Source organism: Rubellimicrobium aerolatum (assembly GCF_017872975.1).
Classification (GTDB): domain Bacteria; phylum Pseudomonadota; class Alphaproteobacteria; order Rhodobacterales; family Rhodobacteraceae; genus Rubellimicrobium; species Rubellimicrobium aerolatum.
Window position 1 is genome coordinate 225,225 of sequence record NZ_JAGGJP010000002.1, and the last position, 112,520, is coordinate 337,744.

Genomic DNA, 112,520 nt, shown 5'->3' on the forward strand with positions numbered 1-112,520 from the left:
CAGGGGTCCCGGTCCCTCGCGCGCGCCGGGCCCGCCCGGCGGCTGGTGACCCCAAGGCGGGACCGGGCGCGGACGCAGCAGGCTGGTCACACTCCGCCCGGCCCGCACGCCGCGCGGGCCGGCCCGTCTGGCCATGGCGGGCGCCGTCGTGCTCTGCTCGCTGCGCCGGCCCGCCCCCTTGCGGCGGCCAACCCGCCCGCCTTAGAGGACACGGATGCAGATCGCCCATTCCACCCGCAGGGCCCTCCTGGCCTCCACCCTCGCCCTCGGCCTCGGCGGCTGCGGGGTGAGCTATGTCAGCCCGCTCGTGAGAGATACCGCCTCCGACAACGTCGATGTCGTGGAGATCACGGGCCAGAGCATCGCCTTCGCCAACAGCGCGCCCTACACGCCGCGCGGCCTGCCCGAGGTCTTCTCGCGCACCGCCGGCTCCGGCGGCGGCCTCCGCGGCGCGGGCGCGCTGCCCGAGGCCCCGGCCGTGCCGCAGGCGCAGCCCGGCCCTCTCGACCTGCGGCCCCCGCCGGAGACGACGCCCCCGACCTACCGGATCGGCGTGGGCGACGTGGTCCAGCTCGCCACCCGCGTCGCGCGCCCGACGGGCGAGGCGGCCCTGGGCGAGGCCCCGGCCGGAGAGTTGCGCCAGACCTACACCGTCCGCGACGACGGGGCCATCGCGATCCCCGACGTGGGCGCCGTGGAGATCGGCGGCCTGACCATCGAGGAGGCCGAGCAGCGAGTGTTCGAGCGGTTCATCGAGACGGGGGCCGACCCCGACTTCAGCCTGGAGATCGCCGGGTTCAACTCGCAGGGGATCACGGTCGGCGGCGACGTGGCCGCGCCGACCCGGGTTCCCGTGACCCTGAACGTCCCCACGCTGGACGAGGCGCTGACGGCGGCGGGCGGCCTTCAGGTCACCACGCCCGAGTTCGCGTCGATCCGCGTCTATCGCGACGGCACGCTCTACCAGATCCCGCTGGCCGACTACGACCGCGACGGCCGGCTCCGCTCCATCCAGCTCCTTCCGGGCGATTCGGTGTTCGTGGACACCGCCTACGACCTCGACCGGGCGCTCGCCTACTACACGCAGCAGATCAACGCCGCGAGCCTGCGCCGCACCGAGCGGACGGCCGCGCTGGAGGAGCTCCAGGCCGAGGTCGGGCTCCGCCGCGACGCCCTGGACGAGGAGCGCGCCCTGTTCCGGGCCCGCGACGAGCTGGGCGCTGTGCCCCGCGACTACGTGTATCTGACCGGCGAGGTGACGCAGCAGCGCCGCTATGCGCTCCCCTTCGGGCAGCAGGCGACGCTGGCGGACGCGCTCTTCGACCAGGGCGGCTTCGAGACCGAGACGGGCAACCCGTCGCAGATCTACGTCCTGCGCGCCACGCCGGGCGAGGAGGACGTGACGGCCTGGCATCTCGACGCCCGCAGCGCCGCCAACCTGACGCTCGCCACCCGCTTCGAGCTGCGCCCGAACGACATCGTCTTCATCGAGGAACAGCCGATCACCCGGTGGAACCGCGCCTTCCAGCAGTTCTTCCCAAGCCTGGTTACCACCGCCAGCAGCGCCGTGGACTGACCTGGACCAGGGGACGCGCGGGCGGGCCTCCCGGCCCGGCCGCGCGTCCCCGACCCGCCAGATCCGACCGGACGGTCCCCTCGGGGACCGCCCCGCCGCCGGGGGCCGTCAGGCCTCGTAGTAGTCCCGCCCGTAATGGACCAGCGCGCCGTAGCGGTCGCCATAGCCGTAGCGCCGCATCCCCTTGGGATCGACCCGCGACAGGACCAGCCCCGTCACCGGCACGTTGACCGAGCGGAACTGCCGCATCCCGTCCTCCACAAGCCCGCGCCCCGTGAAGTCCCAGCGGACCACGTAGAGCACTGCGTCGGCGGCCTGCCCGATCACGCGGGCGTCCGGCACGACCAGCACCGGCGGCGTGTCGATCACGACGTGGTCGTAGCGGTCGCGGGCCTCGTTCAGCATCCTCTGGAAGCCGTCGGACGAGAAGAAATCCGCCGCGTTCACCTCTGCGCGGCGCTCGCCCAGCAGCACGTCGATCCCGGCACCCTCGGGCCGCAGAACGGCGTCGGCGAGCCGTTCCCGCCCCGCCACGGCGGCGACGAGGCCGCCCCGGGCGAGATCCTGCCGGAAATAGGCCTGGAGCGTGCAGCGGCGGATGTCGCCCTCCACCAGCAGCACGCGCTTGCCCAGGCCGCCCAGGTTCTGCGCCAGCGCGATGGCGAGCGTGGTCTTTCCTTCGTTGGGAACGGACGAGGTGACCATGATCACCTGCGGCGGGCTGTCGATCCGCGACAGCAGCAGCGAGGTCCGCAGGTTGCGGATCGCCTCGGCGGCGGCCGAGGTCGGCTTGCTGGCCAGATAGGCGATGGTGTCCACCCGCGCCCGCGCGGGGATGCGCGGCACCTGCCCCAGGACCGTCCGCCCGGTGTGGCGTTCCAGCTCCTCGGCGCTGCGGAACGTCTTCTGGAGCAGCTCGCGCCCGATGACGACCGCCGCCCCCAGGAGGAGCCCTATCATCAGCGACAACGCCAAGGCGCGGGCCGGGCGCGGCGCGATCTGCTCGCCCGGGATGGCCTCGGTCAGGATGCGGCTGTCGGCCTGATAGATGTCCTCCTGCACCGACGCCTCCTTGAGGCGGCTCAGGAAGGTCTCGTAGAGGACGCGCGTCGCCTCGGCCTCCTGCTGGAGCTGGAGCAGAGCCTGAAAATCGGCGGACTGGCCCTGGAACTGCGCGGACAGGTCGTCGGACTGCTGCTGCAGCTCCTCCGCCTGCTCCTGCCCCCGCTCGATCTCGGCTTCCGCCTGAAGGACCACCTGCGCGAATCGCCGGTCGAACCGCTCCCGCGCCTCGGGATCGGCGGGCGTGGCAGCCAGCGCCGCGGCGGCGGCGTCGAGCTGACCATCCTCGGCCGCCTCGGCCTTCGCCGCCACGTCGCCCGAAGACTCGGCCGCGCGCAGCGCCACCAGCCGCTCGCCCACCCGCTCGAGCCGCCCCCTCACCTCCTGGAGCTCGGCCCCGAGCTCGATCGACTGGATGTTGAGCGCCTCCAGGCTCTCGGCGCTGACCAGCGCGCTGCGGGCCCGAAGGTCGGCGATCTCGTTCTGGCGGCTGTCCAGCTCGGCCCGAAGGTCGCCCACGCGGCCCGAAAGCCAGGTCGCGGCGCGCTCGGTGGCCTCCACCTTGAGGCGGATCTGGTCGTCCCGGTAGAGCCGGGCGAGGCCGTTGGCCAGGAGCGCCGCCTTCTCGGGGTCCTCGCTGGTGGCCGAGATGGTGAAGACATAGGTGTCGTAGCTGCTCTCGGTCTCGATAGCGCCGCGCACCGCGTCGATCACGTCGCGCCGCTCCTCCTCGGGAGAGAGGGCCTCCTCCTCGGGATCGGCCCCGCCGGGCAGCCAGGACCGCACCAGCCCCCCGAGCCCGGCCAGGAGACCCGGCCGCGCCTCGGGGTCGGGCAGCGCGCCGTTGAACTCGGGGTCCCGCATCAGGCCTAGCCCGTCCACGAGCCGGCCGATCAGGTCGCCCGAGGTGATGATCGACATCTCGGTATTGATGCTGGCCTCGTCGCCCGTCAGGCCGCTGACCACCGCCTGAAGGTTCATCATGTCGGGCATGTCGATCTGCAAGGCCATCTCGGCCTCGGCGCGATAGACCGGGGTCACGCTCGCCACGAGTCTGTAGTAGCCCAACGCCGCGACCAGCGCAGCGCAAGCAAAGACGCTCAACTTGTTCCGCCAGACGGTCCCGGCAAGGGCGAGGATGTCGATCTCCTCGTCATCCCCGGTCCGGGATGGCGCGGCATGGAGGTCTTGGGGCTGCACGGGCTTCTGCATCTGGGCGGTGTCTCGCGGCGCTGAGGTCCGGGCCCTCTTAGACCAGGATGGAAAGGCCATCAAAGCGTTAACTTCGCTCGCGCCCAGGTCCGGGCAGGCCGTGCGTCGTCCGCACCCGGACGCGGGGCGGCCGTCCACCACGCGATGTCTCGGACCGACCTGACGATGCGTCACCTTGTCGCATCTTGGGACGACCTGGGTCCGGCGCTCGCGACAAGGGTCCAGTGGACAGGCTGACTGACCTATGGCAAGCGCGCGTCGCGACGGTCGGACAGGCCGCCGGCGGTGACGTTGAACGGTGCGGCATGACTCCTCGAAGCGGACCGGCGGCCCCCGCCGGACATCCCGGTCCCGACGCGGCGGACGGCTGATGGCGTCCGGCGACGCCCTGGCCGACGACCTGCTGGCCGCCGGCCTGCGAGGACCGTGCTGCTGGCCGCCCGAGGCCGACCCCGGCCGCGTCGTGAGCCGCGCGCTCTTCCACGGCGTCGCGGGCCTCCTGGCGGGCCGGCTGTCCGGCTGGCCGCCCGAGGCCACCGCCGCCCTGCGCCGCACCGCGCTCGCGCAATCCATGTGGGAGATGCGCCACGGCCGGGTGCTCGCGGACCTGCTCGCCGCCTTGGACGCGGCGGGCGTGCGAGTCCTGCTCCTCAAGGGGACCGCGCTCGCCTACGACCTCTACGACCCGCCCGCCCAGCGGCCCCGGGGCGACAGCGACCTGCTCGTTCCGCCCGAGAACCTGGACGCGGCCCGGGCCGTGCTGGAGGCCCAGGGCTTCGCGCACTACTACGACGACCCCTCGGCCGAGGACGGGACCCGCCTCCAGGAAGCCTGGCGGCGGACCACTCCCGACGGGCTCCCGCACGAGATCGACCTCCACTGGCGGACCCTGAACGCCCGCGCCCTGATGCACCTGTTCCCCTTCGACGCCGCCTGGGCGCGGGCGCGGCCGCTGCCCCGACTCGCGCCCCAGGCCCGGGGCCTGCCGCTTGACCTCGCGCTGCTCCTGGCCTGCGCGCATCGGGCGCAGCACCTGGTGAACCCCTATTTCGCGAACGGCCGGGCCTACCACGAAGGCGACCGGCTGATCTGGCTGCGGAACATCGACCTGATCGCCCGCGCCCTGGACGCCGAGGGCTGGGCGGCCTTCGAGGCGGCGACCTTGGAGGGTGGGCTCGCCCCGGTGGCGCTGGAGGGGCTCCGTTCCGCCGCCGCGCGGCTCGGGACGCCGTTGCCCGAGGCCACGACGGCCCGGCTCGCGACCGCGCCGCGCGATACCCCGGCGGCACGTTATCTCCTCGGCGCGGCGCAGGCGGGGCGGGCGCTCCGGGACCTTCGGGCGGTGCCCGGCCTGGGCGGCAAGGCACGCTACCTCTGGCGCCGGGTGCTGCCGCCGGCGTCGTTCCTGCGGATGAAGTATCCCGAACTGGCCGGGCGCCCGGTGCCGCTCCTGCATATGAAGCGGATCATGGACTTCCCGAAGCCGCGCCGGACCAGGGGCGCGGAGTGACGCTCGCGCACCTTCTCGACCTTGCCCGGCCCCATCGCGCCGCGCTCCTGCTCATGGTCCTCCTGGGCACCGCCGAGACGGGGGCGCTGCTCGCGCTGCCGGCCCTGGGCGGCCGGCTCGCCGGGCATGTGCTCGACGCAGCAGGGGCCTCGCCCTTGCCGGCGGCGCTGCTCCTCGGGTTGGCCCTTGCCGGAGCGGCGGCGCTGCGGGCGCTGTCGGCGGTGGTCTCGGGCCGGACGGCGGCGGCGATCCTCGCGGGGCTCAGGACGCGGGTGCACGACCACCTCCAGAGCCTGCCGCTCGCCGTGCACCAGCGGCACGCCCAAGGCGATCTCCTAGCACTCGCCACCTTCGAGATCGCCCGGCTCGGCGACTTCCTGGCCGTGACCCTGGTCGGCCTGCCGGCGCAGCTCCTCACCGCGCTCGGGGCCGTCGTCCTGATGGCCCGCATCGACCCGGGCCTCGCGCTGGCCGTGCCCTTGGCGGTGCCCGTGTTCTTCCTTGCGCTCCGGGTCGCGGGCCGCCGCCTGCGTGCCCTCGCCCAGCGGACCCAGGAGGCCGAGGCCGATCTCGTGGCCGCCGCCGCCGAGGACCTGGCCCTTCTCCCCGCGATCCGCTCCTTCGTCCGGGAGGACGCCGCCTCGGCGCGGTTCGCGCGGCGGGCCGAGCGGGTGCGCGAGCTGGAGGCGAGGGAGAACGACATCCAGGCCACCCTGTCGCCGCTGACGGGCCTTGTCGCCGGATTGGGCGCCGTCGCCCTCCTGGCGCTGTCGGGCCGGGGCCTGCGCGCCGGCACCACCTCGCCCGCCGAGATGGTGAGCCTGTTCCTCTACGCCGCGCTGCTCACCCGGCCGGTGGCCGACCTCGCGCTGGTCTACGGGCGCGTGCAGGCCGCGCGGGGGATCCTGGCCCGGCTCGGCGCCCTCCTCGACGAGGCGCCCGAGCCCGGCCACGACGCGCCCCTGCGGATGGCGCGCGCCCAAGGCGACATCGCCTTCGAGGATCTCCGCTTCGCCCATCCGGACCGCGAGGAGGCGCTGCGCGGCGTCGCCCTGTCGGTGCGGGCAGGCGAGACGCTGGCCCTGACCGGACCGAACGGCGCCGGCAAGAGCACGATGATCGCGCTCCTGCTCCGCTTCATGGATCCCTCGGGCGGCGCCGTGCGCCTGGACGGGACCGACATCCGCGACATCCGGCTCGCAGACCTGCGGCGGCAGATCGGCTGGGTGCCGCAGTGCCCGCTTCTCCTCGACGCCAGCGTGCGCGACAACATCGCCTTCGGCCTGGAGGGCGCGACCGACGCGCAGGTCGAGCGGGCGGCCCGGCTGGCGCAGGCCCACGACATGATCCTGTCGCTGCCCCAGGGCTACGCCACCCGCATCGGCGAGAACGGCGTGCGCCTGTCAGGGGGCCAGGGCCAGCGGATCGCCCTCGCCCGCGCGCTGATCGCCGACCCGCCCGTGCTCGTGCTCGACGAGGCCACCTCGATGTTCGACCTAGACGCCGAAGCCGCCTTCGTCGCCGCCGCCGCCGCCGCCCTGCGGGACCGCACGGTGATCCTGGTCACCCACCGCCCGGCCATGCTGGCGCTGGCGGATCGGATCGTCACGCTGGAGGACGGCCGCATCGTGGCGCAGCGCGCGGCGGCATGAGCGGGATCTGCGGGCTCATGCGGCTCGACGGCGGGCCTGCCGAGGCGATCGGCGCGATGGCCGCCCCCTTGGAGCGGCGCGGCCCCGACGGCACCCGCCTCTGGGCCGACGGCTCCGTTGCCCTGGGCCAGACCCTGCTCGCGACCACGCCCGAGGCCTTGGTCGAGGCGCTGCCGCTGACCCATGCGGAGTCCGGCTGGACCATCACCGCCGACGCCCGTCTCGACAACCGCGAGGAGCTTCTGGCCGCGTTCGGGCTCGCCGGGCCGGGCCGGGTCATCGGCGACGGCGAGTTGATCCTGCGCGCATGGCTCGCCTGGGGCGAGGGATGCCTCCACCGCCTACTGGGCGATTTCGCCTTCCTCCTTTGGGATTCGCGCCAACGGCGGCTCTGGGCGGCGCGGGACCCGCTGGGGATGCGCGCCCTGGCCTACGCCCACGCGCCCGGCCGACTCCTCGCGCTCGCGACCGAGCCCCGGGCCGTCCTGGCCGCCCCCGGCGCGGCGCGCGGCATCGATTGGGCGCGGGTGGCGGACGTCCTCGACGGCCATCTGGAGGCCATCGACCACGAGACGACGATCTTTCAGGGCGTCCAAAGGCTGCCCCCGGGCCATTGGCTCCGCGCCGACGCGGGTGGCGTGACGATCCGGCGCTACTGGACGCCGACGCCCGGTCCCCTCCTGCGCCTGCGCGGCCCCGATGACTACGCCGAAGCTTTCCGCGAGGTCTTCACCGAAGCCGTGCGCTGCCGCCTGCGCGCGGCGGGCCCGGTGGGCTCGATGCTGTCGGGCGGAATGGATTCGGGCTCCGTGGTGGCGGTCGCCTCGCGGCTCCTGGCGGCCGAGGGACGCGGGCCGCTCCCCACCTTCTCCGTCGCTGGCCCCGACCCAGCGACCTGCGCCGAGAGCCGGGCCCTCCGCGCCAGCCTGACCTTGCCGAATCTCGACCCCCATGTCGTGGATCTCGGCGACCTGTCGGTCTGGGAGGACGACCTCCTTGCCGCCCTGGCCGGAATCGCCGACCCGTTCGACGGCCACATGAACCTGCCGCGCGCCGCCTATCTCGCCGCGCGGCGGGCCGGGGTGCGCGTCGTGCTCGACGGCGTGGCGGGCGACGTGGCGCTCCACTGCGGGCAGCGCATCGGGCACCTGATTCGCGGCGGTCGGCTCCTCGCGGCCTGGCGCGAGGTCCGGGGGACCGAACGGTTCTGGGGGGGCGAGATCCCGCGCCGGACCATCTTGGGCGACGCCCTCCGGCAGGCCGCCCCGGAGTCCGCGAGGGCGCTCGGCCGGCGGTGGCGGGGCGCCACGGCGCGGCGCCCGCGCTCCCCGATCCTGTCGGAGGCCCTGGCGCGCGAGGTGGACATCGACGCGCGAGTGGAACGCGACAGGCGGAACAACCGCCTGCCCACCGGCTCCGAGGCCCAGCAACGCGCGGCCCTTCTGGCCGGCCCCGCCCTCGCCATCGGCCGCGAGCGCTACGACCACGTCGCCGGCGCCTTCGGGATCGAGCCGCGCGACCCGTTCATGGACCTCCGCGTGGTGGACTTCGCCCTGCGCTGCCCCGGCGAGCAGCTCATGTCGGACGGCTGGCCCAAGACGTTGCTGCGCCGCGCCATGGAAGGGCTCCTGCCCCCGGAGGTGATCTGGCGGCCCGGGCGGACCCATCTTGGAATGGACCTGAGCGGGGCCATCGTGGCCCGCCTGGGGCCATTGTCCACCATCCGAAACAGTCTGTCCCCGGACGCAGCGGAACTGCTGGCCGACTGGACGGGGCTCCGGAATGGACAGCCCTTGCCCGACACATTAGGGGAAGAAACGTGTTTAGATTTTGTTAACCTTGTGCTCTGGCTTGGACAACCAAGCCTCGGGCCGATCCTTCAACCATCCTGACCCAAGTGAGCCGAATGAATACCCAAGACAAACCGCAAGCCTCCGCCCCGGCCGCCTACAGCGCCCCCAAGCTCACCGTCCACGGTAGCGTGGCCGAACTGACCGCCGCCGGCAGCAGCGGCCGGCCCGAAGCCGGCAGCCGGCGTCAGTCCCGCATCCGGGCCTGATCCGGACATGGCGGGGACATGCGCGCGCTCGCGCGCTCCCTGCCCTCCCATGGCCCGAGGTCCGCGCGCCTCGCGGGCCGGGCGCTGACCGGCCCGCAGGCGATGGCTCGTCGCTCTTGAACGGACCATGCTCACGTCCCGCCGGGACCCCCCTCGACGCCTTCGGCCTCGGCGGCTGGACCTTCGCAGTGGAGCCCGACGAGCTCATGCCGTCGGTGACCTGGACCTGGCGCGACCGGATCGGCACCGCCGCCGGCCGGCCCGACGGGATGCCCGGGCACCATGCGCTGCACGGCGAGGGAATCGGCTGCGCGCTGATCTCGATGGATGACCGCTCCGTGCGCCTCCGCGAACCGGAAGGCGCCGACGAGGCCACGGTCGCGCAATGGATCGCCGATCAGGCGGTGCCGCGTATCCTGGCGCACCTGGGCGAGTTCGTGGTCCATGCCGGCGCGGTGCAGGCCGGCGATGGACGTGTGGCGCTGTTCCTGGGCCCCACGGGTCGCGGCAAGTCCACCCTTACCGGCTTCCTCCACCGCGAGGGCTGGACGCTCCTCGGCGACGACGCGGCCCGGCTTTCCCTCCAGGACGGCCAAGCGGTCGCCGGCGCGCTATATCGGCGGCTCAAGCTTCTCCCGGACAGCTGGAACCGGCTCTTTCCCGAGCCCGGCACGCCCCCAATCCTGACGGGGCGCAAGGTCAGCGTGGACCTCGACGCGGTGCTCGATCCCGTTGCGCCGCGCCCCGTGGCCGCCATCTTCCGCATCGACATGCCGGGCGACACGCGGGAGCCGGTCGCGCACCGCCTGTCCGGAGCCGAGACCTGCATGGAACTGGTCCGGGAGAGTTTCGCCCTCGATCCCACCGACCGGGGGCGGGCCGCCCATCGCCTGCCCCTCGCCGCCGCCGTCGCTGCCGCCGCGCCAGGCTTCGCGCTCTCCTACCCGCGCGACTTCGCGCAACTCGGCCGGGTGCGCGATCTCGTCGCGGCGACGCTGGACCGGACCGCACACGCGCGGCTTGGGCCCTAGCAGGACCCAGGCCGCGCGCCGCCGCCCTCGATTACAGGACAAGCCCACGCCCATGCTCGACCGGTTTCCCTCCGACATCGCCCCCTCGCCCGAGGCCCTGGAAAGCCGCGTCGGCGAGGAGATGGTGCTCCTGCACCTGGGCAACGATACCTATTACGGCCTGGACGCCATGGGCACCCGGATCTGGACGCAGCTCAAGGCCGGCACGCCCCTTCCGGCGATCCGCGACCGCATCGCGGCCGAGCATGGATTGGACGCCCGAACCGTCGAAGCGGACATGGCGCCCTTCCTCGACGACCTGCTGAAGAACGAGCTGCTGGTCCATGGGTGAGGGAACCATCCGTCGCCTCGGCCCGCTTGCCTGGGCCGACCTCCTGCGGGCCGCGCTGGAGCTTGGGGCGGCCCGGATGCTCCTGCGGCGGCGCTCATGCCGCGACCTGATCCGGATGACCCGTGCCCGGACCCCGGCCCAGCCCATTCCCGAGACCCGCGCCACGCGGGTCGTCGAGAGGGTGGCCTTCGCCGTGCCCCGCGTCGCCGCCCGCGTGCCCTGGCGGGCCGACTGCCTCGTGCAGGCCCTCGCGGCCCAGTCCTGGCTGACCCGCGCCGGGGTGGAAAGCGAGCTTCGCATCGGCGCCCGGCAGGAGGATGCGACGGGGTTCGAGGCTCATGCCTGGCTGACCTGCGGTCCGCGCGTCGTGACCGGCGGCGGCGCTGGCGCCTTCGCTGTCCTTGTCGGGCCGGACACGCCCGTCTGAACCGACGCCGCGCCACCTGCGGCATTGTCGTCACACATCGACGCGAGTTGGTGAATAGGGCTCTTTGACGGCCCCGCGCCTCGGTTTTTTCCCGATCCCGCCATCTTCTTGTCGCAAGTCGGCGCTGTTAAGGCGCCACGAAGTCCCGAGCAGCGGGACGAACAAGGGGCAAGGGTGCTGGTTTCATGAGGGATGTCCCGACAAGCGCAGGGGCGGCCATGACAAGTCATGTCTTCGCGGTCGGAACGGGCGGCGCGTCCGCGATGGTCTACCGGGCGACGAAACGCCTGATCGACGTGGCGATCTCCCTGCTGCTCCTGCCGCCCCTCGCGGGCGTGGCGCTGGTGGCGCTCGCCCTGAATCCCCTGTTCAACCGGGGCAGCCTCTTCTTCGTGCAGGAGCGCATGGGCCTGAACGGCCAGGGCTTCCGCGTCTACAAGTTCCGCACCATGGGGCCCGCCACGACGATCGCCCGCGGCCCCTTCGACGCGATCGACAGCGACCGGATCACGCCTCTGGGCCGGATCCTGCGCGAGAGCCGCCTAGACGAGCTGCCGCAGATCGTGAACGTCCTCAAGGGCGAGATGACCCTGGTCGGGCCCCGGCCGGACAACATAGAGCACGCCCGGGTCTACGCCGAGAAGGTTCCCGGCTACCGGGAGCGTCATGCCGTCCGCCCCGGCATCAGCGGCTACGCCCAGACCGAGATCGGCTACGTGGACAGCCTGGATGGCGTGCAGGCCAAGGTGGAGGCCGATCTCCATTACCTCCGCCACGCCTCGCTCCGCTTCGATCTCTGGATCGTCTGGCGGACCATCGGGATCATGCTGGGGCGCAAGGGAAGCTGAGGCTCCTCCGATCGGTCGATGAGGGCCGGCCGACACTGGCCGTCAGGGCGCATGGACAGGCGTTCCGCACCATGCGACAGGCGTTGGGGCGGCGACCGCCCGGAACCCGGAACCATGAGGGACCTCTCGCGACGACCTTGCCTGCCGCCATCGCCTTCCGTGTCCCGAAGCCGGGCCCGGCCCGAACGCCCGCCGGGTAGTCCCGTCCTTTCGTCCATCCGCGTCTCAGGAGCCTCCAAGCGTGACCAAGCGAGCTCTCATCACCGGCATCACCGGCCAGGACGGCTCGTATCTGGCCGAGTTCCTCCTGGCCAAGGGCTACGAGGTGCACGGCCTCAAGCGCCGCGCCTCGCTGTTCAACACCCAGCGCGTCGACCACATCTACGAGGACCCGCACGAGAATGGCCGCTTCCGGCTCCACTACGGCGACCTGACCGACACCTCGAACCTGACCCGCATCCTCTCGGAGATCCAGCCGGACGAGGTTTACAACCTCGGCGCGCAGTCCCACGTCGCGGTGAGCTTCGAGGCCCCGGAGTATACCGCCGACGTGGATGCCGTGGGCACGCTGCGCCTCCTGGAGGCGATCCGCTTCCTGGGGCTTGAGAAGAAGACCCGCTTCTACCAGGCCTCCACCTCCGAGCTCTACGGCCTCGTGCAGGAGACGCCGCAGACCGAGACCACGCCGTTCCACCCGCGCAGCCCCTACGCGGTGGCCAAGATGTACGCTTACTGGATCACGGTGAACTACCGCGAGGCCTATGGAATCTACGCCTGCAACGGCATCCTCTTCAACCACGAGAGCCCGCGCCGGGGCGAGACCTTCGTGACCCGCAAGATCACGCGCGGCCTGTCGAACATCGGCATGGGCCTGGAGAAGTGCCTCTACATGGGCAACATCGATTCCCTGCGCGACTGGGGCCACGCCAAGGACTACGTCCGGATGCAGTGGATGATGCTCCAGCAGGACGAGCCCGAGGACTACGTGATCGCCACGGGCGTCCAGTATTCGGTGCGCGAGTTCATCACCTGGGCCGCCGAGGACCTGGGCATCACCCTGCGCTTCGAGGGCACGGGGCTGGACGAGGTGGCGGTCGTGGATGCCGTCCACGGAAACGCGGCCCCCCTGGTGAAGGCCGGGCAGGTCGTCATGCGGATCGACCCGCGCTACTTCCGGCCCGCCGAGGTGGACACTCTCCTTGGCAACCCCGCCAAGGCCAAGCAGAAGCTCGGCTGGACGCCCGAGATAACCGCGCGCGAGATGTGCCGCGAGATGGTGGCCTCGGACCACCTCGCCGCGCGGCGGCAGGCGCTGCTCAAGTCGCACGGGCTCGATCTGCCCCTCAGCGTCGAGACCTGAAGGGGGGCGACCGACATGGCGCGCATCTACGTGGCGGGACACCGGGGCATGGTCGGGGGCGCGATCCTGCGCCGCCTCCTGGCCGGTGGCCGGGACGTGATCCTCACCCGCACCCATGCCGAGCTGGACCTGACCGATCAGGCCGCCGTGCGGGACTTCATGGCGGCCGAACGGCCCGACGCCGTGATCCTCGCGGCGGCGCGCGTGGGCGGCATCCACGCGAACAACACCTACCCGGCCGATTTCATCTACGACAACCTGCTGATCCAGGCGAACGTCATCGGGCAGGCCCACGCGGCGGGAGTGCAGCGGCTCCTGTTCCTCGGCTCCTCCTGCATCTACCCGCGCGAGGCGCCGCAGCCCATGGCCGAGGACGCCCTGCTGACCGGCGTGCTGGAGCCCACGAACGAGCCCTACGCCATCGCCAAGATCGCCGGGATCAAGCTCTGCGAAAGCTTCGCCCGCCAGCACGGGCGCGATTACCGCTCGGTCATGCCGACCAACCTTTACGGGCCGGGCGACAACTTCCACCCCGAGAACTCCCACGTCCTGCCCGCCTTGATCCGCCGCTTCCACGAGGCGGTGCGCGGCGGCCGCGGCGAAGTGGTGATCTGGGGCACCGGCACCCCGCGTCGCGAGTTCCTGCACGTGGACGACATGGCCGAGGCCTCGCTCTTCGTGATGGACCTCGACCGCGCGACCTACGAGGCGAACACCCGGCCGATGCTGTCCCACATCAACGTCGGCACCGGCGAGGACATCTCCATCGCCGACCTCGCCCGCCTGGTGGCCGAGGTGACGGGCTACCGGGGACGGATCAGGTTCGACACCTCCAGGCCCGACGGGACGCCGCGCAAGCTCATGGACGTGAGCCGCCTGGCCGCCATGGGCTGGCGCGCGCGCACCGCGCTCCGCCCCGGCTTGGAGGAGACCTACCAGTGGTTCCTGCGCGAGGCCGCCAGCCTCCGGCAGTGACCACCCGCCGCGTTCCCGCCCGGCCAGCCCCGCCCCATGGCGGGGCTCTCGGCGACCTCCCTTCAGGACCCTAAGATTCCCATGGCAGCGATCCATCCCGTCCTCCTCTGCGGTGGCTCCGGCACCCGGCTCTGGCCGCTCTCGCGCAAGAGCTACCCCAAGCAGTTCGCCGCCCTCCTCGGCGGGGAAAGCCTGTTCCAGGCCTCGGCCAAGCGCCTGTCGGGGCCGATCTTCTCCGCGCCGGTCGTGGTCACCGCCGACGCCTTCCGCTTCATCGCCGCCGAGCAACTCGCGGAGGCGGGCATCGCCCCCGCCGCCCTCCTGATCGAGCCCGAGGGCCGAGACACCGCCGCCGCGATCCTTGCCGCCACGCTCCATGTCGCCGCCGGGGACCCGGAGGCCCTCCTCCTCGTTGCGCCCTCCGACCACGTGATCCCCGAGGCCCCGCGCTTCCGCGATGCCGTAGCGGCGGCGGTCCCGGCAGCCCAGGCCGGCCGCATCGTCACCTTCGGCATCGCCCCCGACCGGCCCGAGACGGGCTACGGCTACCTCGAACTTCAGGCGCCGTCGGAGGCCGAGGTCGCCGCGCCCCTGCCCCTCGTGGCCTTCGTGGAGAAGCCGGACGCCGACCGCGCCGCCGCCATGGTGGCCGGCGGGCGGCACCTGTGGAACGGCGGGATCTTCCTGTTCCGCGCCGACACGATGGTCGCCGCCGCGCGCGAGCACGCGCCCGACCTCCTCGCCGCCGTGGAGGCCGCGCTGGCCGGGGCCAGGCGCGACCTGGGCTTCTGCCGCCTCGACCCCGTGGCCTGGGCCAAGGCCCCGTCCATCTCCATCGACTACGCGGTGATGGAGAAGGCCGGCAACCTGTCCGTCATGCCCTACGCCGGCCGCTGGTCGGACCTGGGCGACTGGGCCTCCGTCTGGCGCGAGACCGAGGACGAGGGCGCCGGGGGCAACGCCCTCTCCGGCCCCGCCACCGCCATTGCCTGCGAGGGCACTCTCCTGCGAGCCGAGTCGCCCGGCCAGCGCGTGGTGGGCCTCGGCCTCACCGACATCGTGGCCGTCGCCATGCCCGATGCCGTGCTGGTCGCCCACAAGGACCGCGCGCAGGATGTCAAGGCCGCCGTCGCCGCTCTCAAGGCCCAGGGGGCGCGGCAGGCCGAGACCTTCCCCCGCGACCACCGCCCCTGGGGCTGGTTCGAGAGCCTCGCCATGGGCGACCGCTTCCAGGTCAAGCGCATCGTCGTGCATCCCGGCGCGGCGCTGTCGCTGCAAAGCCACCACCACCGCTCCGAGCACTGGATCGTCGTGGAGGGCACGGCGCGGGTGACCGTGGGCGACGAGGTGCGCCTCGTGACCGAGAACCAGTCGATCTACATCCCGCTCGGCGCCCGGCACCGGATGGAGAACCCGGGCAAGCTGCCCATGGTCCTGATCGAGGTGCAGACCGGCCCCTACCTTGGCGAGGACGACATCGTCCGCTATGAGGACGTCTACGCGCGGCAGTGATCCGGCGCGGCCGCGCATCCGGTCCGGTCGATCCCGCCCGGACGGTGCACGGTCTCCTCTCGCGACAATGACAGGCCAGCCGTGACCGCCAACGTAGCGACCGACGGGACCACCGCCCTCAGGGGCATCGCCTGGCTTTCGCTCGCCGCCATCGGCACCAAGGTCCTGTCGGTGGCGAACCAGGTCCTGCTCGGACACATCGCCTCGCCCGAGACCTACGCCGTCTTCGCGATCGGCGCGGCGGCGCTGGCGCTGGCCTCGGGCTTCTACAGCCCGGCCATCGGCAAGTCGCTGATCCAGAGCCAGGAGCGGTTCCACGCGCTGTCGCGGGACTACTCGGCCTTCGCGATCATGCTCAGCCTGATCGGGGTGGCGCTGATGGGCGTGGCGAGCGTGGTCCTCGCCCGCCTCTACGACATGCCGGCCCTGACGGCAGTCATCCTCGTCACCGCCCTCAGCCTGCCGCTCACCGCCCTCAAGAACATCTACCTGAGCGCGCTGTCGCTGGACCTGCGGTTCCGCACCATGTCGCTCACCGGCATAGCGCAGGCGGCGATCTACTACGTCGCCATCCTGGCCATCGCGCTGGCCGGGGCCGAGACCCTCAGCATCGCCGCCGCCCTCTCGCTGTCGGTGCTGGCGCAGGTCTGGCTCCTGCGCCGCGAATCCCCGTCCACCGCCATCGGCTTCCTCATCGGCCTGCGCCGCTTCCGCGAGATCCTCTGGAGCCTGCGCTGGATCATCGGCACCGGCCTCGCGTTCGGGCTGACGCAGAACGGCGACTACCTCGTGCTGGGGGCCGTCCTGCCCGAGGAGGAGTTCGGGCAATACTACTTCGGCTTCCTGCTGACGGCGAACCTCGGCGTGCTGCTCACCTCCAGCGTGGGCGAGGCGGCCCTGCCGATCTTCGCCAAGTTGCAAAGGAGCCCGGCCGAGCTGCGCGAGCGGTTCCACTCCCTTTGCGGCGGGATGGCCTTCGTCAGCTCCCTCCTAGCCCTGGGCCTGATGGGGCTCCTGCCGCTCGTGGCCCATGCCGTCTGGGGCGGCAAGTGGGACGAGGCCGCCCTGGCCGGGACCGCCATCGCCATGACGCTGCCGCTGCGCCTCAACGAGGCCATCGGCGCGGCGGTGCTGGAATCGCAGGGCCGCTGGCGGCTCCGGGCGGTGCTGATGATCGCCGACGCGGGCGCGCTCATGCTCGCGGCGGCGGTGGGGGGCCTGCTCTGGGGCCTGCCGGGCGCCGCCTTCTGCGTCGCGGCCGAGCAGGGGCTCGTGGGACTCCTGAGCTACGCCGTGGCCGCGCGCCGGATCGGACTCGCCCTCCCGGAGCAGGCGGCGCGACTCCTCCGCATCGTCCTGCCGCTGGCCGTGGGGATTGCGGCGCTTGGCTTCGCCTCGGCCCAGGGTCATGCCTTCTGGGCCATGCCCGTCGCGACGGCCTCGGCCCTGCCCGCGACCGCCCTCGCGCTGGCCGCGACGATCGCGGCGAGCGGACTGTGCAACCGCGAGGGCATGGCCTTCCTGGCCGGCGCCCTCGCCCGCCGGCGCGCCCGCGCGGCGTGAGGGGAAGGGCGGCCCGATGACGACACGGCCGGACGACGCCGCGAGGTCGGGGCGGCCCCGCAGCCCGATGCGCTCCCCCGCCCCGAGGACCGCCCCGAGGACCGCGCCATGAAGGCCGCGATGCTCCTCGCCAGCATGTCGAGGGCCGGCGGCGGCCTCTTCACGGCGGCGAGCGCCCTGTCGCGGCACCTCGCCGAGGCCGGCGTCGCGGTCGAGGTCCTTGCCGGCGAGGACGAGTTCTCGCAGGCGGATCGCCCGGCCTGGGAGCCCGTGCCCGTCCGGACCTTCCGCCCCTCGGGACCGCGCGCCTTCGGCTACCTGCCCGGCCTTGCCGCCTGTCTCGACGCCGGGCCTCCCGATCTGGTCCACCTCCATGGCCTCTGGACCTACCCTTCGGCGGCGGCGCTGCGCTGGTCGCGCGGCCGCCGCCGCCGGGTCGTCTCGCCCCACGGGATGCTCGACCCCTGGGCCTTGCGGAACTCGGCCTGGAAGAAGCGCGTCGCCGGGTTCCTCTACGAGGGTGCCAACCTCCGGGGCGCGGCCTGCCTCCATGCGCTCTGCCAGCCCGAGCTGGAGGCGTTCCGGGCCCATGGCCTGACGGGACCGGCCGCGATCATCCCCAACGGCGTGGACCTGTCCCGCGCGGACGGGACCCATCCGCCGCCGCCCTGGGCGTCGCGGGTGCCGGACGGGGCGAAGCGCCTGCTCTACCTGGGGCGGCTGCATCCCAAGAAGGGGCTCCTGCCCCTCGTCCAGGGCTTCGGCCGCGCCGCCGCCCCGGCGCGGTCGGACTGGCATCTGGTGATCGCCGGCTGGGACCAGGGCGGCCACGCGGCCGAGCTGCGGGCCCAGGCCGCCGACCTCGGGCTGCAAGGGCGGGTGCACCTCGTCGGGCCGCAGTTCGGCGCGGACCAGAGGGCCACGCTGGCCGCCGCCGATGCCTTCGTGCTGCCCTCCCTCAGCGAGGGCCTGCCGATGGCCGTGCTGGAGGCCTGGGCCTTCGGGCGTCCGGTCGTCATGACGCCGGAGTGCAACCTGCCGGTCGGCTTCTCGGCCGGGGCCGCCCTGGAGACGCGCGCCGACGCGCGATCCCTGGCCGCCAGCCTCGATGCGCTCTTCTCCCTGTCCGACGCGGAGCGCGCAGCCATCGGCCGCCGGGGCCGCGCCCTGGTGGAGGAGCGATTCGACTGGCGAAGGGTGGCAGCGGACATGGCCGCCCTCTACGGCTGGGTCCTCGGCGGCGGCCCGGCCCCGGATTTCGTCGAACTCATCGGCAGGCAACGCGGTCCCTCCCATGCGGCTTGATCTTTACGACGCGAGCGGATTCCAGCGCGGCGCGCCCCGCTGGAAGGAGGCGCTCTGGCTCGTGCTCGACGGGGCGCTGGTGTCGTCCTGGCTGCCCGGCTCGGGCTGGCGGACGCGCCTCCTGCGGCTCTTCGGCGCCCGCATCGGCGCGGGCGTCGTCATCAAGCCGGGCGTCCACGTCAAGTTTCCCTGGCGGCTGGCCATCGGCGCGCATTGCTGGATCGGTGAACGGGTCTGGATCGACAACCTCGCGCCCGTCATCATCGGCGACCACGCCTGCCTTTCGCAGGGGGCCTATCTCTGCACCGGCAGCCACGACTGGTCGCGCGAACGGTTCGACCTCGTGACGACGCCCATCGCCATCGGCGACCACGCCTGGATCTGCGCCGGGGCGAGCCTCGCGCCCGGCGCGGTCCTGGAGGAAGGCGCCGTCCTCGGCATGGCGAGCCTCGGGCGCGGCCGGCTTCCCGCCTGGACCCTGTCCGCCGGCGTCCCGGCCCGGCCGGTGTCGCCGCGCGTCCGTCCGTCCGCGCGGCAGGCCGGCCCCTAGGCCGCGCTGGCTCCCAGGACGGCCGGAGGTGGGGCGGTCGCGGACGGGACGGCCGCCGCCGCGCGCCGCGCCGAGGCCGCGAAGACCAGCGAGGGATAGATCATCCACTCGCCCGCGCGCAGCCCGTACTGGAACAGCGAGATGAAGCCGAACAGGAACAGCATCAGCCCGATGAACTTGCGGAACAGGTTCGGCGTGGCGTCGTGGTAGCGGGCCATCGCGCCGAAGGCCACGTGGAACGCCCCGAAGACCACCGGGCCGAAGCCCAGCAGCTCCCCCATCCCGCCATAGGGCCGATACAGGTCCAGCCGCCACAGCATCGGGTCCACCGCGATGGGGTGCAGCGCGCCGGGGATCGGCGTGATGCTGTAGATCAGGTCCGCGAGGCCGAAGTCGAGCGGGATCTGCTCGTAGACGGTGAACAGGTGCAGGTAGGAGAACTCGAACAGGTAGGACAGGTTGATCTCCCGCCACTGCGAGGCGATGAGCGTCGCCGTGGTCAGGAAGGCGTCGAGCGACTTGTCGGCCTCGCCCCGCCCGGTCATGGTCAGCACGAAGAAGAACACCGCCACCGCCAGGAACAGCGCCGCCGGGCCGACGCGCCGGCGCGCGACGAAGTGGATGGCGATGACCGCCGGCGGCAGCACGCCCGACCGCGAGGCGTCCACCCAGGCGAACAGGAGCCCGATGGCCAGCGCGACCGCCGCGCTCGCCACGCCCAGGCGGCGCACCGAGAGGTTGTAGGCCGTCAGCAGCGCGGCGGCGAGCACCAGGAACTGCGACGCCTTGGAGGCCAGGATGCGCGCGATGTAGCCCGGCCGGTTCTCCTGCAGGACCTCCCAGTCGAGGGCCACCTTGACGATGCAGTAGGCGAGGATGCCCACCAGCACGAGGAAGGCCAGCTCGGACTTGCCGCGCAGCCGGACGCGGGCCCCGCCCAGCACGATCCGCCGCCGCCGGAGGCGCAGGCGGCCGGTCGAGGCCAGGGCGGCCAGCGCGTAGCCCGCCCAGAGCGTCAGGAGCTGCAACGCGGGAATCCACCAGTAGGACCAGACCGTGCCGCAGTCGAAGGCGGTGGCGTAGTTGAAGTCCACGTTGTCCAGCTTCTCGCAGACCGCGCGGACCGCGCGCAGGTAGCTCACGGCGATGTAGCCGCCGATGGCCCAGAACACGAGCTTCAGGTCCGCCCTCGATCCCACCCCTGCCCGCATCGTCCGTCCCCTGCCGACCGCAGGCCCTTAGCATGGGACAACCCCCCTGGCCACCGGTCCTCGCGGGTCTCCGGTCGGCCTGGGGCGCGCCGCCGCAGCCCGGATCGGGGGCGCGGCGGCGGCCGGGCGCGGCGGAGGTGCCGTCAGCGCGGCGCATCGCCGTAGCGCGGGTTGCGCTGGCTCAGGGGCACGATCCGGGCGAGGCCGTGGTCGAGGCCGTTCCCCCAGGTGAAGGTGAGCGTCAGCTCGGCGGCGTTCTCGGCCTGGGTCGCGCCGGTGTCGGCTGTGCCCCAGTGCGCCGACACGAGGTCGGCGTTGACCGTCTCCAGCGCGCCGAAGGGCCCGCCATGCAGCTTGGTCCAGGCGACGCGGTTGCGCTTGACCCCGCCGCCGTCGATGTAGCCGTTGACCGTCACCGCGTAGACCGAGGAGCCGGCCCCGTCGTAGCCCGAGGAGGTCCCCTGCAACTGGAGCAGGAAGCTGACCGGCGTGGAGAAGGTCAGGTCGAGCCGCCCCGTCCGCAACCGGAAGCTCGCCTTCTTGCGGCCCGCCGTGGCGGTGTCGCCGGTGTCGAGGAACCCGTCCTCCAGCAGCCCCCGGAAGGTCCAGGGGTCGGGGTTGCGGATGGCGCCGCGCAGGGACTCGGAGGCGATGCGGTAGCTCGACACCTCCCCGGCGAGGAACTGGGCGGCGCGGTAGGTGGCGTCGTCCATGTCGATCACGAAGCCCAGGGGCGGCTCGGCCGAGAGGGAGGGGGCGCGGCTCACCAGCCGGGAATCGGGGTTGCCCAGCGCGTGGATGGAGTTGCCGGCGAAGCGGATCAGGCCCGGATACTGGAGGAGGTGGACGATGCCCGCCTCGCCGCCGGCCTCGAAGGGCGACGGGTGGTAGCCGACGATGTGGTTGTCCACGATCGAGATCGCCGGGGCGGTGCTGAACGCGGCGAGGTCGCGCGGGTAGTCGCAGACCACCAGCGGCGGGTTCGATCCCTCGTTGCTCACGCGGTTGCCGGACAGGACGACGCCGCGCGCGCTGTCGAGCACGGTGCCGCCCGCGCCGTTGTCGGTGGTCAGATACACGTAGGCCCGGCCCGTGCCGCCGTCGCCCGCCGGGATGAACATGGAATCGCGGATCGAGATGAGCGAGTTGGCGTGGATGAGCCGGGTCGTCTCGGTCATGATGCCGAGCCAGCACCTCTCGATGTTGAGCTTGTCGGCGTAGCACCGCAGCAGTTGCCGGACGTGGTAGCGGAAGTCGCAGTCGAGCAGGCTGACCGTGGTCGAGCGGGAGTTGTCGTAGGTGCCGGTGTCGAGCCAGAGGTTCACCTCCTGCGCGCCGCAGCGCTCGAAGGTCCAGAGCGAGGAATCCTGGTTCGAGGTGGACAGCGCCAGCGCCGTCGCGAAGTTCTGCCACCAGATGCCCCGGCAGATGAGCCGGCGCACCTTGGTCCCCACCGCGAAGCCGTTGGCCCGCGTGCCCGCCCCGAAGAAGATCGCCCGGTCGTCGCAGACGAGCGCCAGCGTGCGGACCTCCACGAGGTTGAGGTCGATGGGGGCGTCGATCAGGTAGCGGCCGGGCGCGACCTCGATGGCCGGGTAGCCCTCCACGAGGTCGCCCGAGCCGGGGGTGGCGTGGCTGGTGCCCATCGACACGGCGGCCACCACCGCCTTCTGGAGCGCCGCGGCGGCCGAGGCCGTCCCGGTCGGGTCGGCCCCGAAGGCGAGGAGCGGCAGGTTGCCCCGCGCGTTGCGCTGGACGTAGAGCCGGACCCCGCCGGCGGTGGCGAGGTGGTGGTCGGTCGCCCCGGCGGGGGCCACGGCGTAGGCGAGGCCCTGGCGGGCCACGCGGATCGTGTCGCCCGCCGCCACGGCGCGCGGGCCCGCGCCATAGGCCAGGGTCGCGTCGGCGAGGAGCGCGGCGAGCGAGGGCAGCGTGCGCGCGGCCCGCAGCTCGGCCAGGGCGGCGTTGACGCGGGCCGAGAGGTCGGCGCCGGTGAAGGTGGGAAGCGGCAGGTCGGCGAGGGTCATGGTGCGTGTCGTCCTTTCGTCTGGCGGGTGGCGCGGTCCCGGCGGGCGGGGGTTCGCGATGTGGCCTCCAGGATGCCGGACGGGCGTTAACGGGGCCTGAGAGCAACGGGCGTTGCGTGACCCCCCCTTGGCGGGGCCGGGCCGGGGGCGGGCGGCGGGGGTGTCGCGCCCGCGCCGCGCCCAAGGATCGTTGGGCCTCGCGGCCTTTTCCTTCCCCCGGAAAGTTCCTACTGCGGCGTTAACCAGCCGCCCGCGCGGGGTGGCGAATCATCCGGCCCGCGCGGGGCGAACCGGCGGGCCGGGCCGTGACCCATGAAGGACCGTCCCGATGCTGATCTCCGTCGTCACCGCCGTCCTCGACCGCGCCGGCACGGTGGGCGACGCGGTGGAGAGCCTGCGCGCCCAGACCTGGGAGGACTGGGAGCACGTGGTGCAGGACGGCGGCTCGCGGGATGGGACGCTCGGGGTGATCGGGCGGCTGGCCGATCCCCGCACCCGGCTGGAGAGCCGCAGGGACGGCGGCATCTACCCGGCGCTGAACCGCGCCTTCGCCCGCGCCACGGGCGAGGTGGTGGGGCTCCTGCACTCGGACGATCTCTTCGCCGCGCCCGACGTGCTGGAGACGGTGGCCGCGGCCTTCGCCGACCCGGCGGTGGACGCGGTGTATGGCGACCTGCTGTATGTCGTCAGGGACGACCCGTCGCGGGTGGTCCGCACCTGGACCTCGCGCCCCTTCCACCGGAGGCTGCTGCGGCGGGGCTGGATGCCGGCGCATCCCACGCTGTTCCTGCGCCGCCGGGTGATCGAGGCGCACGGGGCCTTCGACACCAGCTTCCGCATCGCCGCCGACTACGACGCGGTGCTGCGCTGGTTCGGGCAGCCGGGGTTCCGGGCGGTCCACGTGCCGAAGGTGCTGGTGCGGATGCGCCTGGGCGGCGAGAGCAACCGGTCGGTGGAGCGGGTGCTGACCAAGAGCCGCGAGGACCTGCGGGCGCTGCGGCGCAACGGCGTGGGCGGCCTGGGGGCGCTGGCGCTGAAGAACGCGAGCAAGGTCGGGCAGTTCTTCTAGGCCGACAGGAAGCGCACCCCGCCCGGGTCCACCAGCGCGGCCGTCAGGCGGCCGGTGGCGTAGGCCCCGGTGTCGATGGCGATGCGGCCCGGCGCGACCTGCGGCTCGGGCACGACCTTGTGGCCGTGGACGATCCAGAGCCCGTCGCCGCGCGGCCGGTCGTAGCGGGGATGGCCCCAGACCAGCTCGTCGGACTGGTCCTCGGGCGGGAGGGCGGGGTCGGCCCCGGCGTGGGTGACGACGACGTTGCCGCTGCGCCAGAGGAGCGGGCGGTCGCGGAGCCAGGCGAGCGCCGCCTCACCCATGGCGGCGCGGAGCGCGTCGCGGGCGCGGGCCAGCGCGGCGGGGCCGGCGGTCGTCGGGGTGATGCCGCCGATCCCGTAGCTCGCGAGCATCTGGAGGCCGCCGTGGCGGAGCCAGCGGCCGGGCTTGCGCTCCTCGTCGTCGAGGAAGGCGAGCAGCATCGCCTCGTGGTTGCCGAGGAGGACCGTGATCTCGGGGCGCTGGCGCAGGCGGGCGATCACCCCCGCGCTGTCCTCCCCCCGGTCGATGAGGTCGCCGACGAGGATCACGGGGCGGCCGGGGTGGTCGCGGTCGAGGCGGTCGAAGAGACGGGCGAGGAGGTCGTCGCGGCCGTGCACGTCGCCGATGGCGGCGAAGGGCGCGTCGGGCGCGAGGGCGGCGTCGAAGGCGGCGGCGGGCGCCGGGCGGCGTCGCCCCGTCAGGAGGTCGAGAAGCCGTCGCATCGGGGTGTCCCCTGTCCGTGGTCGCGGGTGGCCTAGCACCGCCGCGCGCGGGGCCGCAAGGCGGGGCGCCATGGCCTTGCGGTTGACAGGCGCGGCGCGGGGGCGACCTTTGACGCCTGGGCGACGGGAGGAACGGGATGAGCGTGTTCGAGGGTGGCCGGTCGGCGGTGGTGACGGGGGCGGCCGGGGGCATCGGCCTCGCGGTGGCGCGGGCCTGCCTGGGGCGGGGGATGCGGGTGACGCTCGCCGACCGCGACGGGGAGCGGCTGGAGGCCGTGGCGGTGGCGCTGGCGTCCGAGGCGCCGGACCGGGTGGCGCAGGCGGTCTGCGACGTGGCCGACCCCGCGTCGGTGGAGCATCTGCGCGAGGTGGCGCTGGCGGCGCATGGGCCGGTGGACCTGCTGGTGAACAACGCAGGCATCGGGCGGGCGAGCAAGCCCTGGGGCGACCGCGCGGCCTGGGAGGCGACGCTGGGCGTGAACCTGTGGGGCGTGCTGAACGGGCTGGCGGTGTTCGTGCCGGGGATGATGGCCGGGGGGCGCGAGGGGGCGGTGGTCAACCTCGGCTCCAAGCAGGGGATCACCAACCCGCCGGGGAACGCCGCCTACAACGTGTCCAAGGCGGGCGTGAAGGCGGTGACGGAGCAGCTCGCCTGGGAGTTCCGGCAGGTGCCGGGCGGGCGGCTCTCGGCGCACCTGCTGGTGCCGGGGTTCACCTGGACGGGGATGACGGGGACCGGGGACCGGCCCGAAGGGGCCTGGACCGCCGATCAGGTGGCGGCGCGGATGATCGAGGGGGTGGAGGCCGGGGCCTTCTACATCATCTGCCCCGACAACGAGGTGGACTGGGCGACCGATCGCAGGCGGATCGCCTGGGGCGCGGGCGACCTGACCGAGGGGCGGCCGGCGCTGTCGCGGTGGCACCCCGACTGGGCCGAGGCGTTCGGGGCCTATCCCGGCCCCTAGCCGTGGGCGGGGGCGGGCTTGACCACCCGCAGCGCGGCGAGGATCAGCCAGCCGAGGGCGAATCCCACCACCGCCGCGCCCAGCGCGCGAAGGAACCAGTCCACCGCCGCCTCCAGGGGGCCGGTCAGGGCGGCGACGGCGTGGGCGGCGTCGTGGATGATCTCCTCGGGGGCGTGCCAGCCGAACTCGGCCAGCCCGTGGATCACGATGCCGCCGCCGACCCAGAGCATCGCCAGCGTGCCGACGACCGACAGGAGCTGGAGGACGCGCGGCATCCCCGCCACCAGCCCCCGCCCGAGGCCGCGCCCGAGCCCCGTGCGCGCGCCCCGCGCCAGCGCCGCGCCGGCGTCGTCGGCCTTCACGATCAGCGCCACCGCGCCGTAGACGACGACGGTGATCGCCACGCCGACCGAGGCCAGCACGATCGCGCGGGTGAGGAGGTCCGGCGCCTCGATGGTGGCGAGCGCGATGGCCATGATCTCGGCCGACAGGATCAGGTCGGTGCGGATCGCGCCCGAGATCTTCTCCTGCTCCAGCTCCTCGGGGGTGCGGGCGATGTGCTCCACCCGCTCGGCCGCGTGGTCCTCGTGCGGGGTGAGGAGGTGGAGGAGTTTCTCGGCCCCCTCGTAGCAGAGATAGGCGCCGCCCAGCATCAGGAGCGGCGTGATGAGCCAGGGCAGGAACGCCGACAGGAGCAGCGCGGCGGGCAGGAGGAGGATGAGCTTGTTCTTCAGCGACCCCAGCGCGATGCGCCAGATGATGTGCAGCTCGCGCTCGGCGGCGAAGCCCACGACGTAGCGGGGGGTCACGGCGGCGTCGTCGATGACCACGCCCGCCGCCTTGCCGCCGGCCTTGATCGTCTGCGCCGCCACGTCGTCGAGGCTGGCCGCCGCCACCTTGGCGATGGCCGCCACGTCGTCCAGAAGCGCGAACAGTCCCGAGGCCATGGTCGTCCTTTCCCTCACGCGTGGTCGAGGGAGACATAAGGCCCGCCTCGCTGCGCTTCCAGGGCGGAACGGAAAACGAGGCCCCGGTGGGGGCCTCGCCCGTGACGCCGCGCGCCTCGCTACTTCAGCTTGGGGTCGTGCGTGTGGTGGCTGTCGGTCTCGCCGCCGCCGCCGGACTTGCCGCTGCGGTGGTCGTCGGGGGCCTGGCCCGGCTTCTTGGGGTCGAGAGGGGCCTTGGCGTTCTCGTGGCTCGCGCCCGGGCCGCCCTGGCGGATGGTGTTGGGGTGCTTCTCGGAGGTGCTCATGTCACCTGTCCTGCTGGAGACCCTGGTGGGTCGTGTTCACCTTGCTGTTGCCCGCCTGCCCGATCTTGTCGGGGTTGGCCTTCTGCGGGTTGCCCACCGCGACGGCGGGATCGTCCGGGTGGGCGGCGGACACGGGGCCCTTGTCGCTCCGGTTGCCGGGGGGGATGGGGGGCATCTTGCTGGACATGGGGCCTCCTCAGGCGTCGGCTTCGCCGTCGTCGAGATCGGCGCGGCCGTCGGGCCGCTCCTCGTCCTCGACGCGGCGGTTGGCGGAATGGTCGCGATACTGGTCGGTCTGCACGGCCTTGCTGTCGAGCCCGCGCTGGTCCGAGTGCTGGGCCTTGTCGCGGTTCGACAGAATCATGTTGTCGGGGATGTCGGCGGTGTCGATGGTGGTCATCGCCCCGGTTCCGTCGCCCTTGCCCTGGGCTCCGGGTCCGAAGTGCTTGCGGCTTGCATGTGCCATGACGGCCTGTTCCTCCTTGGATCGCGCCGGATCGTCCTCCTCAACCCGTGGCGAGGGAGGGGGTTCCGGCCTGTCCTGGGGTCATCGGGGGCTTGTGGCGGTCGGGCGGGACGAAGGGGCCGGGTCGAGCGCGGCGTGATCCCCCCAGGCGCGGCAGCCCGGCGGGCAAGGACGGGCGCGTCGCCGCCGGCCCTCGTCCCCAAGGGCGCTGCCCATCAACTTGGCCCAAATACGCAAGCCGCCCGTTCCGCCCGCGCGCCCCGCTGGCCGGGGGGGCTCCGGCCCCGTCAGGGCCGCGCGCAGATCACGGAGCGGGTGAGGAAGCGCCGCTCCCGCCCGTTGTCGAGGGAGAACATCCCGCCCCGCCCCGGCACCACGTCGATGATGAGGTCGGTGTGCTTCCAGACCTCGTATTGCGACTCCGAGATGTAGACCGGCATCCCGCCGATCTCTCCCAGCCGCACGTCGCGGTCGCCGACGAGGAACTCGCCCACCGCGTAGCACATCGGGGACGATCCGTCGCAGCAGCCGCCCGACTGGTGGAACAGCACCGGGCCGTGCTCGGCCACGATCTCGGCCAGGAGGTCGAGCGCGGCGGGCGTGGCCGTCACCTTGTCGAGCGGGACGGGGTCGAGGGAAGCGGGAGTGAGGTCGTTCATGGCCGTCTCCTGTCACGGGACAGGGCGCGCGGGGGGATGCCCCGCGCGCCCGCGCCTTACCAGTCGTGCCCGATCAGAAGAAGCCGAGCTTCTTGGGCGAGTAGCTGACCAGCATGTTCTTGGTCTGCTGGTAGTGGGCCAGCATGTCGAGGTGGTTCTCGCGGCCGATCCCCGACTGCTTGTAGCCGCCGAAGGCCGCGTGGGCCGGGTAGGCGTGGTAGCAGTTGGTCCAGACGCGGCCGGCCTGGATGGCGCGGCCGAAGCGGTAGCAGGTGTTCGCCTCGCGCGACCAGACGCCCGCGCCCAGCCCGTAAAGGGTGTCGTTGGCGATGGAGAGCGCCTCGTCCTCGTCCTTGAAGGTCGTCACCGACACCACCGGCCCGAAGATCTCCTCCTGGAAGATCCGCATCTTGTTGGTGCCCTTGAACACGGTCGGCTTGACGTAGTAGCCGCCCGCGAGGTCGCCCTGGAGCATCGCCCGCTCGCCGCCCGTCAGCACCTCGGCGCCTTCCTGGCGGCCGATGTCCATGTAGGACAGGATCTTCTCGAGCTGCTCGGACGACGCCTGCGCGCCGATCATGGTGGAGGGGTCGAGCGGGTCACCCTGCACGATGGCCTCGACGCGACGGAGCGCCTTTTCCATGAACTGGTCGTAGATGCTCTCGTGGATCAGCGCGCGCGACGGGCAGGTGCAGACCTCGCCCTGGTTCAGCGCGAACATCACGAAGCCTTCGATCGCCTTGTCGAGGAAGTCGTCATCCTCGCGCGCCACGTCCTTGTGGAAGATGTTCGGGGACTTGCCGCCCAGTTCCAGCGTCACCGGGATGAGGTTCTGGCTGGCGTATTGCATGATGAGCCGGCCGGTCGAGGTCTCGCCGGTGAAGGCGATCTTGGCGATGCGGTTCGAGGACGCGAGCGGCTTGCCTGCCTCCAGCCCGAAGCCGTTGACGATGTTGAGCACGCCCGGCGGCAGCAGGTCGCCGATCAGCTCGGCCCAGAGCATGATCGAGGCGGGGGTCTGCTCGGCGGGCTTCATCACCACGCAGTTGCCGGCGGCGAGCGCCGGGGCGAGCTTCCAGGTCGCCATGAGCAGCGGGAAGTTCCACGGGATGATCTGGCCGACGACGCCCAGCGGCTCGTGGAAGTGGTAGGCGACGGTGTCGTTGTCGATCTCGGAGATGCCGCCCTCCTGCGCGCGGACGACGCCGGCGAAGTAGCGGAAGTGGTCGATGGCGAGAGGCAGGTCGGCGGCCATCGTCTCGCGGATGGGCTTGCCGTTGTCCCAGGTCTCGGCGGTGGCGAGGAGCTTGAGGTTCTCCTCCATGCGGTCGGCGATCTTGTTCAGGATCACGGCGCGCGTCGCGACCGAGGTCTTGCCCCAGGCGTCCTTGGCGGCATGGGCGGCGTCGAGCGCGGCCTCGATGTCGGTGGAGTCCGAGCGGGCGATCTCGCAGAGGACCTGGCCGGTGACGGGCGAGGTGTTCTCGAAGTAGCGGCCGGCGTTGGGGGCGACGAACTTGCCGCCGATGAAGTTGTCATAGCGCGTCTTGTAGGGCGACGACGCCACGCGGAAAAACTCGACCTTGTTCATGATCCTCTCCCTTGACCGCCTCCTCGCGGCCTTATGGGGGGGAAGATGCTCCTGCGGGGGGCCTCCGGTCAGCCCCGACGAAGGTCTTAGGCGGTTCGCCACCGACGGGCGCGCCCCTCGACGGGCTGGAGGAGGGCGTATTCCACCAGCAGCATGACGGCCACGAAGGCGGCCGAATAGGCCAGCACCGTCGCCACGTCGAAGAGCTGGAAATGCAGGTGGATCTGGAAGCCGACGCCGTTGGGGCGGCCCAGGAACTCCACCACGAGGACCAGCTTCCAGATGATCGCGAGGCCGTTCCGCGCGCTGGCGGCGAGGTAGGGGGCAAGCTGCGGGAGCAGGACGTGGCGGAGGCGCTGCCAGGGGGTCAGGCGGAACACCTTCGCCATGCCGGCCACGGCGGGGTCGAGGGCGCGGGCCCCCTCGCGCATCGTCACCAGCACCAGCGCGACCTTGTTGAAGGCGACCGCGCCGATGGCCGAGACCTCGTTCAGTCCGAACCAGATGTAGGCCAGCACGATCACCACCAGCGCGGGCAGGTTCAGCGCGATCACCACCCAGGCGTCGGCCCAGCGGTCGAGCCTTGGGCGCGTGCCCAGCAGCAGCCCCAGCGCGGCGCCCACGACCATGGCGAGGCCGAAGGCCCAGGCGACGCGGGTCAGCGTGGCGAGGACGTGGCGGAGGAGGTCGCCGCTTTGCGCCTCGGACCACAGGACATCGGCCACGCGCCAAGGGGTCGGCAGGCGCACCGGGTCCTGCGCCAGCGCGGCGGCGGCGGCCCAGATCGCCAGCATGGCAAGGAGCGACAATCCCAGCGCCGCGCGGTCCACCCTCGGCTTGGCCATGGCCCCCTCTCCTTTTCATGGCAGACTGCGGCCGGGGCCGGGTCGGGTCAACGGCCCCCCGACGGTCCCCCGTCGCGACCTAGGTCGTATGGGAGCGCGGGGGAAGCCCCGCCTATCCTGCGCCGATCATGGCCGCGCTGCTCCGAATCCTGCTGCTGCTCCTCGTCGCCACGGCGGCGCGCGGGGAGGTGCTGGGCCGCGAGGGGCTGGCGGGCTTCGTCCGCCCGCCGATGTCGGTGGGCGAGCCCTTGGGCGACGACGGCGTGTGGGAACTTTTGAACTCCGGCGGCGCGCTGGCGGGTTACGTGTTCCAGACCGAACCGCTCGCGCCGATCCCCGGATTCTCGGGCGCGCCCATCGACCTGTTCGTGGCGCTGGACCTGGAGGGGCGCTTCATCGACGTGAAGCTGATCGCCCACAACGAGCCGATCTTCGTCTCGGGCCTGGGCGAGGCGCCGCTGCGGGCCTTCCTCGACCAGTATCGCGGGCTGTCCATCGCCGAGCCGATGGTGGTGGGGACGCCCTACGGCGACGCGGGGACCGGGTCGGCGCTGACCTATCTCGACGGGGTGACGAAGGCGACGGCCTCGGTCCGCATCGCGCACGAGTCGATCCTGGCCGCCGCGCGGGAGGTGGCGCGGGAACGGATGCAGGGGATCGCGAGCGCCCCGCCCGCCGCGCCGGACCTTGCCCATCGCGAGGCGCTGGACTGGGATGCCTTGGTCGCGCAGGGGATCGCCTCGCGTAAGCGGGTGACGAACGCCGAAGTCGAGGCGGGCTTCGCCGGGACCAGATGGGCCGACGACGACCCGGAGGCGAAGGCCGACCCGGAGGGGGCGTATCTCGACCTCTGGATCGTGGACCTCGGCCCGCCGTCGATCCGCGACGCCGTGCTGGGCGAGGCGACGCTGGCGCGGCTGGCGCGACTGCTGGAGCTGTCCCCGACCGAGGAGCCGATCCTCGTCATCGACGCCGGGCGGCACGGGCTGGTGTCGCCGGACTTCGTGCGGAACACCGCGCCGGACCGGCTTTCGGCCACGCAGGACGGGCTGCCGCTGGCGCTGCGGGACGCGGACCTGTTGGTGGAGCTGAAGCCCGGCGTGCCCGAGGGGACGGCGATGATCCTGCGGACCGACCGGCGGCTGGGCTTCGACCCGTCGCGGCCCTGGGTCATGGAGGTCGAGGCCGTCCGCGAGCACGGGATGTTCCAGCCCGAAGTGGGCCGCGTCACGCTGGAAGCGCCCCACGCCACGCCCGAGCGGTTTTTTCTCCGCGAGGAGCCCGCCGCGCCCCCCTCGCCGCTGCGCGAGGCGGTGCGGGCGCGGGCGGGCGACCTGTGGGTGCTGGGCGGGCTGGTGGTGGGGCTGGCCGTCCTGATGGGGCCGCTGATGCACCGCGTCGCGCGACGGGGCTGGCTCTTGCCGGTGCGGCTGGGGGTGCTGGCCGTGGTGCTGGGCTTCGTCGGCTGGTGGGGCCAGGGGCAGCTCTCCATCGTGACCGTGCTGGGCGCGGTGCGGACGGCGTGGGAGGGGGGGAGCTGGGCCTTCCTGCTCTACGACCCCTTCGGGCTGGCGGTCTGGGTCGCGGCGCTGGTCGGGCTGGTGGTCTGGGGCCGGGCGCTGTTCTGCGGCTGGCTGTGTCCCTTCGGCGCGATGCAGGAGTTCGCACATCATGCCGGGCGGATGCTGCGTTTGCCGGAATGGGAGCCCTCGGCCCTCTGGGACCGCCGGCTGAAATGGGTGAAGTATGTCCTCCTCGCAGGCCTCGTGGCGGTGGTCTTCGTCGCCCCGGACCATGTGGACAAGGCGGCGGAGGTGGAGCCATTCAAGACCGCCATCACCACCGTCTTCGTCCGCGAATGGGTGTTCGTGGCCTATGCGGTGGGGCTACTGCTGCTCGGGATGGTGACGTTCAAGGGCTTCTGCCGCTACGCCTGCCCCCTGGGCGCGGTCATGGCCATCGGCGGGCTGGTCCGGGGCCGCGACTGGATCGCCCGGCGGGCGGAATGCGGCTCGCCTTGCCAGCTTTGCCGGGTGCGCTGCCGGTATGGAGCGATCGAGCCCTCGGGGAAGATCGACTATTCGGAGTGCTTCGGCTGCCTGGACTGCGTGCAGATCCTCGACGACCCCCGGCAATGCGTGCCGAAGGTGCTGGCCGCGAAGGCGGCGCTGCGGATGCCGCAGAAGGAGGCCGCATGAGGCGCCGCCGGTTCCTGTCCATCCTCGCCGCCGCGGCGCTGGCCCCCGGCCTGCCCCGCGCCCAGGAGTCGCGAATCGCGCTGGGGGCCGAGGCGCGCATGACCCTTTACGGCCCGCCCGCTGTCACCGCCCGCGCCCGCGGCCGCGCCTGGGAGGAGATCGTGCGGATCGAGCGGGTGTTCAGCCTCCACGACCCCGCCTCGGCGCTGGCGCGGCTCAACGCGGCGGGCCGGCTCGACGCGCCTCCGCCCGAGCTGCTGGAGGTGCTGGCGCTGGCCGCGCAGCTCCACACGGCGACGGGCGGGCGGTTCGACCCCACGGTGCAGCCGCTCTGGCTCGCCCATGCGGGCGGCGGCGACGTGGAGGCCGCGCGGCGGCTGGTCGGCTGGGACGGCGTGGCCGCGACCCCCGAGGCGGTGACGCTGCGGGCCGGCCAGGCGCTCACGCTCAACGGCATCGCGCAGGGCTACGCCACCGACCGCGTGACGGCGGTGCTGGCCGAGGAAGGGCTAACCCACGCGCTCGTCGAGATGGGCGAGTTCCGCGCCCTCTCCGGCCCGTTCCGCCTGGGGGTGGAGGACCCCGAGCACGGGCGGTTGGGTCAAGTGACGCTGGTGGACCGGGCCTGCGCCACGTCCTCGCCCGGCGCGATGACCCTGCCGGACGGCGCGGCGCATATCCTCGACCCGAGGGGGGCCGGCCCGGTCTGGTCCACCGTCACCGTCACCGCCCCCACGGCGGCGGTCGCGGACGGGCTCTCGACGGCGCTCTGCCTCACCCCGGCCGCCGAGGCGCGCGGCATCCTCGAACGGATGGACGCACGGGCCACGGCGGTGACGCCCGGCGGCGACCTGCTGACGCTCTGAAGCTTGGATCGGTCGCAGGCCGGGCTGAAGCCTGCCCTACGGAGATGCCCGTCCAAAAGAACGCCCCGGAGCAGAGGCTCCGGGGCGCGCAGGTGCCGGGTCCGGCAGGGAGGAAGGTCGTCGGCCCGGATTTCAGCGATCCGGCGGCGCGAAGGTCAGCCCGTGTTCTTCGAACAGCGCCGCCACCCGCCCGTCGGCCAGCGCGGCGGCGATGGCGTCGTCCACGGCATAGCCGAGGTCCCGGTGCGAGTGGTGCACCGCCACCCCCACCGTCCATTGCCCGACCGCCAGCCCGGCGAGAGACGGCTCGCCCACCGCGACGCCCTCGCCCGCCCCGTGCTCCAGCATGGCGCGCGGCCCCATGGCGGCCGACACCTCGCCCCGGTCCAGCGCCGCCATGGCGGCGGCCATCGTCGGATAGCGCCGGATATTGGCGTTGAGCTGCCCGCCCGCGAAGTTGGCGAGGTAGAAGTCGGCCAGGGTGTCGTTCTGCACCCCCACGAGGTCGAAGCGGAAGTAGGGCGGCGTCGGCGGCCCGTCGGGATAGGTCGCCTCGCGGTAGGCGACGGCGACCTTCTCCACGTAGGCCTGACCCGTGAACACCACCTGCTCCACCCGGCAGGCGAAGTCGGGGTTGTAGGGCACGTGCAGCATGACGTTCGCCACCACGTTCTCGCCCGCGCCCAGCGGCAGCCCCTGCCAGACGTTGTAGCGGAGGTCCGCCTCCAGGTTCTCCCCGGACTGGACGAAGCGGAAGCGCGGCTCCACCCCCAGCGCCTCGGCGACGATCCGGCCCAGGCCCACGTCGATGCCGCGCGGCTCGCCCCCCTCCTCCCAGGAATAGGGGGGAAGGTTCTCGTAGGCCGCGAACTCGATCCAGCCGCGCGCCACGATCTCGTCGAGGCCCAGCCCCACGAAGTCGCGGTCGCGGTTCTGCACCGGCTGGCTGGGCACCACCCCCTCGCAGCGCGCGAAACCCGCGCCGGGCAGCAGCGCCAGCACCCCGGCGAGGACGACCCGCCGCCTCACCTCAGTTCGCCACCGACAGCACGATGTCGATGAGCTGCGCGGCCTCGTGGAACTTCTCGGGGCTGCCGTCGATGACGCGTGCCGCGTGGGCCGCCGCGCTGTCGGCGACCGGGGCGCCCGACAGCGTCTCGAACCCGGCGTTGATCTCCAGCAGCTCGGCCTTCAGCGCCTCCACGTCCGCGCCCGCGGCGTCGGTCGCATAGCCCGCCAGCTTGTCGCGCATGGCGGTGAGCTGCGGCGCGGCCTCGACCACCTGCTGGTCGTCGGGCCGCGTCTCGATGTAGGAGCGGATCGCCCAGGCGGCCTTCTGGCCCAGGATCTCGCCGAAGGCGGGCATCTTGGTCACGCCGTTCTGCGTCATGCCGTGCTGGAAGCGCTCCGCGAACCACTCGTCGCCATACTCCTCGGCCTCCAGGAACCGCAGGTCGGGGGCAAGGCCGCCCGAGATCGCGCCCAGGCCGTGGCAGCGCGCGCAGTTCTGGTTGAAGCCGGAATCGCCGATCTGGATGGCGGCCTGGAACACCTCGGGCTCCATGCTCCGGTAGGGGTTCTCGGTCAGCCACTCCTCGCCGATGTCGGGCAGGGCGTCGGTGTTGACGGCCTGCGGGGCCACGTCGCCATGGCCCCAGGCCAGCGTGGCGACGGCGATCAGCCCGGCCGCGAGGGGCCAGCGGGCGCGGATGGTGGTCATGCGGGTCGTCCTCCTCGGGGGTGCCCTCTCGCGGGGCGCGGCGTCAGGGGCGAAGGTAAGGGACGGGTCAGCCCTCCTGCCATTCGACCTTGGTGGCAACGGGCCCCCCCGCGCGTCCGACCATGGTCGCGGTTCGCCCGCCCCCTCGGGCCGCTATCCTCGCCGTTCAAGGCCAAGGCCAGATCGGGGCCAAGGCCAAGGCCAAGGCCAAGGGAGGACGACCCATGCGACCCCATCCGCTCGCGGCCGCCCTGCTGGCCGCCCTCTGCGCCCTGCCGGCCGTGGCCGAGGAGTTGCCCGTGCCCATCGCCTACCTGCGCCAGCAGGTGGAGCGGCCGCCGGTGCTGTCCGAGCTGGACCCGATCCCCGCCGACGACGGCCTCGCCGGCGCGCGACTCGGCCGCGACGACAACGCCACCACGGGGGGGTTCCTCGGCCACGACTACCGCCTCGCGGTCGTGGACGTGCCCGTGGGCGGCGACTGGGAGGCCGCCGCGCGCGCGGCGCTGGCGGACTCGCGCCTCCTCGTCGTGGACGCGCCCGCCGACGCCCTCCTGCGCCTCGCCGATCTCCCCGAGGCCGGCGACGCCCTCCTCCTCAACGTGAGCGCCCCCGAGGACCGGCTCCGGGGCCCCGACTGCCGGGCCAACGTCCTCCACGCCCTGCCCTCGCTGGGGATGCGCGCCGACGCCCTGGCGCAGTTCCTGCAGGCGCGGCGCTGGACCGATGTCGCGCTGCTCGCCGGGCCGTTCCCCGAGGACCGGGCCTGGGCGCAGGCGCTCCGCGACGCCGCCACCAAGTTCGGGCTGTCCCTCACGGACGACCGCGACTGGACCCAGACCGGCGACCTCGGCCGCACCGCGCAGGGCGAGATCCCGATGCTGACGCAGGGCTTCGCCGCCCACGACGTGCTGCTGGTCGCCGACGAGGTGGGCGACTTCGGCCGCTACGTCCCCTTCAACACCTGGGAGCCGCGCCCGGTGGCGGGGTCCGAGGGGATCACGCCCGTCGCCTGGTCGCCGGTCATGGAGGACTGGGGCGCGAGCCAGCTCCAGGGCCGGTTCGAGGGCCTCGCGGATCGCCCGATGCGCCCCAAGGACTACGCCGCCTGGACGGCCGTCCGCGCGCTGGGCGAGGCGGTGACGCGCACCGGCTCGGCCGACCCGGCCAGCCTGCGCGCCTACCTCCTGTCGCCCGAGTTCGAGATGGACGGCTTCAAGGGCCGCCCGCTGTCGTTCCGCGACTGGGACGGGCAGCTTCGCCAGCCGATCCCGGTGACGCAGCCCCGCGCTATGATCGGCATGGCCCCCTTCGAGCCCTTCCTCCACGAATCGAACGAGCTGGACACGCTGGGGACCGACCGGCCCGAGAGCCGTTGCGCGGTTTTCGCAAGCCAATGATCCGGATGGGAAAAGGTGTTGATTTTCCGTTGCGCGCAACGCCCGTTGCTGTCGGGCTTCGTTAACCCTTTTCTGCGAACCTCGTCGTGCAAGCCCATCCCTGCCCAAAGGAGCGAAGACCCCGACCATGACCCGACCCGCCGCCGCCATCCTCGCCGCCCTTCTCCTGTCCTCCGCCCTCCCGGCGGGGGCCGAGGAGATCTGGGTGACGAACGAGCTGGACGACACCATCAGCGTCATCGACGCCGGAACGCTGGAGGTCACGCGGACCATCCCCACCGGCGACCGCCCGCGCGGCATCACCTTCGCGCATGACGGCAGCGTGGTCTACATCTGCGCCTCGGACAGCGACGCCGTGCAGGTCATGGACCCCCAGACCGGCGAGATCCTGCACGACCTCCCCTCGGGCGAGGACCCGGAGCAGTTCGCGCTGGCCCCCGACGGCCGGCACCTCTGGATCGCCAACGAGGACGACGCCATCACGACCGTCGTGGACGTGGAGAGCCGCCGCGTGGTCGCCCAGATCAACGTCGGCATCGAGCCCGAGGGCATGGCCGTCTCGCCGGATGGGCGCATCGCCATCACCACGAGCGAGACGACCAACATGGCCCACTGGATCGACACCGCGACCCACGAGGCCTTCGCGAACACGCTGGTGGACACCCGCCCCCGCCATGCCGAGTTCACCGATGACGGCGCGCGGCTCTGGGTGTCGTCCGAGATTGGCGGCACGGTGACGGTGTTCGCCACCGCCGACCAGGCGGAGCTGGCCAAGATCCGCTTCGCCATCCCCGGCGTGAGGGACGAGCAGATCCAGCCGGTCGGCTTCGAGTTCACGGCGGACGGCGCGACCGCCTTCGTGGCGCTGGGCCCGTCGAACCACGTGGCCGTGGTGGACGCCGCGACCTACGAGGTCGAGGACTACATCCTCGTCGGCCGCCGCGTCTGGCACATGGCCTTCAGCGCGGATGGGTCTAAGCTGTTCACGACGAACGGGGTCTCGGGGGACGTGACGGTGATCGACGTGGCCAGCCGCGAGGCGCTGTCCTCCATCAAGGTCGGGCGCTTCCCCTGGGGCGCGGCGCTGCGGCCGTGAGCGGGCTGGAGGTTCACAACATCGGCTTCCGCTACGGCGCCAAGGTGGCGCTGGAGGGCGTGAGCTTCGCCGTGGAGCCGGGCCGCTTCTGCGCGCTCCTCGGCCCCAACGGCGCAGGGAAATCGACGCTGTTCGCGCTGCTGACCGGGCTTCTCTCCGCGCCCGAGGGGACGATCCATGTCGCCGGCCACGACATCCGGCGCGAACCGACCAAGGCGCTGGCGCGCATGGGCGTGGTGTTCCAGCAGCCGACGCTCGACCTCGACCTGACGGTGGCGCAGAACCTCCGCTACTTCGCCGCGCTGCAAGGGCTGTCGGGCCGCGAGGCCGCGACGCGGATCGAGGGCGCGCTCGACCGCCTCGGCATGGCCGAGCGGGCGGGCGAGAAGGCGCGGGCGCTGAACGGCGGCCACCGCCGCCGGACCGAGATCGCGCGGGCGCTGCTCCACCGCCCCGCCGTCCTGCTGCTCGACGAGCCGACGGTGGGCCTTGATGCCGCGTCCCGCGCGGCGATCACCGACCACGTTCACAGGCTGGCGCGCGAGGACGGGCTCACGGTCCTCTGGGCCACGCACCTGACCGACGAGGTGGACCCGTCGGACGACCTCGTGATCCTGCACCAGGGCCGCGTGCTGCGCCACGCCACCGCCGGGGCGTTGACGGGGGGGGCGCCGCTGACCGAGGTGTTCCTCGGCCTGACGAGGGCCGCCGCATGAGCCGTTACCTCACAGCCCTCCGCGCCATCGTCGCCCGCGAGGCGCTGCGCTTCCTCGGCCAGCGCGAGCGGTTCCTGTCGGCGCTGGTGCGCCCGCTGGTCTGGCTCCTCGTCTTCGCGGCGGGGTTCCGGGCGGCGCTGGGCCTGTCGATCACGCCGCCCTACCAGACCTACATCGAATACGAGACCTACATCGTCCCCGGCCTCTGCGGGATGATCCTGCTGTTCAACGGGATGCAGTCGTCCCTGTCGCTGGTCTACGACCGCGAGATGGGGTCGATGCGGCTCCTGCTCACGGCCCCCCTGCCCCGCTGGTGGCTCCTCGTCTGCAAGCTGCTGGCGGGGACGGCGATCGGGGTCCTGCAATGCTATGCGTTCCTTTTGGTCGCCTGGCTCTGGGGCATCCGGATGCCCTGGGGAGGCTACCTCGCCGCGCTGCCGGCGCTGGTGGTGGCGGGGCTGATGCTGGGGGCGCTGGGTCTGGCGCTGTCGTCGCTGGTCAAGCAGCTCGAGAACTTCGCGGGCGTGATGAACTTCGTCATCTTCCCGATGTTCTTCCTGTCCTCGGCGCTCTACCCGCTCTGGCGGATGCAGGAGGCGGGCGACCTCCTCCACGACATCTGCGCGGCGAACCCCTTCACCCACGCGGTGGAGCTGGTGCGCTTCGCGCTCTACCTCCAGTTCAACCCGGTCGCCCTGGGCTGGACCGTCCTCGCGACGGCGGCGTTCCTGGGACTGTCGCTCTGGGGCTACGACCCGGCGCGGGGGATGATGGGGCAGAAGGCCTGACACATGAGGAGACCTGACATGATGCGACGCGCGACCGTTCTGCTCCTTGTCCTCGCCGCCCCGGCGCTCGCGGACGACTACGGGACGACGAACCCCGAGGAGATGACCCTGGATCGCATGGTCGAGAACGCGAGGCGCGGGCAGACCGACATGGCGACCTGCGCCTCGGGGTATCTCATGACCAAGTCCGGCCAGCACGGCGCGGCGCGCGAGACCTTCACCGCCTGCGCCGAGGCCGGCTACACCGGGGCGATGACCTGGATGAGCTACCTCGACGACAACGGCTTCGGTGGCGACACCAACCCCGACGCCTCGACCGAGTGGAACCGCCGCGCGGCCGAAGCGGGCGACCCCATCGGGATGTTCAACCACGGCCTCGACCTCCTGCGCGGGCATGGCACGGCAGTGGACGAGGCGGCGGGACGGGCGCTGATCGACCGCGCCGCCGAGGCGGGCGTCGCGCACGCGCAACGGCTGGTCGGCGCGGGCTACGACCCCGACGAGGTGACGCCCGACGCCGACAACTGGAAGTATGCGCCGGCGTTCTGACGCTCCTCCTCGATCCGGGCGGGGCGGCCGCCGAGGCGGAGGATGCGGCCCGCCAGCGCCTCGGCCTCGCGCGGGTCGTGGGTGACGAGGATGGTGGCGGTCTCGTGCCGGGCGCGCAAGCGGGCGAAGAGCCCCATCATCTCCCGCACCCGCGCCTCGTCGAGCGAGACGAAGGGCTCGTCCATCAGGAGGAGGTCGGGCTTGCAGGCGAAGGCACGGGCGAGCGACAGGCGGCGCTGCTGGCCGAGCGAGATCTGCGACGGGTAGAGCCCGCCGGTGCCGCCGAGGCCGACCTCCACCAGCGCGGCCTCGGCCTCCTCGGCGGTGATCCCGGCGACCAAGGTCAGATTCTGCGAGAGAGTCCGCCACGGGAGGAGCGTCGGCTCCTGGAACACCATGGCGAGGCGGCCATGGCGGCGCACCTGCCCGTTGCCGGGCTTCGCGAGGCCCGCGACGACGCGCAGGAGCGTGGTCTTGCCGATGCCCGAGGGGCCGAGGAGCGCCACCGTCTCGCCCCGCCGGACGCGCAGCCGGATGGGGCCGAGGACGGGCGACCCGCCCAGCGATAGGCCGGGCAGGTCGAGGTCGAGCACCACGGGGGGCACGGCCTCGCGCGCGGGCAGGTCGAGCACCGGGGGCCTCAGCCGCCGGTGCCGACGAAGACGCCGGGCGGCAGGGACGTGGCGGTGCCGACCAGCTCCTCGCCACCCAACTCCGCCATCAGGCGCAGCATCCGGTCGGCGGCTTCCTCGTCCACCGGGCCGGTTGCCGGGATGCCGGCGAGGAAGCCCTCGCGAAGCGCGGCGAACTCGGCGTCATCCTTGGCGTTCATGATCGGGCGGATGCGTTCCCACGCGGCATCGTCGGTGGCCAGCCGGTCCTTGGCCCCGCGCGAGGCGGCGGCGAGACCCTCGGCGAGGCCGGGGTTGGCGTCCAGCGTCTCCTCGTGGAGCACGTAGCCCAGGAGCGGCGTCTCGGGGTCGAGGCCGAGCGACAGCGCGGCGTCCTCGACCGAGATCAGCTCGCGCATCCCGGCGGCCTCCATCTTGGCGTGGAAGTGCCAGAAGTTGATCGCGCCATCGAGTTCGCCCGAGAGCGCGGTCTCGTAGATCAGCGGCGGCGCGCCGAAGACCTGCTCGGTCTCGGCCTGGAGGTCGAGGCCGTATTCCTGCTGGGCGTAGGCGCGCAGGATCAGCCAGGACTTGTCCACCGGGCCGCCGGCGATGCCGACCTTGCCGCCCGCGAGGTCGGCAAGGCTCTGGGCCGGGCTGTCGGCGGCGACGAGGAGGCCGCCCACGGCCTTGGAATAGGGCAGGAACACGAGGTCCATCCCCGCCGCCCGCTGCCGCGCCACCCAGAGCCAGTCGGAGACGATGGTATCGACCTCACCGGCGAGGAAGGCGGTCTGCGCGGCTGGCGAGCCCGCGAACTCCTGCACCTGAAGGTCGAAGCCGTTCGCGGCGTCGAGCCCCTCGGCCTCGATGGTGTTCAGCTCCCAAAGGACGGTGCCCGAGGCCTGCACCCCGGCGGTCAGCACGGGCCCTTCGGCCCAGGCGGCGGTGGACAGGCACGCGGCGGCCAGCGCCCCCCAGGCGGCGTGATGGATGGTCATTGGCGCTCCTCCCAAAGCTCTCGGCCCTAGCCTACCGGCGTTCCGGCCACGGGCTATACGACCAAAGCCGCAGCCGCCGGGGCCGTCGTTTACGACCAACGTGGGATATGAGGCGGCAAGCGCGCGGCTCAATATCCCGGCAGGGGCCAACCTGCGCGCGACCGCGCCGGATCAAGGCCGGGACGGGAAACGGGGAGGAACTCCATGCTACGCTTCGCACTGGCCGCGACGGTCAGCCTATTGGCCATGGGCACGGCCCAGGCCCAGGTCACGCAGACCGACATCGCCAACGACGCCACGACCACCGCCGACGTGGTGACGAACGGCATGGGCCAGACGCTCCAGCGCTACAGCCCGCTGGACCGGCTGAACCGCCAGAACGTCCAGAACCTCGTTCCGGCCTGGGCCTTCTCGCTGGGCGGGGAAAAGCAGCGCGGGCAGGAATCGCAGCCGCTCGTCTATGACGGGGTGATGTATGTCACCGGATCCTATTCGCGGCTCTACGCCATCGACATCGCGACCGGGAAGGAGCTCTGGCAATACGATGCCCGCCTGCCCGAGGGCATCCTGCCCTGCTGCGACGTGGTGAACCGGGGCGCGGCGCTCTATGGCGACATGGTGATCTTCGGGACGCTCGACGCGCGGCTCGTGGCGCTGGACCGCAAGACCGGCGACGTGATCTGGAACAAGGAGATCGCGGAATACAAGGCGGGCTACAGCTACACCGCCGCGCCGCTGATCGTGAACGGCCTCGTCATCACCGGCAACTCGGGCGGGGAGTTCGGGGTCGTCGGCGAGGTGCAGGCCCGCGACGCCAACACCGGCGAGATCGTCTGGACCCGGCCCACCATCGAGGGCCACATGGGCACGCTGAACGGCGAGCCCTCCACGATGACCGGCGTGCAGAACGCCACCTGGCCGGGCGACATGTGGAAGACCGGCGGCGGGGCGACCTGGCTCGGCGGCTCCTACGACGCCGAGACGGACACGCTGATCTTCGGCGCGGGCAACCCCTCGCCCTGGAACAGCCACCTGCGCGGCGCGGGCAAGCCCACCGAGGGCAACACCGGCGACAACCTCTACGCCGCCTCGCGCATCGGGATCGACCCTGCGACCGGCGAGATCAAGTGGCACTTCCAGACCACCCCGCGCGAGGGCTGGGACTTCGACGGCGTGAACGAGGTCGTCCCCTACACCGACCGCGAGGGGAACGGCCGGCTCGCCACCGCCGACCGCAACGGCTTCTTCTACATCCTGAACCGCGAGGACGGGGCCTTCCTGCGCGCCACGCCCTTCGTCCAGAACATCACCTGGGCCAGCGGCATCGGCGAGGACGGCCGCCCGATCTACAACGAGGACAACCGTCCGGGCGACCCGGCGGCGGCGGCCGAGGGCGAGAAGGGCGAGACCGTGTTCGCCGTGCCGTCCTTCCTCGGCGGCAAGAACTGGATGCCGATGGCCTACAGCCAGCGGACCGGCAACTTCTACGTGCCCTCCAACGAATGGGGCATGGACATCTGGAACGAGCCCGTCACCTACCGCGAGGGCGCGGCCTATCTCGGGTCCGGCTTCACCATCAAGCCGATCTTCGAGGACCATATCGGCAGCCTCAAGGCGATCGACCCCGACACCGGCGAGATCAAGTGGGAATACAAGAACCCCGCGCCTCTCTGGGCGGGGGTGATGACCACGGCCGGCGGACTGGTGTTCACCGGCACGCCCGAGGGCGAGTTCATCGCGCTGGACGACGAGACAGGCGAGGTCCTGTGGTCCTTCCAGACCGGCTCGGGCATCGTCGGCCAGCCGATCACCTGGGAGCAGGACGGCGAGCAATACGTCACGGTCGTCTCGGGCTGGGGCGGGGCGGTGCCGCTCTGGGGCGGCGAGGTCGCGAACCGGGTGAACTACCTCAACCAGGGCGGCATGGTCTGGACGTTCCGCCTGCCGAAGGAGCTCGCCTCGGCCGAATGACCGGAGCGGCATGAGCGAGAGGCCGGCGCGTCCCGCGAGGGGCGCGCCGGTTCCCGTTTCGGAGGCTGCGACCTTGGTGGCGTAGGCGCGGCGGGGCGGCGCTGCTAGGTTGGAGGGAGCCAGACCCCGGACGAGCATCATGATTCAGGCCAGTTCCCTCGCCCTCCTGCCCCGAACCTTCGAGACGGCGCTGATCGTGGACGACCATCCGCTGTTCTGCGACGCCCTGTCGATGACGCTGCGGGCCGTCGCCGGGATCGGCCGCACCGAGACCGCCGACAGCCTTGCCGCCGCGCTGGCGCGGGTGGAGGGCAAGGGAGTGGACCTCGTGGTGCTCGACCTGAACCTCCCGGACGTGAGCGGGCTCGACGGGCTGCTTCGGCTCAAGGCGGCGGTCGGCGAGGTGCCGGTGGTGATCGTCTCCTCGATGACGGACCATCGGATGATCGCGGCGGCCATCCGCGCCGGCGCCTCGGGCTTCGTGCCCAAGCACAGCCAGCGCGACGTGTTCCGCCGCGCCCTGGCCGAGATCGCGCTGGGCGGCACCTTCGTCCCCGAGGGCGTCGTCGTGGAGGACGAGGACGCGCCGCTCGGCGGACCCGAGGAGGCGATCCGACGGCTGTCGCAACTGACCCGCCAGCAGTCGCGCATCCTGGAGCTGATCTGCGAAGGCAAGCTCAACAAGCAGATCGCCTTCGACCTGTCCATCGCCGACGCCACCGTGAAGGCGCATGTCACCGCGATCATGCGCAAGCTGGGCGTGCAGACGCGGACCCAGGCCGTGCTGCTGGCGCGGGAGGTCAGCTTCTCCACGATCTTGCACGACTGATGCCCGACCCGCTACGCTCCTTCGGCAGCCGGACGACAACGAACCGCCGGCTGGGGAGGAGCATCATGGACAGGAGCGGGGCGCTGCGCCTTGCGCCGCCGACGCCCGGGCTGGCCCGGGTCCGGTCGGCCGAGGTCGCGCATGACGAGCCCGGCGCGGTGGATCGGCTCGGGCGCGCGCTGGGGGACGACCTCGCCTTCGTCGCGCTGTTCGTGTCGCCGCTGGCCGACTTCGGCGCCGTCATGAGGCAGGCCGCGCGGCGCTGGCCGGAATCCGTCGTGGTGGGCTGCACCACCGCCGGGGAGATCGGCGCGGCCGGCTACGCCGAGGGGGCCATCGTCGCGCTGGGCCTGCCTCGCCGCGACTTCGCCGCCGTGCCCATCGTCGTCCCCGACCTCGAATCCATCGACGGCGAGGAGCTTGTGGGCGACATGATCCGCGCCCGCACGGCGCTGATCGCCCAGGAGCCCCGCTGGTCGAGCGAGTTCGCCTTCCTCCTCGTGGACGGGCTGTCGATCCGCGAGGACGAGTTGGTGTCGGCCATCGCCGCCGGGCTGGGGCCGGTGCCGCTGTTCGGCGGCTCGGCCGGCGACGGCAACCGCTTCCGCGAGACCTTCGTGGCCTTGGGCGGCGAGGTCATGCGCCACGCCGCCGTGCTGTGCGTCATCCGCACCGACTGCGAGGTGCAGGTGTTCAGCCTCGACCACCTGCGCCCGTCCGAGACGCGGATGGTCGTGACCGAGGCCGACCCCGCCCGCCGCATCGTCCGCCAGATCAACGCCGAGCCCGCCGCCCGCGAATACGCTCGCGTGCTGGGCCGCGACCCCGAGCAGCTCTCGGCCTTCACCTTCGCCGCCCATCCGGTCGTGGTCCGCTTCGGCGGCACCCACCACGTCCGCGCCATCCAGCGGGTGCTGGACAACGGCGACCTCGTGTTCTTCTCGGCCATCGACGAGGGGCTGGTCCTGACGCTGGCCGACCCCGAGGACATGGCCCAGCACCTCGACCGCGAGCTTCAGCGCATCAGCAAGGGGCGGGAGCCCGAAGCGGTCTGGGCCTGCGACTGCATCCTGCGGAGGCTCGCGGCCGAGCAGACGCAGCAGACGCGGGCACTGTCGGCGATCCTGGCCAAGAACCACGTCGTCGGCTTCTCGACCTACGGAGAGCAGATCAACGGGATGCACGTGAACCAGACGATGACGGGCGTGGCGATCTTTCCGCCGCGCGACCCGGACTGACGCCCATGTCCGCCACAGGCCTGATCGACCCCGCCGAGCCGCTGGAGCGGCAGAACCAGAAGCTCCTGCGGATCTGCGAGGCGCTGATGAAGCGCGTGGAGCAGGGCGACGACGACCGGGGGGCGGCCTACAGCCAGTTCCAGCGCGCCGTCCTGCTGGAGGACCAGGTGCGCGAGCGGACGCGCGACCTGGAGCACGCGCTCGACCTCCTCAATGAATCGAACGCCCGGCTGGCGGCGGCGAGCCGGGAGACCGAGCGGGCGCGCTCCGACCTTGCCGGGGCCATCGAGACGGTGCAGGAGGGCTTCGCCCTCTTCGACCCGGACGACCGCATGGTGCTCTGCAACTCGCGCTTCGCGATGCACCTGCCCGACATCCGCCACGCCCTACGGCCGGGCCTCACCTTTGCAGATTACGTCGCGCTGGTGAGCCGCAGCGCCTTCCTCGACCTGCCGCCGGGGATGACGCGCGAGGAGTGGTCGGTGGACCGCATGGCGCGGCATGGCGAGATGCACGTCGTCTTCAACGTCCGCATGGCCGGCTCGCGCTGGGTGCAGGTGAGCGAGCACCGCATGGCCGCCGGGCAGACGGTCATCATGCAGACCGACGTGTCCGACATCATCCGGGCCGAGAGGGAGGAGCAGGGCAAGCTGCTGGATGACCAGGCCCGGCTGATCCGCGCGACGCTCGAACATATCGACCAGGGCGTGTGCATCGTGGACCCGAGGGGACGGCTGGCCGGGGTGAACAGGCGGCTGGCCTCGGTCCTCGGGCTGCCGCTGACGCACCTGCGCTCGGGGCTCGACTTCGAACTGGTGCTGAGCCGCCTGCGGACCGGGGCGAGCTTCGGCCCCGACGCCACGCCCGAGGAGGTGCTGGCCTGGGTCCGGCAGGAGGGCCGCCGCCGTCCCCTGCGCTTCGAGCTGCGGCGCGGCGAGTCGCAATGGTTCGACGTCTTCGCCGAGGAGATGCCCGACGGCGGCTTCGTGATGAGCCTGACGGACGTGAGCGCCGAGCGCGAGGCGGCGCAGGCGCTGTCGGAGGCCAACGAGCTGCTGGAGGCACGCGTCGCCTCGCGGACGCTGGAGCTGGAGGACGCGCTGGGCGCGGCCGAGCGGGCCAACGCCAGTCGCACCCGCTTCGTCGCCGCCGCGAGCCACGACCTCCTTCAGCCGCTCTCGGCCGCCAAGCTCTACCTGTCCTCGATCACCGACGAACTGGCCGACCCGCACCACCGCGAGGTCGTGACCAAGGCGCAGAACGCGCTGGCCTCGGTGCAGGACATCATCGAGGCGCTGCTCGACATCTCCAAGCTGGAGTCGGGCCGCGCGGCCGCCGACGTCCGCACGGTGGACTTGGGCGCGCTGCTGAACCAGCTTCGCGACGAGTTCGCGCCCGCCGCCGCGCTCAAGGGACTGCGGCTGACGGTGCGGCCCACCAGCTTGAGGATCACCACCGATCCGACCTACATCAAGCGCATCCTCCAGAACCTCCTCGCCAACGCCATCCGCTACACCGAGAAGGGCCGCGTGCTGGTGGCGGCGCGGCGCACCGGCGGCTCGGCGCGCATCGGCGTCTGGGACACCGGCCCCGGCATCCCGGAGTCGGAGCAGGAGAACATCTTCAAGGAGTTCCACCGCCTGGGCCGCCGCGCCTCGGCCAGCGAGGGGCTGGGCCTGGGCCTCGCCATCGTGGACCGCGCCTGCGCCATGCTGGGGCATCCCCTCACGCTGGCTTCGGTCCCCGGCCGGGGCACCGCCTTCACCGTGTCGGTCCCGCTGGCCGAGCGGAGCAGCCACATTCCGGCCGAGGCGCGGCGGGCGGCGGCGGGCGACTGGCGGCACGACGGGCTCTGCGTGCTGGTGATCGAGAACGACCTCGACATGCGGCGCGCGCTGGCGCTGCTCCTCGGCTCCTGGGGGGTGCGGGTGCTGGATGCCGGGTCCGCCGACGAGGCGATCCGACAGTTGCAGGAGACCGGGCTGCGGCCCGATGCGCTGCTGGTGGACTTCCAGCTCGACGACGGCGAGACGGGGGTCAAGGTCATCGGCCGGCTGCGGCGGCGGCTGGGCCGGGTTCCCGCGCGCATCGTCACCGCCAACCGCACGTCGGCGGTGGCGGCGCAGGCCCGCCGGATCGGCGTCGAGACGCTCTACAAGCCGCTCGACCCCCTGATGCTCCACCTGTTCCTGGGCTCCTTGGCGCTCGGCCGCACCGCCTGACCCCGGAGTGTGAGGAGCGACGGGCCGGGCGGCGGCGGCACGCGCGCCCGCTCCGCAGGGGTCGTGGCGCGGCGGCGCAGGATCTCCAGGCGCAAGCTCCGCTCGCCCATCCGCATGGCCCAAAGGTGGTTGGCGACGAACAGGGGCCGCAGGACCGGACCCAGCACCCGCAGCAGCGGCTTCCTCGCCACCACGTCCCACTCGTAGCGGATCACGGCGACAGGCCCCTCCTGCGCGAAGGTCCATTCGCCCCGGCCGGTGAAGTCGCCCCGGGGCTCCAGGACCACGCGGCGCGGCGGGTCCACCTCCGTCACCCGGAAGCGCCAGCGGAGCGTGTAGGGCAACCACCCCTTGGTGTGGAGCGCCACCTCCTTGCCGATCCCGCGCGCGTCGCCCGGGGCCTTCTCCTCGACGGCGAGGTAGACCGAGGGCCACCAGACGGGCAGCGCCGGAATGTCGGCGAGGATCGCGCCGACCTCCTCCAGCGCGGCCTCGACGCGCCAGGTCGTGACGATGCAGTAGCGGCTCATGCGGATCCTCGGGCCGGGGGCTCGAGGGAAGCTAGCGGCGCGGGGGCCGTGCTCCAGCCCGGCCGGGCCACCCGGCACGGGCCGCTGCCCAAACAAGCGGCAGCCCCGGCGCGCCCGGTGGCGGGGACGGCCCAGAGTCAGGGCAGGCCGCACGCGGGTTTCCGCCAGCCAACGCGGCGGCCCTGCCTCTTCCTTTCCCAGCGTTAAATCATTGTCCCAGCGAGGTTCATTGTGATGCGCCAGACGGGGGAGCAGCGTCGCCGGAAACATTCGCCTTCGCCGACGCCGCCCCGGCCCGTCGCCTGTTGCATAGCCGATATGCAGGGCTTGAATGCCCAACGCTTGTGCGATAGGCGAAAACCCGCGTCTTTCAGGACCATAGAACGGGCGGAACCATGGGCCTCGCGCCGGGTTGTGGAGCATACCTCTTGCAGGTGCAGCATTCTATCGCAAGTGATCGGCGGGAGCGCCCTGCGCCCCTCCTCCGACCGAATTCGAGATCATGCTCCTGACTTCCCTCCACCCGTCGCGACGGGCTCTCCTGAAGCTCGCGGCTGCGTCCGCCCTGCTGCCGCGCCTAGCCACGCCGGCCCTCGCGCAGGAGGACCGCCCTCCTTTCTCCTTCGACGCCCTTAGCGAGGAGATGAAGGCCGCCGCCGCCCAGCCCTGGGAGCCCGCGGCCGCCCCCGAGGGCTGGTGGGGCGAGCTCGACTACGACGGCTACCGCAAGATCCGGTTCCGCGACCGCCGCGCCCGCTGGCGCGACGGCGACGACGACTGGCGGCTGATGGCCTTCCATATGGGCTGGCTCTTTCCCGAGCCCGTGCGGCTTTTCGACGTGACCGACGGCACGGCGCAGGAACTGGCCTTCACGACCGACGACTTCGACTACGGCCGCGACCTGCGCGAGCAGGTGCCGCTCCACGGCGAGCTGCCGGGCGTCGCGGGCTTCAAGCTGAACTGGCCGCTCAACGCCCCCGACCGCATGGACGAGGTGGTGTCCTTCGTCGGCGCCAGCTACTTCCGAGCACTGGGCGCGGGCAACGTCTACGGCGCGAGCGCGCGGGGCGTGGCGCTCAACACCGGAACCTCGGTGCCCGAGGAGTTCCCCCGCTTCTCGCGCTTCTATGTCGCGCGGTCGGACGAGACGGCCACAATCCACGCCGCCCTCGAAGGCCCGAGCGTCATGGGGGCCTACCGCTTCGTGCTGCGCCCCGGCCCCGTCACCGAGATGGAGGTAACGGCCCGGCTCTACTTCCGCGCCGCCGTGGAGGAGCTGGGCGTGGCCCCGCTCACCTCCATGTTCCTCTTCGCCGGGCAGAACCGGCAGGCCTTCGACGACTACCGCCCCAACGTCCATGACAGCGACGGGCTCCGCATCCTGCGCGCCGATGGTCAGACGGTCTGGCGGCCGCTGAACAACCCCGCGCGGCTGGCCTCCTCCTACTTCAAGCTGAACTCGCCCCGGAGCTTCGGGCTGCTCCAGCGCGAGCGGGACTTCGACAGCTACCAGGACCCCGGCGCGCGCTACGACCGCCGCCCCTCCATCGAGATCGTGCCGCAGGGCGATTGGGGACCCGGCGCGGTGCGGCTGGTGGAGATCCCGACCGACCTGGAGGCCAACGACAACATCGTCGCCTTCTGGGTGCCCGAGCAGAAGGTCGCGCCCGGCGACGCGCGCGAGTTCGCCTACACGCTGCGCTGGGGCGACCTGTCGCCGGACCCGGCGGGACGGCTCGCCGTCGTGCACGAGACGCGGGCCGGCACGGGCGGCGTGTCGGGGACCGAGGGCATCGAGAACGCGCGCAAGTTCGCCGTGGACTTCCGGGGCGGGCGACTGGGCGCGCTCGGGGCGGAGGCGAAGGTGGAGCCGGTGGTCACCGTCTCCTCCGGCCACGTCCTCACCTCCACCGTCGAAAAGCTGCCAGTGAACGGCGACTGGCGCGTGGTGCTCGACGTGGCCGCCGAGCCGGGCGCGGTGGTGGAGCTCACGTTGCACGTCGCCGGCTACGGCGAGCGGCTGACCGAGACCTGGGCCTACCAATGGATGAACGCGTGATGCGCGAGGACGGCGGCACGCTCTTCCCCCACGGGGACTCCCCCGCGCGGGCCTGCGCAGGGGCCGCAACCTGACCATGGCGCTCCGGACCGCCCTCCTGCGCGCCGCGGCCCTGGGACTGGCGGCGGCGCTGGCCGTGCTGGCGCTGACCCTCCTGCTGCGCGGCGGGGGCGTGGGCGCGCTCGGGCTCCTTCAGGGTCTCGCGGTGATGGTGGCGACCTTCTGGCTGGGCTTCGGCACCGCGCTCGTCCTCCTGGGCATCGGCGCCCCCGCGCCGCGCCGCGAGGAGAGGCCCTTCCAGGGCCGGGCCGTGGTGCTGATCCCCATCTGCAACGAAGACGCCTCGCCCATCTTCGCCGGCATCGTCGCCATGGACGCCGACCTGCGCGCGGAGGGCATCTGGCGCGACGTGGACATCGCCGTTCTCTCCGACACCCGCAACGCGGGCCTAGCCGCCGAGGAGGAGCGCCTGTTCCGCCGCCTGCTCGAGGAGACAGGGGATGACGGCCGGCTCTTCTACCGTCGCCGCACGGACAACCGGGGGCGCAAGGCTGGCAACATCGAGGAGTTCGTCCGCCGCTCGGGCGGGGCCTACGAATACGCGGTGATCCTCGACGCCGACAGCCTGATGTCGGGCCAGACCATCGCGACGATGCTGAACCGTATGGAGGCCGACCCCCGACTCGGCCTCCTTCAGACGGTTCCGTTCGTCATCGGCGCACGGTCGCGCTTCGGTCGGATGATGGCCTTCGCCGGAGCCTTCCACGGGCCGATCTTCGCGCGGGGGCTGTCGCGGCTCCAGGGCCGCACCGGGCCGTTCTGGGGCCACAACGCCGCCGTCCGCGTCCGCGCCTTCGCCGAAAGCTGCGGGTTGCCGGAACTCTCCGGCCCGCCCCCCTTCGGCGGCCATGTCCTGAGCCACGACTACGTGGAGGCGGCGCTGCTCGCCCGTGCCGGCTGGACCGTGCGGCTCGACCCCGACATCGGCGGCTCCTACGAGGAGGCCCCGCAGAACATCGTCGCCTATGCCAAGCGCGACCGAAGATGGTGCCAAGGCAACCTCCAGCACGCCCGCATCCTGCTGGCTCCGGGGTTCCGACCCTGGAGCCGCTTCGTCTTCGCGCAAGGCATCTTCGCCTATCTGGTGCCGCTGTTCTGGCTGAGCTTCGTGCTCCTGGGCCTCCTCGGCCGGGGCGAGGCGCGGGGGACGGCGGCGCTGGCGATCCTGGTCGTCGTGCTGCTGCTAGGGCCAAAGCTCCTCGTGGTCCTGCTCTCGGCGAGGCGCGCGCGCGCCTTCGGGGGGCGGCGGCTCCTCCTCGGCTCGGTGGCGGCCGAGGTCGTCCAGTCGAGCGTGATCGCGCCGATCCTGCTGATGTTCCAGGCGCGGTCGGTGCTGCAGGTCCTCATGGGCCGCGACGGCGGCTGGCCCGCTCAGGCGCGCGGCGACATGGGCCTGACTTGGGCCGATGGCTGGCGGTCGAGTTGGTGGATCACCGTCTGGGGCCTGGGGCTGATGGCGTTGGCCACCGTTCTCGCGCCGGCGCTGCTGCCCTGGCTGCTGCCGCTGGCGGTGCCCATGGCGCTCGCGCCGCTGGTCATCACCTGGACCTCGCGGCCGCCACGCTCCTTCCTCTTCGCGACGCCCGAGGAGATCGCCCCGCCCGCCATCCTGCGCCGCGCCGAGGCCGAGCGGCGGCGCTGGGACGCGCCCGAGGCGGCCCCGCTTGCGCCGGCCGCCCGTCCCGCGATGCCACAGCAGGTTCATCATGCGTGAGACCGCCGCTCACGAGATCCTGGCCGCGACCCCCGTCTCGGTCCTAGCCCGGACCGTGCCGCGCTCGGTGCGCGACCCGCGCCTGGACGTGCTGCGCGGGCTCGCGCTGGTGACGATCTTCATCGACCACGTGCCCGGCAACGCCTACGAGTCGCTCACCCTCCGCAATTGGGGCTTCTCGGACGCGGCCGAGGCTTTCGTGCTGATGTCCGGCGTCTCGGCGGGCCTCGCCTACGGCCTCGCCTTCCGTCCGGGCGGAGAGATGTGGACCGGCCTTGCCAAGGTCTGGCGGCGGGTCTGGACGCTTTACCTCACGCACCTCCTCGTGACGGTGATGGCCTTCGTGATCGCGGCCGGGCTGGCGCTCTGGGCGGACATTCCGGGCCTCCTGCGGATGAACGGCATCGACGGGCTGTTCCGGCGGCCCTTGGAGACGATGGTGGCGCTGCCGCTGCTCTTCGACCAGATCGGCTACGCCAACATCCTGCCGCTCTATTGCCTGCTGCTGGGCGTGACGCCCGCGCTGCTCTGGGCCGCCTGGCGGGCGCCGCGCGCGCTGCTCCTCGGCTCGGTCGCGCTCTGGTTCGTGGCCGGCGAGCTGCGCTGGAACATCCCCACCTGGCCGGTGCCGCGCGGCTGGCAGTTCTCGCCCTTCTCCTGGCAACTCGTCTTCGTCCTGGGCCTCCTGACCGGCATCCGCCTCAAGGAAGGCAAGCGCTTCGCACCCCGGAGCGATTGGCTCCTCGCCGCCTGCGCGGGCTTCCTGGCCTTCGCGCTGGCGGCGCGAGTCCTGCCGCCCGTCACTGGGGTCATGGACCTCGGCCTGGGCGGGCTCAAGGCGCTGGGCGCCCCCTGGACCCTGATCGGCTTCGACAAGGTCTTCGAGACCGCGCCCCGCCTCCTCCACGTCGCCGCGCTGGCCTACGTGCTGTCGGTCCTCCCCGTCGTGCGGCGGGCCTGCGCCTCGCCCTGGGTCGCGCCCTTCGCGCTCCTGGGCCGTCACGCCCTGCCGGTCTTCGCGCTGGGCTCGATCCTCGCCTTCCTGTTCCAGGGCATCAAGACCGAGACGGGTCACGACCTCCTCCTCGACTCCCTGATGCTGTCGGCGGGGCTGCTGGCGCAGTTCGCGCTGGCGCTGTCCAAGGACCGCTGGCCCCGTCGCTGAGGACGCCGCTGACGCGGGGACCACGTTGACCCCGGCCCACCCCCGGCTAAGGTCGTGTCCGCAGGCTGGACAGGTCAGGACACCCCATGAACACCCATTCCCAGATCGGCGCGGACCCCATCGACGCCACCCGCCTCGACCGGCTGGCCGAGCTGACGGTCAAGGTCGGCCTCAACCTCCAGCCCGGCCAAGACCTCCTCCTGACCGCGCCCGTCGAGTCGCTCCCCCTCGTTCGCCGCATCGCGGAACAGGCCTACAAGGCCGGCGCGGGCCTCGTGACGCCGCTCCTGTCGGACCCCGAGGTGACGCTCGCCCGCTACCGCCACGGCCAGGGGGATGGCTTCGACCATGCGGCCGGCTGGCTCTACGAGGGCATGGCCAAGGCCTTCGACGCCAACACCGCCCGCCTCGCCATCGTCGGCGATGACCCCATGCTGCTCGCGCAGGAGGACCCGGAAAAGGTGGGCCGCGCCAACAAGGCCCTGTCGCTCGCCTACACCCCCGCGCGGGAGCGCATCACCAACTTCGCGATCAACTGGAACATCGTGGCCTTCCCCGGCCGCGCCTGGGCGCAACGGATGTTCCCCGACCTTTCCGCCGACGAGGCGCAGGCCCGCCTCGCCGACGCCATCTTCGCCGCCTCGCGCGTGGACGGCCCGGACGCCGTGGCAGCCTGGGACGCCCACAACGCCGCCCTCCGCCAGCGCTCCGGCTGGCTCAACGGCCAATCCTTCGCCGCGCTCCATTTCACGGGTCCCGGCACCGACCTGACCGTGGGCCTCGCCGACGGGCACGAATGGATGGGCGGCGCGTCGCTGTCCTCCAACGGGATCGTCTGCAACCCCAACATCCCCTCCGAGGAGGTCTTCACCACCCCCCACGCGCACCGCGTCGAGGGCCACGTCGCCTCCACCAAGCCCCTGTCCCACCAGGGCACCCTGATTGAAAACATCCGCGTCCGCTTCGAAGGCGGCCGCATCGCCGAAGCTCGCGCCTCGCGCGGCGAGGCCGTCCTCACCAAGGCGCTCGACACCGACGAAGGCGCGCGGCGGCTGGGCGAGGTGGCCCTCGTCCCCCACGGCTCGCCCATCTCCGAGTCCGGGCTCCTGTTCTACAACACCCTCTTCGACGAGAACGCGGCGAGCCACATCGCGCTCGGCCAGTGCTACTCCAAGTGCTTCCGCGACCAGAACCTCCCCGAGGAGGAGGTCGCCGCACGCGGCGGCAACCGCAGCGCCATCCACATCGACTGGATGATCGGCTCGGGCCAGATCGACGTGGACGGCCTCAAGCCCGACGGCACCCGCGTCCCCGTCATGCGCCGGGGCGAGTGGGCCTGACGCCCCCGGCCCCGGTCGTCCCATCCGTCAGGACTGCGCAGGCAGCAGCGCGGCGACGATCGCGAACGTGTCCTGCCCCGAGGCGGCGGCGATGTCGCTCAGCGACTCGTCCGGCCCCGTGACGGCAAAGCCCGCCGCCGTCAGTCGGTCCACCAGCGCCTCGGGCGTGGTGCCCAGCGCGGGCGCGACCTCGGCGGGCGAATGGGCCAGGATCTGCTGGGCCAGCGCGAACTGCGGCGGGCCGCCCGCCGTGCCGCCCTCGCCCGTGGGGATCATGAAGGCCACCGCCGCCACCAGCGACGCCGCCAGCCCGATGGTCATCGGCAGCCGCCCCAGGTAGCCCATCATCGGCCGCCAGTTCTTCCAGACGTGCAGCACGAAGGGCACGATCAGCACGAGGCTCAGGATCTCGTGCATCTCGTGGAACAGGCTCTGCCCGACGCCCAGATAGAGGGCGACCCCCGAGATCAGGGACACGAGGAACAGCCCCGTGATGAAGGGCGTGGCGTAGCGTTGCAGCAGTCTGGACATGATGGTTCCCGATGGTGGCTGGGCGGGTGGCCCCGTCCGTGAAGCTTGTTCCTTCAACGCGGACGCGGCGCAGTTCCGTCGCGCCGCGCGAACATTTCCGCGAGGATCACGCCCCGCCCCGCACCGGCCGCACGCTCCGCAGCCGCAGCGCGTTGGTCAGCACGAAGACGCTCGACAGCGCCATGGCCCCCGCCGCCAGCACCGGCGACAGCAGCGTGCCGTTCACCGGCCACAGCACCCCCGCCGCCACCGGGATCAGCGCGGCGTTGTAGGCGAAGGCCCAGAACAGGTTCTGCCGGATGTTGCGGATCGTGGCGCGGCTCAGCGCGATGGCGTTCACCACCCCTCGCAGGTCGCCGCCCATCAGCACCACCTCGGCCGACTCGATGGCCACGTCCGTCCCCGTCCCGATGGCAAGCCCCACGTCCGCCTCGGCCAGCGCCGGCGCGTCGTTGATGCCGTCGCCCACGAAGGCCACGCGCCGCCCCCCCTCGCGCAACCGGCGGATCGCGGCGACCTTCCCCTCGGGCAGCACCTCCGGCACAACTTCGTCGATCCCGAGCCGCCGCGCCACCGCCTCGGCCGTCGCGCGGTTGTCGCCGGTGATCATCGCGACCCGTAGCCCCATCCCGTGCAGCGCCCGGATCGCCTCGGGCGTGGTCGCCTTGATCGGGTCCGCCACCGCGATCACCGCCGCGAGCCGCCCGTCGATGGCCGCATAGAGCGGCGTCCGCGCCTCCGCGCCCAGGGCCGCCGCCTCCGCCGCGAACCCCGCCACGTCGAGCCCAAGCCGCGCCATGTAGCGGTCGGCCCCGACCTCCACCCGCCGCCCGTCCACCGTCGCCGCGACGCCGAACCCCGGCAGCGCCTCGAACCCCGCGACGACGCCCAGCCGCAGCCCCTTCGCCTCGGCCGCCCGCGCCAGCGCCGCGCCGATGGGATGCTCCGACCGCGCCTCGACAGCCGCGACCAGCGCCAGCACCTCGTCAGGCGAAAACCCCGGCGCGGGCGACAGGTCCGTCAGCTCCGGCCGCCCCTCGGTCAGCGTCCCGGTCTTGTCGAGCGCCACCACCTCCACGTCCCGCAGCGACTGGAGCGCCTCGCCCCGCCGGAACAGCACGCCCATCTCGGCCCCGCGCCCGGTCCCGACCATGATCGAGGTCGGCGTCGCCAGCCCCATCGCGCAGGGACAGGCGATGATGAGCACCGCCACCGCGTTCACGAGGGCGAAACCCAGCGACGGCTCCGGCCCCCACACCAGCCAGATGACGAAGGTCAGCGCCGCCAGCCCCATCACCACCGGCACGAAGACCCCCGTCACCCGGTCCACCAGCGCCTGGATCGGCAGCTTGGCCCCCTGCGCCTCCTCGACCATGCGGATGATGCGGGACAGCACCGTGTCCGCCCCCACCCGCGTCGCACGGAAGGCGAAGGCCCCCGCGCCGTTGACCGTGCCGCCCGTGACCTCGGCGCCGACGCCCTTCTCCACGGGAACCGGCTCGCCCGAGATCATCGACTCGTCCACCCAGGACGCGCCCTCGACCACCAAGCCGTCCACCGGCACCCGCTCGCCCGGCCGCACCTCCACCACGTCGCCCGCGCGCAGATCGGCCAGCGGCACCTCCGCCACGCCCTCCCCGCGCCGCACCCGCGCCGCCTTGCCCTGCAACCCCGCCAGCCGCCGGATCGCCTCGGAGGTCCGGCCCCGCGCCCGCGCCTCCAGCAACCGCCCGAGCAGGATCAGCGTCACGATCACCGCCGCCGCCTCGAAGTAGACGTTGACGGTTCCGGGCGGCAGCGCCCCCGGCGCGAAGGTCGCGACCGTCGAGTAGCCCCAGGCCGCCAGCGCCCCCACGGCGACCAGCGAGTTCATGTCCGGCGTCCCCCGCCGCAGCGCGGGCAGCCCCCGCCGCAGGAACCGCCAGCCCGGCCCGAACACCACCGCCGTCGCCAGCACGAACTGGAGCAGCCACGACGCCCGCATCCCGATGGTGTCCATCACGAACACATGGACGGCGGGAATCAGGTGCGACCCCATCTCCAGCGCGAAGACCGGCAGCGTCAGCACCGCCGCGATCCCCACCGACCGCCGCAGCGCCGCCATCTCGCGCTCCCGCGCCGCCCGCTCCCGGTCCTCGCCCCCCGCCGCGATGCGATGCGGCTCGTAGCCCGCCTCGCGCACCGCCTCCTCCAAGACGGCCTCCGCCACGGCCCCTTGCGGGAACCGCACCGTCGCCCGCTCGGTCGCGAGGTTCACCGCCACGCCCGCCACGCCCGGCACCGCCTTCAATGCTTCCTCGACATGCGCCACGCAGGAGGCGCAGCTCATTCCCTCGACGCCCAGCTCCAGCACCGCCTCGGGCACCTCGTAGCCCGCCTCCTCGACGGCATGGACCAGCGCGACCGGATCGGGCGAGCCCGCCACCTCCGCCCGCCCGGTGGCGAGGTTGACGCCCACCGCCGTCACCCCCGGCACCTTGGCCAGCGCCTTCTCCACATGCGCCACGCAGGAGGCGCAGCTCATCCCCTCGACAGGCAGGCTGATCCGGCGGGTCTCGGGAAGATCGGAATGGGCCAGATCCTTCATGGCCGCCCCCTTGCATCGCATCCTACGGCTGTCACATAGGAACCGCCCCCCGGTCGCGGTCAACCCACGGCGTCCCCATGACGCAGGCTCCGCCGGGCGCGTCAGGAGGTTCCAGATGATCCGCTTCGACATCCCCGACATGACCTGCGCCGCCTGCGCCAAGCGCGTGACCCGCGCCGTGCAGGGCGTGGACCCCTCGGCCCAGGTCGAGGCCGACCCGCCGTCGCGCGAGGTCCGCGTGACCAGCGCCGCCCGGCCCGAGGCGCTGATGGCCGCGCTGGCCGAGGCCGGCTATCCCGCGACCGCCCGCGCCTGAACCCCGCCCTTGCGCCCCGCGCAAGGCTGGGGCCAGATGCGGCCATGGCCGACCCCTCCCTCTCGATCCTCGTCATCGACGAGAACCGCGCCCGCGCCGCGATCATCGAGGCCGGCCTGCGCGAGGCCGGGCACGACCGGGTGACGCTGATCCACTCCATGGCCGGCATAGCCCGCCGCATCCAGGAGGCCGCACCCGACGTCATCGTCATCGACCTGGAGAATCCCAACCGCGACATGCTGGAGGACATGTTCCAGCTCTCGCGCGCGGTGCGGCGCCCCGTCGCGATGTTCGTGGACCGATCCGACAGCACCTCCATCGCGGCGGCCGTGGAGGCCGGGGTCTCCGCCTATGTCGTGGACGGCCTCCGGCAGGAGCGGGTCAAGCCCATCCTCGACATGGCGGTGAGCCGCTTCAACGCCTTCGCGCGGCTGGCGCGCGAGCTTCAGGACGCCCGCGACGAACTGGAGGGCCACAAGGTCGTGGACCGCGCCAAGCGCCTCCTGATGAAGCAGAAGCGCATCGGCGAGGAGGAGGCCTACGCCCTCCTTCGCCGCACCGCGATGAACCGGAACCGCCGGATCGCCGACATCGCCCAGAGCCTTCTGACCGCTGCCGACCTCCTGGGGGACGACCTGTGACGACGCACCGGATCACGGCGGGCTTCATGCCGCTCCTCGACAGCGCGATCCTGGTCGCGGCGCGCGCCAAGGGCTTCGCCGAGGCCGAGGGGATCGACCTGTCTCTCCTGCGGGAAACCTCTTGGGCCAACATCCGCGACCGCATCGCCGTGGGGCACGTGCAGGTGGCGCATATCCTCGGTCCCATGCCCATCGCCTGCAACCTCGGGCTGACCGCCTTCGCCGCGCCGATGGTGGTGCCGATGGCGCTGGGCCTCGGCGGCAACGCCGTCACCGTGTCGAACGCCCTTTGGACGCTGATGGAGGCGGCTGGCGCGCGGCCCGACCTCGCCCCCGCCGCCGCCGGACGGGCGCTGCGCGAGGTGGCGGCCCGGCGCGCGCGCGACGGCTGGGCGCGGCTCCGCTTCGCGGTCGTCCACCGCCATTCCGGGCACAACTACGAACTGCGCTACTGGCTCGCCGCCTGCGGGCTGGTCCCCGGCCGCGACATCGACATCGTCATCCTGCCGCCGCCCCTGATGCCCGACGCCCTCGCCTCGGGCGCGCTCGACGGCTTCTGCGCGGGAGAGCCCTGGAACACCGCCGCCGTGATGCACGGCTCGGGCCGCGTCGCCACCGTCAAGGCGGCGATCTGGCGCAACAGCCCCGAGAAGGTGCTCGGCGCCGACGCCGCCTGGGCCGAGGCCCACCCCGACGCGCTCGACGCCCTCCTGCGCGCGCTCCACCGCGCCTCCCTCTGGTGCGGCACCCCCGCGAACCGCGAGGAGCTGGCCACTCTCCTCGCCGACCCCGCCCATGTGGGCTGCCCCGCCGACTGGCTCCTCTCGGCCCTGTCGGGCGAGCTGCGAACCGGTCCCGGCGTTACCGCCCGCGTCCCCGATTTCATCGTGCCGCAGGCCTCGGCCGCGACCTTCCCGTGGAAAAGCCACGCGCTCTGGTTCTACAGCCAGATGGTGCGCTGGGGGCAGATCGCCCACGACCCGGCGGCGACGGCCATCGCGCGCGACACCTACCGCCCCGACCTCTACCGCCGGGCGCTGGGGCCGCTGGGCGTCGGCCTCCCCGCCGCCAACGCCAAGGTCGAGGGCGCGCTGACCCGCCCCACCCCGGTCGGCGGCGCGGGGGCGGGGCTGACCCTCGGCCCGGACGGCTTCTTCGACGGCACCCGTTTCGACCCCGATTCGCTCGACGCCTACATCGCCGCGCAGGCCCTGTCCGATTCCGCCCAAACGGCGTGACGTCGCCGCCCATCCGCTGGGCAGTCCGCGAACCGCCCGCCGCCGCAGCGCGGCACAGGGCGCAACGCCCAAAATCAGGGCAGTTCATGTATATGAAAAATATGCGTTTTCCAGGAAATTCCGGGTTGGCCGACGCCCGGACTTAGGCTACGAAGGGCCATCCTCCCACTTCGGCGCCCAACGACGGACGCCAGGCAAAGCCGCCGGTTCAGGAGCTCGGGCCACCTCCCCTCGGGGTGCGTCGCGACCCCCCTGACGGCGGCTTTTTCCCATTCCCCCAGCCACGCGCGGCCCGCGCCAGGAGAAGCCCCATGCCCCAAGCCCGTCCCGACTCCGCCTCGCCCCCACGGGCGCTCGCCCTTTCGACGGTCGCCTTCACCGTCTGCTTCGCGGTGTGGACGATCTTCTCGATCATCGGCATCCGCATCAAGGAGGAGCTGGGGCTGAGCGAGACCGCCTTCGGTCTCCTGATCGGGATGCCGGTGCTGTCGGGCTCGCTCGTGCGGCTCGTGCTCGGCATCTGGACCGACCGCTTCGGCGGACGGCTGGTCTACACGGCGACGATGCTCCTCGCCGCCGCCGCGACGGTGATGCTGTCCTTCGCCACCACCTACAACCAGATGCTCGTCGCCGCCCTCGGCGTGGGTCTCGCCGGCGGCTCCTTCGCGGTGGGCGTGGCCTATGTCTCCCGCTTCTACCCCTCCGACAAGCAGGGCACCGCGCTCGGCATCTTCGGCGTCGGCAACGTCGGCGCGGCCGTGACCAAGTTCGTCGCCCCCTTCGTCCTCGTGGCCTATGGCTGGCAGACCACCGCCCTCGTCTGGGCCGCCGCCCTCGCCGTCATGGCCGTCGTCTTCTGGTTCTCGACCGAGGACGATCCGGTGACCCGCGCCCGCCGCGCCGGCCAGGCTGGCCCCGCCCGCCCCTTCCTCAAGGAGTTCGAGCCCCTCCGCGACCTCCGCGTCTGGCGCTTCGCCCTCTACTACTTCTTCGCCTTCGGGGCCTTCGTCGCCCTCGCCCTCTGGCTGCCGCGCTACCTGGTCGGCGTCTACGGCTTCGACATCAAGACCGCCGGCATGATCGGCGCCGCCTACTCGATCCCGGCCTCCGTGGTCCGCGCCTGGGGTGGCCACCTGTCCGACCGCATCGGCGCGCGGCGGGTGCTGTGGTGGACCTTCGGAGTCTCGGCGGTCTGCACGCTGATCCTGTCGGCCCCCTCCTCGGGCAACGCCGCCGACGGCACCGCGACCGCCGCCCTTTCCACCCCGGTCTTCATCGCCGTGATCTTCGCGCTGGGCTTCTTCATGGCCCTGGGCAAGGCCGCCGTCTACAAGCACATCCCCGTCTACTACCCCGCCAACGTCGGCGCCGTGGGCGGCCTCGTCGGCATGATCGGCGGCCTGGGCGGCTTCGTCCTCCCCCTCGCCTTCGGCGCGCTCAAGGACGCGACCGGTCTGTGGTCGAGCTGCTTCCTCCTGCTCTTCCTCCTCGTCGCGGCCTGCACCCTCTGGATGGGCTCGACGATCCGCCGGATGAACGCCGCCCCCTCCCCCCTCCCGGCCGAGTGAGCCCCGCGCGGCGGCCCCCCGCCGCGCCCTCCCCAGCCCCCGAGCCAAGGACCCCCTGAAATGACCGAACGCCTCGTCATCATCGGCAACGGCATGGCCCCCGGCCGGATGCTGGAGCACCTCCTCGACGCCGCGCCCGCCGCCTACGACGTGACCATCTTCAACGCCGAGCCGCGGGTGAACTACGACCGCATCATGCTTTCCCCCGTGCTATCGGGCGAGAAGACCTACGACGACATCGTGATCCACGACGACGCCTGGTATGCGTCCCACGGCATCACCCTGCACCGGGGCCACCGCATCGCCAGCATCGACCGTGACGCGAAGACCGTCACCTCCGAGGGCGGCATCACTGCCCCCTACGACCGGCTCGTGATCGCCACCGGCTCCAACCCCTTCATGATCCCCGTGCCGGGCAAGGATCTCCCCGGCGTCCTCGCCTACCGCGACCTCGACGACGTGCAGACCATGCTCAGGATGGCGGAACGCGGCGGCCGCGCCGTGGTCATCGGCGGCGGCCTGCTGGGGCTGGAAGCGGCGGCGGGCCTGAAACAGCGCGGCATGGAGGTCACGGTCCTCCACGTCATGCCGACGCTGATGGAGCGCCAGCTCGACCCCGCCGCCGGCTACCTGCTGGAGAAGGAGCTGAAGCGGCGCGGCATCCACGTCATTACCAAGGCCAACACCAAGGCCATCCTCGGCCGCACCCACGTCCAGGGCGTCGAACTCGCGGACGGCACGCAGATCCCCGCGAGCCTCGTCGTCATGGCCGTGGGCATCCGCCCGAACGTCCAGATCGCCAAGGACGCCGGGCTGGAGGTCGGGCGCGGCATCGTCACCACCGACGCCATGCAGACCTCCGACCCGGCGATCTACTCCGTCGGCGAATGCGCCGAGGTCGGGGGCCAGGTCTACGGCCTCGTCGCCCCCCTCTACGAGCAGGCCCGCGTCCTCGCCGCCCACCTGTCGGGCGACACCGCGCCCCGCTTCGTCCATGTGGACACGCCCACCAAGCTCAAGGTCACCGGCATCGACCTCTACTCGCTCGGCGACTTCGCCGAAGGCGACGACCGCGAGGAGATCGTGCTCCGCGACGCCTCCGCCGGCGTCTACAAGCGCCTCGTCCTCAAGGACAACGTCATCATCGGCACCGTCCTTTACGGAGAGACGGCGGACGGCGCGTGGTTCAACGACCTCAAGAAGAAGGCTACCGACGTCTCCGCGATGCGGGACACGCTGATCTTCGGGCAGATGTTCCAGGGTGGCACCCAATCGGACCCTCTCCAGGCCGTTGCGGCCCTCCCGGATGACGCGGAGATCTGCGGCTGCAACGGCGTCTGCAAGGGGCGGATCACCGGCGCGATCCGGTCCAAGGGCCTGACCGACCTCGACGGCGTGCGCGCCCACACCAAGGCCAGCGCCTCCTGCGGGAGCTGCACCGGCCTCGTCGAGAAGATCCTCAAGCTGGAGCTGGGCGACGCCTTCAACCCCGCCGCCGTGCAACCGATGTGCCCCTGCACGACCCACGGCCACGACGAGGTGCGCCGCCTGATCCGCGCCAAGGCCCTCAAGACCATCCCCGCCGTCATGCAGGAGCTGGAATGGTCCACCTCCTGCGGCTGCGCCAAGTGCCGCCCCGCGCTCAACTACTACCTCGTCTGCGACTGGCCCGAGGACTACCGGGACGACTACCAGTCCCGCTTCATCAACGAACGCGTCCACGCCAACATCCAGAAGGACGGCACGTATTCCGTGGTCCCCCGGATGTGGGGCGGCATGACCTCCTCCTCGGAACTCCGCGCCATCGCCGACGTGGTGGACAAGTTCGACATCCCCGCCGTCAAGGTCACGGGCGGCCAGCGCATCGACATGCTGGGCATCCGCAAGGAGGATCTGCCCGCCGTCTGGGCCGACCTTGGCAAGGCAGGCTTCGTCTCCGGCCAAGCCTACGCCAAGGGCCTCCGCACCGTGAAGACCTGCGTGGGCAACACCTGGTGCCGCTTCGGCACGCAGGACTCCACCGGCCTCGGCATCCGGCTGGAGAAGTTCATGTGGGGCTCCTGGACCCCCGCCAAGCTCAAGCTCGCCGTCTCCGGCTGCCCCCGCAACTGCGCCGAGGCGACCTGCAAGGACATCGGCGTCATCTGCGTGGACTCGGGCTTCGAGATCCACTTTGCCGGCGCGGCGGGCCTCGACATCAAGGGCACCGAGGTGCTGGGCCACGCCGCCACCGAGGACGAGGCCCTGGAGATCGTCGTCGCCCTCACCCAGATGTATCGCGAGGGGGCTCGCTACCTCGAACGCATCTACAAATGGACCAAGCGGATCGGCGTCCCCGAGATCAAGAAGCAGATCATCGACGACCTCCCCCGCCGACGCGCCTTCTTCGACCGCTTCGTCCACTCCCAACGGTTCGCCCAGGTGGACCCCTGGTCCGAGCGCGTCTCGGGCAAGGACAAGCACGAGTTCAAGCCCATGGCCGTCGTGGGCTATCAGGAGGCCGCGGAATGACCATCTGGATCGACATCGGCGCGCTGGACGACGTGCCCCTTCGCGGCTCGCGCTGCGTCGCCACCCCCACCGGCAAGGTCGGCGTCTTCCGCACGGCGGACGACCGCGTCTTCGCCATCCGCAACGAATGCCCCCACAAGGGCGGCCCCCTGACCGAAGGCATCGTCCACGGCCATTCCGTCACCTGCCCCCTCCACAACTGGGTCATCTCATTGGAGACCGGCGAGGCGCAGGGCGCCGACGAGGGCGCGGTCGGGACGATCCCCGTCCGGCTGGACTCCGGCCGCATCCTCCTCCTGCGCGCCGCCATCGCGGCCAAGGCGGCGGCGTGAGCGTCGAGGTCCGCACCACCTGCCCCTACTGCGGCGTGGGCTGCGGCGTCCTCGCCCGCCTCGACGGCGACCGCGCCCAGGTCCGGGGCGACCCCGACCACCCCGCCAACCTCGGCCGCCTCTGCTCCAAGGGCGCGGCCCTGGCCGAGACGCTGGCCCTCGGCGGACGCCTCCTCCAGCCCGAGGTCGCGGGCCGGCCCGCGACCTGGGACGCCGCCCTCGACCTCGTGGCCCGACGCTTCACGGACACCATCGCGCAGCACGGCCCCGACTCCGTCGGCTTCTACGTCTCCGGCCAGTTGCTGACCGAGGACTACTATCTCGCCAACAAGCTGATGAAGGGCTTCCTCGGCAGCGCCAACATCGACACCAACTCGCGCCTCTGCATGGCCTCCTCGGTCGCCGGCCACCGCCGGGCCTTCGGCGAGGACATCGTGCCCGGCACCTACGAGGACCTCGAACAGGCCGACCTCGTGGTGCTCGTCGGCTCCAACCTCGCCTGGTGCCACCCGGTCCTGCACCAGCGCCTCCTCGCCGCGCGCGCCCAACGCGGCACGAGGATCGTCGTCATCGACCCCCGCCGCAGCGCCGCCGCCGAGGACGCCGACCTCCACCTCCCCCTCCGCCCCGGCTCGGACGTGCTGCTGTTCAACGGCCTCCTCGCCCACCTCGCCGCCACCGGCGCGACCGACCCGGATCACATCGCGCAGCACACCACCGGCTTCGCCGACACCCTGGCGCTGGCCCAGTCCGACGCCCCCGACCGCGCCCGCGTCGCCAAGGGCTGCGACCTCCACCCCGCCGACCTCGCCCGCTTCTACGACTGGTTCGCCACCACCCCCCGCACCGTCACCGTCTACAGCCAGGGCGTGAACCAGTCCGCCCACGGCACCGACAAGGTCAACGCGATCCTCAACTGCCACCTCGCGACGGGGCGCATCGGGCGCGAGGGCATGGGCCCCTTCAGCATCACCGGCCAGCCCAACGCGATGGGCGGGCGCGAGGTCGGCGGCCTCGCCAACCAGCTCGCCGCCCACATGGCCTTCACGCCCGCCGAGACCGACCGCGTGTCCCGCTTCTGGACCGCCCCCAACATCGCGATGAAACCCGGCCTCAAGGCCGTGGAGATGTTCGAGGCCGCCCGCACCGGCCGCCTCAAGGCGCTCTGGATCATGGGCACCAACCCCGCCACCTCCATGCCCGACGCCACCCGCGTGCGCGAGGCCCTGCGCCGCTGCCCCTTCGTCGTCGTCTCGGACGTGACCCGCACCGACACGACCCGCTTCGCCCATGTGATCCTCCCCGCCGCCGCCTGGGGCGAGAAGGACGGCACCGTCACCAACTCCGAACGCCGCATCTCCCGCCAGCGCGCCTTCCTTCCCCTCCCCGGCGAGGCCCGCCCCGACTGGGAGATCATCGCCGAGGCCGCCCGCCGCATGGGCTTCGCCGACGCCTTCCCCTACCAGACCCGCGCGGAGATCTTCCGCGAGCACGCCGCCCTGACGGCCTTCGAGAACGACGGCGACCGCCTCCTCGACCTCGGCGCGCTGTCGGACCTCCCCGACGCCGACTACGACGCCCTGCCCCCGACCCAATGGCCCGCCCGTCGCGGCACCGAGCCGGGGGGCCGCCTCCTCGCGACCCGCGTCCCCACCCCCGACGGCCGCGCCCGCCTCGTCCCCGTCCGCCACGAAGGGCCCGCCCGCCCGGTGGACCGCGACTTCCCCATCGCCCTCACCACCGGCCGCCTCCGCGACCAGTGGCACACCATGACCCGCACCGGCCTCGTCCCCCGCCTGATGGCCCACGCGCCCGAGCCCGTGCTCGACCTCGCCCGCCGCGAGGCGCAGGCCCTCGCCCTCCAGGACGGCGACCTCGTGCAGATCGACAGCCCCCACGGCCAGGCCCTCGCCCGCCTCCGCATCAGCGACGCCCTCCGCCCCGGCGAGGCCTTCCTGCCGATGCACTGGAGCGGCCTCTACGCCGCCCGCGCCTCCTCCGGCCCCGTCTCCAACCCGGCGACGGACGCCCATTCCGGCCAGCCCGAGCTGAAGCACGTCCCCATCCGCGTCACGCGCGCGACCGTCCGCTGGTCCGGCCTCCTCCTGACGAAGCGCGATCTCCGCCCCACCGGCCTCCTCCACTGGAGCCGCGCCCCCGTCCCCGGCGGCTGGGCCTACGAGCTGGCCGGGGCCGAGCCGCCCGCCGAGGGCACCCTCCTCGCCCGCGCCCTCCTCCCCGCCGCGATCCGCGACACCCTCATCGACTACGCCGACAAGCGCGCCGGGACATGGCGGGCCGCCGCCCTCGACGCCGGGGGCCGCCTGACCGAGGCCCTCCTCGTCGCGCCCCCCGGCCGCCTCCCGGACCGCGCGTGGCTCCTGTCGCTCCTCGCGGACGGCCAGCCCCTCGCCCCCGCCGACCGCCGCGCGCTCCTGTCGGGCCGCGCCCCCACGCCCCTGCCCGACAAGGGCCGCATCGTCTGCGCCTGCATGAACGTCGGGCTCAATGACATCGCCAGCGCCGTCCGCGCTGGCGCGACGACCGTCGAGGCGATAGGCCAGCTCACCAGGGCCGGCACCAACTGCGGCTCCTGCCGCTCCGAGATCCGGGAGTTGATCCATGCGCAACGTCTCCTTGCCGCCGAGTGACGCCTCCTCCGCCGGGCCCGCGCGGGTCGAACCCCTCTCGGTCCTCCCCGTCTTCTTCGACCTCCACGGCAAGCGCGCCCTCGTCGCCGGCGGCACCGACCCGGCGGCGTGGAAGGCCGAGCTGCTCGCCGCCGCCGGGGCCGACGTGACCGTCGCCGCCGAGACGCTGGACGACGAGATGGCCCGCCTCGTCGCCGCCGGCACCGTCCGCCACCTCGCCCGCGACTGGACCCCCGACCTCCTGCACGGCTGCGCCCTCGCCATCGCCGACGAGGAGGACCCTGAACGCGCGCAAGGTTTCGTGGACGCCGCCCGCGCCGCCGCCGTCCCCGTCAACGTCATCGACAACCCGGCCTTCTGCCAGTTCCAGTTCGGCTCGGTCGTCAACCGCTCGCCGGTCGTTGTCGGCATCTCCACCACCGGCGCGGCCCCGATCCTCGGCCAGGCCGTCCGCCGCCGGATCGAGACGCTGCTCCCCCGCTCCCTCGCCCAGTGGGGGGCGCTCGCGCAGCGCCTGCGCGACACCGTGACGGACCGCCTCGCCCCCGGCCCCGCCCGCCGCGCCTTCTGGGAATCGCTCGTGGACCGCGCCTTCGGCCCCGCGCCCGAGGCGGACGCCGAATCCGACCTCCTGAAGCTGATCGACACCCCCGCCCCCAAGGGCGGCCACGTCACCTTCGTCGGCGCCGGCCCCGGCGACCCCGAGCATCTGACCCTCAAGGCCGTCCGCGCCCTGCAATCCGCCGACGTGATCCTCTTCGACGACCTCGTGTCCGATGGCGTCCTCGAACTCGCCCGGCGCGAGGCCAAGCGCATCCTCGTCGGCAAGCGCGCCGACCGCCCCTCCTGCAAGCAGCACGAGATCAACGACCTCATGGTGACGCTCGCCCGCGCCGGCCGCCGCGTTGTCCGCCTGAAATCCGGCGACCCCATGATCTTCGGCCGCGCCGGAGAGGAGATCGCCGCCCTGAACGCCCACGGCCTCCCCTACGACGTCGTCCCCGGCATCTCGGCGGGCCTCGCCCTGGCCGCCACCCTCGGCACCTCCCTCACCCACCGCGACCACGCGAAGTCCGTCCGCTTCGTCACCGCGCACAGCAAGCATGGTGGCCTCCCCGAGGACATGAATTGGCACGCCATCGCCGACCCCTCGGCCACGACCGTCATCTACATGGGCGCGCGCATGGCCGCCCGCCTCTCGGACCGCCTCCTCGCCCTCGGGATGCCCGCCGACACCCCCGTCGCCATCGGCCAGGCGCTGGGCCGCCCCGGCCAGCGCACCGCGACCGCCACCCTCGCCACCCTGCCGCAGGCCGTGGCCGCGCACGACCTGTCGCAGCCCATCGTCATCGGCCTGGGCCGAACCTTCGGCGAGGCGCGCGCCGACACCGCCCAAAGCGTCGACGCCCGGATCGTCGCTGCCTGACCCGGCCGCCGACAGCCCCGCGCGCTGGTCGAGCCGCCGGCTCCGCGCGCGAACCCCGGCGCCCCGGCAGGTAAGCGCGCAGGACCCGGCAGGTTCCCGCCAACTCGCGACGATCACCCTGACAAAGCCGCGTTTGCGCCCCGCCCTCGTCACCTTACCCTGCCAGGGTCACGATGCGCCTTTCCTGCCCAGGGACCTTCGCCCATGCCCAAGACCGCCTCCCTCAAGACGCTCGTGGCCTACCTGACCGACGGCTACTGGGACGACATGGGCAGCCCGTCGCACAGCTTCTCGGGCCACCGGATCGACGTGAACCTGTCGGGCCTCGACGCCGACGCCAAGGCCGCGGCCCGCGCCGCCTTCGCCGCCTGGGAGATGGTGGCCGACCTCGACTTCCGCGAGGTGTCCTCCGGCGGCCGGATCACCTTCGACCCCACCTACGGCGGTGCCACGACCAATGCCATCATCAAGGGTGGCACCACCACCAGCGCCACCGTCCGGATCGGCACCGGCTGGAGCGACAGGTACGGCACCGACCCCGGCACCTACGGCTTCCAGACCTACCTGCACGAGATCGGGCACGCCCTGGGCCTGGGCCACATGGGCCTCTACGCCGGCGGGGCCACCTACGACAACGCCAACTTCGCCAACGACTCGTGGCAGATGTCGGTGATGTCCTACCTCGACCAGAACGAGAACCGGAGCCCCGCCGTCAAGGCCGACAAGGCCTATGTCGTGGGCCCGATGATGGCCGACATCGCCGCGATCCAGGATCTCTACGGCACGCCCTCGGGCGGCGTCACCGCCGGGGCGACCCGCTACGGCCAGGGCTCGGACCTCGGCACCTACCTCGATTCGGTCTTCGCGGGCGGCCTGACCTACGCCCTCACCCTCTATGACGAAGGCGGGCGCGACCTCATCGACTTCTCCGACGACACCCGCGCGCAGGCCGTCAACCTCGCGGGGGGGAAGTTCTCCTCCGTCTACGGCAAGACCGGCAACCTCGGCATCGCCACCACCACCGTGATCGAGGATTACCGCGCCGGCTCGGGCGCGGACGTGGTGACGGGCAACAAGGCCCGCAACGTCATCGACGGCGGCGCCGGCGACGACCGGCTCTCGGGCGGGGACGGCAACGACCGCCTCCGGGGCGGAGAGGGCGACGACCGCCTCCGGGGCGGCAAGGGCAACGACCGGCTCGACGGCGGCGCGGGCGACGACCGGCTGAGCGGCGGCGGCGGGGCCGACAGCTTCGCCTTCGGGGTCGGCCGCGACACCGTGCTTGACTTCGCCGACGACCAGGACCGGATCGTGCTCGACCGCGACCTCTGGGGCGGCGCGGACCTTTCGGCCGCGCAGGTGCTCGACCGCTTCGGCCGCGTGGACGGCGACGACGCGGTGCTGGCCTTCGACGGCGGCCACGAGCTGCGGATCGCCGGCCTCGCCGACCTGGGCGCGCTCGCCGACGACCTCGCCTTCGCCTGAGCCGCCACAAGGCCGCTCCGGGGCCGCCCGCACCGTGCCCGGCCCGGCCTGTCCCGGCTCGGCCCGTCAGTTCTCCAGGATGTCGCGGTGGTGCCGCCACAGGAACAGGAGGCCCACGGCTCCCGTCGCCAGCGCCACGCCGAAGACATAGGCCGGCGACACATAGGCGGGCTGGTAGCCATGGTAGAAGCCCGTCCGCACCTCGGCGATGATGTGGACGATCGGGTTCCAGACCAGCCAGGCCTGCCACTGCACCGGCAGGCGGTCGATCAGGAGCATGATGCCCGACAGGAACAGCATGGGCCGCATCATCACGCCCCAGATGCTCCCCCAGAGCGGGAACATCGTGCTCAGGAAGCAGTTCAGGGTGCCGATGCCCGCCGCCAGCGCGGCCGCCATCGTGAAGCCCAGGACGATGTGCGACAGCACGAGCTGCGTCCCCGTGTCCATGAGCAGCCGGATGCCCCCCAGCAGCACGTAGGCCACCAGGAGCTGCGTGATGAGCTGCACGACGAAGCGCGCGATCAGCGCGTCCACCACCGTCACCCGCGGATAGCTCAGGAGGTTGCGCGAATAGGTCAGCGCCTGCGCGGTGCGGTTGCTGATGTGGATATAGGTGAAATAGGGCATCAGCCCGGTGGCGTAGAAGATGGCGAAGTTCGATCCCAGCCCCGGGGTCCGCGCGCCGATCGCCATGAACAGCCAGGTCATCAGCGCCACGCCCGCGACCGGCTCGATGATGGTCCACAGGTAGCCGCCGGGCTTGCGGCCGTTGCTCGTGGTCATCTCCCGCAGGATCAGGGCCACCACCACGCGCAGCGTCGCGAATCGCATCTGCCGGTGCACGGACCGGAGCCGGGGGCTGTCGGGGATCGTCGTCATGGCGGGCCGGATACCAGGGAGGGACGGCGGAGGACGAGAGAGGAGCGGCCGCCCCGCCCCGGCGCTCCGCCCGGACGCGGCATCATGGCCCCGGCGGGCCCCGGATGCAAGCCGCGAGGCCGCGTCGCTCCGTCGCGCGGCACCTTCGCGTCGGGGTTCCGCGCGGCGGGTCCGGGCGCGGCCCGGAAGGCCCTCCCGAAACGGCCCGCCCCCGATCGGCTCTGGCCCCGATCGGCTCTGGCCCTGACCGGGTCGGGTCGGGTCGCCGGGATGGTCACCAGGGCGGCCCCGGCCCTGCCCGGGACGGGCCCATCGCGGGCGCGGGGGCCAGCCCCGAATCAGGCCGGATCGGGGAGATGGGGATCCCGGGGGGGTGTTGCGCGAATCGGGCACGCAACGCTCGTTGCTGTCAGGAGCCGGAAAGGTTTGGGCGGCATTCTGGCCCCCGACGCGATCACCCGACCGCATCCGCCAGACCCAAAGGAGCCGCCATGACCACCGAGACCACGACCCGCCTCGCCCTGCCCCTGATCCAGCCCGGCCAGGCCCAGAAGCACGTCACCCACAACGAGGCCCTCCAGGCCCTCGACGCCGTGGTGCAGCTTCGCCTCCTGTCGCTCGGCGCGACCGAGCCGCCCGCCGCGCCCGCGCCCGGCGATGTCCACGCCCCCGGCGAGGGCGCCTCCGGCGCGTGGTCCGGCCAGGAGGGCCGGCTCGCCCAATGGGACGGCACGGGATGGCGGTTCCTGTCGCCCGAGGAAGGGTGGCGCGCCTGGGACGTCGCCGGCGGCGTGCTGCGCGCCTGGACCGGCGGCGCCTGGCGCCCGGTCGTGCCCGACCTCCGTGACCTCGATGGCCTGGGCATCGGCGCCGGCTACGACGCCGAGAACCGCCTCGCCGTCGCCGCCTCCGCCACGCTCCTCAGCCACGCGGGCGCCGGGCATCGGCTCAAGGTGAACAAGGCCGCCCCCGAGGACACGGCGAGCCTCGTGTTCCAGTCCGGCTGGACCGGCCACGCCGAGATGGGCCTCGCGGGCGGGCTCGACTTCACGCTCAAGGTCGGCGACGGCGCGACCTGGACGCCCGCGCTCAGCGTCGCCCGCGACACCGGCATCGTCACGCTGCCGCAGGGGGCGACGGTGAACGGCCCGCTGAACGGGACGGCCGTCCAGTCCACGCCCGCCGACGGCACCCCCGGCCGCGTCCTGACCGTCGGGGCCTTCGGCCTCGGCGGCCCCCTCCCCGCCGTCGGCGGCATCTCGGTCACCGACGGCTCGCTGGTCCCGGGCCTCTATGCCTACGACTCGTCGTCGGGCAGCTCGGGCGGTCCCGCCGGGGTGGTGCGCGCGACGGTCCTGCACGCCCGCCGCGGCGGCGCTGCCGGCGAGACGCAGCTGCTCATCGTCGAATCCGGCGCCACCGGCGTGCCGCCCGGCCTCATCTTCGGCCGGGCCCGCAGCGGCGCGGGCTGGGGCGCCTGGACCTGTGGCTCGGTGCTGGACAGCGTCTCGGGCCCCACGGGCCGCAGCCTGCGCCAGCAGGACGGCACCCAGACCTGCTGGCACACCCTGAGCACCTCCACCGCCGGCGAGGTGACCTGGGTCTTCCCCCAGCCCTTCGTCTCGACCGCCGGCCTCTCGGTGCTGCTGTCGGTCAACAGCGCGTCCGTGATCACGTTGTCGCCGCGGCACTGGAACAAGTCGGCGACGCAGGTGGGGATCTCGGTGACGAACACGTCGAGCGTCCGGGTCGCAACCACCGTGGACGTGATGGCCATCGGCCGGTGGTTCTGACATCGCCGCGATTTTCCGCGCGGGGCGCCGGGGACGGGTTTTCCCCCCGCGCGGCAGCCGCTAAGGGAGGAACGGGGCCGACCGCCGGGCGCGGACGGCCCCATGTCAGGGGGCCAAGGGACCGCATGTCGACACGTCTGCTCCGCCTCGGCGCGGGAATCGTCCTGAGCCTCGCCCTGGCGGGCTGCGGCCTGCCGCGCGGCGCGGGCTTCGAATCCGAGGTGCTGGGCTCGCGGCCCGGCGCGCAGGATCCGGCCGCCCGCGACTTCGCCGTGGAGCCCGTGACGCGCGAGCGGCTTGCCCGCTACGCCGCCTGGCCCGCCCCCGCCGCGCCGACCCTGGGCTGGCTCGCCCGGCAGGACGGCCCGGCGAACCGGATCATCGCCCCGGGCGACGTGCTCTCCATCACGCTCTGGAGCACCGAGGAGAACTCGCTCCTCACCGCCCCCGGCGAGCGGGCGATCAACATGCGGGCGGTCACCGTGTCCTCCACGGGAACGGTGTTCATGCCCTACGTGGGCGACATCAAGGTGTCGGGCATGAGCCCCGACCGCGCCCGCGAGGTCATCGAGGGCCGCTTCGTCGAGGTCTCGCCCTCGGCCCAGGTCCAGCTCGAGGTGGCCGAGCCCCGGGGCAGCCTGGTGAGCCTGGTCGGCGGCGTGAGCAAGCCGGGCACCTACCCGTTGCCGAACCAGGCCTACAGCGTCCTGTCCCTGATCGCCGAGGGCGGCGGCGTCCCGGACGACCTCAACAACCCGCAGATCCGCCTGATCCGGGGCGACTCGATCTACGGGACCTCCGTGGAGCGGCTCTTCGCCAACCCGTCTCTCGACGCCACGCTGCGGCCCGGCGACAAGGTCCTAGTGCAGGAGGACGACCGCTACTTCCTGTCGCTCGGCGCCACCGGGGACGAGGCCGTGAACCCCTTCCCCAAGGACCGCCTCAGCGCCATCGAGGCGTTGTCGCTGGTCGGCGGCGTGAGCGACAACCGTGCGAACCCCAAGGGCATCCTGGTGCTGCGGACCTACCCGGCCTCGGCCGTGCGGACCGACGGCAGCGGCCCTTCCAAGGAGCGCGTGGTCTTCACGCTCGACCTCACCTCGGCTGACGGCCTGTTCAGCGCCGGGCAGTTCGAGATCCAGTCGGGCGACCTCGTCTACGGCACCGAGAGCCCCATCGGCTCGGCGCAGACCATCTTCTCGATCCTGGGCAGCGGCTTGGGCGTGTTCACCACTGCAGGCCTGATCAACAACGAATGACAGCACCGCCGGGCGCGCGCGCCCGGCGCCCGACCCGCGACCAGGGAGGCCGCCCGTGATCGTCCTTCGCAACCTGACCAAGACCTTCGTCGTCGAGGGCCATCGCAAGACGGTGCTGCGCTCGGTCAACGCCGTTTTCCCGTCCGGGGTGTCGATCGGCCTCCTGGGCCGAAACGGCGCTGGCAAGAGCACGCTGCTTCAGATGATCGCCGGCTCGCTCGACGTCACCTCGGGCGAGATCCTGACCGACGGCCAGATCTCCTTTCCCGTGGGCTATGCGGGCTCGTTCCACCAGGACATGACGGGGGCCCAGAACACCCGGTTCACGGCCCGCATCTACGGCGTCGATACCCAGGCGCTGATGGATTACGTGGAGGATTTCGCCGAGCTTGGTCCCAGCTTCCACCTCCCCGTGCGGACCTACTCCTCGGGGATGCGGTCGCGGTTGGCCTTTGGCGTCTCCATGGGACTCGACTTCGACACCTACCTCATCGACGAGGTGACCGCCGTGGGCGACGCTTCCTTCAAGAAGAAGTCGCGCCGCGTCTTCGAGGAGCGGATGGAGCGTGCGGGCTCGCTCTTCGTCAGCCACTCGCTCGGCATGGTGGAGGCCATGTGCCAGGCGGGTGCCGTGATCGAGAACGGACGGCTGCACTACTATGAAGACGTCAAGGAGGCGATCGCGCACCACCTCCGCAATCTCGACGTCTGAGAGGGGTCCCTCCCGCGGCGGTCGGGAGGGACGGCCGGGGCCTCAGCCCTGCATCTGCCGCTGGAAGCTCCGCAGCATGACAAGATGGGTGTCGATGCCGGTGACGCCCACCATCGCCGCGCCACGCGCCATCGGGTCCTGCCCGCTCTCGGCGTAGCTCGCATGGATCGGGCGGGCCTCCTCGTGGCCGGCGATCTGCGCCTCCAGATAGGCCATGTCAAAGGCATCGCCCTCGGCCGCCTGGAGTTGGGCGAGGATCGCCGCATGGTCCTCGCGCAGCGGCACCGGCGCGCCGTTGGCGCCGAAGGCGGTCGAGATGGCCTGCTGCTCGGCGACCTCCAGGGCCGCGAAGGCCCGGACGTTGTCGCTCACGCCCTTCTCGACGGCGAGCTGGCTCGTCTGGAGCAGGAAGGTCCCGCCCTCCAGCGCCGGGAGCTTGGCCTCCTCGATGGCGGCGGGCGCGGTCTGCGCGACGGCGAGGCGCGTGGCGGGCAGGAGGCTGGCGATGGCGACGCCGCCCACGAGAAGTCGTCTGCGGTCCATGATGTTCTCCCTGGATGGAAACCTCGCGGGAGAACCCCGCATCCCGGCCGCCGGTTCCGCCGCTCGTTCGGGCATCCACAGCTCAGGTCGCATCGTTCGACAGCACTTCCAGCGCCGCATCCCTTGGGGATTCGGCCAGACGGCCCCAGAGCGCCTCGATGTCGGAGCGGCCTTGGGTCGCGCGCTCGTGAAGGGCGGTGCCGGAGTAGTCGAGCGCCTTGAGCGCGCGTTGGTGCGCCGGCGGACGATGGATCAGGTGCAGGAGGATGGCCGACGGCTCCTCGGGGCGGGCGGCGCGGCGCAGGTCCCGTTCGCGGGTCAGCGCCTCGATCCGCTTGCGCGCCTGCATCGCGAAGGCGAGGTCCTGCGCCCGCGTGGCCGCCCCATCGAGGCTGCGGGGACGGTCGCCCATGGGCGCGTAGAGGTCGGAGGCCACCACCAGCAGCGGGGCGCCCAGCGGCCCCGACAGCACGCGGTCCAGAGGCAGGTTGTTGGCCAGGCCGCCGTCCCAGAGCAGCCGGCCGTCGATCTCCACGGGGGGGAACAGCGGCGGCAGGGCGGTGCAGGCGAGGATGTGCCGCGCCCCGATGCGGTCGCGGCCGGTTTCCCACCAGACCTCCTCCCCGCGTTCGAGGTCGAGGGCGAAGCAGGCGAAGCGGCCCGGCGCGTCGTTCAGCCGGTCCCAGTCCACGAGCCGGTCCAGCGTCGCGGCGAGCGGCGCGTGGTCCTGAAGGGACACGTCCGGCGGCATGAGCGGCAGGATCGACAGGAGCCCCGGCGCGCGCAGGTGCGACAGGAGCCCCGGCGCGCGCAGGTGCGACAGGCCCGGCCGCCCGGCCAGCAGCGCGGCGACGCCGTAGGCATTGCTCCAGCGCGCGCGCAGCGCGTCCGGCATCCAGCCCAGCCAGCGGCCGTCGGCCTGCCCCGTCCGGGCCCAGAACTCCCGCAGGCGGTCGAGCCGGGTGGCGGGGGGATTGCCCATCAGGATCGCCCCCGTCACCGCCCCGATGGAGCAGCCGACCACGCGGTCGGGCTCGACGCGGGCGAGCAGCGCCTCGGCGACGCCGAGGTGGTAGGCGCCGAGGGCGTTGCCGCCGCCCAGCACGAGAGCCGTGCGGAAGCCGTCCGCGAGAACCCGATCCGTCATGCCCGCACCCCTTTCGCACCCGCAGCGAAACGGACGGGAGCGGTGGAAGTTCCGGGCGAGGGACAGAGTCGCGGCCCGGAGCGGCGCCGGCATCGACGCGGCCGGGCGAAGCCGACGGACGCCGCGCCGCCGGGGGTCCGGGCGGCGACGGTCCGCGCGCGCGGGGCCGCGACGCCCCCCGAGACGGGGGGCGCGGTCGGCTGCTGCGATTCCGTCCGGCCCCGCCACGAGCGGAGGACGAACGGCCGACGATTCCTTGGCCATGTCAAAACCTCCGGGGGGACCACGTTCGGCCTCCATCCTACCCGGAAACGGTTAAGGTCCGGTTACCCCCGCCCCCGCGCCGCGCCCCCCGATCGCTAAGATTGTTCGGACCTGCGGCGGGGCCGGGACCGGACGGGAGGGCGGAGGGACGGGGACGGGACGAGGCGGCGGGCCGAGGCGGCGGGCCAAGGCGGCGGGCGGGCCGCGCTGGGGGCGTGATGGGATGCATCAGGGCCCCGGCCCGGCGTTGAGGGTTTCGCGGCAGGCGCGGCCTCACCGGGCCGGGGTTCCCCTGGCGTCCGGCGGCGCGGCAGGCCAATCACGACGCATCGGGCCGGGGGGCGCGAATCGCGGCGCGGACCCCTCGGGCCCGCCAGTCCCGTCCGCCGGCCGCGCCCGTCGGTCCCGTCCGCTCATAGAGAAGGATCATCCCCGAATGAAGGCCAGGCTCGGTATCTCCCCCATCTGCTGGTGGAACGACGACCTTCCCGAACTGTCCGACGACGTGTCGCTGGAGGAGTGCCTGCGGCAGGCTGCCGAGGCGGGCTATTCCGGCATGGAGACCGGACGGCGCTTCCCGATGAGCATGGCCGAGCTGGGGCCGGTGCTCGACCGCCACGGCATCCGCGTGTGCGGGGGCTGGTTCTCGGGGACCGTGCTGGAGGGCGACCTGGAGGAGAACAAGGACCGCATCGGCCCGCAGATGGAGCTGTTCAAGGCGGCGGGCGCCCCCTGCATCGTCTACGGCGAGGTGGCGCGGTCGATCCAGGGCGACCGATCAAGGCCGCTGGCGACGAAGCCCAGGCTCCTGGACGACGAGATGAGGGCCTATGCCCGCCGCATGACCCAGTTCGGGGAATGGTGCGCCGGGCAGGGGATGCCGCTGGCCTACCACCACCACATGGCGGCGGTGGTGGAGACCGAGGCGGAGCTCGATGCCTTCATGGCGAACTCGGGCGAGGGCATCCCTCTCCTCTATGACGCGGGGCACATGGCCTTCGCGGGGGGCGACGTGCTGCGGGTCATCGACAGGCACCACGCGCGCATCACCCATGTCCACACCAAGGACGTGCGGAGGGAGGTGATCGACGCGCTGGACCGCGACCGCGAATCGTTCCTCGACGCCGTGGTGAAGGGGGCCTTCACGGTGCCGGGCGACGGGAGCCTGGACTTCGAGGCCATCGTGAGGCGGCTGGCGAGCCATGGCTACGAGGGCTGGTTCGTGGTGGAGGCCGAGCAGGACCCGAGGACCGCCCCGCCGCTGCCGATCTCGGCCAAGGGGAACCGGGAGCTGCACCGCGTCCTCGGGCTGGCGGGCTATGAGGTGGTGGCCTGAGCCTCGCCCCGCGCGCCGGGCCCCCTCGACGGGATACGGCGCGTTGCACGGCAAGGTTGCATAGGTTAACGCGCGCCCCGCGGGATTGTGTCCTTTTCAGGGCAATGGGACCGAGGCCCGGTCCCGCTGCCGAGGGAGGCGCCCGTGACCCTTCAACCCGCCCGGAGCCTGTCGCCCGACCCCGGCCCCTCCGCCGGGGGGCTGTCGGACTTCGAGAGGGAGGTGCTGGACCTGCGCCCCGCGCTCTGCGCCTTCGCGCGGCGGCTGCAGCGGCAGGAGGCCGACCGCGAGGACCTGGTGCAGGACACGATCCTGAAGGCGCTGGCGGCGCGGGGGCGCTTTCGCGAGGGGACCAACCTCAAGGCCTGGCTGTTCACCATCATGCGGAACTCGTTCAACACGCGCTGGCGGCGGTCGCGCCGGGAGACGCTGCCGGGGCCGGAGACGATCGCGCTGGAGGCCGTCACCCCGGCGACGCAGGCCACCGACCTCTGGGCGCGCGAGGCCTTCGCCTGCCTCCTGCGCGACCTGACGCCCGCGCACCGGGACATCCTCATCCTGATCCCGGTGATGGGCCTGGGCTACGAGGAGGCGGCGGAGGTCTGCGGCTGCTCGGTGGGCACGATCAAGAGCCGGCTGAACCGGGCGCGGCTGGCCCTGGCCGCGCTGGTGGACGGGGACCCGGCGTGAGGCGGGGGGGGACCCGGCGGCCGGCCCGGCGGTCAGACTGTCGGGGCGACGTCGCCCGGGGCGTCGTTGGCGTCGAGGTGACGGCCCTCGTGCGAGAGGTGCAGGTAGTTCGGGTTGAAGAGGCTCGCGGCCATGAGGGCGTCGATGTCGGGGATCGTCATGACGCGGTTGCGGATCTCGACCAGACGCTCGTCGCGGATGGCCTGGAAGGTGCGGCTGACATGGACGGTGCTGAGGCCGGCGATGTCGGCGATGATGGCCTGGGTGAGCGGGAACTCGCAGCTTTGGCCCCGCGCGCGGCCGGCGGCGCGCAGGCGCAGGAAGATCTCGCACAGGAGGTGGGTGATCCTCTCGAAGGCGGTGCGGCTGCCGAGGTTGAGCAGCCATTCGCGCTGGATCGCCATGGTCACGAGGGAATCCCACCAGAGGGATTGCAGGAGGCGCGGATGGGCGAGCGTCGCCTCCTCGAAGGCGTCGCGGGTGATCTGGGCCAGGGTCAGCGCCGTGATCGCGCCGACGAAGTGGTCCATCTCGCGCAGGACGAAGACGTTGAGGTCGCACAGGTCGCCCGGCAGGAACAGGCCCACGACCTGGCGCCGCCCGTCCTCGAGGTGCTTGTAGCGGCAGGCCCAGCCATCGACCACGAGGCGGATGACGCGGGGCTCCTCGCCCTCGCGGATCACGTCGTCCTTGGCGGCGAAGCGCTGCACCTTCTCGGCGCAGAGGCGCTGGACCGCGGCCCGGTCCTCGGCCGACAGGCGGGCGTAGTTGTCGAGCCGTCGGATGAGCGGGTTGTTCGACGGGGAGGCTGGCGCGACTGGCATAGGGCCCGACCCTTTCACGGATGCGTGCCCGGTGACTTTAACCTATGTTGCGCGGTGGGTCTTTCCAGCCGGGGCAGCGGGCGGCGGGAGGGCGGGGCGTGAACGCGCGGCCCGACAGGCGCGGGAGGGCGGCGGGCCGGGAAGGGGCCGCGCGCGAGGATCGGGCGGCCGACCTGGAGGCGCGGCTGGAGATCGCGCTGGATCTCGCGGGGCTCTGCACCTGGGACTGGGACCTGACCACCGGCGAGGTGGCCTGGTCGGAGGGGCATTTCCGGTTGCATGGCTACGTTCCGGGCGAGGTCGCGCCGAGCTACGAGGCCTGGGCCGCGCGCGTCGATCCCGAGGACCTGCCGGCGACGGAGGCGCGACTGCGGGCGGCGCGCGACGAGGGGCTTCCCTACGAGGCCGAGTTCCGCGTGCGGGCGGGGCCCGGCGAGGTTCGCTGGTGCCGCGCGCGGGGGCGGTTCCTGCGCTCGGCGGAGGGACGGCCGCTGCGGATGATCGGGGTGATGCAGGACATCACCGCCCTGCGCGAGGCCGAGGCGCGGCAGCGCGAGCTGCTGTCGGAGCTGCGGCACCGGGTGCGCGGCAGCCTTGCGATGATCCGGTCGGTCCTGCGGCGCAGCGCGGCCACGGCGACCGGGAAGGAGGCCTACCTGACCCATGTGGAGGGCCGGATCGACGCGCTGACGCGGGTGCAGGCCGCCGTGTTCCGCTCGCCGGGGGCGGAGCTGGAGTCGCTCCTGCGCGACGAGATGCAGGCCGCCGCCGTCGGGGCGGACCGGCTGCGCCTGTCGGGCCCGGAGGTGCGCCTGCCAGTCCGGGCGGCCGAGCTGCTGGGCCTTGCCTTCCACGAGCTGGCGACGAACGCGCTGAAGTTCGGCGCGCTGGCCAAGGCCGAGGGACGGCTGGCGGTGGAGTGGACGGTGGACCGGGGTTCGCCGCCGCGGTTGCGGCTGTCCTGGACCGAGTCGGGGGGCGGCCGTCGCGCGCCGCCGCGCCGCCGGGGCTTCGGGACGGAGCTGCTGGAACGGACCCTGCCCTACAGCCTGGAGGCGCGGGTCGCCCTCGACCACCGGCCCGAGGGAACCCGCTGCACGATCGAGCTGCCCCTCGGCGGCTGATCGGGGCGGAGCGGACGGCTTGCGCCGGGCGGGGCTTCGCGCCACGACTGGCGGGACCGCCCCTGCCCCGGACCTCCGACGTGCTCAGCGACCGCAAGAACCAGCATCTGGACATCGTCCTCGACGGGCGGGGGCGCGGGGGCGCGCGGACGGGGCTCGACGGGGTGGCCTTCGCCCATGTCGCCCTGCCCGAGCTGCACATGGACGCGATCGACCTGTCCACCACCTTCCTGGGCCGGAGGATCGCCGCGCCGCTGCTGGTCAGCTCCATGACCGGGGGGCCGACGCGGGCCGAGGCGATCAACCGCAACCTCGCTCGGGCCTGCGCGGCGCTGGGGCTGCCCTTGGCCGTGGGCTCGCAGCGGGTGGCGCTGGAGGCGGGGGGCGAGGCGGGGGGGCTCGGGGCGGAGCTGCGGCGGATCGCGCCCGCCATCCCGATCCTCGCCAACCTGGGGGCGGCGCAGCTCAACACCGGGTTCGGGGTCGAGGAGGCGCGGCGGGCGGTCGGGATGATCGGGGCGGACGCGCTCATCATCCATCTGAACCCGTTGCAGGAGGCGGTGCAGCCCGAGGGGGACCGCGACTGGCGGGGGCTGCTGGGCCGGATCGAAGGGCTGGCGCGCGCCCTGCCCGTTCCTCTGGTCGCCAAGGAGGTCGGCGCGGGGCTGTCGGGGGCGGTGGCGCGGCGGCTCTGGGACGCGGGCGTGCGGGTGCTGGACGTGGCGGGCGCGGGCGGCACGAGCTGGGCCGCCGTGGAAGCCGAGCGGGCGCGGAGCCCCCGGCAGGCCGCCGTGGCGCGGGCCTTCGCGGGCTGGGGCATCCCGACGGCGCAAGCCATCGCCGAGGTGCGCGCGGCCTGCCCGGAGGCGGTGGTCATCGGCTCGGGCGGCATCCGCGACGGCGTGGACGCGGCCAAGGCGATCCGGCTGGGCGCGGACCTCGTGGGGCAGGCCTCGGGCGTGCTGGAGGCGGCGGTGCAGTCGGAGGAGGCGGTGGTTGAGCACTTCGCCACGGTGATCGACCAGTTGCGGGTGGCCTGCTTCTGCACGGGGTCGGCGGACCTCGCGGCGCTGCGGCGGGCGGAGCTGCTGGGCTAGGCCAGCGCGCGGGCGGCGCGGCGGCCCGAGAGCACCGCGCCTTCGAGCGTGGCGGGCAGTCCGGTGCGGACATGATCCCCCGCGAGGACGAGGTTGCGCCAGCGGGTGCGGGTCGGGGGACGGAGCGCCGCGCCTTGGGGCGACTGGTCGAAGGTGGCGGCGCGTTCGCGCAGGAGGCGCTGGGCCTGCGGCTGGGCGGCCCCGAGGTCGAGCGCGCGGGCCACCTCGGACCAGAGGAGGGCCAGCGACTCGTCGCGGGGCATGGACCAGACGCGGGTCGCCTCGGCGGCGGAGACCGTGACGGAGAGCACGTCGCCGCGCCGGAACAGCCACTGCGCCTGCGCGCCGAGGAGGCCGAGGAGCGGCGGCACGGCGGCGGCAAGCGCGGGGTCCACGCGGAAATGGGCGTTGAGGATGGCGAGGCCCGGCGCGGGGCGGGGCAGGTCCGGCAGGAGGTCGGCCAGCGCGGCGGGCGGCACGGCGAGGACAACGGCATCGCGGGGGCCGAGGGAGACGCGGGGGCCATTGGCAAAGGCCAACGCCTCGGCGCGGGTGGGGCCGAGGGCGATTCCGGCGAGGGGCGCGCGGAGGCGCAGCTTGGCCCCTTGCTCTTGAAGGCGGTCGATGGCGGGGTCGATGAGGGCATCCCCCAGCCCCTCGGGGGCGAGGACGGGGCGGCAGGCGGCCTCGCCACGAAAGAAGCTGCGGAGGAGCGCGGCGCGCAGGAGGGCGGCGGAGCCGGTCTCGGGCGGGACGTTCAGGACGGCGGTCGCCATGGGGTCCCAGAAGGCCCGCCACATGGGGCCCCGGTCGCGGACGGCCTGGGCGACGGTGCGCGAGCGGGGAGCGGCGAGGAGGCCCGCGACCCCGGCCAGGGCTGAAAGGGGCGTGGCTCCGGGCGGGCGGGCGTCGGGCCGGAGCGCGCCGAGCGGCGAGCGGGGCACGCGGACGGTCCAGCGCGCGCCGGTGGCGAGGTCGGCGAAGGGGAAGGCGGCCTCGGGCAGCGTCAGGAGCCGGTCGGCCGCGCCGATGCGGGCGGCGTGGGACAGGACGGCGGCGTTGCCCGACAGGATCAGGTGGTTGCCGTTGTCGATGCGCCGGTCGAGCGCGGCGTCGTGATAACTGCGGCAGCGCCCGCCCGGCTTGGGCGAGGCCTCGTGCAGCGTCACGCGCCACCCGGCCGCCTGAAGATCGAGCGCGGCGGCGAGCCCGGCGAGGCCCGCCCCGACGACGTGCGCGTGGCGGGAGGTCACCGTCCGACGAGGCTCCCCGCCGCGCAGGCGAGCCCGTCCGCCGCCTTGCGCCAGCCGGGGCGACGCTCGGGCGGGCGGGTCCAGTCGGCCTCCATCTCGGCCAGGAGGCGCTCGTAGGGACCCATCATCATCAGGGCGGGGAGGACGCGCAGCCAGGGGTGGCCCGGCCGGGCGGCGCGGGCGCGGGCGAACTGGGCGCGGGCCAGGGTGCCGAGCTGGCGCCGCGCCTCGGGCAGGGCCGGGTGGGCACGGGCGAGATGCGGGTCGGGCGGGATGCCCGTCGCCTGGAGCACGGTGCAGGGAAGGTAGAGGCGGCCGAGGCCGGCGTCCTCCTCCACGTCGCGCAGGATGTTGGTGATCTGCATGGCGCGGGCCAGCGACAGGCCGAAGCGGCGCGAGGCGTCGCCGCGCCACGCGCCGAAGACCCGCATCGACAGGAGGCCCACCGCGCCGGCGACGCAGCGGACGTAGCGTTCGAGGCGGCGCGGGTCGGGGGCGACCATGCCCTCGGCGTCCATCCGCATCCCTTCGAGGATCAGGTCGAACTCGTGCCGCGGGAGGGCGTAGGCGGCGACGGCGCGGGCCAGTTCCTCGCCCACGGGGGTGCGGGGGGCACGCTGGAAGACGCGGGCGACCTCCTCGGACCAGAGGGCCAGCGCCTCGGCCTTGTCGGACGGGGAGAGGGGGCCGTCGGCGATGTCGTCCACGACGCGGCAGAAGGCGTAGACGGCGAAGATCGCCTCGCGACGCGCGCGGGGAAGGACGCGCATCCCGGCGGCGAAGGAGGAGCCGGATTCGACGACGATGCGGCGCACCTCGTGGCGGGGGGCGAAGTCGGCGAGGACCGGGAGGGCGGTCACGCTTGCTCCCTTCGGGCCGGGGCGGGGCGGGCGCGCGGGGCGAGGGCGGCCCAGGCGCCGAGGAGGCCCGCGTGGGCGAAGTCGGCGCGCGTGGGGGCCACGCGCCCTGCCAGGGGGTCGGCGCGGCGCAGGTGGCCGAGGAGGCGGCGGGCGAGGGAGAGGATCGTGGCGGATTCGCCCGCGAGGCGGCGCGAGGCCAGTGCACCGGGCAGGTCGCGGGCGCCGTCGAGCAGCGTCGCGCAGCGGTCGAGCGCGCGGTCGGTGGCGCGGCGCAGGCCGGGCGTCATGCGGGGGGCGGCGAGGTCGTCGGGCGTGGCGCCTTCCTCGGCCAGCCAGTCGAGGGGGAGGTAGTGGCGGCCGAGGCGCAGGTGGTCGTCCTTGAGGTCCTGGAGGTGGTTGAGGACCTGGAGCGCCGTGCAGAGGCGGTCGGAGAGCGGGCGGGCCTCCGGCCCCTCGCCGTGGAGGTCGAGGAGAAAGCGGCCGACGGGGTTCGCGGAGTCCTCGCAATAGGCGAGGAGGTCGGCCCAAGTGTTGCAGGGCTGGTTCCGGGCGTCGCGGCGGAAGGCGGCGAGGAGTTGGCGGGCGTAGCGGGCGGGGTCCGGGTGCGGGGCGAGGACGCGGCCCTCGGGCGAGCCGTCCGAATCGCCATCGAGTCCCCGTTCGTGCCATGCGAGGCGGCGGAGCTTGTCGTCGGTCGAGAGATGGGGGTCGTCGGCCACGTCGTCGGCCGCCCGGGCGAAGCTGTAGAAGGCGTGGACCGTCGCGCGCAGGTCGCGCCGGATCAGCAGGGAGCCCACGGGGAAATTTTCGCCCCGGCTCATGCGGATGGCCGCCTTGCGAACGATTTTACTAGGTGACGGGCACGCATCGCGATTTAGTTCCATCCGCAGGGGAAGCGGGCCGCAGGTCCCGCTCGTGACAGATTGGGGTCCGGCGGTGGTTTGGCAAACGAAAAGCGCGTGGGGGGTGGCTCTGGCGCTGCTCCCGGCGTTGCCCGGCGGGGCGGCCGACCTGCGGATCGAGGTCGAGGGGCTGCGGAACGCGACGGGGACTGTCTATGCCGCCGTCTGCGTGGAGGAGGACTTCCTCAAGCCGGCCTGCGATCATTTCGGCAGCGCGCCGGCCTCGGGCGGGGTGGTGACGGTGACCGGGGTTCCGCCGGGGACCTACGCCGTGCAGGTGGTCCACGACGAGAACGACAACCGGACGCTCGACCGGCCGGGGTTCCTGCCGACGGAAGGAATGGGCTTCTCGCGCGATGCGCCGATGCGGTTCGGGCCGCCGCGCTGGGGGGACGCGGCCTTCGCGCTCCCCGAGACGGGGGCGACAGTGAAACTGACGATGAGGTATTTTCAGTGAGGATGGGACGGCGGATGGCTGGTCGCGGGCGCCGGGTCGTGGTGATCGGGGCGGGGCCGGGGGGCCTCGCGGCGGCGATGCTGGCGCGGGCGGCGGGGGCCGAGGTGACGGTGCTGGAGCGCGCGCCGCGCGTCGGCGGGCGCACGGCGGCCATCGAGCAGGACGGGTTCACCTTCGACACCGGGCCGACGTTCTTCCTTTACCCGGAGATCCCGCGCGAGATCTTCGCCGCCTGCGGCTTCGACTTCGACGCCATGGTGCCGATGACGCGGCTCGACCCGATGTATCGGCTGCGGTTCGAGGACGGGCGGACCTTCGACGCGACGCCGGACGTGGCGCGGCTCAAGGCCGAGGTGGCGCGGATCGACCCGGAGGACGCGCGGAACGTCGAGGCCTACCTCGCCGACAACCGCGCCAAGTTCGAGGCGTTTCGGCCGGTGCTCCAGAAGCCGTTCCTGGGGCTCGGGGCCTTCGCGGACGTGGCCATGGCGAAGGCCCTACCCCACCTGCGGCCCTGGGCCACGGTGGACGCGGACCTGAAGCGGTGGTTCCGCAACCCGGACACACGGCTCGCGTTCAGCTTCCAGTCGAAATATCTGGGGATGTCCCCCTTCAAGTGCCCGTCGCTGTTCACGATACTGGCGCACATCGAATACGGGCACGGGGTCTGGCACCCGATGGGCGGCTGCAACGCCATCCCGCGCGCCATGGCGGAGTGCCTCGCGCGGATGGGCGTCGAGGTGCGGCTGTCGGAGCCCGTGGAGGCGATGACGTTCGATGGCCGTCGCGCGACGGGGGTTCGGACGGCGAAGGGAAGCTACGGCGCCGACGCGGTGGTGGTGAACGCCGACTTCGCCCACGCGATGCGGAGCCTCGTGCCCGACGCGCTGCGGCGGCGGTGGACGGACGCGAAGATCGACTCGAAGAGCTACTCCTGCTCGACCTTCATGCTTTATCTGGGCGTCGAGGGGACGTTCCCCGAGATGGCGCACCACACCATCCACCTGAGCCGCGACTACGAGCGCAACATCCGCGAGATCGAGGCGGGACAAGCCCCGTTCGAGCCCTCGATCTACGTCCAGAACGGCAGCGTCACCGACCCGTCGCTGGCCCCGCCCGGCCATTCGGCGCTCTATGTGCTGGTCCCCGTGGGCAATCTCGCCACCGGGACGGACTGGCGGGCCATCGCCGCGCCCTACCGCGAGGCGGTGCTGGATCGGCTGAAGGTGCTGACCGGCCACGATCTGCGGCCGCTGATCCGCACCGAAAGGATGGTCGCGCCGCCCGACTGGCGCGACATGGGCATCCACCACGGGGCGACGTTCAACCTCGCGCACAACCTGGGACAGATGCTGCACCTGCGGCCCCGGAACAGGTTCGAGGATCTGGACGGCGTGTATCTGACGGGGGGCGGCACCCATCCGGGGAGCGGGCTGCCCACCATCTTCGAATCGGCCCGGATCGCGACCAAGCTGCTCGCGAAGGACCTGGGACTGGATGCGGGCCGCGTGCCCGAGAGCGCAATGGCGGAGGCGGCGGAATGAGGATCGGCGGGACGGGGATCATCGGCGGGGGCCTGGGGGGGTTGGCCGCCGCCTGCACGCTGGCGGCGCGGGGGCACAAGGTCACGCTGCTGGAGAAGAACGCCTGGCTGGGCGGCAAGGCCGCCGTGCTGGAGGACGGCGGCTTCCGCTTCGACATGGGGCCGACGATCCTGACCATGCCGCGCGTGCTGGAGCGCATCTTCGCGGAGGCCGGGCGGGAGCTGTCAGACTACCTGACGCTGGTGCGGCTCGACCCGCAGTGGCGGTGCTTCTACGACGATGGCACCGTGCTGGACCTGCGGGAGACGGAGGCCGAGGCGCGGGCGGCGATCGGGGCGCTGAGCCCCCGCGACACGCGCGGCTTCGACGACTTCATGGCGGTGGCCAAGCGGCTCGCGGACGTGTCCGACAGGTTCTTCTTCTGGAAGTCCGTCGAGGACCTGAAGGACACGATGAACCTGAAGGCCAACATGAGCCTGAGCACGCTGTCGGACGTGCTGTCGCTGCGGATGCACCGGACGGTCGCCGGGCAGATCAAGAGGAACATCGCCGACCCGCGCGTGCGGCAGATGCTGGAGCACTTCATCCAGTATGTCGGGAGCAGCCCGCTGGGCGCCCCGGCGGTGCTCTGCGGGATCGCGCAGATGCAACTCGGCGAGGGCGTCTGGTATCCGATGGGCGGGACGCGGGCGGTGCCCGTGGCGCTGACGCGGCTGGCCGAGGAGCTGGGCGTGGACCTGCGGACCGGCGTGGACGTGACGCGCATCGATACCGAGGATGGGCGCGCGACGGCCGCCGTCACGGCCGAGGGCGAGCGGCTGGAGTTCGACCGCATCGTGTCGAACATGGATTCGGTGCGGACCTACCGGGAGCTGGTGGGCGGCGCGACCTGGGACAGCTTCTCGCGCGGGAGGACGCGCGAGGCGGCGTGCTCGGGCGTGGTGCTCTATCTCGGGCTGCGGAAGGCCTACGATCATCTGGCGCACCACAACTTCGTCTTCTCGCGCGACCCCGAGGAGGAGTTCGGCGCGATCTACGACCGGGGCGAGCCCGCGCCGGACCCCACGGCCTACATCGCCGCCCCCGCGCGGACCGAGCCGGGGGTCGCGCCGGAGGGGGGGGAGGCGCTCTATGTGCTGGTGCACACGCCCTACCTGCGCGACCGGCACGACTGGTCGCGGATGCTGCCGGAGTATCGGCGGGTGATCCTCGACAAGCTGGGCCGCGCGGCGGGGATGGGCGACCTGGAGGAGCGGATCGTGGTGGAGCGGACGCTGACGCCGCAGGACATCCACGACCGCTACAAGGTGCTGAACGGGGCGATCTACGGGTTGGCCTCGCACGGGAAGGTGATGGGGGCGTTCAAGCCGGGGAACCGCTCGCGGCAGGTGCGGGGGCTGTATCTGGCGGGCGGGTCGGCGCATCCGGGGCCGGGGATGCCGATGGCGCTGATGTCGGGATGGATCGCGGCGGACACGTTGCATCAGGACGCGACGGCCAACGCCCCGGTCGTCGCCGCGCAGTGAGCAGGCGGCTCCAGCGCGGCGCGGACCCGGTGGCGTTGCGGCATCCCGGGATGACGCGGTTCTTCGCGGGCGTCATGGCGCGGCAGATGGCGGGGGCCTTCCGGGCCGTGCGGCTGGCGCGGCCGGGGGTGCCGGAGCTGCCCGAGGGGCGGCCGGTGATCGTCTACACGAACCACCCGTCCTGGTGGGACCCGGCGTTTGTCATCGTGCTGCATTCGCGGCTGTTCCCCGGACGCGAGGGCTATGGGCCGATGGAGGCGGCGATGCTGGAGCGCTACGGCTTCTTCCGGCGGATCGGGTTGTTCGGCGTCGAGGAGGGGCGCGTCGGTGCGGCGCGTTTCCTCGCGACCTCGGGGGCGATCCTGGCGGACCCGCGCCGGATGCTGTGGGTCACGGCGCAGGGGCGCTTCGCCGACCCTCGCGAGAGGCCGCTGGGGCTTCGACCCGGCGTGGCGCACCTGATGGCGCGGGTGCCGGGCGCGGTCGCGGTGCCCTTGGCGCTGGAGTATCCGTTCTGGAGCGAGAAGCGGCCCGAGGCGCTGGCCGCCTTCGGGACGCCGCAGGAGGGCGGGGGCGACGCGGCCGCCTGGGGGCCGCGGCTGGAGGCGGCGCTGGGGGCGACCTGCGACCGGCTGGCGGCTCTGGCGCAGGCGCGCGATCCTGGGGCTTTCGGGAACGTGCTGGCCGGCAAGGCGGGCGTGGGCGGGATCTATGGAGCGTGGCAGCGGCTTCGGGCGCTCGCCCGAGGCGAGCGGCACGTGCCGGACCACATGGCGGAGGGCGGGCGATGATGCTGGAGCTCGCGATCCTGTCGCTGCTGCTGGCGGGGCTCTATGCCGGGATGACCTTCGCCAACCTCCGGGCCTACCGTCCGCCGCCGGCATCGAGGGGTGGGCTCCGGCAGGTCTCGGTCCTGATCCCCGCCCGCGACGAGGAAGCGAACATCCGGCCGCTGCTGGAGACGGTGCTGGCGTCGAAGGACGTGGAGCTGGAGGTCGTCGTGCTGGACGACGACTCCTCGGACGGGACGGCCGAGGCGGTGCGGCGGTTCGCGGCGGCGGACTCGCGGGTGCGGCTGGTCAGGGGCGCGCCGCTGCCGCCGGGCTGGATCGGCAAGTCGCACGCGTGCTGTCAGCTCTCTCTCGCGGCGCGGCATTCGCTGCTGGTCTATGTGGACGCGGACGTGCGGCTGCACCCGGAGGCGCTGGCGCGGCTGGCGGCCTTTGTGGAGCAGGAGAGGCTGGGGCTGGCGAGCGGCTTCCCGCGCCAGATCACCGGGACTCTGGGCGAGAAGGTGGCGATCCCGCAGATCTTCGTGGTGCTGCTGGGCTACCTGCCGTTGGGCCTGGCGCGGCGGCAACCGACGGACCCGCGCTTCGCCGCCGCCTGCGGCCAGGTGCTGGCGGTCACGCGGCCCGCCTATGACGCCGCCGGAGGCCACTCGGGCATCCGGCGGTCCATCCACGACGGGCTGAGCCTCGCGAGGGCGGTGCGGCGGGCGGGCTTCGCGACGGATCTCTGCGACCTGACGGGGCTGGCGAGTTGCCGGATGTATCGGACCTGGAGCGCGCTCTGGGCCGGGTTCTCCAAGAACGCGCGGGAGGGGATGGCGACGCGGACGGCGCTGCCGCTCTGGACGCTGCTGCTGGGGGGCGGGCACCTGCTGCCGCTCCTGCTCCTGCCCTGGGCGGATGGGCTGGCGTCCCGGGCCGCGCTGGCGGCGGCGGTGCTGGCCTGGGCGGCGGCGGCGGCGACGGCGCTGCGGATGCGGGCGTCGTGGGTGTCGGTGGTGCTGCACCCGGTGGGCGTGGCGGTGACTCTGGCGATCCAGTGGAGCGCCCTCCTGCGCGGGCGGCGGCGAAGCCCGGCGGTGTGGCGCGGGCGCAGCTACGACGTATGAGCGGCTTTCCCTGGCACCGCGTCTTTCATCCGCTCTGCGGCGCGGACCCGGTGACGCTCCTGCGGTTGGTGGCGCGGAACGGGCCGCCCTCGGCGCGGGGCTGGCCGGCCTACGCGGTGGCGCTGGCGACCTCGGTCGTGCGGCTGCCCTTCACGGTGGCGGACCTCGCGCTTGGGGCGGCGTGGCCGGCGAGGGTCGCGCCGCCGGTGTTCATCGTGGGCTATCCGCGCAGCGGGACGACGCACCTGCACAACCTCATGGCGGCCTCGGGGGCCTTCGCCACCGCGCCGCCCGTCCTGGCGGCGATGCCGTGGGAGCCGCTGACGCTCGCCCCCGTCGCCAAGGTCTTCATCGACCCCTACCTGCCCCGCACCCGGCTGATCGACGGCGTGGCGATGGGGCCGGAGGCCCCGACCGAGGACGAGGTGGGGCTCGCGAACCTCGGGATGGGCAGCTACTTCCACGCGGTCTACTTTCCGCGCCGCTTCGCGAAGGACTACCGCGATGGGCTGGCCGGTCCCGCCGGTCCCGAGCGGCGGCGGGCGATCCGGCGCTATGTCCGGGCGCTGGCGCGGCGGGCGAAGGGACAGCCGCTGCTGCTCAAGAACCCGGCCTACACGGCGCAGGTGGGCGTGCTGCTCGACCTCTTTCCGGGCGCGCGGATCGTCCACATTCACCGCGACCCCCGCGCGGTCTTTGCTTCCTCGCGCCGGGCGCTGCGGCGGACCATGCGGGAACTCGCCTTGCAGGACGTGCCCGAGGAGGAGATCGACGCGGCGGTGCTGGAGACCTATCCGCTGGCGATGCGGGCGCTGCGGGCGCAGACCGCCGCCCTGCCCGCCCGGCAGTTCGCCGAGGTGGGCTTCGAGGAGCTGGTCGCCGATCCGCGCGGGGTCCTGCGGCGGCTCTGGGCGCGGCTGGACCTGCCCGCGCCGCCCGACGCCCTGGCGCGGATCGACGCGCATCTGGCCGAGGTCGCGGGGTTCCGACCCGAGGGGGCGCGACTGGGGGAGGCCGAGCTGCGCCGGCTGGGCGCGGCCTGGCCGGAGGAGCTGGCGCTTTATGGCGGGCCTAGCGCAACAGGAACCGGATGATCCGCTGGACGGTCGCCCCGAAGGGCGGGCGGCCGAGGCGGGCGGGCATAAGCCTTGACGCGACCATGACGCTGCGCGGGCGGGTGAAGGCGCGGAAGCCCTCCTCGCCGTGGTAGGCGCCCAAGCCCGACTCGCCCGCGCCGCCGAAGGGGAGCGTGTGGGCCGCCACCTGAAGGAGCGTGTCATTGACCAGCGCCCCGCCCGAGCGGACCCGCGCCACCACGCCCTCGCAGGCCGCGCGGTCCTGCCCGAACACGTAGAGCGCCAGCGGACAGGGCCGGGCGTTGGCGAAGGCCTCGGCCTGCGTCAGGTCGTCGTAGGGGATGAGCGGGAGGATCGGGCCGAAGATCTCCTCGCGCATCAGGGGCGAGTCGGGGTCCGCGTCGGGGACGGCCCAGGCGCCGAGCCGGGGGGCGAGCGGCATCGGGTCCATCAGCGCCACCGCGCCCTGCATCCGCAGGAGCCCAAGGAGGCGCGCGTGGTCCTGGGGCCGCAGGATCGCGGCGTAGTCCGCCCCGTCCGGGTCGGGGTAGAGCCGCTGCGTGGCGGCGCGGAGCGCCTCGACCACCTCGGCCATGCGGGCGCGGGGGACGAGGGCGTAGTCGGGGGCCACGCAGGTCTGCCCCGCCGAGAAGAGCTTGCCTGCCATCAACGCCCGCGCGGCCTGGGGCAGGTCGGCGTCGGGGAGGAGGATGGCGGGAGACTTGCCGCCGAGCTCCAGCGTGACGGGCGTCAGATTGCGCGCGGCGGCCATCGCGACCTCGCGGCCCGTGCGGGTGGAGCCGGTGAAGAACAGCCCGTCGAGCGGCAGGTTGCAGAGGGCGCGGGCGAGGGCGGGGCCGCCCTCGACCACCTGCACGAGGTCGGAGGGCAGCGCCCGGCCCAGCACCTCGGCGAGGAGCGCCGCCGTGCGGGGGGTGGCCTCGGACGGCTTGAGGATCACGCGGTTCCCCCCGGCCAGCGCGGCGACCAGCGGCAGGAGCGTGAGCTGGATCGGGTAGTTCCACGGGCCGAGGATCGCGACGCGGCCCAGCGGCACCCTCTCGACCCGGCCCGAGGCGCCCAGGAACTCGGGCGGCAGGCGGACGCGGCGGACCTTTGTCCAGGACGGCAGGCGGCGCAGCGTCCAGTCGGCGTGGGCGAGGACGAGGCCGACCTCGGCGAGCATCGTCTCGGCGCGCGGGCGGCCACCGAAGTCGGCGTCCACGGCGCGGGCGAGATCCTCGGCGGCGTCGCGGGCGGCGCGGCGCAGGGCGGTGATGTGGGCGCGGCGGGCGGCGAGGTCGGGCGGGTTGCCGTGCAGCGCCTCGAAGGCCATGCGGGCCTGCTCTGCCGCGTTCGGTCCCCTGCCGCCGTCCATCCCGGTCCCCTGCCCCGTTGGCCCGCGACCACGCTAGGACCGGCGCGGCGGAACGGCAACGGCGGCGGCCCGCCCGTTTCGACGCGGGGCCGGAACCGTCACCGCGCGGCGACGTTCCCTCGGCCTAGGCGGTCCGGCTGGCCTCTCGGCCCCGGCCCCCGCAACCAGAGGGATTTCTCCATGGGAATGTTCACTGCCGACATCGAGACGCTGGACGACCTCTTCGTGCACCAGCTTCAGGACATCTACTACGCCGAGAACCAGATCACGAAGGCGCTGCCGACGATGATCGCCAAGGCGACCGACCCCGGCCTGCGCGCGGGCTTCGAGCAGCACCTCGCCGAGACGCAGAACCAGATCAAGCGGCTGGAACAGGTGTTCCAGATGCACGGTCACGAGCCCAAGGCGGTGGACTGCCCGGCCATCGACGGCATCATCAAGGAAGCCAACGAGACGGCGGGCGAGATCGCCGACAAGGAGGTGCTGGACGCCGCGCTGCTCGCCTCGGCGCAGGCGGTGGAGCACTACGAGATCACCCGCTACGGCACGCTGATCGCCTGGGCCAAGCAGCTTGGCCGCAACGACTGCGCGAGCGTTCTCCAGCAGAACCTCGACGAGGAATACGCGACCGACAAGAAGCTGACGGCGATGGCCGAGGCCAAGGTCAACGCCCGCGCCGCCTGATACGGGCGACGGGACGGGATGGGGGCCGGCGGAGCGATCCGCCGGCCCTTCGTCGTTACTGGGTACCTGTGCCGGGCTCGGACATCTTGCGGTGCTGCTCGGCCAGCATCCCGGCGGGGGTGATGTTGGCGATGGCCGACTGGAGCTTGTTCTTCCAGCCCGCCACCACGTCGCCGTCGCCGCGCATCATCGCATCCCAGCCGACCTTGGCGACCATGGCGGGGTCGTCCTTCTTGGCGGTGCCGACCTTGGTGTCCTCCATGTCGGCGCGCTCGAAGAACTCGGTCTCGGTGGCGCCGGGCATCAGGTCGGTGACGGTGATCTTCGTGTCCTTCAGCTCGTTCCGCAGGGCGAAGGCGAAGGAATTGATGAAGGCCTTGGTGCCGTTGTAGACGGCCTGGAACGATCCCGGCATGAAGCCGGCGATGGAGCCGGTGATGAGGATGCGGCCCTGGTCGCGCGCCCGCATGTCCTGGCCGACCTTGTGGATCAGGTAGATCGTGCCGGTCACGTTGGTGTCCACGACGTGGCGCGCGTCCTTGAACTCCTGGTCGAGGAAGGCGTGGCCGAGCCCGTGCCCGGCGTTGGCGATCAGCACGTCCACGGGCTGGCCCCGCGCGGCGGCGTAGAGCTTGTCCACGCCGTCGGTGGTGGACAGGTCCACCTCCACGGCCTCGACCTGCGCGCCCAAGGCGCGGAAGTCCTGGGCGGCCTGCTGGATCTCGGGCCGGTCGGCGGCGACGAGGAGGTCGTGGCCGTTCTCGGCGGCCAGCTTGGCGAGCTCGTAGCCGATGCCGGAGGAGGCGCCGGTCACGAGGGCGAGGGGACGGGGCATGGGGGAACTCCTGAACGGGGGCTGCCGGGGCGGCTATCCCGCCCAACGCCTCGGCTGGGCGGGCGTTCCGCCGGAACCGGGGCGAGGCGCGCGGGTTGGCGCGTCGAAGCACGACAGGAGCCCGATCATGGCCGAGACCACGACCGATCACGACACGATCCGCACATGGGCCGAGAGCAAGGGCGGCAAGCCCGCCGCCGTGGACCGGACCCACTCCGACAAGGACGTGGGGCTGATCCGCATCATGTTCCCCGACGCCCCCAACTCGCACCACGACAACCTCGTGGAGATCACCTGGGAGGAGTTCTTCGAGGAGTTCGACGCCAAGAACCTCGCGCTGCTCTTCGACGAGAAGAGCCTGTTCAACAAGCTGGTGGGGCGGGAGACGGCCGAGAAGCGGGAGGGCGGGAATCACCACGCCTCTCGCGGGTGAGGGGCTCTGCCCCTCGCCCCTTCGGGGCTTCACCCCGGGATGCTTGGGACCGGAGGAAGGGCCGGCCGCACAGACTAAATCCCCGCGAGGCCTCCGGGTTCACTCCCGGGCTCGCGGGGACCAGGGGCGCGCGAGCGGGAGCACCGGCCGCTATTTAGCGGGCTGGGTCTCAGTGGCATCGAGGGAGAACGCCCGTGGGGCGCCTCGGCCTCCCTGGCCGGGTATCTGGCCGCTCCTGGCCCATCGCGTTCGTTCGAGCCCTCCTTGCGGATGGGCGTCCCTTCGTCCTTGTCTCTCCTTTCCGCCCCCCGCCGTCGGGGCCGGCGTCTCCGCCCCTGGGGAGCGCCGGGCCGTGCGGCGGGGGAGCCGCTGCGTGTGGTCGTGCGGGGGAGAGAGTCGCACGCAGGCGTTAACAGGTGGTGTCAGCAACGAACGGTCGGGGGGCACTTCGCGCAACACCCCGGACGGAGGTGGGCATAGGCGGACGTAGGGTGGGGTTTCACCTCACCAGGCCACAATCCCGCCCGGCGTTGCGGTCGCATGGTGGGTGAAACCCCACCCTACGCGGCGGGAGTCGTGGCGCGGAGATGGAGGCCGGGGTCGAACCGGCGCCGCCCCTCGTCGCGCCGTGGCCTTTCTTTGACTCCAAGTATCCCGGGGGGAGCGAAGCGGGGGGCAGAGCCCCCCTGCGACGGCAGCCCCGGCAAATAGCGGTCACGGGACCGGGAACTTGCGTCGCCCGGCCCGGTTGTCGTGGGCGGCCGATCCGGGCCGGGGCGCGCGGACAGGGGTGCGGATGAAACTGGTGGTCTTCGGGCTGGCCGTGAGCTCCTCCTGGGGGAACGGGCACGCGACGCTGTGGCGCGGGCTGATCGGCGCGCTGGCGCGGCAGGGGCACCGGGTCACCTTCTTCGAGCGCGACGTGCCGTGGTACGCCGAGACGCGCGACCTGACGGCCTTGCCCGAGGGGGCGGAGCTGGTGCTCTATCCCGACTGGGACTCCGTGACGGCGCGCGCGCAGGCCGAGGCGGCGGGGGCGGACGCGGTGATGGTCACGTCGTTCTGCCCGGACGGCCCGGCGGCCTCGCGGCTGGCCTGGGAGGCGTCGCCGGGGGTGACGGTCTTCTACGACATGGACACGCCCGTGACGCTGGCCCGGCTGGAGAGCGGCGAGGCGGTGGACTTCCTGCCGCCCGAGGGGCTGGGCAACTTCGACCTCGTGCTGAGCTACACCGGCGGCATGGCGCTGGACCTGCTGCGGAGCCGGCTGGGCGCGCGGCGGGTCGCGCCGCTTTACGGCCACGTCGATCCGAGGGTGCATCGGCCGGGGCGGCCGGATGCGGCGTTCCGGGGGGACCTGTCCTATCTGGGCACCTACGCCGCCGACCGGCAGGCGGCGCTGGAGGCGCTGTTCGTGGAGCCGGCGCGGGCGCGGCCGGAGCGGCGCTTCGTGCTGGCGGGGGCGGGCTATCCGCCGGACTTCCCATGGACGGACAACATCTTCTTCGTGAAGCACCTGCCGCCCGCCGATCATCCGGCCTTCTTCGCCTCGTCGCGGCTGACGCTGAACGTCACGCGGGGGGCGATGGCGGCGATGGGGTGGTGCCCGTCGGGGCGGCTCTTCGAGGCGGCGGCCTGCGGCGTGCCGGTGCTGAGCGACGTGTGGGAGGGGTTGGGGGAGTTCTTCGTGCCGGGGCAGGAGATCCTGACGGCGCGGACGACCGCCGACGCGGTGGCGGCGCTGGAGAGAGGGGACGCGGATCTGGCCCGCATCGGGCGGGCCGCGCGGGAGCGGGTGCTGGCCGAGCACAGCTCGGACGCGCGGGCGGCGGAGCTGGTGGCGCTTCTGGGCGGGTCCGCGCCGGAAGGGGCGAGGATCAGGGGGGAGAGCGTGTCATGTGGGGAATAATCCCGGCGGCCGGGAACGGGACGCGCATCCAGCCGCTGGCCTTCTCCAAGGAGCTCCTGCCGGTGGGCGGGCGGCTGTCGGGCGACGGGCGGGCGCGGCCCAAGGCGGTGAGCGAATACCTCGTGGACCGGATGGCGCTGGCGGGGGCGACGAAGGTGTGCTTCGTGATCTCGCCCAGCAAGGGCGACATCCTCAAGTACTACGGCGGGCATTGCGACGTGGCCGAGATCGCCTTCGTGGTGCAGCCGACGGCCTTGGGGCTCTGCGACGCGATCTTTCGTGCCCATGCGGTGATCCCCCATGACGAGCCGGTGCTGGTGGGGCTGCCCGACACGATCTGGTTCCCCGAGGATGCCTTGCGCGCCCTGCCCGACGACCGGCTGTCGTTCCTGCTGTTCCCCGTGGAGACGCCCGAGGTCTTCGACGCCGTGGTGACGGACGAGGCGGGCCGCGTGCTGGCCATCGACGTGAAGTCGCCCGAGGTGCGGTCCAACTGGATCTGGGGCGCGTTCAAGATGCCAGGGCACGTGTATCACGAATTGCGCGCCTTCTGGCAGGCGCGGCCCGAGCCCGACGAATACATCGGCACGCTGGTCAACGCCTGGCTCGCGCAGGGCGGCGAGGCGGTGGGGGTGCGGGCCGGGACGCTCTATGCCGACGTGGGGACGCTGGAGGGCTATCGGATGGCGATGGAGCTGCTGGGGCCGGGGATGGCGCAGGTCGCGCGCTAGGCCATGGACGGGCTGCCCGAACGGCTGGCGCGCGGGGAGCGGGTGCCCGAGCGGGTGGTGCTGGTCGTGGCGCATCCCGACGACGAGACGCTGGCGCTGGCGAGCCGGCTGCGGCTGTTCGACGACCTTTGCATCGTGCACCTGACGGACGGCGCGCCGCGCGACGGGGCCGACGCGGGGCGCGCGGGGGTGGCGGCTGTGGAGGACTATGCCCAGTTGCGCCGTCAGGAGCTGCGGGCCGCCATGGCGGCGCTGGGCTGCGGGGCCGACCTGCGCTGCTGCTGGCATCCAGACCAGGAGGCGATCCGGCATGGGGCGGCGATCCTGAAGGCGCTGGGACGCGAGCTTCGGGACGCGGCGGCGGTCGTCACGCACGCCTACGAGCATGGGCACCCGGACCACGACGCGGCGGCGCTCTGCGTGGCGCTGGCGCTGGGGGCGCTGCGGGCCGAAGGGCGGGCGGGGCCGGTGCATTATGAATTCCCGGGGTATCATCTGCGGGACGGGCGGGCCGTGTTCGGGCGGTTCTGGGAGGACGGGGGGTGTCCGGAGACGGTCCTGCCGCTGTCGGAGGAGGACCGGGCGCGGCGGCGGTTCGGGCTGTCGCGCTTCGCGAGCCAGGAGAAGTTTCTCTCGCAGGTGCCGGAGTGGGAGGAGCGGCTGCGGGTCGCGCCGTCCTATGACTTCCGCCGATCTGCGCCTCCGGGGGAGGCGTGGTACGGGCGGCTGGGCTGGGCAATGACGCCGGAGGTGTGGCGCGCGGAGGCGGATGCGCTGCTGGACCGCTTCGGGACATGAGGCTGACGGTCCTGAGCGTGGCCTATCCGCTCGCGCCCGTGACGGCCGATCCGGTGGGGGGCGCGGAGCAGGTGCTGGCGCGGCTCGACCGGGCGCTGGTCGCGGCGGGGCACCGGTCGCTGGTGATCGCGCCGGAGGGGTCGGAGGTGGCGGGGGAGTTGTGGCCTGTCCCCCCCGTGGCGGGGCCGATCGGGGAGGCGGAGGCCGGGCGGGTGCGGGCCGCCGTGCGGGACCGGATCGCCGAGGTGGTGGCGCGCGAGAGGGTGGACGTGATCCACCTGCACGGGATCGACTTCCCGACCTACCTGCCCGAGTCGGGGCCGCCGGTGCTGGTGACGCTGCATCTGCCGCTGGACTGGTATCCGCCCGAGGCGCTGTCGCCCTCGCGGCCCCGGACCTTCCTGCATCCGGTCTCGGCGGCGCAGGCGGCGACGGCCCCGCCGGGGGCGCGGATCGGGGCGCCCATCGCGAACGGGGTGGAGATCCCGGAGGTGCGGGTGCGGCGGCGGAGGTATGCCTTCGCCCTGGGGCGGATCTGCCCGGAGAAGGGGTTCGACGACGCGCTGGAGGCGGCTCGGCTGGCGCGGCGGCCCCTGCTGATGGCGGGGACGGTGTTCCCCTACCCCGATCACGAGCGGCATTTCCGCGAGGCGGTGGCGCCGCGCCTGTCGTGGCGGCGGCGCTGGGTCGGGGCGGTCGCAGGGGAGCGCAAGCAGGCGTTGCTGGCGGGGGCGGCCTGCCTGCTGGTGCCGTCGAAGGCGCGGGAGACCTCGTCCCTGGTCGCGATGGAGGCCTTGGCGGCGGGGACGCCGGTGATCGCCTATCCGAGCGGGGCGCTGGCCGACATCGTGGATGACGGGCGGACGGGGTTCCTTGTGGAGGGCGTCGAGGGGCTGGCGCGGGCGATGCGGGAGGTGGGGCGGATCGACCCGGAGACCTGCCGGGCCGTGGCGCGGGAGCGGTTCTCGGCGGAGGCGATGGTGGGGCGCTACCTCGAACGCTACGCGGAGCTGGCGGGGTGAGCGGCGCGATCCCGCCAAAGCGCGGCGGGCCTTGGAACCTCACGGGCGCGCGAGCGTTTGTAGCCGAAGGAATGTAGAAGCCGCCTCGGGGGTAGTCCGATCAACGTCCAGCTTTATCTGATCCGCCATGCGGCGCACGCGGATTTCGGGCGCAGGCTCACCGGCCGGGCACCGGGCGTTCCCCTGACGCCCGAGGGCGAGCGGCAGGCGGAGGCGTTGGGGCGGAGGCTCGCGCCCGAGGGGCTGGACGCGATCCAGACCAGCCCGCGCGAGCGCGCCCGCGCCACAGCCGAGGCCGTCGCGCGCCACAGCGGCGCTCCGGTTACGGTGGTCGAGGCGCTGGACGAGGTGGATTTCGGTGACTGGACGGGGACGGCGTTCGCGGACCTGGACGGCCCGGCCTGGGACGACTGGAACGCCCGCCGCGCGACCGCCCGCGTTCCCGGTGGCGAGAGCATGGGCGAGGCCGCCGACCGCATCGCCCGGCACGTCGATGGACTGGCGGCGCGCGGGGGCCAGCGGATCGCGCTGGTGAGCCATTGCGACATGATCCGCGCGCTTGTGGCCCGCGTGCTGGGGCTTTCGCTCGACAACCTGCTGCGGTTCGAGATCGGGCCGGCCTCGGTCAGCCGGCTGGAGGCCGGGCCCTGGGGCGCGCGGGTGCTTTCCCTCAACGAAACCTTTGGGACGACGGCATGAAGGACGTATCCGATCCGGGCGAGGACGACCTCGCGCGCCGCATCGAGGCCCTGGGGCCCTGGTTCCACAACCTGCGGCTCGGGGGCATCGAGACGGCGCCGGGGCACTTCCTGGGCGACTTTCCCCGGACCAAGTTCGAGCGCTTCGACCATGCGGTGCCCGCCGACCTGTCGGGGAAGTCGGTGCTGGATATCGGCTGCAACGCCGGGTTCTACAGCCTGGAGATGAAGCGGCGCGGGGCGGCGCGGGTGCTCGGGATCGACCACGACGAGCATTACCTTCGGCAGGCGCGGCTGGCCGCCGAGGTCGAGGGAATGGACATCGAGTTCCGGCGACTGGAGGTCTACGACGTGGGGGCCTTGGGCGAGAGCTTCGACGTCGTGATCTTCATGGGGGTGCTGTATCACCTGCGGCACCCGCTGCTCGCGCTGGACCTGATCCGCGAGCACGTCGCGGGCGACCTCCTGATCTTCCAGTCGCTGCTGCGGGGGACGGAGGAGGTGCTGGAGGTGCCGGAGGAGATGCCGTTCTCGGAGGAGGCGGTGTTCGAGAGGGTGGGCTATCCGGCGCTCTACTTCATCGAGAAGTCGTATTCCGAGGACTGGACCAACTGGTGGGCCCCGAACCGCGCCGGCGTCGAGGCGATGCTGCGGGCGGCGGGGTTCGCCATCGAGACCCGCGCGAGCGAGGACGTCTATATCTGCCGCCGCGCGGAGGTGCCCTATTCGCAATGGGGCGCGGGCGCGGCCTATCCGGCCAGGGGAGCCGCGCGATGATCGATTCCGTGATGTTCTGGAACGAGCCCAACAACAAGTCGCACTGGGACCCGGAGATCGACCCGGACTGGTCGCAGTTCTCGCGCATGGTGAACCTCGCCGGGCGGGCGGTGGCCGACGTGAATCCGGGGATGACGCGGGTGCTGGGGGGGATCTCGCCCATCGATCCCAACTACATCCTGCGGCTGAAGGAACAGGGGGTGCTGGACCACGTGGACGTGCTGGCGGTGCATGGCTTCCCGCTCGACTGGAACCTGTGGCAGATCGGGGAATGGCCCGCCAAGGTCGCGGAGATCGAGGCGGTGGCCCCCGGTCATCCGGTCTGGGTGAGCGAGGTGGGCGTCGGGTCCTTCGGGGCCGAGGAGGTGCAGGAGTTCGGCGTCCGGCGAACGGCCGAGCTGCTGGTCGGACGGGTGCCGCGCGTCTACTGGTATTCGCTGTTCGACCTGCCGCGTCAGTGGGAGGCCACGACGCGGCACCGGGAGGCCGAGGGGTCGAGCTACTACCGGCATTTCTACATGGGCCTGATCCGCGAGGACGGCACGCCCAAGCCGGGGCTGGCGGCCTACGCGCCCCATGCGGACCGGATGGGGCTCATGCAGTGGTTCCATTTCGAGGACCCGCGCCTGCCGCTGGCGGTGGACTGGCTGAAGCGGCTGGGGGTGCGGCACCTGCGGACGGGGCTGAGCTGGGCGGACAGCTTCCGGCCGAACGCGCTGGACTGGTTCGACCGGCAGATGGAGGCGTTGCAGGATTTCGACGTGATGGTGACCTTCTGCTTCACGCCCGAGCACCTGGGCGTGCAGCCGCACCACACGAGCCCGCCGCGCGAGCCGCAGCAGTTCGCCGACTTCTGCGCCGCCATGGTCGAACGCTACGCGCCCGCGATGCCCGCGCGCGCCACCGCAGGGAGGGGATGATGCCCGACGGACACCTGGCCCCGAAGGGGATCAACGTCGCCATCGTCGGCGTGGGCAACTGCGCGAGTTCGCTCGTGCAGGGGATCGCGCTGTATCGCGACCACGACCGGAACGAGCATACGGGGCTGATGCACTGGGACCTGGGCGGCTACCGGCCCGGCGACATCCGGGTGGTGGCGGCCTGGGACATCGACCGGCGCAAGGTCGGGCAGGACGTGGGCCGCGCGATCTTCGAGAAGCCGAACTGCACGCTCACCTTCTGCGCGGACGTGCCCGAGACGGGGGCGAAGGTGCGGATGGGGAAGGTGCTGGACGGCTTCGCGCCGCACATGGCGGACCAGCCGGAGAACCGGACGTTCCTGAAGGCCGACCTGCCGGAGCCCGACCGCGACGAGGTGGTGCGGGTGCTGCGCGAGACGGGGACGCACGTCCTGATGAACTACCTGCCGGTGGGGAGCCAGAAGGCGACGGAGTTCTACGCGGAATGCGCGCTGGAGGCGGGCGTCGCCTTCGTCAACAACATCCCCGTGTTCATCGCGAGCGACGAGGCTTGGGCGCGGCGGTTCCGCGAGGCGGGCGTGCCGATCATCGGGGACGACATCAAGGCGCAGGTGGGCGCGACCATCGTCCACCGGGTGCTGACCGACCTCTTCGCCAAGCGGGGGGTGCGGCTGGACCGGACGTATCAGCTCAACACCGGGGGGAACACCGATTTCCTGAATATGTGGGCGCGGGACCGGGTGGCGTCGAAGAAGATCTCGAAGACCGAGGCGGTGCAGGCGGTGGCGGGCGAGCGGCTCGACTGGGAGAACATCCATGTCGGGCCGTCGGACTACGTGCCGTGGCAGAACGACAACAAGGTGGCGTTCATCCGGCTGGAAGGGACGATGTTCGGCGGCGTGCCGATGCACATGGAGCTGCGGCTGTCGGTCGAGGACAGCCCCAACAGCGCGGGCGTCGCCATCGACCTGATCCGCTGCGCCAAGGTGGCGCGCGACCGGGGGCTCTCGGGGCCCATCGAGGCGCCGGCGGCGTTCTTCTGCAAGCATCCGCCCCGGCAGCTGCGGGACGACGTGGCCTATCAGGCGGTCGAGGACTTCATCCGCGAAGGGTGACGCCGGGCGGGCCGCGAGGGTCCGTCCGGCGCCGGGAGGGCTGGGCGTCAGGCCGCCAGCTCGGCGGCGGCGTAGGTGGTGACGAAGCCCGCGTCGTCCGTGTCCGTCGCGTCCGCGAGGGAGCTGCCGTCGTCGTCCAGCGAGGCCGCGGCGAGGGCGTAGTCGCTGTCGTCCTCCATGGCCGAGGTCACGGTGACGGAGGCGGTGGTCGCCTTGAGCACCTTGGTCGCCGGCTTGGCCGCGAACTCCACCTCCTGCGAGAGCTCGAAGGCCGAGAGGTCGCCGTTGAAGTTCGTCCGGCTGAAGGGGTTGCCGAAGACGAGGTCATGCGTCCCGAAGCCCTTGCTGCCGCCGATGACGCCGGTCATCGCCGTCTCGCCGGCCAAGCCCCCGTCCACCCAGATCTGCAGCTTGCCGCTGTCGAGCTGGACGACCACGTCATGGGGCTGGTTGGCGACCGCGTTGAGCCCGGCGCCCTTGGTCGTCAGCCAGACCGGCGTCGTGCCGTCCCGGAACACCTGGAACGTCAGCTCTCCCGACGAGGTGACGGAGGCCATGAAGCTGCCATGGAGGCGGACGACCTCGCCCGAGGCGCCGGCCTTGTCGGCGTCGAGAGTCATGGCCAACGTCATCTTGTCGCTGCCGATGATGTCGAGCAGGTGGCTGCGGTCCACAGTCGCAGCGACGCCGGTCGCGCCGAGCTGGAGCCCGTCGGCGCTCATCTTGGCCAGGGCGCCGAGGCCGGTGGCGACGCCGCCGTCGTAGACGGTGAGTTGGCCGTCGTCGAGGGTCACGACCTCGGAGGACTCGATGGCGCAGGCGGCGGTCTCGGTCGCCTTCTCGCCGGTGGGCAGCTTGACGGACAGGGTGACGTCGAACTCGCCAGCCTTGGCGTAGCTGTGCTGGACCGTCACGCCGGTCGCCTTGGTGCCGTCCCCGAAGGTCCAGACGAAGGTGCTCCCGGCGGGCAGAGCGGCGCCCTTGAAGGTGGACTGGCTCGCGTCGAAGACGCGCGTCGTCGCGTTCACGTCGTCCATGTCGAAGGTCACGAGCAGGCCGTCGGTGATGCCCTGGGTGAGCTTGGAGCCCGCGTTGGCCAGGTCGATCGCGCCGCCCTTGACGGCCACGTAGTCGTTCACGCCGTCGGCGCCGTCCAGGGACGAGCCGGTGAACACATCGTCGTAGAAGTTCGGATCGAACTTGTACTGGTCCTGGACGAGCACGTTGTTGCCGACCGTCCAGCCCGCCTTGGCGGTCGGGACCACGGCGGCGACGTTCTGCGTGACCACGACGCCGGTCGAGCGGGCCGAAACGGCGATCTTGGGGATCTCGACGCCGCTGTCGGCGGCGTCGGGCCGGTCGCCATCGGCGTGCAGCACCGAGTTGTTGCGGATGGTGAGGCCCGCCGTCTCGCCGACCATGATGCCGTGGACATGGCCGTTGGTGATCGTGTTGTTCTCGATCAGGACGTTCTGGTAAAACATCTCCGTCCCGGCGCGGCCGAGATCGACCTCCTCGTTCCGCATGAAGATGGATTGGGTGAAGGACCCTTCTCCGATGTCGAGCACGTTGTCGCGGATGACGATGTCCGTCGAGGGCTGGGTCGTGCCCATCGTCCAGAACTGGATCATGTCGCGGTGGTCGCCCGAGGCGTAGGACGCCCGGAAGTCGTGGATGTAGTTTCCCTCGATCAGGACATCCTGGACGTCGGCGAAGTTCATCCCGTCCATGCGGATGTCGTGGATATCGTTGTCACGGATCACGAGGCCCTGGTTATCTGAGAAGACCATCCCACGAAAGAAGCTCGACACCTCACAATTCTCGATCAGCACGTCGCTGCTGTTCCGCACCGACAGGCCGACCGCAGTCGCATAGCCATTGTCGTTCGCCGTGAGGCCGGATGCCAAGTCGCCGTCGAAGGTCGAATTGCGGATCGTCAGATCCGTGCAGCTCGTGAATTGGAAGGGACGGGTCTGAAGGGTGTCGCCGGCCTTGAATTCGTAATCGAAGTTGATCCCGTCGAGGACCAGGTGGCTCGCCTTGCCGATCTGCACCGACGAGAAGGTGGCCGGATTCGCGGGATCGGCCGATTTGATCGTCACGTCGGACGGGAATTTGAAATTGAACTTCGTCTGCACGTTCAATGCCAGATTGCCGTAATCGCCACCCGCCAGGAGGATCGTTTCACCCCCCTTGCAGCTCGCCAGGGCGGTATAGAGTTGCGCCAGATTGGAAGCAGTCAGATTCGCCATCGTTCCCTCGGCTCTTCATTTTCTGTTATGGTTAACCCTGATCCACTTATCCCGGGCGATAGTGGCGAAAGCACGCCGCAGCCGGAGCAGGACCAAGACTTCTGTAAGGACACTCGGACAGGGATGGCCTTGAAACGGCCACCAGGGCGGGATGGCCGCACACGCCAACCCCCTCGACGGGGCAGCGTCACCATGTCCGCTGCGCTTGGTCCAGCGCCGCGATGCGGCAGGGCCGGTGGCCGGCTGACTTCCGCGCCCGGAGCCGTTGGGGATCGGCCGGTTCTCGCGCAGGGATGGCTGCGGGGGACGGGGAGGCGAGACGACGACGCCCCCGCCCGGAGGGACGGCGGCGCGCGGGGCCGTCGTGTCGGGCCGGTCAGGACTCGCGGAAGGCGCGGTGCAGGTGGCTGCTCACCGGATGGAGCAGGTAGTCGAGCACGGAGCGCTGGCCGGTGCGGAGGAAGGCCTCGACCGGCATCCCGGGCAGCAGCGTCACGTCCGGGCCGAGCCGGGCGATCTCCTCGGGGCCGACGGACAGGGTGACGCGGTAGAAGCTGCGCCCGCTGGCTGGGTCCGTCACCGCCGCCGCCGGCACCAGCGCCACCCTGGCCTTGAGGTGCGGCGTGCGCGCCGGGTCGAGGGGGGCGACCACCACCTCGGCGTCCTGGCCGGGATGGACCTGATCGATGGCGGCGGGATCGACCTGGAGCTCGAAGTCGAGCCCGCGCCCGAGCGGCATCACCTGGAGGAGCGTGTCGCCCGACCGCACGACGCCGCCCACGGTGGCGACCGCCATCTCGTGGACGATGCCGTCCGTGGGGCTGCGGACGACCGTGCGCTCCAGCTCGGCCGAGCGGGTGACGATCTCGAGCACCAGCTCATCCACCTTGGCCGAGACCTCGCCGAGGTCGCTCGCGATCGATTCGCGGAACTCGCGCTCGTCCTGGAGGGTGGCGAGGCGGGCGTCCTCGATGCCGATGCGGGTGCTGGCCACGTCGGCCTCAAGGCTCTCGATCTCGCCCTGGAGGCTGGCGGCGGTGCGGCTGGCCTCGTTGACCTCTCGGCCGGCGACGAGGTTGCGCGCGTCGAGCTCGCGCAGGTTGGCGAGGTCCAGCTCCAGAAGCTCGGCCTGGCTGCGCCGCGCGGCGATCTGGGCCTGGAGGCCGACGATGCGGGATTCGGCCTGACGGATCGTCTCGGCGAGCTGGGCGCGGGCGCCGGCGCGGACCTCGGCGCGGGCGTCGAAGATCTGGCGCTGCGCCTCCTCCTGGGCCGAGGTGTCGGGGCGGTCGAAGGGCAGGTCGGGGTAGCGGAAGTCGGGCTCGGCGAGGCCCCGCTGCTCGGATTCGAGGCGGGCCTCGAGCGCGAGCGCGTCGGCGAGGCGGACCCGGGCGATGCCGAGGTTGGTCTCGACCAGGGTGCGGTCGAGCCGCAGGAGGACCTGCCCCGCCGTCACGGCGTCGCCGTCGCGGACCTCGATGGCGCGGACGATCCCGCCGTCGAGCGAGGCCACGATCTGCGGCTTGCCGGCGGCGGTGATCTGGCCGGTGCTGACCACGGCCCCGTCGATGTCGGTGAAGGTCGCCCAGCCGCCGCCCACGCCGAGCAGCAGCACCAGCGCCGCGACGCCGAGCCGGGTCGTGCGCCGGAGATCGACGGCCGGGGTCGCCTGGGGGATGGTGATGGCGGTCATGACAGCCTCGCCTTGGACGTGGAGGTGGAGGTGCGGGCCGCCATGCGGGCGCGGTGGGCGGCCCGCTGCTCGGCCAGCCGGCGCATCGCCTGGGCGACGCCGGGCGGCACGGACAGGGCGCTCTCGTCCGGGAGAGCGGGATCGGCGGGCGCGGTCCTCGCGGCGGCGTCGTCCGCGAGGGTCCCGGGCACGGGAATCACGGTGGCGTCGAGCGGCTCGGGCGCGGCGTCCCGCGCGACGGCGGCCGGGCGGACGACGGTGAGGGGCGGAAGGTGCGGGTCGGTCGCCTGACCCTCGGCCAGGGGGCCGAACCGCTCCACCTGGCCGTCGCGCAGGACCAGGATCCTGTTGAGGGCGGCCAGGGCGGCGGGGCGGTGGGTGACGACGATCACGGTGGACCCGGCCTGCCGCAGGCGGAGGATGACGCGGGCCAGCGCCTCGTCGCCGGCGGCGTCGAGATGGGCGTTGGGCTCGTCGAGGATGACGAGCCGGGGCATCCCGCAGATGGCGCGGGCGAGTCCCAGGCGCTGCATCTGCCCGCCCGAGAGCGCCGCGCCGGCCGCGCCGCCGACCTCGGTCGCGTAGCCGTGCGGCAGCGCCAGGAGCATGTCGTGGATGCCGACCATCCAGGCGGCCTCGATCACGGTCTTGTCGGTGATGGCGGGGTCGAAGCGGGCGATCACGTCGCGCGCCGAGCCTGGCAGGAGGTCCGGCATCTGCGGCAGGTAGCCCACGTGACGGCCCAGGCGGCCGGGCTCCCACTGGTCGAGCGTCGCGCCGTCGAGCCGCACCTCGCCGGCATCGGGCGCGACGATGCCCAAGAGGGCGCGGACCAGGGTGGACTTGCCGCTGCCCGAGGCGCCGACGATGGCGAGGCCGTCGCCGGGCTCGAGCGCGAAGGTGACGCCGTCGAGGAGGGGGCGACGCTCGCCCTGGCCGGGAACCTGCGGGGCGGCCTTGGTCAGGGCGCGGACCTCGAGCCGGCCCTCGGGCTCGGGCAGGTGCACGATGCCGGGGGAGGAGGGCGCCTCGGCGAAGACCTTCTCGAGAGCGCGGCGGGCCAGCGCGGCGCGGCGGATGGCCCGCCATCCGCCGATGATCTGGTCCACGGGCGCCAGCGCGCGCCCCGACAGGATGGAGGAGGCGATGATCATGCCGCCCGAGATGTCGCCCTGGATGACGAGCCAGGCGCCCGCCGACAGGATCGCGGACTGGAGCAGCATCCGGAAGGCGCGGCTGGTGGCGGCCAGGATCTCGGCCGGGTGGCCCGAGGTCTGCCCCGCCGCCAGCGCGGCGTTGCGGAAGGCCTGCCAGCGGGCGACCACGGCCTCCTGCATCCGCATCCCGGCGATGGCCTCGGCCCCACGGCGGGACCGTTCGACCAGTTCACGCTCGGCGGCCTCGCGGGAGAGGGTCTGGCCGATCGACTTGCTGGTGACGAGGTGGTTCGCCAGCGCCAGGACCGCCGTGACCGCCGCGCCGCCGACGGTGAGCCAGCCCAGGACCGGGTGCACGAGGAAGAGCACGCCGAGATAGAGCGGCACCAGCGGCGCATCGAAGAGCGCGGTCACCGCGCCGCCCGACAGGAAGCCGCGCAGCGTCTCGAGGTTGGCGAGGGGCTGGGGCGCGGCCTCGGCGGCGCCCCGGGTCGAGGGCAGGCCGCCGCGCAGCACGTGCGCGAAGGAGCCGGCCCCCAGCGCCTGGTCGAGCCGCACCGCCGCGAGGCCCAGCATCCGTGCCCGAAGGAAGTCGAAGAAGCCCAGGAAGGCGTAGAGCACCACGACGATGCCGAAGAGGGCGAGAAGGGTGTCCACCGAGCGGCTGGACAGCACGCGGTCGTAGACCTGGAGCATGTAGATGGAGCCGGTCAGCATCAGCACGTTGATGACGATGCTGAAGCCGAAGATCACCGCAAAGGCGCGGCGCAGGGCACGGATCGCCCGATTGAATACGGCGCGGGGCTCTGCCTCGGGGCCCGTGACCCTGGGCGCTGGTCGCGCGGATGGGATCGGCCCGAGCGGGCCGGGACCGGCAATCGTCATGCTCATCGCTGTGCCCTCGCAGGTGTGCGGCCGGCCTATTCTTCCGGCTTGGGCAACGGTTCGCCCCGAACTGGGCCATTTTCAAGGCGATACGGGGACAATGCTGCGGATGCGTCGAATGCCGCCGATTGGGGAGCGCCGGTCCGCCGACCGCGCCCCCTGCCCCGCCCGTCGGCTAGGCGAGGTCGCGGCCGAAGGCCAGGCGACGCGCCTCGGGCGCGAGCCGGGCCGCGACCGAGGCGGGCGGCCGGAGGTTGAACGACCCGGCCAGGATGGCCCAGGCCTCGGCGCGATACCCCTTGGCGGCGATCTGGCCGGCCTTGGCCAGGGAGAAGGCCAGCCCCGTCGGGACCGACCCGGGGAAGAACCGCTTGAGGAACAGGATCCGGCCCCGGTGCTTGAAGTAGAGCGAGAAGGGCGAGGCCGGGCGGCCGATGGTTGGGGAGCCGATGGCCGTGCCGGCGCGGTGGTAGACCAGGCCCTCGGCGCAATAGGCCAGGGGCAGGCGTCCGCGGCGGAGCGCCCAGTCCACCTCCTCGTAGTAGAGGAAGTAGTCCTCGCGCATGGGGCCCACGGCCTCGTAGAACTCGCGCGAGACGACCATGCTGGCGCCGGTGATGAAGTCGAGCCTGCCGGGATCGGGGGGCGGCGTGTCGCGATGGGACTGGAACAGGCCGGAGTTGTCCGTCACGCCGGTCCGCCGGTTGACGAGGCCGCCGTCGATCTGGATCACGTCCGGCTTGTCGAGATAGAGCACCCGCCCCCCCAGGAGGCCGAAGCCGCCGGGCGTGGTGGCAAAGGCTCGGGGGCTGTCGGGCGGCACGGCGCTGTCGGGGTTGAGCACCCAGAAGCGGCCGAGATCCCGGTTCCGCGCCAGATGGGCGAGGCCCCGGTTGACGCCCGCCGCGAAACCGCCGTTCACGCCGGTCTCGATCAGGGTGATGGCGTGGCCCTCGGCCGGGAGCGGATCGCCCTCGGCAAGGAGCGGCAGGGGCTTGGGTGCGGCGGCCAGGGGGAACGGGATGTCGCCGGGCGCCTCGTAGGGCGTCGCGCCGGCGGCCCAGGCGCGGATCAGCGCCGGCGTGCCGTCGGTCGAGGCGTTGTCGACGACCGTGATGGCGAGGCGGACGCCGCGCGAGGCGAGCAGGCTTTCCAAGCAGTCGAAGATCACGTCCGCCGAGTTGAACGTGACCAGGACGACGCCGAGTTGGGGCAGGGTCATGAGGCTTTGTGCGGTCTCTGGAGGGTGGGCGGCCGTTCGTCCGGCCGTTCGCCGGACCGGGCGGAGCCAGGCCGGGCTGCGAGGGGGAAGCGGCTGTGGCGCGGCCCGGGGCGAGGCCCCTGGGTCGGCGCGATGGCGGGGGCGTCCTGCCGGGCCCGGCCCTGCCGCAGCCCCGGAGGCGGCGGCGCCGCGCCCTCGCCCGCCTCCCCGGTGCGGGGCTCGGCGGTGATCAGCCACATGCCGGCCCCGAACATGAACATCGCGAAGGAGTAGATGTTGGTCCAGACATGGACGGTGCAGAGCGTGAAGCTCAGGCCCAGGAAGGTGAAGACCCAGGCCCGCCGGATCAGGGTCAGCCGCTCGTCCCCCTCAAGGTTCCGCCGCATGACCATGGCCACGCCATAGGCCCAGCCCACGGCCAGCATCAGGAAGCCCGGGATGCCGTAGCGCACCGCCATGACGAGCCAGAAGTTGTCCATGCTCCCCGAGAACATGTACCAGGGCCGCTCCCAGTCGTTGAGACCGATGCCGACCCAGGGGTTCGCCCAGACGTTCTTCATGCCCCATTCGAAGATGATGCCACGCCAGTAGGCGTTGTGCGCCGAGAAGGTCGCGTAGCTCATGAAGACGCGGATCGGGCTCCGGGTCGAGGTCACGTCGATCACGACATAGGCCAGGGCGAAGAGGCCCACGAGGATCCACCAGCGCTGCCTCACGCTCTGCAGAAGCGTGGACCAGATGATCAGGGCGAACTGGAGCACCATGGCAAGGAGCGCCCCGCTGGACAGGGCAAGGAAGCCCGACAGGGCGACCAACGTGCTGCGGAGGAGCCGCCAGGCGGTGGAGCCCAGGCCCTGGAGCGCCACGAAGGACAGCGAGAAGGCCACCGAGCAGAACAGCCCGTAGTGGATGGGATGGGCGAATACCGCCTGCACCCGCTCCAAGCCCATCCGCTTGTCGGCGTTGACCATCTCTACGGTGACGACGCCGGGGATCCTCCGGATGAACTCGATCAGGAGGGGACGCCCCGTCCTCGCCTCGAATATGTCGAAGGGCAGCGTCAGCAGGACGATCGCGCAGAGCCATCGGCACAAGGCGATGAAGGCCTCGGGCGTACGGATGTAGGCCCGGCCGATCAGGTAGCCGCCCAGGAACTCCACCCCGACGGAGCCGACCTGCTGGACGAACTTGTCCGGGTTGTTGACGTGGAGCGCGAGGGCAGCCCAGCAGATGTGGCCGAGGAACAGGTAGTCGGTGATGAACAGCTTCCCGAAGCGCTTGCTGAACAGCATCACGGTCAGCGGGATCACCATCACCATGAGGAAGCCCCGCAGCGTGGTGACCACCAGGGGCCCGGCGTTAAGGCCGATGGGGATCACCACGCAGAGGAGGTAGATCTTCGCCGCCCAGGGCAGGCGCGCGCCCTTCAGCGTGAATTCATTCCGCAAGGCGTCCGCCAGTCCGGCGGCGGGGCCGGCCGGGCGGCCGGGAAGGGTGTCGATCGCTGCCAAGGCTTCAGGCTTCCTCTGGGACGGTCGGGCTCGGCTTTGGCCGCCCTTTTAGGCTTGGCTGTGGCAAAAGGCGACCCTCTTGGGGGCCCTTGGGGCGCCTGGGCTGGACTTATCGCAGGCGGGCGCCCAAGTCGACGCCGTCCAGCGGCCCGCCCGGGCGCGGCGCGAACGAGGCCGGGGCGGTGGGATCGCCGCCCACGAAGACGGTTCCGTAGAAGTTCGGCTCCATGCGGGTGCGGTCCTGGACGAAGAAGTTGCCGTCCACGATCCAGTCGGGCTGCTCTTCCCATCCTCCGATCTTGGAGGTGACGTTGCCGGCGATCCGGACATTCGTCGAGCCCTCCTGCACCCGGATCTGCGGCGTCCAAAGCCCGGGATTGTCATCCTCCCCCTCGGAGCGCGGGTTGCGGACGACGGTGTTGCCGATGATCGACAACCCGTCGGTCTCGCCCACGGTGATGCCGTGAAGATGCGCGTTCAGGATGAAGTTCCCCTCGATGAGGACGTCCCGGTAGAACATCTCGCGCCCGGCGATGCCGCGGTCCACCTGGTCGTTCCGCATGAAGATCGACTGGGTGTACCAGCCCTGCCCCGAGTTCAGCAGGTTGTCGCGGATGGTTATGCCGACCGAGGGCGCTTCGGTCCGGTTGGTCCAGAACTGGATCATGTCGGCGTGGTCGCCGGATTCGAGCGACCGCTCGAAGTCGTGGATGTGGTTGGCCTCGATCAGCACGTCCCGGACCTGCGCGAAGTTCATCCCGTCCATGCGGATGCCGTGCAGGTCGTTGCCGCGCACGATCACGCTATCCGACTTGCTCACCACGAGGCCGCGGAAGAAGCCGCGGATCTCGCTGTCCTCCAGAACAACATCGCTGGAGCCGGTGATCGAAAGTCCGAAGGCCGTGGGGAACCCGTCGGACGCGGGCCCCATTTCCCGCGCGTCGTCGCCATCGAAAAGGGCATCGCGCAGGGTCACGCCACGGCTGTTGGTGATCTCGAATGGCCGCAGATGCGGCGGATCGCCCGGCGTGAAGTCATAGTCGAACACGAGCCCGTCGAGCACGACGTTTCCTGTCAGCGCGACCCGCGCCGTCGAGAAGCGGGGCGGGTCGGCGGGATCGGCGGAGCGCAGGACCAGAGGGGCGCCCTCGGGCCAGTCGCGCCGGACGATCTCGAGCCGCCCCCAGTCGCCGCCGGCCAGCAGGAGCACGTCCCCTCCTTCGGAGGCAACGAGCGCGCCCGCCAGCTCGGAGGGATCGGCCAGCCGGATCTCGCGCGGGGCGGCCTGGGCCTCCACCGGGAGGCAGAGGGCCACACCGAGCCCAGCGAATCGTATCCATTTCATGGACTGACGGCCTCCATCATCGCTCTCTTGCCGGGTGTAGCGCGCCCGAGTCGGTTTCATCTACAAGCAACCCCATCCCACAATCCGACGACACGGTTCGGCCAGAACCAGAACAGGCCCCGTGACAGACGCCATCTCTGCCGCCCCGCCCTATCCAGGGGCCCACTAAGGCCCGGCATCGCGGGCTCAACCGCGTCTCCGGAGGCTCGGCAGCCTCCTCGTCTCGCTTCGGCGCCCCTACTACACCCGCTTGTGGGGAATGGACATCCATCCGACGGCGTAGATGTCGCTTTCCGGCCAGTTCGACAGGACGTTCCCGGTCGACATCCATGTCGGGCCGCGCAGCTACATCGCCTGCGAGGCCCGCCTGCTGACCCATGAGATGACCCGTGGGCTTTATCTTCAAACCCGCATCGCGGCCGACCGCTTCATCAGCGAGCGGAGCCTGATCCTGCCCGGCGACGGGAGCGTGGTCGGGGCGGGCTCGGTGGTCACGAAGTCCGTTCCCCCACGCTCGCTGGTCGCGGGCAACCCGGCCCGGATCATCCGCAGCGACTTCGAAGTGGGGGCCTATGGGCGGTTCCTGACCGCCGACGCCACCGAGGCCGCGCTGGCCGAGGCCGACCTGACCTGATTCGACCTTACGGGGCGGCCTGGAAGGGGGCCAGCGCCTCGCCTCCCCCGGGACGTCACCGGCCGAGCTTCCGCGCCAAGGCGGCGAGCACGGGCGCCCGGATCGTCCGCATCGTGGCGAGCTGCACCCCGAAGGCCAGCACGACCGCCAGGGCCACCGTCCATTCCGG

100 protein-coding genes (2 of these 100 cut by a window edge) are annotated in these 112,520 nt (G+C 72.4%); 66 read left to right on the forward strand and 34 right to left on the reverse strand.

Annotated features, from left to right (window positions below):
* Window positions 1–49, forward strand: partial view of a family 1 glycosylhydrolase gene (locus tag J2Z33_RS03305; RefSeq protein WP_209837871.1) — the final stretch only. The gene continues 1,292 nt to the left of window position 1, outside the view; 49 of the gene's 1,341 nt are visible here — the last part of the coding sequence; the start codon falls outside the window, past its left edge; the stop codon is at window positions 47–49.
* Window positions 50–214: 165 nt separating this feature from the next.
* Window positions 215–1,576, forward strand: coding sequence for a polysaccharide biosynthesis/export family protein (locus tag J2Z33_RS03310; protein ID WP_209837873.1), 1,362 nt, complete (start codon window positions 215–217; stop codon window positions 1,574–1,576).
* A 108-nt stretch (window positions 1,577–1,684) separates the two neighbouring features.
* Here J2Z33_RS03310 and J2Z33_RS03315 read toward each other — a convergent pair whose 3' ends face one another.
* Window positions 1,685–3,838 carry a Wzz/FepE/Etk N-terminal domain-containing protein gene (locus J2Z33_RS03315; protein WP_209837875.1) on the reverse strand — a complete coding sequence of 718 codons (2,154 nt, stop codon included), beginning with the start codon at window positions 3,836–3,838 and terminating at the stop codon, window positions 1,685–1,687.
* A 382-nt stretch (window positions 3,839–4,220) separates the two neighbouring features.
* Between J2Z33_RS03315 and J2Z33_RS03320 the strand changes: the two genes are divergently transcribed.
* From J2Z33_RS03320 to J2Z33_RS03385, 14 genes are all read left to right on the forward strand, one after another.
* Window positions 4,221–5,360, forward strand: a complete 1,140-nt coding sequence (locus J2Z33_RS03320; RefSeq protein WP_209837877.1) for a nucleotidyltransferase family protein — start codon at window positions 4,221–4,223, stop codon at window positions 5,358–5,360.
* Window positions 5,357–7,012, forward strand: coding sequence for an ABC transporter ATP-binding protein (locus J2Z33_RS03325; RefSeq protein WP_209837879.1), 1,656 nt, complete (start codon window positions 5,357–5,359; stop codon window positions 7,010–7,012). The genes J2Z33_RS03320 and J2Z33_RS03325 overlap by 4 nt, the downstream gene beginning before the upstream one ends.
* The gene (locus J2Z33_RS03330) at window positions 7,009–8,904 is read left to right on the forward strand and encodes an asparagine synthase-related protein (protein WP_209837881.1); all 1,896 of its coding nucleotides are present in this window, start codon (window positions 7,009–7,011) and stop codon (window positions 8,902–8,904) included. The genes J2Z33_RS03325 and J2Z33_RS03330 overlap by 4 nt, the downstream gene beginning before the upstream one ends.
* Window positions 8,905–8,918: 14 nt before the next feature.
* A complete protein-coding gene (locus J2Z33_RS18925) occupies window positions 8,919–9,071 on the forward strand; it encodes a lasso peptide (protein ID WP_209837883.1) in 153 nt (50 codons plus the stop codon).
* Between the two features lie 116 nt (window positions 9,072–9,187).
* Window positions 9,188–10,102, forward strand: a complete 915-nt coding sequence (locus J2Z33_RS03340; RefSeq protein ID WP_209837885.1) for a hypothetical protein — start codon at window positions 9,188–9,190, stop codon at window positions 10,100–10,102.
* A 52-nt stretch (window positions 10,103–10,154) separates the two neighbouring features.
* Window positions 10,155–10,433, forward strand: a complete 279-nt coding sequence (locus J2Z33_RS03345; RefSeq protein ID WP_209837888.1) for a PqqD family protein — start codon at window positions 10,155–10,157, stop codon at window positions 10,431–10,433.
* Window positions 10,426–10,860 (forward strand): lasso peptide biosynthesis B2 protein, encoded by a 435-nt coding sequence (locus tag J2Z33_RS03350; RefSeq protein ID WP_209837889.1) that lies wholly within the window; start codon window positions 10,426–10,428, stop codon window positions 10,858–10,860. Before J2Z33_RS03345 ends, J2Z33_RS03350 begins: the two co-directional genes overlap by 8 nt.
* A 218-nt stretch (window positions 10,861–11,078) precedes the next feature.
* Complete coding sequence (locus J2Z33_RS03355) at window positions 11,079–11,708, forward strand: sugar transferase (protein ID WP_245218513.1); 630 nt, start codon at window positions 11,079–11,081, stop codon at window positions 11,706–11,708.
* Between the two features lie 241 nt (window positions 11,709–11,949).
* A complete protein-coding gene (gmd, locus tag J2Z33_RS03360) occupies window positions 11,950–13,068 on the forward strand; it encodes a GDP-mannose 4,6-dehydratase (protein WP_209837891.1) in 1,119 nt (372 codons plus the stop codon).
* 15 nt (window positions 13,069–13,083) lie between these two features.
* On the forward strand, window positions 13,084–14,043 hold the full coding sequence (fcl, locus tag J2Z33_RS03365; RefSeq protein ID WP_209837893.1) for a GDP-L-fucose synthase: 960 nt from the start codon (window positions 13,084–13,086) through the stop codon (window positions 14,041–14,043).
* Between the two features lie 81 nt (window positions 14,044–14,124).
* On the forward strand, window positions 14,125–15,555 hold the full coding sequence (locus J2Z33_RS03370; protein WP_209837895.1) for a mannose-1-phosphate guanylyltransferase/mannose-6-phosphate isomerase: 1,431 nt from the start codon (window positions 14,125–14,127) through the stop codon (window positions 15,553–15,555).
* A gap of 81 nt (window positions 15,556–15,636) precedes the next feature.
* Window positions 15,637–17,118, forward strand: a complete 1,482-nt coding sequence (locus J2Z33_RS03375; RefSeq protein WP_209837897.1) for an oligosaccharide flippase family protein — start codon at window positions 15,637–15,639, stop codon at window positions 17,116–17,118.
* A 108-nt stretch (window positions 17,119–17,226) separates the two neighbouring features.
* A complete protein-coding gene (locus J2Z33_RS03380) occupies window positions 17,227–18,423 on the forward strand; it encodes a glycosyltransferase (RefSeq protein ID WP_209837899.1) in 1,197 nt (398 codons plus the stop codon).
* Window positions 18,413–18,973, forward strand: coding sequence for a WcaF family extracellular polysaccharide biosynthesis acetyltransferase (locus J2Z33_RS03385; RefSeq protein WP_209837901.1), 561 nt, complete (start codon window positions 18,413–18,415; stop codon window positions 18,971–18,973). Before J2Z33_RS03380 ends, J2Z33_RS03385 begins: the two co-directional genes overlap by 11 nt.
* Here J2Z33_RS03385 and J2Z33_RS03390 read toward each other — a convergent pair.
* Together J2Z33_RS03390 and J2Z33_RS03395 are read right to left on the reverse strand one after the other, a co-directional pair.
* A complete protein-coding gene (locus J2Z33_RS03390; RefSeq protein ID WP_209837903.1) occupies window positions 18,970–20,184 on the reverse strand; it encodes a hypothetical protein in 1,215 nt (404 codons plus the stop codon). The two genes, J2Z33_RS03385 and J2Z33_RS03390, sit on opposite strands and share 4 nt — an antisense overlap.
* A gap of 143 nt (window positions 20,185–20,327) precedes the next feature.
* On the reverse strand, window positions 20,328–22,211 hold the full coding sequence (locus tag J2Z33_RS03395; protein WP_209837905.1) for a hypothetical protein: 1,884 nt from the start codon (window positions 22,209–22,211) through the stop codon (window positions 20,328–20,330).
* A 328-nt stretch (window positions 22,212–22,539) separates the two neighbouring features.
* On the opposite strand from J2Z33_RS03395, the gene J2Z33_RS03400 reads away from it, so the two are divergent.
* Window positions 22,540–23,280 carry a glycosyltransferase family 2 protein gene (locus J2Z33_RS03400; protein ID WP_209837907.1) on the forward strand — a complete coding sequence of 247 codons (741 nt, stop codon included), beginning with the start codon at window positions 22,540–22,542 and terminating at the stop codon, window positions 23,278–23,280.
* Here J2Z33_RS03400 and J2Z33_RS03405 read toward each other — a convergent pair.
* A complete protein-coding gene (locus tag J2Z33_RS03405; RefSeq protein WP_209837909.1) occupies window positions 23,277–24,026 on the reverse strand; it encodes a metallophosphoesterase in 750 nt (249 codons plus the stop codon). The two genes, J2Z33_RS03400 and J2Z33_RS03405, sit on opposite strands and share 4 nt — an antisense overlap.
* Before the next feature lie 137 nt (window positions 24,027–24,163).
* On the opposite strand from J2Z33_RS03405, the gene J2Z33_RS03410 reads away from it, so the two are divergent.
* A complete protein-coding gene (locus tag J2Z33_RS03410; RefSeq protein ID WP_209837912.1) occupies window positions 24,164–24,991 on the forward strand; it encodes an SDR family NAD(P)-dependent oxidoreductase in 828 nt (275 codons plus the stop codon).
* On the opposite strand, the gene J2Z33_RS03415 is transcribed toward J2Z33_RS03410, so the two are convergent.
* The 7 genes from J2Z33_RS03415 to J2Z33_RS03445 all read right to left on the reverse strand — a co-directional run bounded on the left by J2Z33_RS03415 (window position 24,988) and on the right by J2Z33_RS03445 (window position 29,804).
* Window positions 24,988–25,938: a DUF808 domain-containing protein gene (locus J2Z33_RS03415; RefSeq protein ID WP_209837914.1), complete on the reverse strand. Its 951-nt coding sequence runs from the start codon at window positions 25,936–25,938 to the stop codon at window positions 24,988–24,990. The two genes, J2Z33_RS03410 and J2Z33_RS03415, sit on opposite strands and share 4 nt — an antisense overlap.
* Window positions 25,939–26,057: 119 nt before the next feature.
* Window positions 26,058–26,243 (reverse strand): hypothetical protein, encoded by a 186-nt coding sequence (locus J2Z33_RS03420; protein WP_209837915.1) that lies wholly within the window; start codon window positions 26,241–26,243, stop codon window positions 26,058–26,060.
* A 1-nt stretch (window position 26,244) separates the two neighbouring features.
* Window positions 26,245–26,430 (reverse strand): hypothetical protein, encoded by a 186-nt coding sequence (locus J2Z33_RS03425; RefSeq protein WP_209837917.1) that lies wholly within the window; start codon window positions 26,428–26,430, stop codon window positions 26,245–26,247.
* Between the two features lie 9 nt (window positions 26,431–26,439).
* Entirely contained in the window at window positions 26,440–26,709 is a 270-nt protein-coding gene (locus J2Z33_RS03430) for a hypothetical protein (RefSeq protein ID WP_209837919.1), read from the reverse strand.
* Between the two features lie 287 nt (window positions 26,710–26,996).
* The gene (locus J2Z33_RS03435; RefSeq protein ID WP_209837921.1) at window positions 26,997–27,368 is read right to left on the reverse strand and encodes a DUF779 domain-containing protein; all 372 of its coding nucleotides are present in this window, start codon (window positions 27,366–27,368) and stop codon (window positions 26,997–26,999) included.
* Window positions 27,369–27,441: 73 nt separating this feature from the next.
* Window positions 27,442–28,959: an aldehyde dehydrogenase gene (gene adh / locus J2Z33_RS03440; protein ID WP_209837923.1), complete on the reverse strand. Its 1,518-nt coding sequence runs from the start codon at window positions 28,957–28,959 to the stop codon at window positions 27,442–27,444.
* Between the two features lie 86 nt (window positions 28,960–29,045).
* Window positions 29,046–29,804 carry an ABC transporter permease gene (locus J2Z33_RS03445; protein WP_209837925.1) on the reverse strand — a complete coding sequence of 253 codons (759 nt, stop codon included), beginning with the start codon at window positions 29,802–29,804 and terminating at the stop codon, window positions 29,046–29,048.
* 128 nt (window positions 29,805–29,932) lie between these two features.
* On the opposite strand from J2Z33_RS03445, the gene J2Z33_RS03450 reads away from it, so the two are divergent.
* Window positions 29,933–32,002 carry a 4Fe-4S binding protein gene (locus J2Z33_RS03450; protein WP_209837927.1) on the forward strand — a complete coding sequence of 690 codons (2,070 nt, stop codon included), beginning with the start codon at window positions 29,933–29,935 and terminating at the stop codon, window positions 32,000–32,002.
* Window positions 31,999–32,868 carry an FAD:protein FMN transferase gene (locus J2Z33_RS03455; protein ID WP_209837929.1) on the forward strand — a complete coding sequence of 290 codons (870 nt, stop codon included), beginning with the start codon at window positions 31,999–32,001 and terminating at the stop codon, window positions 32,866–32,868. The genes J2Z33_RS03450 and J2Z33_RS03455 overlap by 4 nt, the downstream gene beginning before the upstream one ends.
* Before the next feature lie 132 nt (window positions 32,869–33,000).
* Here the strand turns inward: J2Z33_RS03455 and J2Z33_RS03460 are convergent, their stop codons facing one another.
* Window positions 33,001–33,897, reverse strand: coding sequence for a substrate-binding periplasmic protein (locus J2Z33_RS03460; RefSeq protein WP_342454117.1), 897 nt, complete (start codon window positions 33,895–33,897; stop codon window positions 33,001–33,003).
* 1 nt (window position 33,898) lies between these two features.
* On the reverse strand, window positions 33,899–34,588 hold the full coding sequence (gene pedF, locus J2Z33_RS03465) for a cytochrome c-550 PedF (protein WP_209837931.1): 690 nt from the start codon (window positions 34,586–34,588) through the stop codon (window positions 33,899–33,901).
* A 224-nt stretch (window positions 34,589–34,812) separates the two neighbouring features.
* Here pedF and J2Z33_RS03470 point away from each other — a divergent pair, with 224 nt between their 5' ends.
* The 5 genes from J2Z33_RS03470 to J2Z33_RS03490 all read left to right on the forward strand — a co-directional run bounded on the left by J2Z33_RS03470 (window position 34,813) and on the right by J2Z33_RS03490 (window position 39,137).
* Complete coding sequence (locus J2Z33_RS03470; RefSeq protein ID WP_209837933.1) at window positions 34,813–35,988, forward strand: ABC transporter substrate-binding protein; 1,176 nt, start codon at window positions 34,813–34,815, stop codon at window positions 35,986–35,988.
* Between the two features lie 127 nt (window positions 35,989–36,115).
* Window positions 36,116–37,084 (forward strand): YVTN family beta-propeller repeat protein, encoded by a 969-nt coding sequence (locus J2Z33_RS03475; protein ID WP_209837934.1) that lies wholly within the window; start codon window positions 36,116–36,118, stop codon window positions 37,082–37,084.
* The gene (locus J2Z33_RS03480) at window positions 37,081–37,800 is read left to right on the forward strand and encodes an ABC transporter ATP-binding protein (protein WP_209837936.1); all 720 of its coding nucleotides are present in this window, start codon (window positions 37,081–37,083) and stop codon (window positions 37,798–37,800) included. Before J2Z33_RS03475 ends, J2Z33_RS03480 begins: the two co-directional genes overlap by 4 nt.
* Complete coding sequence (locus tag J2Z33_RS03485) at window positions 37,797–38,588, forward strand: ABC transporter permease (protein ID WP_209837938.1); 792 nt, start codon at window positions 37,797–37,799, stop codon at window positions 38,586–38,588. The genes J2Z33_RS03480 and J2Z33_RS03485 overlap by 4 nt, the downstream gene beginning before the upstream one ends.
* An 18-nt stretch (window positions 38,589–38,606) precedes the next feature.
* Window positions 38,607–39,137 (forward strand): tetratricopeptide repeat protein, encoded by a 531-nt coding sequence (locus J2Z33_RS03490; RefSeq protein ID WP_342454118.1) that lies wholly within the window; start codon window positions 38,607–38,609, stop codon window positions 39,135–39,137.
* Here the strand turns inward: J2Z33_RS03490 and J2Z33_RS03495 are convergent.
* Complete coding sequence (locus J2Z33_RS03495) at window positions 39,077–39,769, reverse strand: ABC transporter ATP-binding protein (protein ID WP_342454119.1); 693 nt, start codon at window positions 39,767–39,769, stop codon at window positions 39,077–39,079. The genes J2Z33_RS03490 and J2Z33_RS03495 overlap by 61 nt on opposite strands.
* A gap of 8 nt (window positions 39,770–39,777) precedes the next feature.
* Complete coding sequence (locus J2Z33_RS03500; RefSeq protein ID WP_209837940.1) at window positions 39,778–40,749, reverse strand: ABC transporter substrate-binding protein; 972 nt, start codon at window positions 40,747–40,749, stop codon at window positions 39,778–39,780.
* A gap of 204 nt (window positions 40,750–40,953) precedes the next feature.
* On the opposite strand from J2Z33_RS03500, the gene J2Z33_RS03505 reads away from it, so the two are divergent.
* The 4 genes from J2Z33_RS03505 (at window position 40,954) to J2Z33_RS03520 (ending at window position 47,009) form a co-directional block, all read left to right on the forward strand.
* The gene (locus J2Z33_RS03505; RefSeq protein WP_209837942.1) at window positions 40,954–42,720 is read left to right on the forward strand and encodes a PQQ-dependent methanol/ethanol family dehydrogenase; all 1,767 of its coding nucleotides are present in this window, start codon (window positions 40,954–40,956) and stop codon (window positions 42,718–42,720) included.
* A gap of 139 nt (window positions 42,721–42,859) precedes the next feature.
* A complete protein-coding gene (locus J2Z33_RS03510; protein ID WP_209837944.1) occupies window positions 42,860–43,549 on the forward strand; it encodes a response regulator transcription factor in 690 nt (229 codons plus the stop codon).
* A gap of 65 nt (window positions 43,550–43,614) precedes the next feature.
* On the forward strand, window positions 43,615–44,787 hold the full coding sequence (locus tag J2Z33_RS03515) for an FIST N-terminal domain-containing protein (protein WP_209837946.1): 1,173 nt from the start codon (window positions 43,615–43,617) through the stop codon (window positions 44,785–44,787).
* Window positions 44,788–44,792: 5 nt separating this feature from the next.
* Window positions 44,793–47,009 carry a PAS-domain containing protein gene (locus J2Z33_RS03520; protein WP_209837948.1) on the forward strand — a complete coding sequence of 739 codons (2,217 nt, stop codon included), beginning with the start codon at window positions 44,793–44,795 and terminating at the stop codon, window positions 47,007–47,009.
* Here the strand turns inward: J2Z33_RS03520 and J2Z33_RS03525 are convergent.
* Window positions 46,940–47,539 carry an SRPBCC family protein gene (locus J2Z33_RS03525; RefSeq protein ID WP_209837951.1) on the reverse strand — a complete coding sequence of 200 codons (600 nt, stop codon included), beginning with the start codon at window positions 47,537–47,539 and terminating at the stop codon, window positions 46,940–46,942. The two genes, J2Z33_RS03520 and J2Z33_RS03525, sit on opposite strands and share 70 nt — an antisense overlap.
* Window positions 47,540–48,041: 502 nt before the next feature.
* Here J2Z33_RS03525 and J2Z33_RS03530 point away from each other — a divergent pair.
* From J2Z33_RS03530 to J2Z33_RS03545, 4 genes are all read left to right on the forward strand, one after another.
* Window positions 48,042–49,598 carry an OpgD/OpgG family glucan biosynthesis protein gene (locus J2Z33_RS03530; protein ID WP_209837953.1) on the forward strand — a complete coding sequence of 519 codons (1,557 nt, stop codon included), beginning with the start codon at window positions 48,042–48,044 and terminating at the stop codon, window positions 49,596–49,598.
* Between the two features lie 76 nt (window positions 49,599–49,674).
* The gene (gene mdoH, locus J2Z33_RS03535) at window positions 49,675–51,372 is read left to right on the forward strand and encodes a glucans biosynthesis glucosyltransferase MdoH (RefSeq protein WP_209837955.1); all 1,698 of its coding nucleotides are present in this window, start codon (window positions 49,675–49,677) and stop codon (window positions 51,370–51,372) included.
* Window positions 51,365–52,537 (forward strand): OpgC family protein, encoded by a 1,173-nt coding sequence (locus J2Z33_RS03540; RefSeq protein ID WP_209837957.1) that lies wholly within the window; start codon window positions 51,365–51,367, stop codon window positions 52,535–52,537. The genes mdoH and J2Z33_RS03540 overlap by 8 nt, the downstream gene beginning before the upstream one ends.
* An 86-nt stretch (window positions 52,538–52,623) precedes the next feature.
* On the forward strand, window positions 52,624–53,877 hold the full coding sequence (locus J2Z33_RS03545) for an aminopeptidase (RefSeq protein WP_209837959.1): 1,254 nt from the start codon (window positions 52,624–52,626) through the stop codon (window positions 53,875–53,877).
* Window positions 53,878–53,904: 27 nt separating this feature from the next.
* Here J2Z33_RS03545 and J2Z33_RS03550 read toward each other — a convergent pair whose 3' ends face one another.
* Together J2Z33_RS03550 and J2Z33_RS03555 are read right to left on the reverse strand one after the other, a co-directional pair.
* Entirely contained in the window at window positions 53,905–54,408 is a 504-nt protein-coding gene (locus tag J2Z33_RS03550; protein WP_209837960.1) for a DUF4405 domain-containing protein, read from the reverse strand.
* Window positions 54,409–54,514: 106 nt separating this feature from the next.
* A complete protein-coding gene (locus J2Z33_RS03555) occupies window positions 54,515–56,995 on the reverse strand; it encodes a heavy metal translocating P-type ATPase (RefSeq protein ID WP_209837963.1) in 2,481 nt (826 codons plus the stop codon).
* 115 nt (window positions 56,996–57,110) lie between these two features.
* On the opposite strand from J2Z33_RS03555, the gene J2Z33_RS03560 reads away from it, so the two are divergent.
* The 9 genes from J2Z33_RS03560 to J2Z33_RS03600 all read left to right on the forward strand — a co-directional run bounded on the left by J2Z33_RS03560 (window position 57,111) and on the right by J2Z33_RS03600 (window position 69,163).
* On the forward strand, window positions 57,111–57,311 hold the full coding sequence (locus J2Z33_RS03560; protein WP_245218514.1) for a heavy-metal-associated domain-containing protein: 201 nt from the start codon (window positions 57,111–57,113) through the stop codon (window positions 57,309–57,311).
* A 44-nt stretch (window positions 57,312–57,355) separates the two neighbouring features.
* Window positions 57,356–57,952, forward strand: a complete 597-nt coding sequence (locus J2Z33_RS03565) for an ANTAR domain-containing response regulator (RefSeq protein ID WP_209837964.1) — start codon at window positions 57,356–57,358, stop codon at window positions 57,950–57,952.
* Complete coding sequence (locus J2Z33_RS03570; RefSeq protein ID WP_342454120.1) at window positions 57,949–59,190, forward strand: CmpA/NrtA family ABC transporter substrate-binding protein; 1,242 nt, start codon at window positions 57,949–57,951, stop codon at window positions 59,188–59,190. The genes J2Z33_RS03565 and J2Z33_RS03570 overlap by 4 nt, the downstream gene beginning before the upstream one ends.
* A 311-nt stretch (window positions 59,191–59,501) precedes the next feature.
* Window positions 59,502–60,758, forward strand: coding sequence for an MFS transporter (locus tag J2Z33_RS03575; protein WP_209837966.1), 1,257 nt, complete (start codon window positions 59,502–59,504; stop codon window positions 60,756–60,758).
* Between the two features lie 60 nt (window positions 60,759–60,818).
* Window positions 60,819–63,269 (forward strand): nitrite reductase large subunit NirB, encoded by a 2,451-nt coding sequence (gene nirB / locus J2Z33_RS03580; protein WP_209837968.1) that lies wholly within the window; start codon window positions 60,819–60,821, stop codon window positions 63,267–63,269.
* Entirely contained in the window at window positions 63,266–63,601 is a 336-nt protein-coding gene (gene nirD / locus J2Z33_RS03585; RefSeq protein WP_209837971.1) for a nitrite reductase small subunit NirD, read from the forward strand. Before nirB ends, nirD begins: the two co-directional genes overlap by 4 nt.
* Window positions 63,598–66,252 carry a nitrate reductase gene (locus tag J2Z33_RS03590; protein WP_209837972.1) on the forward strand — a complete coding sequence of 885 codons (2,655 nt, stop codon included), beginning with the start codon at window positions 63,598–63,600 and terminating at the stop codon, window positions 66,250–66,252. Before nirD ends, J2Z33_RS03590 begins: the two co-directional genes overlap by 4 nt.
* A complete protein-coding gene (gene cysG / locus J2Z33_RS03595) occupies window positions 66,224–67,678 on the forward strand; it encodes a siroheme synthase CysG (protein WP_209837973.1) in 1,455 nt (484 codons plus the stop codon). Before J2Z33_RS03590 ends, cysG begins: the two co-directional genes overlap by 29 nt.
* A 204-nt stretch (window positions 67,679–67,882) precedes the next feature.
* Window positions 67,883–69,163 carry a M10 family metallopeptidase gene (locus tag J2Z33_RS03600; RefSeq protein ID WP_209837974.1) on the forward strand — a complete coding sequence of 427 codons (1,281 nt, stop codon included), beginning with the start codon at window positions 67,883–67,885 and terminating at the stop codon, window positions 69,161–69,163.
* A gap of 66 nt (window positions 69,164–69,229) precedes the next feature.
* On the opposite strand, the gene J2Z33_RS03605 is transcribed toward J2Z33_RS03600, so the two are convergent.
* Window positions 69,230–70,045, reverse strand: a complete 816-nt coding sequence (locus J2Z33_RS03605; RefSeq protein ID WP_245218515.1) for an ABC transporter permease — start codon at window positions 70,043–70,045, stop codon at window positions 69,230–69,232.
* A gap of 491 nt (window positions 70,046–70,536) precedes the next feature.
* Here J2Z33_RS03605 and J2Z33_RS03610 point away from each other — a divergent pair, with 491 nt between their 5' ends.
* From J2Z33_RS03610 to J2Z33_RS03620, 3 genes are all read left to right on the forward strand, one after another.
* Window positions 70,537–71,838, forward strand: coding sequence for a DUF2793 domain-containing protein (locus J2Z33_RS03610; RefSeq protein WP_209837975.1), 1,302 nt, complete (start codon window positions 70,537–70,539; stop codon window positions 71,836–71,838).
* A gap of 125 nt (window positions 71,839–71,963) precedes the next feature.
* Window positions 71,964–73,097 (forward strand): polysaccharide biosynthesis/export family protein, encoded by a 1,134-nt coding sequence (locus J2Z33_RS03615; RefSeq protein ID WP_209837976.1) that lies wholly within the window; start codon window positions 71,964–71,966, stop codon window positions 73,095–73,097.
* Window positions 73,098–73,152: 55 nt separating this feature from the next.
* On the forward strand, window positions 73,153–73,809 hold the full coding sequence (locus J2Z33_RS03620; protein WP_209837977.1) for an ABC transporter ATP-binding protein: 657 nt from the start codon (window positions 73,153–73,155) through the stop codon (window positions 73,807–73,809).
* A gap of 42 nt (window positions 73,810–73,851) precedes the next feature.
* Here the strand turns inward: J2Z33_RS03620 and J2Z33_RS03625 are convergent, their stop codons facing one another.
* Both J2Z33_RS03625 and J2Z33_RS03630 read right to left on the reverse strand, forming a co-directional pair.
* Window positions 73,852–74,352 carry a DUF4142 domain-containing protein gene (locus tag J2Z33_RS03625; protein WP_209837978.1) on the reverse strand — a complete coding sequence of 167 codons (501 nt, stop codon included), beginning with the start codon at window positions 74,350–74,352 and terminating at the stop codon, window positions 73,852–73,854.
* A gap of 82 nt (window positions 74,353–74,434) precedes the next feature.
* The gene (locus J2Z33_RS03630) at window positions 74,435–75,499 is read right to left on the reverse strand and encodes a patatin-like phospholipase family protein (RefSeq protein WP_209837979.1); all 1,065 of its coding nucleotides are present in this window, start codon (window positions 75,497–75,499) and stop codon (window positions 74,435–74,437) included.
* Between the two features lie 700 nt (window positions 75,500–76,199).
* Between J2Z33_RS03630 and iolE the strand changes: the two genes are divergently transcribed.
* Window positions 76,200–77,099 (forward strand): myo-inosose-2 dehydratase, encoded by a 900-nt coding sequence (gene iolE / locus J2Z33_RS03635; protein WP_209837980.1) that lies wholly within the window; start codon window positions 76,200–76,202, stop codon window positions 77,097–77,099.
* A gap of 144 nt (window positions 77,100–77,243) precedes the next feature.
* Complete coding sequence (locus tag J2Z33_RS03640; protein ID WP_342454121.1) at window positions 77,244–77,789, forward strand: sigma-70 family RNA polymerase sigma factor; 546 nt, start codon at window positions 77,244–77,246, stop codon at window positions 77,787–77,789.
* 32 nt (window positions 77,790–77,821) lie between these two features.
* On the opposite strand, the gene J2Z33_RS03645 is transcribed toward J2Z33_RS03640, so the two are convergent.
* Complete coding sequence (locus J2Z33_RS03645; RefSeq protein WP_209837981.1) at window positions 77,822–78,613, reverse strand: Crp/Fnr family transcriptional regulator; 792 nt, start codon at window positions 78,611–78,613, stop codon at window positions 77,822–77,824.
* Window positions 78,614–78,711: 98 nt separating this feature from the next.
* Here J2Z33_RS03645 and J2Z33_RS03650 point away from each other — a divergent pair, with 98 nt between their 5' ends.
* Window positions 78,712–79,737 (forward strand): sensor histidine kinase, encoded by a 1,026-nt coding sequence (locus tag J2Z33_RS03650; protein ID WP_209837982.1) that lies wholly within the window; start codon window positions 78,712–78,714, stop codon window positions 79,735–79,737.
* Between the two features lie 80 nt (window positions 79,738–79,817).
* On the forward strand, window positions 79,818–80,834 hold the full coding sequence (gene fni / locus J2Z33_RS03655) for a type 2 isopentenyl-diphosphate Delta-isomerase (RefSeq protein WP_209837983.1): 1,017 nt from the start codon (window positions 79,818–79,820) through the stop codon (window positions 80,832–80,834).
* Here fni and hpnE read toward each other — a convergent pair.
* The 3 genes from hpnE to J2Z33_RS03670 are packed head-to-tail and all read right to left on the reverse strand — an operon-like array spanning window position 80,831 to window position 83,768.
* Window positions 80,831–82,087 (reverse strand): hydroxysqualene dehydroxylase HpnE, encoded by a 1,257-nt coding sequence (hpnE, locus tag J2Z33_RS03660; RefSeq protein ID WP_209837984.1) that lies wholly within the window; start codon window positions 82,085–82,087, stop codon window positions 80,831–80,833. The genes fni and hpnE overlap by 4 nt on opposite strands.
* A complete protein-coding gene (locus J2Z33_RS03665) occupies window positions 82,084–82,947 on the reverse strand; it encodes a squalene/phytoene synthase family protein (RefSeq protein WP_342454122.1) in 864 nt (287 codons plus the stop codon). Before J2Z33_RS03665 ends, hpnE begins: the two co-directional genes overlap by 4 nt.
* On the reverse strand, window positions 82,944–83,768 hold the full coding sequence (locus J2Z33_RS03670) for a squalene/phytoene synthase family protein (protein WP_209837985.1): 825 nt from the start codon (window positions 83,766–83,768) through the stop codon (window positions 82,944–82,946). The genes J2Z33_RS03665 and J2Z33_RS03670 overlap by 4 nt, the downstream gene beginning before the upstream one ends.
* A gap of 145 nt (window positions 83,769–83,913) precedes the next feature.
* On the opposite strand from J2Z33_RS03670, the gene J2Z33_RS03675 reads away from it, so the two are divergent.
* From J2Z33_RS03675 to J2Z33_RS03700, 6 genes are read left to right on the forward strand one after another with little or no spacing between them, the layout of a single operon-like run.
* On the forward strand, window positions 83,914–84,306 hold the full coding sequence (locus J2Z33_RS03675) for a DUF2141 domain-containing protein (RefSeq protein WP_209837986.1): 393 nt from the start codon (window positions 83,914–83,916) through the stop codon (window positions 84,304–84,306).
* Window positions 84,307–84,320: 14 nt separating this feature from the next.
* Window positions 84,321–85,850 carry a phytoene desaturase family protein gene (gene crtI / locus J2Z33_RS03680; RefSeq protein WP_209837987.1) on the forward strand — a complete coding sequence of 510 codons (1,530 nt, stop codon included), beginning with the start codon at window positions 84,321–84,323 and terminating at the stop codon, window positions 85,848–85,850.
* On the forward strand, window positions 85,847–87,376 hold the full coding sequence (locus J2Z33_RS03685; RefSeq protein WP_245218517.1) for a phytoene desaturase family protein: 1,530 nt from the start codon (window positions 85,847–85,849) through the stop codon (window positions 87,374–87,376). Before crtI ends, J2Z33_RS03685 begins: the two co-directional genes overlap by 4 nt.
* A gap of 50 nt (window positions 87,377–87,426) precedes the next feature.
* Window positions 87,427–88,167, forward strand: a complete 741-nt coding sequence (locus tag J2Z33_RS03690) for a lysophospholipid acyltransferase family protein (protein ID WP_209837988.1) — start codon at window positions 87,427–87,429, stop codon at window positions 88,165–88,167.
* A complete protein-coding gene (locus J2Z33_RS03695) occupies window positions 88,164–89,276 on the forward strand; it encodes a glycosyltransferase family 2 protein (protein WP_209837989.1) in 1,113 nt (370 codons plus the stop codon). The genes J2Z33_RS03690 and J2Z33_RS03695 overlap by 4 nt, the downstream gene beginning before the upstream one ends.
* Window positions 89,273–90,370: a sulfotransferase family protein gene (locus J2Z33_RS03700; protein WP_209837991.1), complete on the forward strand. Its 1,098-nt coding sequence runs from the start codon at window positions 89,273–89,275 to the stop codon at window positions 90,368–90,370. The genes J2Z33_RS03695 and J2Z33_RS03700 overlap by 4 nt, the downstream gene beginning before the upstream one ends.
* On the opposite strand, the gene J2Z33_RS03705 is transcribed toward J2Z33_RS03700, so the two are convergent.
* Window positions 90,348–91,730, reverse strand: a complete 1,383-nt coding sequence (locus tag J2Z33_RS03705; protein WP_209837993.1) for an aldehyde dehydrogenase family protein — start codon at window positions 91,728–91,730, stop codon at window positions 90,348–90,350. The two genes, J2Z33_RS03700 and J2Z33_RS03705, sit on opposite strands and share 23 nt — an antisense overlap.
* 180 nt (window positions 91,731–91,910) lie before the next feature.
* On the opposite strand from J2Z33_RS03705, the gene J2Z33_RS03710 reads away from it, so the two are divergent.
* The gene (locus J2Z33_RS03710) at window positions 91,911–92,414 is read left to right on the forward strand and encodes a YciE/YciF ferroxidase family protein (RefSeq protein WP_209837995.1); all 504 of its coding nucleotides are present in this window, start codon (window positions 91,911–91,913) and stop codon (window positions 92,412–92,414) included.
* 55 nt (window positions 92,415–92,469) lie between these two features.
* Here the strand turns inward: J2Z33_RS03710 and J2Z33_RS03715 are convergent, their stop codons facing one another.
* Window positions 92,470–93,249 (reverse strand): SDR family NAD(P)-dependent oxidoreductase, encoded by a 780-nt coding sequence (locus J2Z33_RS03715; RefSeq protein ID WP_209837997.1) that lies wholly within the window; start codon window positions 93,247–93,249, stop codon window positions 92,470–92,472.
* A 127-nt stretch (window positions 93,250–93,376) separates the two neighbouring features.
* Here J2Z33_RS03715 and J2Z33_RS03720 point away from each other — a divergent pair, with 127 nt between their 5' ends.
* From J2Z33_RS03720 to J2Z33_RS03760, 9 genes are all read left to right on the forward strand, one after another.
* Complete coding sequence (locus J2Z33_RS03720) at window positions 93,377–93,682, forward strand: hypothetical protein (protein ID WP_209837999.1); 306 nt, start codon at window positions 93,377–93,379, stop codon at window positions 93,680–93,682.
* Window positions 93,683–94,478: 796 nt separating this feature from the next.
* On the forward strand, window positions 94,479–95,591 hold the full coding sequence (locus J2Z33_RS03725) for a CgeB family protein (protein ID WP_245218518.1): 1,113 nt from the start codon (window positions 94,479–94,481) through the stop codon (window positions 95,589–95,591).
* Entirely contained in the window at window positions 95,579–96,322 is a 744-nt protein-coding gene (locus J2Z33_RS03730) for a sugar phosphate nucleotidyltransferase (RefSeq protein ID WP_209838003.1), read from the forward strand. The genes J2Z33_RS03725 and J2Z33_RS03730 overlap by 13 nt, the downstream gene beginning before the upstream one ends.
* Before the next feature lie 3 nt (window positions 96,323–96,325).
* Window positions 96,326–97,120, forward strand: a complete 795-nt coding sequence (locus tag J2Z33_RS03735; protein WP_209838005.1) for a PIG-L deacetylase family protein — start codon at window positions 96,326–96,328, stop codon at window positions 97,118–97,120.
* Window positions 97,117–98,142, forward strand: coding sequence for a glycosyltransferase (locus tag J2Z33_RS03740; protein WP_209838007.1), 1,026 nt, complete (start codon window positions 97,117–97,119; stop codon window positions 98,140–98,142). Before J2Z33_RS03735 ends, J2Z33_RS03740 begins: the two co-directional genes overlap by 4 nt.
* A 120-nt stretch (window positions 98,143–98,262) precedes the next feature.
* Window positions 98,263–98,841, forward strand: a complete 579-nt coding sequence (locus tag J2Z33_RS03745; RefSeq protein WP_342454126.1) for a histidine phosphatase family protein — start codon at window positions 98,263–98,265, stop codon at window positions 98,839–98,841.
* The gene (locus J2Z33_RS03750; protein WP_209838009.1) at window positions 98,838–99,617 is read left to right on the forward strand and encodes a TIGR04290 family methyltransferase; all 780 of its coding nucleotides are present in this window, start codon (window positions 98,838–98,840) and stop codon (window positions 99,615–99,617) included. The genes J2Z33_RS03745 and J2Z33_RS03750 overlap by 4 nt, the downstream gene beginning before the upstream one ends.
* On the forward strand, window positions 99,614–100,537 hold the full coding sequence (locus J2Z33_RS03755; RefSeq protein ID WP_209838012.1) for a glycoside hydrolase 5 family protein: 924 nt from the start codon (window positions 99,614–99,616) through the stop codon (window positions 100,535–100,537). The genes J2Z33_RS03750 and J2Z33_RS03755 overlap by 4 nt, the downstream gene beginning before the upstream one ends.
* Window positions 100,537–101,652, forward strand: a complete 1,116-nt coding sequence (locus J2Z33_RS03760) for an inositol-3-phosphate synthase (RefSeq protein ID WP_209838014.1) — start codon at window positions 100,537–100,539, stop codon at window positions 101,650–101,652. The genes J2Z33_RS03755 and J2Z33_RS03760 overlap by 1 nt, the downstream gene beginning before the upstream one ends.
* Window positions 101,653–101,699: 47 nt before the next feature.
* Here J2Z33_RS03760 and J2Z33_RS03765 read toward each other — a convergent pair whose 3' ends face one another.
* From J2Z33_RS03765 to J2Z33_RS03790, 6 genes are all read right to left on the reverse strand, one after another.
* Window positions 101,700–103,904 carry a right-handed parallel beta-helix repeat-containing protein gene (locus J2Z33_RS03765; RefSeq protein WP_209838016.1) on the reverse strand — a complete coding sequence of 735 codons (2,205 nt, stop codon included), beginning with the start codon at window positions 103,902–103,904 and terminating at the stop codon, window positions 101,700–101,702.
* Between the two features lie 376 nt (window positions 103,905–104,280).
* Window positions 104,281–105,597, reverse strand: coding sequence for an HlyD family type I secretion periplasmic adaptor subunit (locus tag J2Z33_RS03770; RefSeq protein ID WP_209838018.1), 1,317 nt, complete (start codon window positions 105,595–105,597; stop codon window positions 104,281–104,283).
* Window positions 105,594–107,645, reverse strand: a complete 2,052-nt coding sequence (locus J2Z33_RS03775) for a type I secretion system permease/ATPase (RefSeq protein ID WP_209838019.1) — start codon at window positions 107,643–107,645, stop codon at window positions 105,594–105,596. Before J2Z33_RS03775 ends, J2Z33_RS03770 begins: the two co-directional genes overlap by 4 nt.
* Window positions 107,646–107,814: 169 nt before the next feature.
* Window positions 107,815–108,861, reverse strand: coding sequence for a glycosyltransferase family 2 protein (locus J2Z33_RS03780; protein ID WP_209838021.1), 1,047 nt, complete (start codon window positions 108,859–108,861; stop codon window positions 107,815–107,817).
* Window positions 108,858–110,372 carry an O-antigen ligase family protein gene (locus J2Z33_RS03785; RefSeq protein WP_209838023.1) on the reverse strand — a complete coding sequence of 505 codons (1,515 nt, stop codon included), beginning with the start codon at window positions 110,370–110,372 and terminating at the stop codon, window positions 108,858–108,860. Before J2Z33_RS03785 ends, J2Z33_RS03780 begins: the two co-directional genes overlap by 4 nt.
* A gap of 109 nt (window positions 110,373–110,481) precedes the next feature.
* Window positions 110,482–111,717, reverse strand: a complete 1,236-nt coding sequence (locus tag J2Z33_RS03790; RefSeq protein ID WP_209838025.1) for a right-handed parallel beta-helix repeat-containing protein — start codon at window positions 111,715–111,717, stop codon at window positions 110,482–110,484.
* A gap of 283 nt (window positions 111,718–112,000) precedes the next feature.
* Here J2Z33_RS03790 and J2Z33_RS18930 point away from each other — a divergent pair, with 283 nt between their 5' ends.
* On the forward strand, window positions 112,001–112,351 hold the full coding sequence (locus J2Z33_RS18930; RefSeq protein WP_209838027.1) for an acyltransferase: 351 nt from the start codon (window positions 112,001–112,003) through the stop codon (window positions 112,349–112,351).
* A 55-nt stretch (window positions 112,352–112,406) separates the two neighbouring features.
* Here J2Z33_RS18930 and J2Z33_RS03800 read toward each other — a convergent pair whose 3' ends face one another.
* A protein-coding gene (locus J2Z33_RS03800; RefSeq protein WP_209838029.1) for an oligosaccharide flippase family protein crosses the window boundary here: on the reverse strand, window positions 112,407–112,520 show its final stretch. The gene runs 1,302 nt beyond the window's last position; only the last 114 of its 1,416 coding nucleotides appear in the window; its start codon lies off the right edge, out of view; it ends in the stop codon at window positions 112,407–112,409.

What these genes read in the sequence shown, in the direction of transcription:
- J2Z33_RS03310 (WP_209837873.1), top strand. Translation starts at nt 215, where the DNA reads ATGCAGATCGCCCATTCCACCCGCAGGGCCCTCCTGGCCTCCACCCTC.
- J2Z33_RS03320 (WP_209837877.1), top strand. Translation starts at nt 4,221, where the DNA reads ATGGCGTCCGGCGACGCCCTGGCCGACGACCTGCTGGCCGCCGGCCTG.
- J2Z33_RS03330 (WP_209837881.1), top strand. Translation starts at nt 7,009, where the DNA reads ATGAGCGGGATCTGCGGGCTCATGCGGCTCGACGGCGGGCCTGCCGAG.
- J2Z33_RS18925 (WP_209837883.1), top strand. Translation starts at nt 8,919, where the DNA reads ATGAATACCCAAGACAAACCGCAAGCCTCCGCCCCGGCCGCCTACAGC.
- J2Z33_RS03345 (WP_209837888.1), top strand. Translation starts at nt 10,155, where the DNA reads ATGCTCGACCGGTTTCCCTCCGACATCGCCCCCTCGCCCGAGGCCCTG.
- J2Z33_RS03350 (WP_209837889.1), top strand. Translation starts at nt 10,426, where the DNA reads ATGGGTGAGGGAACCATCCGTCGCCTCGGCCCGCTTGCCTGGGCCGAC.
- J2Z33_RS03355 (WP_245218513.1), top strand. Translation starts at nt 11,079, where the DNA reads ATGACAAGTCATGTCTTCGCGGTCGGAACGGGCGGCGCGTCCGCGATG.
- fcl (WP_209837893.1), top strand. Translation starts at nt 13,084, where the DNA reads ATGGCGCGCATCTACGTGGCGGGACACCGGGGCATGGTCGGGGGCGCG.
- J2Z33_RS03370 (WP_209837895.1), top strand. Translation starts at nt 14,125, where the DNA reads ATGGCAGCGATCCATCCCGTCCTCCTCTGCGGTGGCTCCGGCACCCGG.
- J2Z33_RS03380 (WP_209837899.1), top strand. Translation starts at nt 17,227, where the DNA reads ATGAAGGCCGCGATGCTCCTCGCCAGCATGTCGAGGGCCGGCGGCGGC.
- J2Z33_RS03385 (WP_209837901.1), top strand. Translation starts at nt 18,413, where the DNA reads ATGCGGCTTGATCTTTACGACGCGAGCGGATTCCAGCGCGGCGCGCCC.
- J2Z33_RS03390 (WP_209837903.1), bottom strand. Translation starts at nt 20,184, where the DNA reads ATGCGGGCAGGGGTGGGATCGAGGGCGGACCTGAAGCTCGTGTTCTGG.
- J2Z33_RS03395 (WP_209837905.1), bottom strand. Translation starts at nt 22,211, where the DNA reads ATGACCCTCGCCGACCTGCCGCTTCCCACCTTCACCGGCGCCGACCTC.
- J2Z33_RS03400 (WP_209837907.1), top strand. Translation starts at nt 22,540, where the DNA reads ATGCTGATCTCCGTCGTCACCGCCGTCCTCGACCGCGCCGGCACGGTG.
- J2Z33_RS03405 (WP_209837909.1), bottom strand. Translation starts at nt 24,026, where the DNA reads ATGCGACGGCTTCTCGACCTCCTGACGGGGCGACGCCGCCCGGCGCCC.
- J2Z33_RS03410 (WP_209837912.1), top strand. Translation starts at nt 24,164, where the DNA reads ATGAGCGTGTTCGAGGGTGGCCGGTCGGCGGTGGTGACGGGGGCGGCC.
- J2Z33_RS03415 (WP_209837914.1), bottom strand. Translation starts at nt 25,938, where the DNA reads ATGGCCTCGGGACTGTTCGCGCTTCTGGACGACGTGGCGGCCATCGCC.
- J2Z33_RS03420 (WP_209837915.1), bottom strand. Translation starts at nt 26,243, where the DNA reads ATGAGCACCTCCGAGAAGCACCCCAACACCATCCGCCAGGGCGGCCCG.
- J2Z33_RS03425 (WP_209837917.1), bottom strand. Translation starts at nt 26,430, where the DNA reads ATGTCCAGCAAGATGCCCCCCATCCCCCCCGGCAACCGGAGCGACAAG.
- J2Z33_RS03430 (WP_209837919.1), bottom strand. Translation starts at nt 26,709, where the DNA reads ATGGCACATGCAAGCCGCAAGCACTTCGGACCCGGAGCCCAGGGCAAG.
- J2Z33_RS03435 (WP_209837921.1), bottom strand. Translation starts at nt 27,368, where the DNA reads ATGAACGACCTCACTCCCGCTTCCCTCGACCCCGTCCCGCTCGACAAG.
- adh (WP_209837923.1), bottom strand. Translation starts at nt 28,959, where the DNA reads ATGAACAAGGTCGAGTTTTTCCGCGTGGCGTCGTCGCCCTACAAGACG.
- J2Z33_RS03445 (WP_209837925.1), bottom strand. Translation starts at nt 29,804, where the DNA reads ATGGCCAAGCCGAGGGTGGACCGCGCGGCGCTGGGATTGTCGCTCCTT.
- J2Z33_RS03450 (WP_209837927.1), top strand. Translation starts at nt 29,933, where the DNA reads ATGGCCGCGCTGCTCCGAATCCTGCTGCTGCTCCTCGTCGCCACGGCG.
- J2Z33_RS03455 (WP_209837929.1), top strand. Translation starts at nt 31,999, where the DNA reads ATGAGGCGCCGCCGGTTCCTGTCCATCCTCGCCGCCGCGGCGCTGGCC.
- pedF (WP_209837931.1), bottom strand. Translation starts at nt 34,588, where the DNA reads ATGACCACCATCCGCGCCCGCTGGCCCCTCGCGGCCGGGCTGATCGCC.
- J2Z33_RS03470 (WP_209837933.1), top strand. Translation starts at nt 34,813, where the DNA reads ATGCGACCCCATCCGCTCGCGGCCGCCCTGCTGGCCGCCCTCTGCGCC.
- J2Z33_RS03475 (WP_209837934.1), top strand. Translation starts at nt 36,116, where the DNA reads ATGACCCGACCCGCCGCCGCCATCCTCGCCGCCCTTCTCCTGTCCTCC.
- J2Z33_RS03485 (WP_209837938.1), top strand. Translation starts at nt 37,797, where the DNA reads ATGAGCCGTTACCTCACAGCCCTCCGCGCCATCGTCGCCCGCGAGGCG.
- J2Z33_RS03490 (WP_342454118.1), top strand. Translation starts at nt 38,607, where the DNA reads ATGATGCGACGCGCGACCGTTCTGCTCCTTGTCCTCGCCGCCCCGGCG.
- J2Z33_RS03500 (WP_209837940.1), bottom strand. Translation starts at nt 40,749, where the DNA reads ATGACCATCCATCACGCCGCCTGGGGGGCGCTGGCCGCCGCGTGCCTG.
- J2Z33_RS03505 (WP_209837942.1), top strand. Translation starts at nt 40,954, where the DNA reads ATGCTACGCTTCGCACTGGCCGCGACGGTCAGCCTATTGGCCATGGGC.
- J2Z33_RS03510 (WP_209837944.1), top strand. Translation starts at nt 42,860, where the DNA reads ATGATTCAGGCCAGTTCCCTCGCCCTCCTGCCCCGAACCTTCGAGACG.
- J2Z33_RS03515 (WP_209837946.1), top strand. Translation starts at nt 43,615, where the DNA reads ATGGACAGGAGCGGGGCGCTGCGCCTTGCGCCGCCGACGCCCGGGCTG.
- J2Z33_RS03520 (WP_209837948.1), top strand. Translation starts at nt 44,793, where the DNA reads ATGTCCGCCACAGGCCTGATCGACCCCGCCGAGCCGCTGGAGCGGCAG.
- J2Z33_RS03525 (WP_209837951.1), bottom strand. Translation starts at nt 47,539, where the DNA reads ATGAGCCGCTACTGCATCGTCACGACCTGGCGCGTCGAGGCCGCGCTG.
- J2Z33_RS03530 (WP_209837953.1), top strand. Translation starts at nt 48,042, where the DNA reads ATGCTCCTGACTTCCCTCCACCCGTCGCGACGGGCTCTCCTGAAGCTC.
- mdoH (WP_209837955.1), top strand. Translation starts at nt 49,675, where the DNA reads ATGGCGCTCCGGACCGCCCTCCTGCGCGCCGCGGCCCTGGGACTGGCG.
- J2Z33_RS03540 (WP_209837957.1), top strand. Translation starts at nt 51,365, where the DNA reads ATGCGTGAGACCGCCGCTCACGAGATCCTGGCCGCGACCCCCGTCTCG.
- J2Z33_RS03545 (WP_209837959.1), top strand. Translation starts at nt 52,624, where the DNA reads ATGAACACCCATTCCCAGATCGGCGCGGACCCCATCGACGCCACCCGC.
- J2Z33_RS03550 (WP_209837960.1), bottom strand. Translation starts at nt 54,408, where the DNA reads ATGTCCAGACTGCTGCAACGCTACGCCACGCCCTTCATCACGGGGCTG.
- J2Z33_RS03555 (WP_209837963.1), bottom strand. Translation starts at nt 56,995, where the DNA reads ATGAAGGATCTGGCCCATTCCGATCTTCCCGAGACCCGCCGGATCAGC.
- J2Z33_RS03560 (WP_245218514.1), top strand. Translation starts at nt 57,111, where the DNA reads ATGATCCGCTTCGACATCCCCGACATGACCTGCGCCGCCTGCGCCAAG.
- J2Z33_RS03565 (WP_209837964.1), top strand. Translation starts at nt 57,356, where the DNA reads ATGGCCGACCCCTCCCTCTCGATCCTCGTCATCGACGAGAACCGCGCC.
- J2Z33_RS03575 (WP_209837966.1), top strand. Translation starts at nt 59,502, where the DNA reads ATGCCCCAAGCCCGTCCCGACTCCGCCTCGCCCCCACGGGCGCTCGCC.
- nirB (WP_209837968.1), top strand. Translation starts at nt 60,819, where the DNA reads ATGACCGAACGCCTCGTCATCATCGGCAACGGCATGGCCCCCGGCCGG.
- nirD (WP_209837971.1), top strand. Translation starts at nt 63,266, where the DNA reads ATGACCATCTGGATCGACATCGGCGCGCTGGACGACGTGCCCCTTCGC.
- cysG (WP_209837973.1), top strand. Translation starts at nt 66,224, where the DNA reads ATGCGCAACGTCTCCTTGCCGCCGAGTGACGCCTCCTCCGCCGGGCCC.
- J2Z33_RS03600 (WP_209837974.1), top strand. Translation starts at nt 67,883, where the DNA reads ATGCCCAAGACCGCCTCCCTCAAGACGCTCGTGGCCTACCTGACCGAC.
- J2Z33_RS03605 (WP_245218515.1), bottom strand. Translation starts at nt 70,045, where the DNA reads ATGACGACGATCCCCGACAGCCCCCGGCTCCGGTCCGTGCACCGGCAG.
- J2Z33_RS03610 (WP_209837975.1), top strand. Translation starts at nt 70,537, where the DNA reads ATGACCACCGAGACCACGACCCGCCTCGCCCTGCCCCTGATCCAGCCC.
- J2Z33_RS03615 (WP_209837976.1), top strand. Translation starts at nt 71,964, where the DNA reads ATGTCGACACGTCTGCTCCGCCTCGGCGCGGGAATCGTCCTGAGCCTC.
- J2Z33_RS03625 (WP_209837978.1), bottom strand. Translation starts at nt 74,352, where the DNA reads ATGGACCGCAGACGACTTCTCGTGGGCGGCGTCGCCATCGCCAGCCTC.
- J2Z33_RS03630 (WP_209837979.1), bottom strand. Translation starts at nt 75,499, where the DNA reads ATGACGGATCGGGTTCTCGCGGACGGCTTCCGCACGGCTCTCGTGCTG.
- iolE (WP_209837980.1), top strand. Translation starts at nt 76,200, where the DNA reads ATGAAGGCCAGGCTCGGTATCTCCCCCATCTGCTGGTGGAACGACGAC.
- J2Z33_RS03645 (WP_209837981.1), bottom strand. Translation starts at nt 78,613, where the DNA reads ATGCCAGTCGCGCCAGCCTCCCCGTCGAACAACCCGCTCATCCGACGG.
- J2Z33_RS03670 (WP_209837985.1), bottom strand. Translation starts at nt 83,768, where the DNA reads ATGAGCCGGGGCGAAAATTTCCCCGTGGGCTCCCTGCTGATCCGGCGC.
- crtI (WP_209837987.1), top strand. Translation starts at nt 84,321, where the DNA reads ATGGCTGGTCGCGGGCGCCGGGTCGTGGTGATCGGGGCGGGGCCGGGG.
- J2Z33_RS03685 (WP_245218517.1), top strand. Translation starts at nt 85,847, where the DNA reads ATGAGGATCGGCGGGACGGGGATCATCGGCGGGGGCCTGGGGGGGTTG.
- J2Z33_RS03690 (WP_209837988.1), top strand. Translation starts at nt 87,427, where the DNA reads ATGACGCGGTTCTTCGCGGGCGTCATGGCGCGGCAGATGGCGGGGGCC.
- J2Z33_RS03695 (WP_209837989.1), top strand. Translation starts at nt 88,164, where the DNA reads ATGATGCTGGAGCTCGCGATCCTGTCGCTGCTGCTGGCGGGGCTCTAT.
- J2Z33_RS03700 (WP_209837991.1), top strand. Translation starts at nt 89,273, where the DNA reads ATGAGCGGCTTTCCCTGGCACCGCGTCTTTCATCCGCTCTGCGGCGCG.
- J2Z33_RS03705 (WP_209837993.1), bottom strand. Translation starts at nt 91,730, where the DNA reads ATGGACGGCGGCAGGGGACCGAACGCGGCAGAGCAGGCCCGCATGGCC.
- J2Z33_RS03710 (WP_209837995.1), top strand. Translation starts at nt 91,911, where the DNA reads ATGGGAATGTTCACTGCCGACATCGAGACGCTGGACGACCTCTTCGTG.
- J2Z33_RS03715 (WP_209837997.1), bottom strand. Translation starts at nt 93,249, where the DNA reads ATGCCCCGTCCCCTCGCCCTCGTGACCGGCGCCTCCTCCGGCATCGGC.
- J2Z33_RS03720 (WP_209837999.1), top strand. Translation starts at nt 93,377, where the DNA reads ATGGCCGAGACCACGACCGATCACGACACGATCCGCACATGGGCCGAG.
- J2Z33_RS03725 (WP_245218518.1), top strand. Translation starts at nt 94,479, where the DNA reads ATGAAACTGGTGGTCTTCGGGCTGGCCGTGAGCTCCTCCTGGGGGAAC.
- J2Z33_RS03730 (WP_209838003.1), top strand. Translation starts at nt 95,579, where the DNA reads ATGTGGGGAATAATCCCGGCGGCCGGGAACGGGACGCGCATCCAGCCG.
- J2Z33_RS03735 (WP_209838005.1), top strand. Translation starts at nt 96,326, where the DNA reads ATGGACGGGCTGCCCGAACGGCTGGCGCGCGGGGAGCGGGTGCCCGAG.
- J2Z33_RS03740 (WP_209838007.1), top strand. Translation starts at nt 97,117, where the DNA reads ATGAGGCTGACGGTCCTGAGCGTGGCCTATCCGCTCGCGCCCGTGACG.
- J2Z33_RS03750 (WP_209838009.1), top strand. Translation starts at nt 98,838, where the DNA reads ATGAAGGACGTATCCGATCCGGGCGAGGACGACCTCGCGCGCCGCATC.
- J2Z33_RS03755 (WP_209838012.1), top strand. Translation starts at nt 99,614, where the DNA reads ATGATCGATTCCGTGATGTTCTGGAACGAGCCCAACAACAAGTCGCAC.
- J2Z33_RS03760 (WP_209838014.1), top strand. Translation starts at nt 100,537, where the DNA reads ATGCCCGACGGACACCTGGCCCCGAAGGGGATCAACGTCGCCATCGTC.
- J2Z33_RS03765 (WP_209838016.1), bottom strand. Translation starts at nt 103,904, where the DNA reads ATGGCGAATCTGACTGCTTCCAATCTGGCGCAACTCTATACCGCCCTG.
- J2Z33_RS03770 (WP_209838018.1), bottom strand. Translation starts at nt 105,597, where the DNA reads ATGACCGCCATCACCATCCCCCAGGCGACCCCGGCCGTCGATCTCCGG.
- J2Z33_RS03775 (WP_209838019.1), bottom strand. Translation starts at nt 107,645, where the DNA reads ATGAGCATGACGATTGCCGGTCCCGGCCCGCTCGGGCCGATCCCATCC.
- J2Z33_RS03780 (WP_209838021.1), bottom strand. Translation starts at nt 108,861, where the DNA reads ATGACCCTGCCCCAACTCGGCGTCGTCCTGGTCACGTTCAACTCGGCG.
- J2Z33_RS03790 (WP_209838025.1), bottom strand. Translation starts at nt 111,717, where the DNA reads ATGAAATGGATACGATTCGCTGGGCTCGGTGTGGCCCTCTGCCTCCCG.
- J2Z33_RS18930 (WP_209838027.1), top strand. Translation starts at nt 112,001, where the DNA reads ATGTCGCTTTCCGGCCAGTTCGACAGGACGTTCCCGGTCGACATCCAT.